Below are 110,878 nucleotides of genomic sequence, written 5' to 3' on the forward strand. Positions count from 1 at the left end.
TCGTTCGTCTGCCCCCCCTTCCCTGCGCCGGCGGTGATCTCGCAAGGGCACTCGTGTGGTTTGAGTCCGCCGTCAGGCAACGGCCTTGTCGAGGATGTCGGCGAGTTCGGTGGGCGTGGACAGCATCGGCCAGTGCCCGGTGGACAGGTCGAAGCGCCGCCACGGCGGCTGGTTCAGGTAGGCCAGCATCGGTATCCCGGCATCCAGCAGGCCCGTGAAGTCATGGCAGGGGATCAGGACACGGTCCACGCCGGCGCCGGGCTCGGTCGGGTCGGCGAGGCGCTGGGTGTAGGTGCCGAACGGGTGAGGGGTGGCACGCGAGCGCAGAGCATCCCGGTGTCCCTCATCGAGCCCAACGAGGCTTCCGGACAGGCCCAGGACCTCGAAGGGCGGCATCGGCAGCCGCCACCCGTCGCCGGAAGCGGAGACCTGCCGGGTCAGTTGGTCCGCTGCCTCCGGCGGCATGAGGTCGAGCATGCACATGCCTGCGGTGAACGGGGCGCTGTCCACGTAGATCACGCGCTCCAGTCGGTCGCCGAGACGCCCGGCCGCCCCGGTGACCGGGGCAGCCGCGTAGCTGTGGGCGACCAGCGTGACATCGCGCAGACCGTTCTCCTTGATGAAGCCGGTGATGTCCGCGATGTGCGTGTTCAGGTCCGTCTCGGGTCCGGCCTGGTCGGCGTGCTCGGCCAGGCCCGTCAGTGTGAGCGGCAGCGCCGTGTGGCCCCTCTCCCGCAGAGTGCGGGCGGTGTCTTCCCAGGCCCACGCGCCGAGCCAGGCGCCGGGAACGAGTACGAAGGTGGCCATGTGATCTCCCAGAAGTAGGTGCTGCGGGGAGCGTAGAGTCAATACAGGACAGAATCCGCCCTGAAATGTTAAGTGATCCATGTCGCATCCCCTCACCCGTGTGCTGACCCTGCTGGAGCTCCTCCAGTCCAACGCCCGACTCACCGGGACGGAGCTGGCGGACCGTCTGGACACCGATGTCCGCACGGTGCGCCGGTACATGTCCCACCTGCGGGAACTGGGCATCCCCGTGGAAGCCGAACGCGGTCGCTACGGCGGCTACCGCCTGGCCCGCGGCTATCGGATGCCACCCCTGGTACTCACCAACGACGAGGCACTCGCCGTCGTCCTGGGCCTGCTCGCGGCCGAACGCCTCGGCATGGGCACCACCGCACCGGCCAGTGCCGGTGCCCTGGCCAAGATCGAGCGGGTGCTTCCGCACGCCATGCGCGAACCGCTCGCCGCCATGCGGGAGACCCTGTCGTTCACCGCCAACGCCGTGATCGGGCAGACACCCGGAACCGGCGTCCTACTGGCCCTGGCCCAGGCATCCCGCGCCGGTACGACCGTTGGCATCAGCCACCGGTCCTGGCGGCAGGAACACACCGAACGCGATATCGACCCCTACGGCGTCGTCTTTCACACCGGCCGGTGGTACGTCGTCGGCCACGACCACCTCCGCAACAGCCTGCGGAACTTCCGCATCGACCGCATCGCCTCCACCACCCCCCGGACCCGCCGCTTCACCGCACCCGACGGCTTCGATCCCGTCGCCCACCTGACCTCCACCCTGGCCCAAGGCTCCTACCGCTGGCAGGTTGAGGTGACGATCCACGGTCCTCTCGATGAGATCGCCCGCCGGCTGCCCCGATCAGCGGTGACCCTCACCGCCCAGCCCGCCGGCGTCCTCGTACGCGCACAAGCAGATCGGCTGGACGTCATGGCACGCCTACTCGCCTCCCTGGAATGGCCCTTCACCATCCACCACCCCGACGAACTGCGACAGGCCCTCAAGGACCTCGCCGACCTGCTCACCGCAGCCGCTCAACGGCGACCGGAAGAACTGCCGCAGTAAATGCAGGATTTACTGCGGCAGTTCCGGAAGTGCGGGGCGGGCATGGCGAAGTACTCCGCGTGGATCTACCGGATCTCGCTGACGACATGGGGGATGCTCGCCGGTGAACCGGCGCCGACCGGGGCTGCGTGACAGCGTTCTTACCGGCACCCCGTCACCCCAGCACCCCAGCACCCCGGGGCAGATACGTTCCTTCCCGGGCCGCAGGGGTTTGCTTCCCGCTTCGGCGCCGGCCGATCTCATCGTCTGGGGTCAGTACGGACGGTCGCCCCGCCCCTCATCGATGACGGGAGTCGCCGACGGCACCACGACTCGGCGGCGCTTGGCGATGCTGGCGAAGGTCACGACTCCGATGAATCCGACGGCCATCAGGATCAGGCCGATCACATCGAGGTTGGCGCCCTTCATCTCCCAGTCAGTGGCGAATGTCAGGATCGCCCCGACGGCGATCAGGATGATGCACCCTCCCAGGCCCATAGGTCTCACCTTCCTGTTGCGGGACGGATAGTTGGTATTTCGCAGGTACCCGGGGCAGCAGCGATCATTCCGCGACCATCGGCCGAAGATGGCGCCCATCGAACTGCTGTCCCATCCGTCAGCACCGTTGGCAGCGCGGGAAGTTGCAGCGCATGCGGATGCGGCGGTCGGACACCGCCACCCTCGGGTCCCACGGTCGAGTCCCGTCAAGGGCGAAGCCGGTCCGGCTTCTGACTCAACCGTCGAGATGCCGCCGGAGCGGATCAGGTCGCGCGGAATCCCTCCGGGACAGGCCGGTAGCGTGCCACGGACGTCAGACCTGTTTGCGCGGGGTACGGGCACGAGCGCCCTCGCGTGTCCTGCCCGCCGAGACGCGACGGTCCGGGTGCCGCCGTACATACTCCTCTTCCAACTCGGCCATCCGGGTGGTGTGGGCGGAGAGAGCGGCCGGCGATCCGTACAGCAGTGTGTCGTGCCTGCTGCGGTGGATGTTCTCCAGTTCTCTTATCAATTCCTGGTCCCCCAGCCGGACAGCCTCGATGCCCTGGTGGTGGTTGGCAGCCTCTGTCATCGCACCCGCACTCCTTTGCTCTCCTCAGTCCTGATGCGGACAGGGTCCCGCTCGGCGGCATCGACACACCGCGGTCGATGGTGTCGATCGCGGTGTCACAACGCCGGTGCGGGTACTCGTGGGTCCGTCGCACCATCCGGCACCCTGGAGGGGAGCCGTGCAACTCGGCCGCCCCGAGCAGGGCCACGGGTGTCCACCCCCGTCGGTCCCGCCGTCGCAGGAGGCAGCGACTCGCGCGGTCGCCGCGGTGCAGGCAGGATGAGGGAGCCGTACCCCCCGGGGCCCGCCGCCGTGCCGGGAGTGTGCCGAGACCCAGACCCCAGGACATGATCGCGATGACACAGAAGAGAGAAGCCGCTCCCGCGATGGCATCGAGCGCGGAGGTCATCGGAGCGCCCTGCTGGGTCAGCCTCATGGCCCGTGACCTACGGGCTTCACAGGAGTTCTACGGCCAGGTCCTGGGCTGGACCTTCCGCAAGGGGCGGCTCGGCGACGAATTCACGGTCGCCCTCCAGGACGACTCTCCCGTGGCTGGCATCGGCGCCCTCGCACCCCGGCTCCAGATGGCCATCTCGTGGACCCCGTACTTCGCGGTTGCCGATGCCGATGTGTCCGCGGCACGGATCCGGGAGCGCAGTGGCACCGTGGCGGTGGGACCGTTGGCATTCTCCCTGGGACGCGGGGCCCTGGCGGCGGACCGCGACGGCGCGGTGTTCGGCATCTGGGAGGGTGCGCGACTTCCCGACTGGCAGTCCGGCCACAAGGACGCACCCGCTTGGCTGCTGCTCCGCACGCGCAGCGCGTTCGAGGCCGCGATCTTCTACGGAGAAGTGCTGGACTGGGCGACCGAGCATCCGGGGCGCTGCGATGTGCGGTACGAGAACGACGAGGTCGTCCTCGTCAGCGATGGCCATGTACTGGCACGGCTCAGTTCGGGGGCGGAGGGTGCCGCGCCCAATCCGCTGATCCGCCCCCGCTGGGATGTGCACTTTCCCGTGGCCGATGTCATTGCCACGGCGCAGGCGGCCGAGGATCGCGGCGGGGTGGTCCTCGAACGGCGTACGACCAGGGAGGGCAGGCCGGAAGCCGCGCTGCGCGATCCCGACGGCGCACTGTTCACCGTCACCGCCCGGGTCTGAGCCTTCAGTGACGCACTGCCACTACCACCTGCCCGGCGGGAGTGTCCGCCGCAGCCGCGGGGCAGAAGCGCGTCTGAGCCACGGCACCCGAAGGTGCCGATGGCGGACGAGGGAGGGGGAGGGCCTTCGATGGACGCCGGAGGGACTGATTCGCAGGGGCCACGAAGTCCCGCGCACGAGAGCGCGCCGACATCGGACCCGTCCACCGAAGCACCTGACGAAGACCGTGTGCGGTCGCCCTCAGTGCTGCCCGAAGGCGGCTGGTCACGGTGTGCGGAGGCCAGCGCCGCCGATGGGCCCGCAGTCGCTCCCCGACCCGTCGTGCCCGCACAATCTGCGGTGGAGCACTCCCGTGAGCAGACGACAGCCTCGCGTCGAGAGGTGCCCCCCGCATCGACTCGGGGCACTGCGGGTGGGGGCCCCGATCCGTCCGCGCTCGGTGTGGACGAGTTGCGCAACGAGATCGCGGGTCTACGCAAGGCATTGGCCTCTCACCCGGTGATCGACATGGCACGGGGGGTCATCATGGCGACCACCTCCTGCACCCCCGAGGACGCTTGGCAGATCCTCGTCCAGGTCTCCCAACACAGCAACACCAAACTGCGCGAGGTCGCACGCCACATCGTCGAGAGTGCGTACGGTCCGCCTCCACCGGCACAGGTGCGTGGTGCCCTGCGGGAGGTCTACTCCGGCCGAGCCCGCCAGGGGCAGTGAGCACCCCACGACGGACGCCCCGTGACCAGGTGCCGTCGTGGGGTGCAGGCCCTCGTCGAAGCCCTCGACCGCCCGGTCGGACGGGAGCGCGGTCGTCGACTTCGCGCCCCGCGCTCACGGCTCTGTGGTCCGGGCGCGGTCGGTCACCGCTCGTGCCGGTGCCGCGCATTCTCCCGGAGGCGTTCTGCCTCGGCTCGCGCCTGTTCCCGTTCGCGGCGCCCGCGTTCCTTCAGTTCCTCGTTGTGGAGGGCGATGCCATCGGCTTCCTTCTTGCTGCCCATCGCCTGTTTGATCTTCGCTTTCACCCAGCCCATGACGGTGCCTTCCATGACGCGAATGTTTCGGTGGGATGCCCTCACCACCCGCCCGGGGCGCCCGGGCCGGTACGGCTACTCGAACCCGACCGTACGACTCGAAGCGCGCGGAGGCGAACCGGACTCCCGGGTGTCGCCTTGGTGCGAACCGGGCCCGATGCGTGCCTCTGGCTCGCCACCCGAGCACGTTCGACGGGGACGTTGCGATCCGGCCCGGTCATCACCGCGCGGTCAGGGGACGGGTTGATTGATTCAGTCGCGGTTGATCTGGTTCGTCTAGGGTTGATCGGCGGTCGGCCGGTGGTCTCCGGGTCGCCGGCGAGCGGCTCAGTCCGAGCCCGGTGGGCCCGGGCGGCTACCCGTCCCGTTGATGTGTGGTGCAGGGCCGAGGGTCGCCCAGACCACCTTGCCCTCCCCCAGGGGTGTCGAGCCCCAACTGTCCGCCAGCCTCTCCAGTACGAGAAGGCCGTGGCCACCCGGGAGTCGTACCTCCCGCGCCCGTGGCTCGGGGGGCTGGGGGTTGCGGTCCGCTACTTCGATGCGTACGCCTTCCGCGGTGTGGCGCAGCACCAGTTCGGTCGGACCGCCGGCGTGGAGGCAGGCGTTGGTGACGAGTTCGGAGACGACCAGGAGCACATCGTCGGCCCGCCTGGCGGCCTCGCCCGCCGCTGGGGTCCACCCCCAGTCGGCGAGCGCCCGGGAGGCGAAGTCCCGACAGCGGCCCACCACCCCTCTGGTTCCGAACAGCCCGAGTCGCCGGGTCTGTCCCTGCCCGCGGACGTGTGTGCCCATCAGCTCCTCCGCTATGACTGCCGCCGATCCGTCAGAGCCGCGTCCAGGCTGTCGTGAACCGTGAATACGGTGTCCGCACCGGTGATGTCGAACATTCGGGCCACCTGGGGTTGAAGTGCGGACAGTTCCAGTACGCTGCCCGCCTCCTGCGCCTCGATCCTCGCCCGCAACAGCACGTTGAGGCCGGTCGAATCGCAGAATCCCAGTTCTGCGCAGTCCACGACGATGCTGCCCGGCCTTGCGGCGACACCCTCGGCCAGGGCATCACGCAGCGGCGGAGCCGTGTCGTGGTCAAGTTCTCCTGCCAGCACCACAACCAGTGCGCCAGCCATGGGGCGCACCTCGATGCCGAAGCGACCCGTGGCCGCTTCCCCTTCTCGGGGGTGCCCAGAGACTCCCGACACCATGGGCCTCTCCCTTCTGACCTGTGTCCGGCGCCCCAGAAGCGGGTGCGCTGTCCCGGGCGGGTGGACTTGGCCGCCGACCCGGGGCTGATCTTCATCCGGCTGGTTCCGGATGTCCCCACAGTGCCCACAGATCCTTCGACGAAACTCCCGAATCGAGGGGAAGCACCACCCGACCACCACGGACCGGCCAACGGCCGGCCCCACCCCGGCGGCGCGTCGGCCCTCGGGCGGCCGATCAGCACGAACGCTGCCGTGTCGACCGGCCGTCCCGAGGACCGTTGGCCGGACGGCGACGGAACGCCCGCGCAGACCGGGTGTGTCGCGGCAGGGGGACCGGGTGAGCGTTTCCGATAGAGGGCACCGCCCCGCTCGTCATCTACGCCTCCGATCACCTCACGGTCACCGAATCCACACAGCTGGCTCTGGAATTCGCGCTGACAGGGCTCCGAACGGGTCCCACGTTGAAATCACCTCACGCAGCCCCTATGGGAATGGGCTGATGCGGGCAGACGGATCACGAGGGACTGGACAAGCCCACGGAAAAGGAGGTGCGCGTGACGACGGACAACACCACCATCGAGCGGACCGGACTCCCGGTCACCGCGTCAGCCGCCAGGGACGTGGTGCGCCAACTCCTCGGGTCCGGTGACCGATACGCAAGAAGCACGACGCTCACGGATGCGCTCCTGGTCACCTCCGAACTGGTGACCAACGCGGTGCGTCACGGCGGTGGTGTCGCCTCCTTCTCCGCGCAACTGCGCGATGAGGCCACGCTGTGCATCACGGTCGGCGACCACTCCGTGGAGTTCCCCCGCGCCGCGCTTCCCGCACGGGACTTTGCCCCCGGCGGATACGGCTGGCCCCTCATCCAGCGACTGTGCGATGTCGTGACCGTCACCCCGACGTCCACGGGGAAGACCGTCCACGCCCATCTCCGAATGGTGTGAGCACACGATGACCGGGCCCGGACCGTCGGCGATCGGTAGGTCGATGCCCAGAACCGGGCGCAGCCGTTCCATGGGAGCTGATCACTCTGGACCCCGGCTCTGCGCATCGTCGGCACGACCATGGGAAGACGACCCGGTATCGGCGCGCTGCGTCGAGATGGGTCCCATGACATCAAGGAGGGTGGCCCCATGGGCGAGTCAGCATCGATCAGCGCTGATCAGCGCCGGATGGGTGTCCGTTCCACACGGCCACGGGCGAGAAAAGACAGGGAAACCGAGCTCTCCCTATCTAACGAAGAGACAGCAAACATGTAGAAATGCGACATGCCAGGATCAAAAGGCTCGTCCACTCCACATGAGAACGCGCGTGCCTCTGGGGCCACTCAGAAACAGGGCCCGCGCAGACGTTCGATCCTGAGGGTCCGCAGCGTCGTCGGCCAGATGTTCGTCCTACAGATCATCGTCGTGGTGCTCCTGGCCGCCGGAGCGGTCGCCCTGCTCCTCATCCTCGCTCAGCGGGAGAGCAAGCAGGAAGCGGCCAGCCGCTCGCTCGCCGTCGCCCAGGGTTTCGCCAGCTCCCCCGGTGTCGCCCCCGCCCTGGAGTCGGACCATCCCACGGCCCTGCTCCAACCCGGGGCCGAAGAGGCCAGGAAGGGCTCGGACGTCGACTTCGTCGTCGTCGTGGGCCGGGACGGACTGCGCTACACACATCCCTTCCCGGACCGCATCGGCAAACCCAGCTCTCGGGACCTCGCCCCGCTCCTCGCCGGGCGTACGGTCGTCGAGACGAGGGTGGGCACGCTCGGACCGCAGATCCGGGCGTACGTCCCCGTCAGGAAGCGAGACGGAACGGTGGTCGGTGCCGTCGGTGCCGGGGTCACCATCGCCGAGGTCAACAGCGCGGCGGCGGAGCAGTTGCCGCTGGTCATCGGCGGCGCCGTCGGTGCGGTCGCCGTCTCCACCGCGGGTGCGGCCCTGCTCAGCCGGCGACTCCTGCGCCAGACCCACGGCCTCGGTCCGGCAGAGATCACCCGACTGTACGAGCATCACGACGCCGTGCTGCACGCCGTCAAGGAGGGCGTGGTCATCGTCGACCGCGAGGGGCGGATGGTGCTGGCCAATGACGAGGCCCATCGACTGCTCGATCTGCCGACGGGTTCCGACGGCCGCAAGGTGGCGGAACTCGGCCTCTCCGACGGCATCGCGGAGCTCCTGTCGTCAGGGCGTGCCGTCGCGGATGAGATGCACGAGGCCGGCGGGCGGCTGCTCGCGGTCAACCAGCGCCCCACCTCCAGGTACGGTCCGGCCGGCAGTGTCGCCACCCTGCGGGACTCCACCGAGTTGCTGGCGCTCTCCAGCAGCGCGGATGCGGCCCGGCGCCGACTCAGAGTCCTCTACGACGCCTCCGTACGGATCGGAACCACCTTGGAGGTTCCCCGTACCGCCCAGGAGCTGGCCGAGATCGCCGTACCCCAGTTCGCCGACTTCGTCACCGTCGATCTGGCGGAACCCGTTCTGCGCGGGGAGGAACTCCAGGGGACCGAGCGTGTGCTCCGACGAACCGCCATCACGGGCGTCAGGGACGACCATCCGCTGGTTCCGCAGGGACAACTGATCCAGCTCGTGGACTCCACCCCCCAGGTGCAGGGGCTCTCCAGCGGTCGGGCCGTCGTCGAACGCGACCTCGACCGGGCCGCCGGCTGGCGCGCCCAGGATCCCGAACGGGCCCAACGCATCCTCGACTACGGCATCCACTCGCTGATCAGCGCACCCCTGTCCGCACGCGGCGTCGTGCTGGGCGTGGCGAGCTTCTGGCGTTCGGAGAAGCCCGAGCCCTTCGAGGAGGACGATCTCGCCCTGGCCGAAGAAGTCACCGCCCGCGCCGCGGTGTGCATCGACAACGCCCGCCGGTACACCAAGGAACACTCGCTGGCCGTGACCCTGCAACGCAGCCTCATGCCGCGCGGGCTGCCAGCCCAGACCGCCCTGGAGGTCGCCCACCGGTATCTGCCGGCGCAGGCCGGGGTCGGAGGCGACTGGTTCGACGTCATCCCGCTACCCGGCACACGGGTCGCCGTCGTCGTCGGCGATGTGGTCGGCCATGGGCTCCATGCCGCAGCCACCATGGGGCGGCTGCGGACCGCGGTGCACAACTTCTCCTCCCTCGACCTCGCCCCGGACGAGATCCTCGGCCATCTGGACGAGTTGGTGGAGCAGATGGACCTGGACCACACCACCGATGAAAGGAGCCAGGAGGTCACCGGTGTGACCTGTCTGTATGCGGTCTACGACCCGATCACCGGAGGCTGTTCCCTGGCCAGCGCGGGTCACCCGCCACCGGTCGTGGCCCTCCCCGACGGCACGGCGTACTACCCGCGGCTCTCCCCCTCGCCGCCGCTGGGAGCCGGCAGCGGGCTTCCGGTGGAGAGCACGCAGATCCAACTACCCGAAGGGTCCAGGCTGATCCTCTACACCGACGGTCTGGTCGAGGACCGACGCCGGGACATCGACTCCGGGCTCGCCCTTCTGCGCGCCGCGGTGGCGGGCAAGGCCGGGCTCGGGCCGGAGGAGACCTGTCAGGAGATCCTCGACACGATGCTGCCCGAGCACCCGGGCGACGACATCGCGCTCATGGTGGCCCGTACGCGTCTTCTTGATCCGCGCTTCGTGGCCCAGTGGGAGGTGCCGTCCGACCCCGCCGCCGTCGCCGTGACCCGCAATGCGTGTGCGCGCCAGCTGGAGTCCTGGGGCCTCGACGACATCGCGTTCACCACCGAGCTCATCCTGAGCGAACTGATCACCAACGCCATCCGCTACGCCGCTCAGCCCATCACCGTTCGGCTGATCCACAACACGAGCCTCATCTGCGAGGTGTCCGACGGCAGCAGCACCGCCCCGCACCTGCGCCGGGCCGCCGTCACCGACGAAGGCGGACGCGGTCTGTTCCTGGTCGCCCAGTTGGCCGAGCGATGGGGCACCCGCTACACCGCCACGGGCAAGGTGCTCTGGACGGAACAGGCGCTCCATGCGCGAGGGACGCCGCCGGGCACGGTCGACGACCTGCTCGACCAGTGGGATGCATGACGTGGCGCAGATCTGACTGGACACCGCAACCGGCCGCCCGGAGGAGGGACGGCCAGCTCGGAGGGGGTCGGAGTCCCCCATCGCTTCAACCGGGACGGCGGCGCGACGGCTCAGCGCGCCGCCGTGTGCCGCTGCCGCTTGGTGCTCGTCCACTGCCGGACCCTTGTGATCCTGGGGTACTTCTCACGTTGTTCACGTGCGCTGCGGTCCAGTTCCTCCATCAGCCGTCGCGACCGGTGCGCGGGATCGAGTTCATCGAGGATCCGATCGACCTCGGTCAGCAGCGCGCCGTGCAACTGCCAATGGTCGGGGTGGTGTCGTACGCCGTCGAGCAGGAGGTTCGCGGTTCGCTCCCGGCTGGTGACGGCTGCCGCCAGTTCTCCCGCGAGTCGATCCTCCGCCGCCTGGGCGCTCTCGCTGACCTGGGAGGTGACGAGGACGGCGAAGCTCACCAAGGCGTCGGCGACATGGCCGAGGAGCTCTTGGAGCGAACGTCCGACCTCCGGGTCAAAGAGTGCGCCGTCACGCTCGCGGGCCAGGTCGGTCATGGTCCGGGCCAGCACGCGGAGCACCACGGCGCAGATCTCCAGGGTGTCCAGGCCGGTGCGGAGCACCACGCGGTTGAGCAGTCCTTCCTTCACCCTCGGATTGAGCCGCACGCTGTCCTCTGCTTGGCGGAGGGCCGCGTCCACCTCGGCGACGTCGTTGTCGAGTCGTCGCGCCTCGTGCAGTCGGGCCGCGGCCGTCTCCACCGGAACGTGGTCACTGAGTTCCTCGCCCATGCGGATCAGCAGTTGGCGCATTCTGCGGGCGAGGTCGGTGATGGACGCCCCGGCCGTACCGATCCACACCGGGGGGACGAACAGCACATTGAACAGCAGTCCGACGGTCGCACCGATCAGGGTCTCCAGCACACGGTCCCAGGCGGTGTCCGCCACCCGGGTGACACCGAGGACCAGCATGGCGCTGATCGCCACCTCGGGGACGAACTCGCTGACGCGGACCATGTAACCGACGATGAGCGACGCCAGGATGATCAGCCCGAGGCTCCACCAGCTCAGGCCGACCAACACACTGAAGGCGCTGGCGATCAGCACCCCGGCCACCACGGAGTTCACCCGTCGGATACCTGTGGTGAGCGTGGAGTACAGGGTCACCTGGACCACGAGTAGTGCCGTGAGGGGCGCGGTGAGGGGCGCTGGTTCGCTGCTCAGCCAGAGTGCGACGGCATAGGCGATGGTCGCGGCTGCGGTGGAACGCAGGGTCTGGGTGACCGCGGGTTCGCTGCGGATGCGGCGGATCGAGCTCGCCAACCGGCCGGTGGCCGACCGCGCTTCAGGCACGGGCGGCCACCCGGCTGGGGCGGCGGAGGTGGGACGCGAAGAGGTACGGAGCGTCCGGGCGCCGTCGCGCCCCGCCTCCCCTGGGCTCCTGATGCATGTGGCTCATAAGTACTGCCGTTCCCGTTGGGGGCGCCGTGAGCACGGCTCGTGGAGGAATTCCATGGAATGCACGAGATCGTGAGCGGTGTCGTGGGCCATCTGGAGTCTCGGCGATCGAGTGGCGGACCGTGCGCCTCGAACGCGTGGAGGCCGCCTCACTGCCGAGGGAGGAGCGGACCGAGGGGGCCGAGGTCGATGTTGAGATCGCCCGGTTCCAGGCCGAACCGTTCCCGGAGGGTGTCCATCCGGTCTTCCAGCAGCATCAGGGTGAGCCCTATCTTCTCCTCCTGCTCACCCGTCAGCTCACCGGTCTCGGCGCGACGGAGTGCCTGACGCTCCATCAGTTGCCTCAGCAGCTCGATGATCGTGAGCACGAGTTGGGCGAGATCCCTCTCCACGGTGTCGGGGCCCAGTTCCACGGCGCGCTCGCGGCTCATCGGCTGCCCTCCCACGGTGAGGGGACCTCGGTGGAGACCGAGCTGATCAGGGCCTTGAGATCGATCCGTACGAGGTCCACGTCGGCGATCCGCAGGGTGAGGTCCCCGCTGATCACCACGCCGCCCGCGAGCAGTCGATCGAGGAGGTCCACGAGGGCGACCTGCCGTTCGGCCAGGGGGTCGACCCCAACGGTGGAAGTCATGATCGCTCCCCCTCCCCCGTCGCCCGCGCCGACTCGCCCCGCAGGGCTCCGTCGAACTCCGTGGGCGGCTGGTCATCGGTGAAGGAGTAGGGCGCCCAGGGCCCGGTGATCTCACCGCTGAGGCCGCCGTCGTTCGGCAGCAGCCGATGGACCCCACCGATGAAGTCGGCGCTGTGATCCCGGTGGACGAGATAGGCGGCGTTGAGGACGTTCTGTCCACTGGCACCGGAGAGGCGAGCCTCTTGGGGCCGGTGGAGACGGGAGCTCTCCGCCCGACCGGTCAGCTCCTCATGGAGGGTCCGGGCCACGGTGAAAGCCGACTGCCAGGTGTGTTCCTCCCTGCGGCGTTCGCCGAGTCGGCGCCGGAGGAAGTCGCGCCCTGCGCCCGGTGCGTGGTCGATCGGCTTCTTGGCGGGCCCAGCGCCCGCCGGCGGTTCAGCGGTGGTGGCCGCATTGCGCGCGTACACCTTCACCCCCCACTCGACCCGCCCGTCGAGTCGTTCCAGCGTGGTGCGGAACCGATCGCGCCCGGAGTCGAGCAGTCGCCTTACTCCGTCGTCATCGCGGCAGACCGTGGCCAGGCGCAACGGGAGCGGGGAACCCAGGGAGACGAGGGCCCCGACCACGGCTGCGTGGGCGCGTGCCGTGTCACTGAGCCAGTCGAGGTCTTCCAGCCGTTCCTTGAGGGGATCGGTGTCGAAGTCGTCCGCCGATACGGTCGAGACCACGGCGGACAGATCGTCATGACGGAACTGGTAGGGCTGGCTGCCCGTGACCCCGCGCAGATCGGCGGGCAGGGACGCGCTGAAGGGCCGCATCACGGCGTACACATAGCGGAGCTCGTTCATGCGGACTCTCCCGACCTCTGGGGTGCGGGCGTCGCGGCGGCCGGTTCGAGCTCGGCGACGCGTCGACGCAACCGCTCGTTCTCGGCGGCGAGTTCCGTCTCCCGTGCACCCTTGGACAGCTCGGGATCGCGCTCCCACCAGTCGATGCCCATCTCCTTGGCCTTGTCGACGGAGGCGACGACCAGCCGCAGTTTGATGGTGAGGAGTTCGATGTCGAGGAGGTTGATGCGGATGTCGCCCGCGATCACGATCCCCTTGTCGAGCACCCGTTCGAGAATGTCGGCGAGGTTCGCAGCTCCCCCCTGCGAGGCGTAGGGGTCGGGGAGGTTGCCGGAGATGCTCATCGGCGACCACGGCTTCCGGACCGGGCGGATTCCTCGGGCTCTTCCTCGACGTCCTCCTGGAGGTACTCCTCGTCCTCGGGCTCTTCTTCGGCGTCTTCCTCTTCCTCGACGTTCTCGTCCTCAAGATCCTCAAGATCCTCAGGGTCGGCGTCGGCTACCTCGGCGTCCTCTGCATCTTCCTCGGCCTCTTCCTCGGCGTCTTCTTCCGCATCTTCCTCGGCGTCGCCGTACTCGTCGTCATACGCATCCTCGTACTCGTACTCGTACTCGCCGTCCGGGTCCTCTTCGGTCTCAGACGAACCAACGGGGCCATCGGAATCACCGGTGACGGATTCCTGGTCCTCCTCGGCATCCGCGCCGGTCGATTCCTCGGCCTCCTCCTCCGCCAGGGCGTCGTCATGGCTCAGGACCACTTCCCCGTCGCGGATCTCACCGCGCCACCCGTCCTCGGCCTCGCCGCGCATCGAGATGTGTCGGGCGAAGTTCTTGAGGTCGAGCCGCGCCCGGCGGCCCTGTGCGCGCCAGAGGTTGCCGGTCTTCTCGAACAGGCCCTTCGGGTAGTACTCCAGCACCAGCAGGACCCTGGTCAGGTTCTCACCGAGGGAGTGGAAGGTGACCACTCCCTTGGTGCTGCCCTTGGCTCCCTCGGACGTCCACTGGATACGGGAGTCGGGTATCTGCTCGGTGGTGCGGGCCTTCCAACTACGGCTGGACCAGAACACCTTGACCTGCCAGTCCGATGAGGTGTCATCGGCTGCGGTCGCGCTCCGCACCCCCTTGGCGAACGAGGCGAAGTCCTGGAAGCGGGTCCACTGGTCGTACGCGGTCCGCGCGGGCACCCCCACGTCCACGGACTCCATGATGACGACCGGGGCCTTGCCACCTCCGCCCTTGCCTCCCTTGCCGCCGAGGCCCTTGAGCGTCTCGGTGACCTTCCCCTTGAGATGGGACGCGCCCACCTCGACCGCCGTACGCACCGGACCCTTGCCTTCGGCGGTCTTGCGTCCGCTCTCCTTGGCCAGATGGGCGAGCCCAGGCCCGCCGTCGGCGATGTCGTTCAGTCGGGTGGTCGCCCGACCGAGCATCCGGCCCGTGGACGACAGTGCCTGCTCCGCACGTGCCGCCAGATAGTCCTGTGCTTCTTCCTTCAGTCGCTGTACGGCGGGATGGTCCGCACTCAGCAGACGTGTGTTCTCAGCCACGGTTGCGCCTCTCCTTCGGTGCCGCCTTCTGGGCGGTCCGCTTGGCCGGGGCCTTCGCCGACTTCCGGGCCGCTGTCCTCTTGGCGGGCTGCGCTCGCGTCGCCGACTTCTTGGCGGTGCGTCGCGCCGGGCGTTCGGCGTCTTCCCGCTCCTCCGTCGACGTCCGCGCATCGCCCGCGTCTGACGGCTCTTCCGCATCGTCATCAACGGCCTCGTCATCGACGGCCTCGTCAGCGGCCTTGGCCTTGGCCGAGGACCGCCGGCTGGAGGAGTCATCTGAGTCCGATGAGTCCGATGCCTTGGAGGGGGCGATGGCGTTCTTCACCCGGTCCTGCACGCCCGCCGTGCGTTCGTGCAGCCGGTCGGCCAGCCCGTCCAGTTGCCTGCTGATCAGAGCGCCCGTCGCGGCCTTGCCCACGCCGCCGAGATCCTGACTCAGTTGCTCTCGCAGAGCCTTGAACTGCGGATTCTCTCCGAGCTGGCGCGTGATGAGCTGGCCGAGAGCCCCCGGGCCGGCACTCATCCGCCGGCCCGCGACCATCGTGCCGACCGCGAACGCCAACTTTGCCTTCTTCGTGCGCCCGAGTACGTATCCCGCACCCACGGCTAGGCCCAGTGCCACCCTGTTGTTCATCGTCCCTGCTCTCTGTTCTGTGCGATCTCCAGCCGGTCGAGGAGTTCGTCCTCCCGGCGGTCGAACGTCTCCTCGTCGATCTCGCCCGCCTCGAACTGTTCGGAGAGTCGCCCGAGTTCGCCCTGTACGGCGGCGGGGTCGTAGTACTGCCGCTCCGCCTCCTCCACCACCCGCCGCAGCACCCACAAGGAGCCGCGGGCGGGTGCGGCGGGCAGGAGGAGCAACTCACCGATGAGGCCCATCACTCACTCCACGAAGCTGTACGGAGGCAGCGGGCCGGTCACCGTGAGCGAGAGGTGCGGTTGTTCCTGACGCAGGGCGTCGACCGCGTTCACCAGCTCCGCACTGCGGTCCCGGGCCACCAGGAAGGAGAGGTTCGTCAGCCATCCGACGCTCTGCGGCCCGGCACTCACTTCCTCGGCCAGTCCCTCAAGGGACGTGCGGACGAGTTGGGCGTCGTGCGCTTCCCGCACCTGGACGGCCTGGGCGATGCGTTCACCGAGCCGCACCTTCTCCTCGTGCGATGCGCCGCCCGACCGACGCCCGGCTTCGACGCTCTCACGCAAGGCGGGATCGTCGGAGAGGACCCGGTACAGCACGGCGTCCTCGTCGTGAGTGGCCTTGATGTTGTACTCGACCTTGCCGTCGAGGGCGGCGAGCCGCTCGACGTAGTACTCCTCCTTGTCGGCGAGAACCGACAGGAGTGTGCGGTCGTCCGGTGACACACCGCCGAAACGCAACGGCAGGACCGGCCCGGACTCCCCCGCTTGGCGCAGTACGTCCTGGTGGGCGAGGAGATCCCGCCGCTTGGGGCGCACCTTCTCGGGTGCGTCGCTGACCAGGGCCTTGATGCGGCCCTGGCTGACGACGCGGACGGGGCGCGGTGGGTCGCCCACGCCCGCCGCATGTTCGGGCAGGTCCGGGTGCGAGCTACGTGCGATGCCGTAGACGTAGAGACTCATGCGGACTCCTCCTCCTTCGGCTTGCGGGTCGCGGTCCGCCGGGTGCGGGTGGCGCGCGGCTTCGCCTCGGACCGCTCGCCCTGGTCGTCCTCTTCGTCACGGCCCTGCTGGAACGACTCCGCGATGGTCTGGGCCGCTCCGGAGAGCGCGCCCTTGGTCTTGCCGCGTGCTCCGGACTCGGTCATCTCCCCGACGAGGTCGGGCAGGCCCGGGTCCTTGCGCGGTCCTGCTTCGAGGTCGAGGCGGTTGCACGCCTCGGCGAAGCGCAGATAGGTGTCGACGCTGGCGACCACGATCCGAATGTCGATCTTGAGGATCTCGATGCCCACCAGGGAGACCCGGATGAAGGCGTCGATGACGAGCCCCCGGTCGAGGACGAGTTCGAGGACGTCGTAGAGGCCGCTGGAGCCGCCTCCCGAGCCTCGCGATTGCTGTTGTGCCGGTACCACGGTCATCTGCCAGCCCTTCTGTCGATTCCTTCTCGATGTGGTGCGCGTGCGGGCACGGAATCCCGGGCGGCGTCCCGTACGGTCAGTCCGGGTCCGCCCGGCCGCGTTGATAGCGGCGGACGCGTCGGTAACCGCTGAGTTCGCCGGACTCGTCGAGCGTCACCTCGTACGTGGCGAGCAGGCTGGTCGTACTGGGGACGCGTGCCATTTCGAGCACCTCGACCTCCAGCACCCAACCGCCTTCCTTCCGTTCGAACGAGGAGACCGATTCGGCCTCCCTGCCGGTGAGCTCGGCGAGCTGGGCACAGGCCCCGCGCAGCACTTTCATCGGACCCGGTGTGGATGTGCCACCCCGGTCCTGACCCTGCGGTTGATCTTGGGTTTTCTTGGTTCCATCAGCCATAGCGCCTCCCGACTGCGTGTTGCACGCCAGCGCGCTTCCAAACCCCCCGCTCTTGCCGATGGCCGTTCGAGCACCGCAGAAAAGTCCAGCTCGCCCATTCGAACAACACCCGCGAACAACTCCTGGAGGAACGGTTCGTCGGTCGAGCGAGGGGGGGTCGCGGGGTGGGCGACCGGCGGTCTCGGCGTGCCGTTGCGGACACTCGGGGCCAGAGTGGGAGTGACCGTTCACCACGCGGTCGCGAGGTGCGTCGCCGTTGCTGGAGGAGCCCTGGATGGAACCGTTGGAGGCGTTGGAGCGGGTGGCCTTCCTCCTGGAGCGCTCCCGTGCGGAGACGTACCGGGTACGGGCGTTTCGCACCGCGGCGACCGTCCTCGGGACGATGCCGCCGGAGGAGGTCGCACGGCGCAGCGCGACGGGTTCCCTGGAGCGGGTGAAGGGCGTCGGACCCAAGACGGCGCGGGTGGTGCGGGAAGCACTCGTCGGGCAGGTGCCGGAGTACCTCCAACGGCTTGAGCAGGAGGCGGCAGTACCGCTGGCGGAGGGCGGGGAGTCGTTGCGCGCCTTGCTGCGGGGTGACTGCCATCTACATTCGGACTGGTCGGACGGGGGCAGCCCGATCGAGGACATGGGACGCACCGCGATCGCCCTCGGACATGACTGGGCCGTGCTGACCGACCATTCGCCACGGCTGACGGTTGCGCGCGGTCTTTCGCCCGAGCGCTTGCGGGAGCAGTTGGCGGTCGTGGCGGAACTCAATGAGCGGTGGGCGCCCTTTCGGCTCCTCACCGGCATCGAGTGCGACATCCTGACGGACGGCTCGCTGGACCAGGAGCCGGAGTTGTTGGACCGGTTGGACCTGGTGGTGGCCTCCGTCCACTCGGAGTTGCGGATGGAGTCGGCCAAGATGACCCGCCGGCTGGTCGAGGCCGTCTCCAATCCGCTGGTGGACGTGCTCGGCCACTGCACGGGGCGGCTGCTAATCGGGCGGGAGCATCGCGGGCGGCGGGCGTCGAGCGGTGACGGTAGGCGGCCCGAGTCGCAGTTCGACGCACAGCGCGTCTTCGACGCGTGCGCGGCCCACGGTACGGCGGTGGAGATCAACAGCAGACCCGAGCGGCTCGATCCGCCGATGCGGCTGCTGCGGTTGGCCGTCGAGACCGGGGTGTACTTCGCCATCGACACGGACGCACACGCCCCGGGACAACTGGACTGGCAGGGCATCGGTTGTGCCCGGGCGGAGCAGGCCGGGGTTCCGGCGGATCGAGTGATCAACACCTGGAGCGCAGCCGACCTGCTGGCGTGGACGGAGAGCGCCTGAGGTGACCTGGATCGGTACCCGTTTCCGCCGTATGGCTGACGCGCTCGGGGGTAGACGAGCGGCCATGACGGTCGAGAAGACAAGTGTGCTGGTCCTGGACTGCGCCGAGCCGGTGGAGTTGGCGGAGTTCTACGCCCAACTGCTCGGTGCCGAGGTGCACATCGGCAGTGACCCCGATTTCGTGGAGATCATCGGACATCGCGGGGTGCATCTGGCCATCCGTCGGGACTTCGGCTACGCACCGCCGAGTTGGCCCCGCCCGGAGGACTCGCAGCAGGCCCATCTGCGCATCCTGGTGGAGCGCGGTGACATGGACGAGGCGGAGCGGGAGGTCATCGGTCTGGGTGCGAGACCGGTGGACACCAAGGACAACAGTGGTCCGCGCGATGTGCGGATCTACTCGGATCCGGCCGGGCACTCCTTTTCCCTCGCGGTGTCGCCGCTGCCCCCGCAGCGGTGATGCTCATCGGGAAGTACGCGCTCAGGAGGGGTCGGGTGATCCGGCTGGCGCTGGCGAGGGCGCTCTGGCGGCAGTGATGTCATCTGCTCGGAGCCGAATGGTCCGTGCGCTGATGGGCCCGCCCCGGAGCCGCGACCTGGGTGGGCCACCGGCGGGCTGAGGTCGAGGCGGCAGACGGAAGTGGCTCAACGGGCCTTGAGCACACCGATCTTGTCGATGCGATGCTCGGGATTGCCGAAGCCGTCGCGCCAGAAGTTGCCTGCTGCGTCGTCCTCCGGTGTGGCGCAGGTCGATATCGTGATCATGGCCTGGGTGGGCTTCTCGCCCGGCTTCCCCGGCACGGCGGCACGCTGTTCGGCCAGCGAGTCCGCGGACCGGAAGGATGTCTGCCGGGTCTCGGTGATCTCGTACTCGTAGGTGGTGCCGCCCGCGGTGACACGGACCGTGTCGCCCTTCTGGAGGTCGGGCAGGTCGCGGAGCGGGCCTCCCGCGGAGAGCCGGTGGGCGGTGACCAGGTAGTTCCCTATCTCGCCCGGCCCGACCCCGCCCTCGTCGCCGTACGGGCTCGCGGCGACGCCCCGGTTCTGGATGGCGGTGCCCGGTGCATCGTCGGTGGTGCCCTCGTAGGGCACGACCCGGAGGTCCTCGACGCCGATTGCGGGGATCGAAAGCGTCGCCGGCTGCACCTTCGGCGGGTCGTCGGCTGGGGTCGGGGCGGATTGCCCCGCCGTGCCGTCCACTGCCGCGGGCGCTGCACTGGAAGGCAGGGGCCCGGCGCTGAGCGTTGCGGCGATGGTGGGTCGTGCGCTCGCGGTACTGGTGTCCTCGGCGGAGGCGTCGGCCGAGGAACAGCCCGCGAGCACGGTTATGAGCGCTCCTACGAGCGCCAGCGGGACAACTCGGGAAGCAGCCATATCTGGTCCGCATCGACGGCAGGTCCTGGATGGCGCCGCAGCCGGGGTTGCCGCGGTCGGTCTACTGCGGGGAGAACGATCCGATCCGGCTTCGCGTTCCCGGCCCGGGCATCACTCCCGTACCACCTTCCCACCATGCCGAACCCGGGCGGGCTCGGCAACGCGGCTGCCCGGGTTGCGGGGGCCGGCGATGGGCTGTGGTCGGGCAAAGGTGCTGGTCAGCGCCGTAGCCGCGATGGTTGTCGGCCCAGGGGATCCACCGGATCCGCATCGCATCGCATCACATCGCGGGCGGGGCGGGCACGGCGGCGCCAGTGTCCGATCGTTCCCGGCGGTGTCGGCGGTGTCGGCGGTGCGTATCTAAGGCTTCGGCACCCGACTACGTAAGATCATCGGAAGAGTGACATCGACCGGGAGGCGACAGCGGTATGGGCGACGAACCGACGCGGGCCGCGGCAAAGATTCCTCGTGCGGTGTACGAGAAGGAGTTGCTGCGGCTCCAGACCGAGCTGGTCAAGCTCCAGGAGTGGGTGCGCGTCGAGGGCGTGCGGCTGGTGGTGGTGTTCGAAGGCCGGGACGCCGCGGGCAAGGGCGGCACCATCAAGCGAGTGGCCGAGCATCTGAACCCGAGGGTCGCGCGGACGGTGGCCCTGCCCAAACCCACCGAGCGTGAACGCAGTCAGTGGTACTTCCAGCGGTACATCGAGCACCTACCGTCCGCCGGGGAGATCACCCTGTTCGACCGCAGTTGGTACAACCGGGCCGGGGTGGAGCAGGTGATGGGTTTCTGTACCAAGGAGGAGCACCGGCGCTTCCTCCACCAGTGCCCCATCTTCGAGCGGATGCTCGTCGAGGACGGCATCCTGCTGCGCAAGTACTGGTTCTCGGTGAGCGACGCCGAGCAGGAGTTGCGGTTCCGCAAGCGGTTGGGGGACCCGACGCGGCAGTGGAAGCTGTCCCCCATGGACCTGGAGTCCATCACCCGTTGGGAGGCGTACTCGCGGGCGAAGGACGAGATGATGGTCCACACCGACGTTCCCGAAGCGCCCTGGTACGTCGTGGAGAGTGACAACAAGCGTCGGGCGCGTCTGAACATGATGGCCCATCTGCTGTCGACGGTGCCCTACTCGGAGGTGCCGCTGCCGGTCATCGAGATTCCCGCCCGGCCGCCGTCGACGGGGTACGTGCGCCCGCCGCGTGACCTCCAGACGTACGTCCCCGATCATGCGGCGAAGTTGACGTCCTGATCGCCGACCGGGTCTTCCACTCCGCGCGGTGGAGTGGAAGACCCGGTGGCGTCGGCGCACATCGGCGCCGCGGTCAGGCGTGGGCGAACTCGAACACGATCCGTGCGTCCACGTCACCGCTCAGGACGTCGTCGAACGACTCGTTCACCGACTCCAGCTCCCTGACTTCGGAGATCACTCGGGTCCGGCCGGCCGCGTGGAGTTGGAAGACCTCCGCGAGGTCCTGTCGGGTTCCCACGATGGAGCCGATGACACTGATTCCGTTGAGCACGGTCGGGAAGATCGGCAGTTCGATCGTCCCCTCAGCCGGCATGGCCACCAGCACGAGCTTCCCACCGCGGCGCAACCCGCCGTAGGCCGCTGCGAACGCCTGCTCGTTGACGGCCAGGGCGATCGCCGCATGGGCGCCGCCGTACTCCTGCAACCGTGCGGCGGGGTCTTCCTTGCGGGCGTCGATCAGGATGTCGGCGCCCAGTTCCCTCGCCAGCTCCAGCTTGGCGTCCGTAACATCGATGGCGGCCACCGTCGCCCCTGCGATCTTGGCGTACTGGAGAGCCAGATGGCCGAGGCCGCCGACACCGGAGATGGCGACCAGCTGGGACGGACGCACATCGGCCACCTTGAGCGCCTTGTACGTCGTCACTCCCGCACACGTCAGCGGCGCTGCATCGCGCGGGCTGATCCCCTCCGGGACGACCTGGGCGAAGTCGGCCCAGGCCAACATCTTCTCGGCGTACCCGCCGTCGTTGGCGTAGCCCGTGTTGATCTGCTGCTCGCAGAGGGTCTCCCAGCCGGAGAGACAGTGCTCACAGCGGCCACAGGCACGGCCGAGCCAGGGGACTGCGACCCGTTGGCCGACGGTGAGGTGCTCGACCGCGTCCCCGAGCGCCTCCACGATGCCGACGCCCTCGTGACCGGGGACGAACGGCGGCGACGGCTTGACGGGCCAGTCACCGCGCGCCGCATGGATGTCGGTGTGGCAGAGTCCGGACGCCTCAAGTCTGATGCGGACCTGACCGGGCCCGGGCTCCGGGTCGGGGCGCTCCTCGATGATGAGGGGCGCACCCAGTTCCCGTACGACTGCTGCCTTCATGGTCGTGCTCCTCGCCTGGTTCGCCGGATGCTCACTGCTGTGGGATGACCGCCACGGGTGCGGTGGCGTGGTGGAGGACGGCGTGGGCGACCGACCCGATGCGGCCACCGAACGGCGCCCGACGCATCCGCCTCCCGACGACCAGGAGGGAGGCTCCCCGCGAGGCTTCCACCAACTGCTCGACGGCCTTGCCCGGTGCGGACTGTTCCAGGACCTCGACCGACGGGTACGTGGGCCGCCAGGCGTCCAGCACCTCGGTCAGGGTCTCTGCCTCGATCCGTCCGAGCTCGGCGTTGAGCTGCGGGTCCGGGGGCAGTCCATAGGCGAAGTAGGGCGGCAGGTTCCAGCTGTGGACGACCTTCAGGGGCAGCCCGTGACGCTGCGCCGCCTCGTAGGCGAACCGGATCAGGGCCTCGTCGGGTTCATTGGCGTTCAAACCGAGGACGACCGGGCCCTCGGGGTCCCCCTGGACCTCCCGGCCGGTTCGGGAGTCCGCAGCCTCAGCCCCGTCGGTGTTTTGAGTGCCTTCGGTCGTTCCGGTGGTTCCGGTCGTTCCGGCGCCGTCAGTGCCGTTCGTGTTGTTCGCGTTGTTCGTGCCGTTCGTGTCGTCAGCCGCTGTCAGGGCGCGGACGAGCACGACCGGGCCTTCGGCGCGGGAGACCACCGCCTGCCCCACGGAACCGACCAGGAAGCCGGTGATACCGCCGAGGCCGCTGGAGCCGAGCACCAGCAGTTCGGCATCCTTGGTGAGCTCGGGCAGGACGTCGGCGGGGCGGCCGGTCAACTGCTCGACGGTGATGTCGAGCTCCGGATGGACCTTCCGCAGCTCCTCGCCGGCCTCGCGGGGCAACTGCTCCGCCCACTGCTGCTCATTCTCGGCGCTCAGGAACGGCGCCTGGACCAGTGGCACCGACTCCCAGACGTTCACCAGCTTCAGCGACGCGCCCCGCAGCTTCGCTTCATGGGCGGCCCATTCTGCGGCGGCGAAGCTCTCCCGGGAGCCATCGAGTCCGGCGATGACGGTGCGAGACATGGTAGGTACCTCCAGAAGCGGTTGAGATCGTCAGTGATCCCGCTATCCAGCATGAGCGTCCGTACGCATGTGTGCGAGGGGCCGCAGGTCCCCCAGGGCTGGCCGCAGGTCCTTTGACCTGGGCCTACCGGCCCTGTCCAAAGGGCCCGACGATCATCGCGAATCGGGATGGACCCGACAATACGGGGGGAGATTGAGAGGTTACGCGTTCAACTTCCCATCGTGGAGCACCTTGCCGCGCTCACGGCAGCGATGCGCCTCGTCGCACGCACAGCCGTCCGTCGCCTCGTCGCACGCACAGCCGCCCGTCGCCTCGTCGCAGCCGCAGCCGCAGCCGCAGCCGCACACAGTCTGCATCCGCGCATCGGAAAGACGTTCGAAGCACCCGAGAGCACCCCACCCGGATCACGCGGATCACGCGGATCACGGTCGGCGCTCTGCGCCCCACTCCTCGTCCGCCACTCCCACGATCCTCAGCGCAGCCCGCGCCACCGCGTCCGCGAAAGCGTCCAACGGTCGGTCCCGATCCGTGCGGTGGATCAGAATCACCCCTTCGACCAGACCGAAGACCATGTCCGTACGCAGTGCCAGCTCCACCGCGTCGAGCGAACTCCCCGCCCGGGTGGCCGCGAGCAGCCGCCCGTACGCGCGTTTCAGCTCCGCCCGCACCCTGCGGAACTCGGCGAGGCGCTCAGTTTGCACCTCGGGCAGGAGGTAGAGGGCCCCCAGGTCGTGCGGCCCCTGGCAGAGCAGCCGGACATCTGCGCGGCACAGTTCGCGCAACCGATCCTCCGCGGTCCGTTCCACCTCGCCCAGGAGCCTGCACGCAAGTCCCCACGATGGCGCGACGGTCGATTCCAGCAGCTCGGCCAGGAGATCTTCCTTGGCGGGGAAGTAGTGGTAGATCGTCGCCTGACGCATCCCGGCGCCCTCGGCGACGGCGCGCGTCGTCGTCGCCGCATAGCCGCGCGTGGTGAAGAGCCCGGCTGCGGAGTGGAGCAGTTCCTCCCGCACCGTCAGCCCGCTCTCCGCCCGTGGCACTGCCCGCGGCCGGCCGACCCGTCGTCCCGTTGTGACGCCCATACGGCCGATCGTCGCACACCATCCGGTCGCACCCGCCACCGACCGGGCCTCCGGGATCCCCAACCTCCGCGCTTCATCGGCGTGTTGGGCGAGTCCGCGCCAAGGGCAGCGGGTACTGGACCATGGGGCCACCGGGCCAGACCCACGCGGCCGGGGATCAGATCCGGCCTTGCATCCTGTTCCACACATCGAGAGCGGGCGGGCCAACCGCTGACCAACGGAACGTAGTTCGCACGGTGCCACCACTGGTGGCCGCCTCGGACACGGTCGATGTAGCCGCTCGCTGCGATTCGCGAGGTACTGCCGGACGCGGGATTTGCTCCTATCGAGGAAGGACGGATCCGCCGACGGCGGCTTCCTGCAACTCGTACGGATACATGCCGCCGGTGTTCTGGGACATCCGTCGCCAGCTCATCGATGTCCAGGACAACTTCCTCGACATCGGCTTCTCGTCCTTCATCGCCCTGGAGGTCCGCAAACCGTCTGTGCGAGGCGACCGGGCTACTGCTCCCGCCGGTCCTGCTGTACGACTATCCGATGCCTGCGGCCTTACCAGCTGCGGCGAGGGCGCGGGTGCACGAAGGACGGCCGGTCCTGGTTCCAACGGGGCCGGGCGGGGCCACGGGGGAGCCCAACTGGAGCGGGGCTCCCCGGTTCGCCCCCGTGCGGTCGATTCCGCCCTGGCGGGACCGGTCAGCGCGGCAGAGGGATGTCGCACGGCTCGGGCGGATTGAGGTAGCTCAGGCTCTCCAGGGGGTCGTCCGTGCAGAAGCGTGCCATCAGATCGGCGAAGTCGGCGATGCGTTCCAGCGGGGCGAGGTGGTCGGTCTCCTTGATGGTGCGGAACCGGGAGCCGGGCAGGTCGGCTGAGAGGGCCCGGCCCATGGCGGGGGTGGTGAGGGTGTCGTGCTCACCGGTGACGACGAGGGTGGGCACGACCGGTACGGGCTCCGGGCGCAGCCATTCATGATGCATCAAACGGCTGTTGTGTTCCGCGGACATGGCGAGTTGGTGGGGGTCTTGACCTGCGATCTGCTGGTAGACGAGCCGGGCGATCGCGGCATGACGTCGGACGGTCCCCGTACCAGGAGGGGACATGAAGTGGTCCGCGAGTTCCCGTGCGATGGGTTGGATCTGCCCCTGCTGGATCATGGTGTCCCAGCGGCGCATGGCGGCTGCGTAGCCTTCGGGGATGGCGGGGGTCATGCCGACGAACATCAGCCGTCGCAGCAGATGCGGATAGTGCTGGGCGAAGCGGAGTCCCACGGCACCTCCGTAGCAGGCCGCGATCAGATTGACGCGGGGCAGGCGCAGTTCGTCGATGAGGTGGCGGACCGCCGCGGCGAGGAAGTCGATTCCATAGCTGGCGGGCAGGAAGTCCGCGGTTCCGTAGCCGGGCAGATCGACGGTGATCACTTCGCCCACCTCGGCGAGCCGTGCTTCATGACGCACCCAGGAGTACCGGTCCTGGGACGAACCGCCCAGGATCAGCACGGGTTCGGTTCGCGGCCGGCTGCTGGGTACGGTGCGACAGAGGTAGCGGAAGCCGGCGAAGGTCAACTCCCGCTCGTTGACCTTCTCTCCCAGGGCGGCGGGCCAGGTGAGGGACGGCGAGCCGCTCTCCAGTGTGGCGGTGCTGTCGATGGCAGGCACAGGGACTCCGTAGGGCTGGGTCTGGGGATGTGGTTCGGGTGTCCAACGCCGGTCCCCCGCCGTGGGGTACTGCCTTTCAGGGTGCGAAATGGTGTCCGACGCCGTGGTGGCCCTCGCTGCCACGGCGTCGGACTCCGCCCTGACGCGCTCCCCGATGGGCTCACCAGGGCGGACCGGTCGGTTGCGTCCGCTCAAACGCCTTCGACCATGGTGGGTTCGTCTCCGGTCGGCGTCCGGATTGCCCGGGCCGTGGCAATCACCCGTACGGGGCACTCCTGGAGCGGCCCGTCCGGGCAGCGTGCACAGGCGGACACGCCTCCCCCGGGCGTGGATGGTTCGGGCCGTGCTCCGGGGCTCGTTCGGTACGAAGGACGGCGCGGGCCCGCAGGCCAGCGCCGTGGGGTTCCGTTCGCTGCGCCCGTTCGGGTCCTTGTCCCCGGTGCCCGAAAGGGGGGTGGTGAGGGGGACTTCTCGGACGTCGCGTCGAGGTACCTCCTCCAGGCGATGGGCTGGGCTGGGAGCTGGTGCGGCTTTGAGGAGTGAGGGACATCGGCGAATGCCTCACTCGACTTCGACGACCACCGTGTGCCAGCCGCTCGCCCCGTCGGGGACGGTCTTGGCCCGCTTCTCCGTCTGGATCTCGCCCGCGCGATCCGTCGCGCGGACGGAGAGCGTGTGACTGCCGGAGGTCGCCCTCCATGGCAGGGACCACTGGCGCCAGGTGTCGACGGTGTGCTGGGCGGCGAGGTCCGCCCGCAGCCAAGGGCCGTCGTCCACCCGGACCTCCACCAGGTCGATGCCCCGGTGTTGGGCCCAGGCGACACCCGCGATCATGACCGTGCCCGCGCCGGGCCTGGCGAAGGGTTTCGGGGTGTCGATGCGGGACTGGGTCTTGATGGGTGCCTCGCGGGCCCAACCCCGCTTCACCCAATAGGGGTCGTAGTCGTCGAACGTGGTGAGTTCGATGTCCTCGATCCACTTGCAGGCGGAGACGAATCCGTAGAGCCCGGGCACGACCATGCGGACGGGGAAGCCGTGGTCGAACGGCAGCGGTTCGCCGTTCATGCCGAGGGCGAGCATGGCGTCCCTGCCGTCCATCACGGCGTCGACAGGCGTGCCGAGGGTCATTCCGTCGACGGACCGTGCGACCAACTGGTCCGCCCGCCCGCCCCTCGACGGCGGCTTGACGCCTGCTTCGCGCAGCAGGTCGGCGAGGCGCACACCGATCCAGCGGGCGTTGCCGACGTAGGGCCCGCCGACTTCATTGGAGACACAGGTGAGGGTGATGTCGCGTTCGATCAACTCACGGTTCAGCAGATCCTGAAAGGTGAGTGTGAGCGGCGTTCGCACGCCCTTGCCATGGATGCGCAACCGCCAGGCGGTGGCGTCGACCTTCGGCACCACCAGCGCGGTGTCGACACGGTAGAAGTCCTTGTTGGGTGTGGTGAAGGGCTTCATCCCGGGGACGCGCAGCTGTGCGTCGGGCGGGATCGCCACCGCGGCGGAGGCGGGCCGCGGTAGCAGTACCGCCGTACGGGAAGCCACGGCGTCCTTGCCGTGCCGTGCCGTGAGGGAGCGGCCGAGCGTCCCGACGCCGGCGGATGCGACGGCCGCGGCGGACGCAGCGATCAAGAAGGCGCGCCGATCGCGTCCGGTGTCGGGTGCCGTACCGTCGACCGGTGCGGGGGTGAGCGCTCCGATCAGGAGGTACAGGACCGCGGAGCCGATGAGGGCACCGATCAGCGAGGGCAGCGCGTCGGTCCAACTCTGGGAATCGGGCCGGCTGACGGCTGCCACGGTACCGACCACGCCGAACACGAGTACACCGGCCGCACCGACCCTTCGGTGCCGAAGGGCGAGCAGCCCCAGCACCAGTGCGAACAGCACCAGGACGCTGACGATGCCCAGTTGCAGCACCAGTTTGTCGTTGGTGCCGAAGGAGCGGATCGCCCAGTCCTTGACCGGCGCGGGAGTGAGATCGATGGCCGCACCGCCGACAGCGGTGACTGGTCCGGCTTCGGGCCGAACGGCAGCCGCCACCAGTTCGGCCGCGGCGAGGGCGGCGAAGCCGGCCAGCAGACCGCTCACTCCTGCCGACGCAGCGCGCGTGAGGGCTGTTCGTTTGGTCGTCACATCCTGCATTCGGAACCGACCGCCGACAGGATTGGTCACTTCCCGGGTAGATCAGCCGTCGCGCGGTGCTCGGTGTCCCCCTCGGGGGGTACGAGGGGTTCCCTGGGAGGGTACGAGCGTCCCCGCCCCGGGACGGCGGGGCGGGGACCTGGTCATGGACTCCACGGCTCGCTCGGCACGCGCCGGCTGTCAGCGGGCGCTGGGCCGTACAGCCCGCGTCCTGCGCGCGGCGAGCCGAGCCCGCTCAGTAGCCCGGAGGGTGGAACCGGCCGCCCGGCTCGACGCCGGCCTGGGCGAGTACGAAGTCGCGGGACCGGTCGACGAGTCCGACCACCTTCCGCTCGTCGACGCCCACCAGCTTGCCGTCCGCCTTCACCCGTCGGCCGGCGACCCACACCGAGTCGACCAATCCGGGGTGTCCGGCCAACACGACCGCGCCTGCGGCGTTGTTCATGGGGGCCATCTCGATTCCGTCCGCCCGCATCAGGACGACGTCGGCGTCCTTGCCCGGCGTCAGCGAACCGATCCGGTGGTCGAGACGGAGCGCCTTGGCTCCGTTGATGGTGGCGAATTCGATCGCGTCACTGGTGTTGAGGGGGAGTTGCTCCTCCAGAACGCCACCTCGCTGGGCTGCCTCTGCGTGGGCAAAAGCGCGCTCCACCAGCAGGACGGTACGCATCACCTGGAAGAGGTGCCCGGTGTTGCAGGTGGCGATGTCGATGCCCAGGGAGGGCGCCATCCCCACGTCGAGGAGTCGTCTGGTGGCGGGCCAACCGTGCCCCATCTGCATCTCGATCTCGGGTGTCATCGCGGCCGAGCAACCGGAGTCGGCCATGATCTGGAACTCGTCGTCGGCGAGGGAGTTGCAGTGGGCACAGACCACGTCGGGGCCCAACAGCCCGTTCTCGGCGAGCCAGGCGACCGGACGGTTGCGTCCCCATGCGCCGTCACCGACGTGTACGGAGATGAGCACGCCCAGTTCCCGGGCGAGGGCCCAGTCGTCGCGGGTGACGTCGTGGGTGGCGTACTGCGGCCCGCGCAGCGCCATGCCCATCTGGACCAGTTGGTCATCGCTGGAGAAGTGTTGCGACCTGACCCGCCGTGCATCGGCGGCGTTGGTAGCGAGCTCGCTCACCGGTAGCCACTCGTCGTTGGCGTTGCCGTAACACATCACGAACCGGCCGTGCGTCTCCTTGAGCGCCTCGATCGCCGCGTCCGCGTGGTCGGGGGTGTTCATGTTGTGCGACCAGTCCAGGACCGTCGTCACTCCGGCGTTGAGTGCCTCATAGGCACCGGCGAGGTTGCCGGCGTACACGTCCTCGGCACGGAAGTGCCCCCCGAGTTGCACCCGGACACCCGCGAAGTACTGGCTCAGGGTCCAGTCAGCCGCGATGTTGCGGAGCACCGTCTGCCAGAGGTGGCGATGGGTGTCGACCATGCCGGGCATGAGGATCGCTCCGCGCCCGTCCACCACCTGCGCTCCGTCGGTGGGCAGGTCGCGACCCACCGCAGCGATCTTGGTCCCCTCGATGAGCAGATCCGCACCGTCGAGATTCCCGATGTTCGGATCGACGCTGATGATGTCAGCGTTCTGAATGAGAGTCCGGTTCACCACGTTCTCCTCTGTCGTGCCCTGTACCGCCGTCGTGGGCTCGCTGCGGGCTCGTTGTGGCGCGCCTCACGTCCCGCGGCGAGCGTACGAACCGGCCGAACGGGGTGTCAAGCATGAATGGACACCCACGGTGGACATCACATTAATAGTCAGGCAAAACACCTCTTTGCTTGCTCTTTCCATAAAAAGGCTCTCACTTCACCTCGATACCGGCCGGATCAATGGGTCAATATGCCAGCAATCAACCATAGATCGAACTCTCTACGCCCAGCCGAAAGTGTCCAGTAAGACTGCACGAAAAGCCGTAGCGCCTAGACTGACAGTCGTGACTGATACGACCGCGCACCCGGTTCAGGAGTCCCCCGCCACGACGCTCGGCACCCGGCTTCGCGCCGTGCGCCTCGACAGGGGGGAGTCGGTGCGCGGACTGGCGCGTCGGATCGGCTGCTCCGCCAGCCTCCTGTCACAGATCGAGCTGGGCAAGACAGCCCCATCGGTGGGCATCCTCTATCGGCTCGCCAACGAGCTGAGTGTGTCCACGGACTTCCTGTTGCGACCGGAGCCGTCACCGAGCCGGGAGGGATCCACGGCGGAGCAGGGCGCAACAGGGGCGACTGCGGCCCCGGGCGCCGCACCGACCGGCGGGTTCCGTTCCCTCCAGCTACTGCCCCCGTCCTACCAGGCGCAGATCCAGCGGGCGGACAGCCGGCGCGGCATCGACTTCGGCAACGGCGTCCGGTGGGAGCGTCTCACCACCATCTCCGACAGCCAGGTGGACTTTCTGGAGATCGTGTACGAACCGGGCGGCTCGTCCAACGAGGACGACCATTCGGGCGGGCACGAGGGCTTCGAGTACGGCATCGTGACCGCGGGCGAGTTGACGATCCGCACCGGGGACGAGGAGTACGTGCTCAAGCAAGGAGATTCCATCGCCTTCGACTCGCTCACACCGCATGTGTTCCGCAACGCCGGCACGACGACCGCCCGAGCCATCTGGTTCGTGGTCCACGGGACCCGAACGTCCTGAAGCGCGGACACGACCGGTGGCGCTCCAGCCCTCCGGTACGGCGATGACGTGCCAGGGTCGGCGCCGGGATCACACACACCACCCGAGCCCAGGACGTCACCGGGCGCTGGCGCCCCGGTCGACGCGCCAGCGCCCACAACGCCACCAGGGAGCCCCTGGGGCCCACCAGTGGTGCAGCCACCGAGCGCGCCCTGCGACCCCGACGCATCGCCCGCCACCCGAACTGACCGTCCGTAGTGGAGCGATCACCCAAAACCAACGATCGCCCAGAAGCCCTCTCCCTGCCGGGTCCATCCAAGCCCCGGCAGACATCGCCACACCGGGCGGCCCCCATCCGAACTCACCCTGCGTACCAAGGCACTCACTCCCTGCTCCAGCAGCGAAGATCAGCCACGAAGGGGGCAGTTTCTGGTTGTTTTCACCTTGTATGTACCTTGGTAGCGTCAATGGACTTGCCCCACCGACCGGGCCTTGCCCGGTCGGACCCGTGTCAGCCATCTGCTGGGAGTCTCATGCGCCGCCGAATACACCCCGCCGCTGCGACGGGTGGCGCCCTGGCCGTCGGTGTGGGCGCCCTCTATCTCTCCGGGTTGTTCCTCACCGCGGATGAGATACCCGAGGGGACCGCGGTACGCGGGGTGAACATCGGGGGCATGAGCCAGTCGCAGGCCCGGGAGGTCCTGGACCGCGAGCTGGGAGATGGTGCGACGACCCCGCTGGCCGTGAAGATCGGCACACGGACGGACTCCCTCGATCCGCGCACAGCAGGATTCCGCTTCGACGCCGGAGAGACCGTCGACAAAGCGGTCCGTCCCGGAAACGACCCGATCAGCGTGATCGGCAGCCTCTTCTCCTCCGACGGCAGCGCGATCGAGCCGGTGGTCCACCTCGACGAGGACAAGGCACGGGCCGCCCTGGGGGAACTGGCTCGCGAACACGATCGCAAGGCCCGCGACGGCGCGATCACCTTCGCCGCAGGAGAGCCCCGCCAGACCCGACCGCTCGACGGACAGCGGCTGAACCTCGACGCCTCGGTCGACGCACTGCGCCCCTCCTTCCTGGCCGCACAGCCCCGCCCGGTCGACCTTCCCGTACACAAGACGGCACCGCGCATCGGCGCGGCGGAGACGAATCGCGCCCTGCGCGAGTTCGCGGAACCCGCGATGTCCGCGCCCGTCACCCTCACCGCGGGCGGCGAACGGATCACCATCTCCCCGACGGTCCTCGGCAAGCACCTGGACATGACGCCCGACAGCAAGGGCCGTCTGCTGCCGAAGCTCGATGGCAAGGGCCTCTACAAGGACCCCGCTGTCGCCTCCGAGATATCCGACGCCACCAACGAGGCCACCGACGCCAAGCTCCGGTTGAACGGCGAGCAGGTCGAGATCGTGGCAGACGGTAAGCCCGGCCAGGAGGTCACCGCCGCCTCGCTCAAGAACGCGGTGATGCCCCTGCTGACCAAGTCGGGCACCGCCCGCACGGGCGAAGTGGTCACCAAGAAGACCCAGCCCAAGCTCACCCGGGAGAGCATCGCGGCGATGGGCATCACCGAAAAGCTCTCCTCGTTCACGGCCACGTTCGAGAAGGCCGAGTACCGCACCAAGAACATCGGCCGGGCCGCGGAACTCATCAACGGGTCGTTGGTCAAGCCGCAGGAAACCTGGAGCTTCAACCGGACGGTCGGGGAACGCACCAAGGAGAACGGCTTCGTCGACGGGATCATCATCCTCAACGACAAGTACACCAAGGCTGCCGGAGGCGGTGTCTCGACCGTGGCCACCGCGGTCTTCAACGCCATCTTCTTCGCCGGTGTGAAGCCCGTCGAGTACGGCGCCCACTCCTTCTACATCGAGCGGTACCCGGAGGGGCGCGAGGCGACGGTGGCCTGGGGCAGCCTCGACCTGAAGTTCGCCAACGACTCCGGCAACTCCATCTACATCATGGCCGAGTCCACCGACACCTCGGTGACCGTCACCTTCCTCGGCACCAAGAAGTACGACTCGGTGGAAGCGAGCAAGGGGCCCCGGAAGAACGTGCAGGAGCCGGGCACCCGTCCCGGAGCCACGAAGGACTGCCAGCCGCAGACGCCACTGGAGGGCTTCGACGTCACGGTCGAGCGCATCTTCCGTACCAACGGCGAAGAAGTGAAGCGGGAGCCCTTCCACACGCGCTACACCCCTCGCGACAAGGTCACCTGCGAGACCTGAGCAGCGGTCCCGACCCCCTACGTCCGTGACCCGGTAGCCCCTCGGCTGCCGGGTCACGGACGTCATCGCCCCCGCCGTCGATCCGCGGTGCGTCCACTGCCGGATCTCAGCCGTACATCCCATCGGACCGCCGACACCCGTGGAAGGCGTCAGCCCTCCCGGGGCTTTCAGTTGATGAAGGCGCTCATGCGTCCCAGTGCCGCAAGGGCGAGCAGGGTCGGCGGGACGCACCACCACATCGTCACCAGCTGCGCGCGTGCCAGGGCGCTCGTCACCCAATCCGTCCCGAGGGCGAGATGGAACGCGATGATCAGCGGAATGCCGACCGAGGGCCCATCGGCCGACGGGGTGAAGGCCGGATACATCAGATACACCGTCAGGAGGTTGGCGAGGACGAGCAGCACCGCGCTGCCCACCGTCGCGGGCGACCCGTGCCGCCACTGGCCGTCCGCGCCCGTACCTGCCCCTTCGCGCCCGTCCACCCCTCGCCTCCCCGAACCGTCTTCCGCCATGGACCCCACCCGTGGTGCCGCTCGATCGAGCTGAGCACATCCCGACAGTCCACACCGGCCGGGCCGCCCCGGTGCCGGCACAGAGGCATCCCGTAGATGAACCGCTCCACCCCCCGCGCGCCTCATCGGCGCGTGACCGCGGAGCCGGTGTTCCGTCCAGGGTCCGTCGGCGGGCTCGTCACCGCATGAGTACGCAAGGACGTTCGACCTGAGTACGTCGGCCGATGTCCAGCAGGCGGGGTCGCTGTCGAATAGGACCATGGTTCCCAACGCTCCGCGGCACCCCCGCGTCGAACACGTCACCACGGCCGGCACCGCCCTGGCCTCGGCACTCCTGCCGCTGCTGGTCGGCGTTCTGTTGGCGAAGGTGGTTGCGGGCGACCCCTTGACCTCGGTGAACGCGTTGGTGACCAGCGGCAGTCAGCGGGTGCGCCACTCCCCCGCGGCATGGCGGGGTTGCGGCAGGAGAGCGCTGCGACGGTGCAAGTCTCCGCTGCACACCCCGGGCGACCGCTGACGATCCCGTGCTTCCTCGTCCGAGGACCGGAGGGCTACCGCACCGTGGCGCCACGGTTTTGCCCCACCGTTGGGCCGACCAGGGTTGCTCGCCCGTCCGTTGCCGAGCCGATGGCCTCATCGCAGACGGTCGCGAACCTCCGCACGGACGATGTGCAGCGCCTCCACCAACTCCGCGGCGGGATCGGGGCGTGCGCAGGACAGGATCGCCAGCAACAGATGATCCGCCTCGATACGACGGCTACCGGCCTTCCTCGCCTCGATGACCGTGCGTTTGACGACCGTACGCGCACCGGAAGTGAACGGTGTGCGGTTGCGCGAGGCCGGGATCGCAACCCTTTCGACGTTTCGGGCGTCGATGCCGACCACGGCGAGCGCGGCCAGGTCCAGGGCCCCCAGGGTCGCACGAGCGGTTTCGAGATCGACCCCGACCGCTCGGGCCGCGCCTTCGGTGGGCAGGACCCCGAGGAAGAGGTGTTCGGTGCCGAGTCGGCGATCACCGCGCATCCGGGCTTCCTCATGCGCAGCGCTGACGGCCGCCCGGGCCTCCTGAGAGAACTGTTCGAACATCGGCTCACCTTCCGTACTTGGAGTGAACGGACTGGCGGGACACGCCCAGGGCGTCCCCGATCTGTTCCCAGGACCATCCCTGCCGTCTTGCGCGCGTCACTGCCGCGGCCTCGACCTGCTCGGCCAGGCGGTGCAGCGCGCCCACGGCACGCAGTCCAACTGCGGGGTCGTGTGATCCCAGGTTCTGTGCGAGCTCCTCTTGTTCCACAGCCGTCAGTCTGGATTGACAGTCCTCTCCTTGTCAATCCAGACTGACGGATCTCTCGATGCAGGACGTCCACGCGGTTCGAGACGCGCGCACCCCTACCGGATCGGGCCGTCGGGCTCCTTACGCGCCAACCCTCAACTCGCCCTGGAAAGTGCCCGGTTGGCCATCCAGTTGGTCAGCGGACGATCGTCGAGGGCGGACACCCAGTGGTCGACCATCGCGAGGCTCTCGCGGTCAGGGAGGGGGCCGACCCCCAGGACTCTCAACCCGGCACGCACAGCAGATCTGATCCCGCACAGGGAGTCCTCCACCGCCAGGGAGTCGGAGGGCTCGGCCTGGCAAGCCGCGACGGCGTTGAGGTAGACGTCGGGGAACGGCTTGGGTCGCAGACGCTCCTCGGGTACGACCACATGCGAGAAGTGGCGCAGCAGACCGGCCGCCTCCAAGCCGTCCTGCACCACGTCGCGGGGGCAGTTGCTGGCAACGGCCAGCGGTGCGAACTCGGCGGCGCGGGCTACCAGCTCCGCGGCCCCCGGGGTGGTGGCGGGAGCCTCGGCGACCAGCGCCCGAAAGGTGTCGAGGAGCTGGTCCGTCACCTCCTCGGTGAGGTCGGGGCGGTGGATCTCGGCAGCCATGAGCTGGCCGCATTCGACGTAGTGGACACCTTTGGTCAGCTCGGCGAACTCATCGCTGACAACGATGTCAAATTGTTGGAGGACTTGATCCCGCGCCAGTTGCCAGTGGCGCTCACTGTCCATGAGCGTGCCATCGCAGTCGAACACGATGGCCGCGGGTGTCCACGGAAAGATTTCCGACATGCATTTTCCTCTTCCTTGCGGGGGCAGGCACGACAATTCCAGAAGTGAAACGTCGCCCGGGGGGTCTGCAAGCAGACAGAAGAATGCTTGAGTCGCAGGATGCGTAACGCATGACCCTGGCGCCGAGATGCTCCGCTTGGGGTAGGCATCTGACTCAATGGGAGCGGCGCGGGTGGTGAGTACAGCTAACTGCCAGTCAAGTTAATTGCATTGGCGGGCAGCGTCAATATCACCAGGGTTACCCGTATTAGATGCTCTATGTGCGACTGGACAGAATCTCAGCAGAGGCCAACCCCGTCGGGGCGCGTGGAAGCGAGTCCCTCCAGCAGCCCATGGCCGGGGGAGGACACGTCGTCACTCCACCGGGTGACCGTGCAGGGGCTGACCTGCCGCCCACGTTGACTCCGCCGTCGGAGAGTGGCGATTCAGGAGAACCATGAGCCGGATATTCTGCTGCCATGGCGTCGGGTATATCGAGACACGTTCCACAAGGTGACGAGTTGCTGCTCCTCATGCGCTGCACGGGCTACCGCTTCAATCGCAACGGCATCGCGACCGGATCCGCTCTGCCACCGGGCGAGGACGATCTGGCACAGGCGCATCAATTCGGCTGGCCCATCGCGGCGAAGGAGGAGTGGACGGCCGGTGAAATCGTTGATCGCGCGGTCCGAGCAGCCCAGGTACTGCATCCCGACGCAGTGCTCTCGGCCTTCGTCGCCGGTATCGGTGGAAGTTCACCGCGCGGCAGACAGATCCTGATCTCGTACGCGTGGGCTCGCCATCTCGCCGGGGCACCGATCGAGAAGGGCACCGTCCCCGACTGCGGACTCGACGAGATCGAGCACATCGACGTCACCGAGACGCTGGTGCGCATCGCCTGCGGATGGTCCTGGAACGAGGTCCCGGTGCACTTCCTCCCCGATCTGGAGGCCGCAGCGACCCATGGGCTGCCTGAGGCGACCGACAGGGACGTCGACGTGTTGCGCGCGCTGCTCGCGCTCGTGGCGGAACAGCCGCAGGGCACGACGCCGGGGCAGTTGGAGAAGGCCGTCGCCAGGGCCGGTCTGCTGGTGCGCACGGACAAGTACCGGCGCTACGGCGTGCTGATCGGGTTGGCAGAACTCGGGGTCCTGACCAACCCACTGCTCCCGCCCTCCTTCGACCGGTTCGTGTCGCGAGCCGAGGTGCACGCCGCCCATCGCCGGCTGCGCGGTGCTCCGCGCTCGGACATCACTCTTCCGCTCGCCGCCTGGCGCGGCGGTCTCGATCTCGCGCGTGCCGCCTGGTTGACCGATGTCTGCCGCTGACCGCCGCGGCGCAAGGCCCGTGTGTGACCGACGAACCGCTTCGGTCGCACACGGGCCTAGCTCTGTCTCCCGACGGTCCGGGACCCGGAGGCTGACATCGCCGCCGGGCGTCCGAGTGCCGCCACACTCCGTCTACGGAGACGGGTAGGGGTACGGGTACGGGGAGGGTCGGGCGGCTGGGGCGCCGCTCGCCCGGCCTGGCTCAGGCTCCCCAGCGCAGGGCGATGGTGTCCCCGATGTTGACCACCTTGCCCCGGGTGGCAGAGGCGAAGGCAGAGCCGTCGACGCTGACCTTCCAGGTGTTGGAACCGCTGTTGGACTTGCCGTTGATGGCGGTGATGGTGCCGGAGCCCGACGCCGGGGTCACGGAGGTCACGCAACCGGGCGGTGTGGCGGCCGAGGCCGCCGCGTTCAGCACGTCTGAGAGAGTGCTCGTACCTGCGGTGGGGGTGAAGGCGACCGAACAGACCTTGAGACCGCCTGCGCCGTCGTCCACGGTGAGGGCGAGTTCGGTGGCGGTGCCGGGGGTGAAGGCGCTCTCTGCGACCCACTGCGGCGCGCCGGGAGTGACGGGGGTGGGCGGAGCGGTGGTGAAACCGCCGCCCGCGACGGCACGGAGTGCGTCGATGGAGGCGTAGGCGGAGGGCCCGGTGTCGCTGGGCTTGTACTTGAAGCCGCCGGCCGGGTTGTACTGCTGGGCGATGAGGAAGTCGATGGGGGTCTTGCCCATGGAGGTGAGGAAGTCGCCCGTCTGGGCGTTGATGCCACAGGCGTTGAGCCCGGCGACCGCCCATCCGTTGGAGTTGGTGTTGATCCCGTACATCGCGTTGAACGCGCCGGTCGCGGGGACCAGTTTGTTCTTGAGGAAGGTTCTGGCCTGGACGATGTCCGTGTCCGTGTTGGGGACTCCGGACGCGCACAGGGCCGCCATCGAGGCGCCGGTCATATCGACATCGCTGGCTGCGCTGAGACGGGTGGGGTTGCCCTCGGCCTTCTGGTAGTCCCAGCCGCCGTCGTTGTGTTGGTTGGCCCGGATGCGGGTGGTCACCTTGTCCAGGAGCGCTTGGGGCACGCGTTGAGCACCGGTCTGGGTCTTCGCACCGGCGAGCGCGAGCGCGGCGAAGACGGTGCCGTTGTAGTTGGCCGAGGGGCCGAAGTAGCCGGCTTCGGCGGTTTGCCAGTAGCCGTAGACATCGGCGATCAGATTGCGGGAGGCGGACACCCGGGCGGGGTCGATGCCCGCCGCGTAGGCGTTCAGCGTGCCCCGCTCGTAGTCGGTGACGACGGGTGAGGCCGCGGGCCAACCGGCCGTGGTCAGCAGGTTCCGATAGACGGTTCGGGCGTTCTTCGTCACATCACCACCGGGTGTCACGTCCACAACCGCGGTACCGGCCGCGGCGAAGGCGCTGAAGGCCCACTCGTTGGAGAGTCCGGAGCCCGCGTACGAACCGTCCGCCGCCTGGAGGGACTTGAGGTAGGCGACGCCGTTGGTCTTGGAGGTGGCGATCTGGGCCGGTGTGGAGGTAGCCGCCGCGAGCGGCACGGTCAGGGCGATGAGCCCGATGGCTACGGGCACCGCCAAGGTGAGGCGGCGGGAGGTCGAGGGACGGTGCATGGCCTGCTCCTGTGGTGACAGGGACGCCGGCGCCGGGCGCACAGGACCGCGGAAAACCCGTGCGGCCGAGGCGAGTTCGGGCCGTCGTCCAATCGCGTGGTACGGCTTCGAGCGCTGCTGCACCGCATGGGCATTCGGGCTCGGAACGGTCCTTGCCGTCCCACACCGCTGCGCGTCAGCTCCGGGTTCACACCGGATTCCCCCATGTGGCAGCCCTGGACGCTACCCGAGCGGTGGCGAGTGCACCAGATCGGCCACGACGGTGGCCGGGAATCACCCACTTGCGATTCAGGTCACCTTGACGCTGTCTTTATCTGCATGTTCCAATCCGGCTGATACGCACTGCACTTCAGGGAAAGCCGGTCGAAATCCGGCGCTGACCCGCAACCGTAGGCCCGGCCGGAGCCGGGCGAGTCGGAATGCCTGGAGCAACAGTTTTTCAGCGAGAAGCGCCGTCGCGGACTACGGCGTGGTCGACCGGCGCTTCCCGCCTGCGATGACTCGGGGAGCGGCCCCTCAACCACGGCCGTCGCACGGCTGATGTGAGGAGCCGTGGTGGGCAGAGTCGGACGGAGAAGGCGGACAGCGCTGGTGGCGCTGTTGTCGGCCGTGTTTCTTCTCGGCGGCACCGGTGTCGCCTTCGTCAACGCTCCCCCGGTCGCGGCCGACCCGATGGCGCAGTGCACCGCGAGTGCCGGTGCCGTGGTCGCCGTGGACTTCGGGCCGTTCGGCGGCGCGGTGGAACGGGGCTGCGATGCCACTCCCACCACCGGCTACGAATTGCTGCACGAGGCTGGTTTCAGTACGGCCGGAACCGGCCACGACGGTCCGGCGTTCATCTGTCGCATCGGCCACGGATCCTTCAACTCCGGTACGCAGTACCCGACTCCGGCCGTGGAGGACTGCGTCCTCACGCCACAGGCGACCGCGTACTGGTCCTACTGGGTCGCCGCACCGGGTGACGACGACTGGTCGTACAGCCAGTACGGGGCGATGGACCGCAGGCCCCGGCCGGGGGACGTGGACGCCTGGGTCTTCGGCGGCACGGACATCGGTGGCAGCACGGGGCGACCGACGTTCACCCCTGACGAAGTGCGAGCGGGAGGTGGCACTCCCGGGCCCGATCCCGAGGTGCCCAACGTGCCACCGGCCGAGGTGAAGATCGCCAAGGCCGCCGCCTGGGTGCGGGGGAAGCTGACGGACGGTGAGCGAGTGGTGGACGACGGCTCCGAAACGCCCAACCACTTCCTCACCACCGAGGCCGCCTTCGCCCTCGCCGCTGCGGACGGCAAGAGTGCCACCCTGGACAGGACGATCGCCTTCCTGGGATCCGCCACCGATGCCTACGCCTATGCGGCGGGTCGGAGCGAGCCGCCGGACGCAACGGCAGCTGCTCGCCTCGCCCTGGTCGCAGCGGTGGCGGAGGCAGACCCCCGTGACTTCGGCGGGCACGACCTGCTCGCCGATCTGGTGGACAACGTCTGTGTGAGCGGCCCGGAGTCCGGCACCCACACACCCGGCTGCACCGCCAAGGGCGACTTCCGCAACGCGGCGTACACCGATGGACAGGCACTCGGGGTGCTGGCGCTGTTGCGTGGCGGCGTCCGGCCCCCGGTGGACACGGTGGCCAGGCTGGCTCGGCTCCAGTGCCGGAACGGCAGTGTCAGCAGCATCCTGATCGGCCCCGGTGAGAACTGTGACGGCGACCCCGCCACCACGGGTCTCGCCGTCCTCGCGCTCCACAAAGCGGGCGATCAGCGCACGGCAGTGACCAAGGCCCGCGACTACCTGGGCAGGGCTCAGTTCTCCAACGGCTCCTTCCCTGGCTACACGGGCGCCACCACGGGCAGTGTGATCGCCACGGCGTACGCGTCCCAGGCGCTGCGGGCCCTCGGCGACCGGGTGCGTGCGGACGCCGCGGTCTCCTGGCTGTCCCGGCAGCAACTCCCCGACGGCGGCTTCGGATTCGAGGAGGGCGCCACCGAATCGGTCGTGTACGCGACCGCGATCGCCACCCTCGCGGGCAAGGACACGAGCCTCGCGGACCTCACCACGAAGAAGCCCGAACCGACCACACCACCCACTCCCACTCCCACTCCCACTCCCACTCCCACTCCCACTCCCACTCCCACAGCACCGGTGCCCACTCCCCCGGGCTCCGGAAGCGGGGACGGCCCGGACCTGAAGAGAGGCGTCGCCTACCTCACCAGCGCGACGAACCTCCGGCAGGGCCGGTACTACGGCATCGGCGGCGGATCGACCCGAGCGGACTTCGGCCTCACCATCGACGGCGCCTACGCACTCGCCGCGACCGGCCTCAACAACGGCAAGCTGCGGGGGATCGTGGACTTCCTCGACCTTGGCGGCAAGGACGGCGAAGGCCGCACCGTGCACGACTGGACCAGGATCGGCACCAAGTACGCCGGGGGCGGATCCATCGGCAAGACCGCCGTGCTCGCCCAGGCCGTCGGGCGCGATCCGCGAGACTTCGGCGGCCAGGACCTGATCGCGGGTCTCGCGAAAGCCGTGTGCCCGGCGCCGAGCACCGCCCCGGACCGCAGCTGCGCCGCCAAGGGCGCCTACACCTACGCCCCGTCCGTGTTCGCCCACTCCTTGGCGGTCATCGCACAGATCCGGGCCGGAGAGAAGGACGCCGCGGCCGAGCCGGTGACCTATCTCAAGGGCCTTCAGCACCCGTCCGGCGCCTTTCCCAGTCTGGTCCCCGCGACCGGTGACTCCGATGTCGATTCCACGGCCATCGCCGCCATGGCCCTGGCGCTCGTCGGCGACGCCCCGGCGGACGCGAGCGTCGGCAAGGCACTCGCCTGGATCGCCACCAGGCAACTCGGTGACGGAGGCTTCCCCGGCGCCGCGGGGAACTCGGTGAACTCGGCGGCACTGGCCGTCCAGGGGCTGTCGCTGGACTCGTCGAAGTACGGTCGGCAGATCGCCAAGGCACGGAAGTTCCTGGCAGCCCAACAGAACGCCGATGGCGGGTTCGATGTCGCGAAAGAAGGCCAGCGCGGCTCCGACCTGCGGGCCTCGACCCAAGCCGTCGGAGGCACCACCGGCATCTCCTTCGGCGTACTCATCCGTGATCTGACCGGTACGAGCCCGCAGCCCAGCGGTCCGCCCGCGCCCTCTCCCGGCCCCTCCGTACCGCAGATCGTCACACCCGGCGACATCGGTGGGACCGGCAGCGGCGGTGGCTCCGTCACGGGAGGTTCGGCCGGCCCCGGTGGCGATCTGGCCACGACCGGCTTCCCTGCCTCCGTGCTCGGGACCGCAGCCGGCGCACTCGCCGTCGCCGGGCTCTCGCTGTTCATCGTGTTCCGCAACCGCCGCGGCACTTCGCCGGGGAGGCGGTCATGACAGGATCCACGGCCCGTGCGACGCGTGCGGTGGCCGCGCTGGCGACGGCATTCATCGTCCTCGGTGCGACACCGGGATCCGCGGCAGCCGCACCCCAGCCGATGGGAGCGTGCACCGCCTCCTCCGGTGTGGTGCTCGCGGTCGACTTCGGCAAGTGGGGCGGCCCGATCTACCGTTCGTGCGGCACCACACCCACGACCGGGTACGAGCTGCTCAACCAGGGCGGCTGGCGCACGACCGGCACCGGCCACGACGGTCCGGCGTTCATCTGTCGCATCGGGTACAGCGGGCACCGGAGCGGCAAGCAGTTCCCCACTCCCGACCAGGACGACTGCGTCCTCACCCCGCCCGCGTCCGCCTACTGGTCGTACTGGCACGCGGACCCCGGCGAGAACACCTGGGAGTACAGCCAACTCGGCGCCATGCTGTACAAGCCCAAGCCCGGCAGCGTCGACCTGTGGATCTTCGGCGGCACCGACATCGAGGGCACCCGAGGGCGCCCGACCGTCACCCCCGACCAACTGCGCGCACACAACACCAGGCCGACCGGGGGCGGCAAGCCTGGCGGGTCACAACCCACCCGGAAGGCGAGTCCACTACCACCGGGTACCGACACCGGGCCCGCCCCCGCCCGGACACGCCCCGCACCCGCGCCGACCAGGAAGACCCTCCCGCCGACCCGCCCTCCGTCCTCGGTGCCCTCCGCTCCCACGAGCGCCGCCCCGAGCCTGACTTCAAGCGCTCCGTCACCCTCGTCACCCGTCCCGTCCGAACCGTCCGAACCGTCCGGGGCGCTCTCGGTCTCGGACGGTGCGCGAGTCGTCGACGCCGCCCCCGCCGCGGACGCCGAGCACGACTCGGGCTCCTTCGTCCCCGTGGTGGCCGGCGGCGCACTGGTGCTCCTCATCGGTGGTGCGGCCGTCGTGGCGGCCAAGCGCCGCCGCGCCGAATAGGACTCCATGGCCTCCGCCCCGCATCTCACGCGTCCCGGCACCACCGGATCAACGCCACCGGACGCCCGAGGACGCCGACTCCCCCGCACCCTGCACCCCGTGGCCTGGTGGATCTGGGCCCTCGCCCTGGCCACCGCCGTCAGCCGCACCAACAACCCACTGCTGCTGTTCCTCGTCATCGCGGTCCTCGGCTATGTCATCACCGCCCGGCGCACCGAGGCCCCGTGGGCCCGGGGCTTCAAGTACTACCTCTACCTCGCCCTGATCGTCGTTGCGATCAGGGTCGTCTTCCGTGCGGTGTTCGCCACCGGCATCACCCCGGACGACCACTTCCTCTTCTCCCTGCCCCACATCCCCACTCCCGACTGGTACGCCGGCATCGAGATTGGCGGACCCGTCTCCCTGGAGGCCCTCCTCTCCGCGGCCACCGACGGACTCCGCATCGCCTGCATGCTCTGCTGCATCGGCGCGGCCAACACCCTCGCCAACCCCAAACGCGCCCTGCGCGTCCTGCCCGGCGCTCTGTACGAACTCGGCGTCGCCGTCACCGTGTCCCTCAGCGTCGCCCCCCAACTCGTCCAGAGCGTGCAGCGCGTCCACCGCGCCAGACGACTGCGCGCGGGGCGCACCAAGGGCATGCGTGCCCTGCGCGGCATCGTCGTCCCCGTGCTCGAAGACGCCCTCGAACGCTCCCTGCGGCTCGCCGCCGCCATGGACTCGCGGGGCTACGGCCGAGCCGGCACCGCGACACGGACCTCCCGGCGCATCACCGGAGCGCTGATGCTGGCGGGTATGTGCGGTCTGTGCGCGGGAGCGTACGGGCTCCTCGACGCCACCACGCCGAGGGTGTTGGGGCTGCCCGCGATGGCCGTGGGGGCGGTGCTGTGCGTCGCCGGGCTGCGGCTGGGCGGGCGCAGGGTCACCCGCACCACCTACCGACCGGATCCCTGGCGCTTCGCCGAGTGGGCGGTGGCCGGGTGCGGTGTGCTCTCCGCGGTCGTCCTGTTCAGCAACGCCGGCTTCGACGCCGCCGAACTCAACCCGTCGATCTACCCGTTGAGCTGGCCCACCCTGCCACTCGTACCGACCGCCGCGATCCTGCTGGCCGGAGCCGCGGGCTTCCTCTCGCCCCCTCCCGGGGCCCCGATCCCGCCATCCGTCCCACCCCAGCGCACCGAGGCAGCCAAGTGATCACTTTCGATCAGGTCAGCGTCCAGTACGAGGACAGGGCCGAGCCCGTGCTGCGCGAGGTGAACCTGACCGTGGAGGAGGGCGAACTGTGCCTGGTCGTCGGGCACACGGGCGTGGGCAAGTCGACACTCCTCGGGGCCGTCAACGGGCTGGTGCCGCACTTCACCGGGGGCACCCTGTACGGGCGGGTCACCGTCGACGGCCGGGACACGGCCCACCACCCGCCGCGCGAGTTGGCCGACGTGGTGGGGGTCGTGGGACAGGACCCGTTGGACGGCTTCGTCACCGACACGGTCGAAGAGGAACTCGCCTATGCGATGGAGCAGTTGGCCATCCCTCCCGCCACCATGCGCAAACGGGTCGAAGAGACACTGGACCTCCTGGGTCTGGCCGACCTTCGACACCGAGCCCTGTACGAACTCTCCGGCGGCCAACAGCAGCGCGTGGCCATCGGCTCCGTGCTCACCGCCCATCCGCGCGTCCTGGTCCTCGACGAACCGACCTCCGCCCTCGACCCGTCCGCGGCCGAAGAGGTTCTGGCCGCGGTCACCCGGCTCGTCCATGACCTCGGCGTGACCGTCCTGGTGGCGGAGCACCGCCTCGAACGCGTCGTCCAGTACGCGGACCGGGTCATCCATCTGCCCGGCGACGGTACGGTGCGGTCCGGGCCCCCCGCCGAGGTGTTCCGTACGACATCCATCGCCCCGCCGATCGTGCAGTTGGGCAGGACGGCCGGCTGGTCACCGCTCCCCCTCTCCATCCGGGACGCCCGCCGCCGAGCCATCACCCTGCGCAGCCGGCTCGGCGAAGCACCGCCGCCGGCCGCCCGGCCCGGATACACCGGCGGAGGTCCTTCGCTGCTGACGGCGGAGCGCATCACCGTGAGCTATCAGCGGGTGCCCGCCGTGCGTGAGGTCGACCTGGAGCTCCATGGCGGATGCGTCACCGCGCTGATGGGGCGCAACGGCTCCGGCAAGTCGTCCCTCCTGTGGGCACTCCAGGGCTCCGGCCCACGGGCGAAGGGGACCGTTCACGTCCTGGACGCCGAGACCTCGAAGCCGGCTGACCCCCGAGAGCTGCCCCCGGCAGGGGCCCGACGGCTGGTCGGCCTGGTTCCGCAGACCCCCACCGATCTGCTCTATCTGGAGAGCGTGGGGCAGGAACTCGACCAGGCCGACGCGGAGTCCTTCGCCGAAGCCCCCGGCACCCGGGCACGCGCGATCCTCGACCGGCTCGCCCCCGGCATCGACGACGCCATCCATCCGCGGGACCTCTCCGAGGGGCAGAAGCTGGCGCTCGTCCTGGCGATCCAACTGGTGGCGGCGCCTCAGGTCATCCTGTTGGACGAGCCGACGCGCGGACTTGACTACCGGGCGAAGAAGCAGCTCATCAGCATCGTCGACGACCTCGCGTCCCAGGGGCGCGCCGTGATGATCTCGACCCATGACGTCGAGTTCGTCGCGCAGGCGGCGGACCGGGTGGTGGTGATGGCCGAGGGCGAGATCGTCGCGGACGGCCCGACGACCGATGTCATCGTCGCCTCCCCGGTCTTCGCCCCGCAGGTCGCGAAGATCCTTGCGCCCCTTGCGTACCTCACCGTCGCGCAGGTCGCCACGGCCCTGACCGACCAGGAGGCGAGCCCATGACGCTCCCGACCAGCGCCACGGCGATCCGCATCGGCCCGCGTGCCGCAGTCGTCATCGCCATGGCGGCCTTCCTCGGTGTCGTCGCCTTCTTCTGGCCGTTCCTCGTCGCACCGGGAACCTTCGCCTCGAACTACGCGCCACCGTTGATCTTCGGCGTGCTGCTCGTCCTCGTCCTGTGCGTGGTGATCTCCGAGATAGCCGAGGGAGGCATCAACTCCAAGGCACTCGCGATGCTCGGGGTGCTCTCCGCGGTCAACGCCGCCCTGCGTCCGCTCGGAGCAGGCACCGCGGGCATCGAAACGGTCTTCTTCGTCCTCGTCCTGGCGGGACGCGTCTACGGCCCCGGATTCGGCTTCACCCTGGGCTGCACATCGTTGTTCGCCTCCGCCCTGATCACCGGGGGCGTCGGCCCCTGGATGCCCTACCAAATGTTTGGCTGTGCGTTCGTCGGGATGCTCGCAGGGCTCCTTCCCCGGGCCACCGGCCGCCGCGAGGTCATGCTGCTCGCCGTGTACGGATCGCTCTCCGGTTATCTCTTCGGATTCCTGCTCAACCTCTCCTTCTGGCCCTTCTCCCTGGACCCCGGCAGTTCGATCGCCTACCTCCCCGGTCTGCCCTTCACCGAGCAGTGGCAGCGCTACATCGCCTTCGACATCGCCACCTCCCTGGGCTGGGACACCGGACGCGCCGTCACCAACTTCGTGTGCATCACACTGGCGGGCCCAGCAGTGCTGACCGTCTTCCGCAGGGCCGCTCGCAGGGCCCGCTTCCAGGCCCCGGTCCGTTTCGACGGGCCCCGCGACCGGACCGTTTGAGCACCCGGCCCTCCCACAGCTCCAGTGGCGCCGACACGGTGGATGGGGCGGACAGGAACGACACGGCCGACGCATCGTTCCCCGATCGGGTGCTGACTCCGATACTGAAGGCAGTCCCCCGCGCCTACCCGCGTCGAGCCAGGAACGTCCTGATGGGGCAGCGCGAATGCCAACGTCGATTCAGCACCGGCCCCATCGACCTCCGCCGACCGCCCAAGGCCCTCAAAGGGTGCTGCCCCTCACACCCCGTGCACCGGGCCGCCCAACAACTTACGGAGAACCCATGAGGATGCTCATCAACGTGCCCGAGACCGTGGTTTCCGATGCCCTCAGGGGCATGGCAGCCGCACACCCCGAACTCCAGGTGGACGTGGAGAACCGGGTCGTCATCCGTCGGGACGCCCCCGTGGCCGGAAGGGTCGCGCTGGTCTCCGGTGGCGGATCGGGTCACGAACCCCTGCACGGTGGGTTCGTCGGGCCCGGCATGCTGTCGGCCGCCTGTCCGGGCGAGGTCTTCACCAGCCCGGTTCCCGACCAGATGGTGCGCGCCGCAGCCGCCGTGGACAGTGGCGCTGGCGTCCTCTTCATCGTGAAGAACTACACCGGGGACGTCCTCAACTTCGACATGGCCGCCGAGTTGGCCGAAGACGAGGGCATCCGCGTGGCGAAGGTGCTGGTCAACGATGATGTGGCGGTGGTGGACAGCCTGTTCACCGCGGGCCGCCGCGGCACCGGTGCGACGCTGTTCGTGGAGAAGATCGCAGGGGCGGCAGCCGAAGCGGGCGCACCGCTGGAAGAGGTCGAGGCGATCGCCCGTCGGGTCAACGACAGCGCGCGGAGCTTCGGGGTGGCCCTGAGTTCGGTCACCACTCCGGCGAAGGGCACGCCCACCTTCGACCTCCCGCCCGGTGAGCTGGAGCTGGGCATCGGCATCCACGGCGAGCCCGGGCGGGAACGGCGTCCCATGATGACCTCGCGCGAGATCGCCGACTTCGCCGTGCACACGGTGCTGGAGGACCGCCCGCCGACCGGACCGGTCCTGGTGCTGGTGAACGGCATGGGCGCCACCCCCCTGCTGGAGCTCTACGGTTTCAACGCGGAGGTGCAGCGGGTCCTCACCGAGCGGGGCGTGGCCGTCGCCCGTACCCTCGTCGGAAACTATGTGACCTCGCTCGACATGGCGGGCTGCTCCGTGACGATCTGCCAGGTCGATGAGCAGATGCTCACGCTGTGGGACGCTCCCGTGCAGACCCCCGGGCTGCGCTGGGGCCGCTGATACGTTCACCACCGACTCACCCACCAGGAGTGCAGGTGCTCGACGCAGAATTCTTCCTCCGCTGGCTCGCCCGGTCCAAGGATCTGATCGACCAGCAGGCCGGCCACCTCACCGAACTGGATTCCGCCATCGGCGACGCCGATCACGGGAGCAATCTCCAACGGGGATTCACCGCGGTCGTCGCAGCACTTGAACGCGACTCTCCCACCACGCCCGGAGCGGTGCTGACGCTGGCCGGGCGGCAGCTGATCTCGACCGTGGGCGGCGCGTCCGGGCCCTTGTACGGGACGCTGTTGCGGCGTACGGGGAAGGCCCTCGGCGATGCGGCGGAGGTGACACCGCAGCAGTTCGGGGACGCCCTGCGCGCCGGGGTGGCGGCAGTCGCCCAGTTGGGCGGGGCGCAGCCCGGCGACAAGACCATGGTGGATGCGCTCGAACCTGCGGCAGCGGCTCTCGACGGCACGAGCGGTGCGTTCGCCGCGGCCAGGGAGGCCGCGGCGAAGGGTGCCCGGGAGACCGTCCCGATGGTGGCCCGCAAGGGCAGGGCCAGCTATCTGGGCGAGCGCAGCGCGGGCCATGAGGATCCGGGCGCCGCGTCGTCCGCACTGATCGTTGCGGCTCTGGCCGACGGCGCGGAGGGCATCCGGTGAGCGCGGCGCAGGTGGGTGTCGTCCTCGTCTCGCACAGCGCTGACGTGGCGGCTGCGGTGGTCGAACTGGCCAAGGGGCTCGCCGGTGGGGGCGGTGGTGTGCCCATCGCGGCGGCAGGTGGAGCCGCGGACGGCGGTCTCGGCACCAGCACCGAGCTGATCTCCGCCGCCGCGGCATCGGTGGACCGGGGCGCGGGCGTGGCCGTACTGGTCGATCTGGGGAGCGCGGTCCTGACGATGAAGGCGCTACTGGCGGAGGGAGACGAGTTGCCGGTGGGGACGCGGCTGGTGGACGCCCCCTTCCTGGAGGGCGCGGTGGCCGCCGTGGTGACCGCGTCGGCGGGGGGCGACATCGACGCGGTGGAGGCAGCGGCTGCGGAGGCGTACGGCTATCGCAAGCAGTAGGTGTTCGCCCGTGGCATCGAGGAGGCGTGCGGGCGGGGCGTTGGCGTCATACGGCCGCGCTGAGGTGGCGGGCTCGCGGCCGGCCTCCTAGCGTCGATCTCACTATGGTGCATTTCCTACTTCTGGAGATTTGACCATGCGTGCGATAGGCACCGCTTCCCTGGCACTCACCTGCGCCGTCGCCCTGGCCCTCACGGCTCCGGCAGCCCACGCGGCATCGGGCGCGAGTGCGGACGAGGAGAGCAGCAACGTCACCTCGTTCGGATTCACCGTCACGCCCGAGGACATCGCACCGGGAGGGACGGTGACCCTCAACGCCACCGACTGCGAATCACCGGTCGTCACGGCGAGTTCGGGAGTCTTCGACGTAGTGACCCTCAGCGAGGGGCTGCCGGGCACGGCGACGGTGTCCGAGGACGCCGAACCGGGCGCCGAGTACGACGTCGTCTTCGACTGCGAGGGGGAACGGGGTACCACCACGCTCTCCGTCAGCGGGCCGGGCGCCCGACCGAGTTCGAGCACGGGCCCCCACAGCCAGGTGGGCACCCACCCGACCACGGGGCCGCGCACTCCGTCGGTGCCCATCGGGAAGCCCGACGGCGGTGTGAGGGCGGGTGCCGGGGGCAGCCTCGCCGGGTTGGAGCCGGCACACGTCGTCCCTGGATCGTTCCTGATCGTCGGAGCCGTCGCAGGCGGGGTCGTCCTGCTGCGTCGGCGCTCCGGCGACCCGCTCTGAGCGGACGGGGATCGGCCATGCACCGAACGGGCCGTCGCGGTAGGTGGTGCACCCTGCTGTGTGTGCTGCTGTTCGGTCTGTTCCTGGTGCACAGCGGTCTCCCCGATGAGCATGATCCGGCAGCGGGGCCGCCACGCCTTTCCGCCGCGCAGCAGCCCGGGGCCGCGCCCCTATCGCTGCCGATGGCCGCGCCTCTCCCCTCTTCTCCTCCCCGTCGTATCTCACTGCCCGCGATCCGGGTGGACGCACCGCTCGTCACGGTCGGGCTCGATCGGAGCGGATCCATCGAGGCGCCGCCGCTGACGGCGGCCGACCGGGCAGGTTGGTACTCGGGGGCGGTCGCACCCGGCGATCGGGGCACCGCTGTGATCGTCGGTCATGTCGACGCCGCATCCGGTCCGGCGGTCTTCTACCTCCTCGGCTCGGTGGCTCGGGGCAGCCGGGTCGAGGTGCTGCGGGAGGACGGTCGGACCGTCGTGTTCGAGGTGTACGGGACGCGGTCGTACCCGCAGCGGGGGTTTCCGGCCGAGCAGGTCTATCGGGACGGACCGCGGGCCGAACTCCGTCTGATCACCTGCGGCGGGCGCTACAGCGAGCGGGACGGGTACGAGGACAACGTGGTGGTGTTCGCCCGACTGGTCGATGTGCACGAGCGCGCCGAGTGACGCTGGCCAGGGCCGGACGGAACAGACGGATCAGACAGAACAGACGGAACGCACGGATCAGGCGCGACAGAACAGTCGTACGGTCGCTTCGGCCTGACGCTCCGTTCGCACGGGTCGGACGGAGGGCGGGACGACGGGTGATGAGGCGCTGTCAGTGGTGGGGGCTAGCGTGTTGTGGACCGTTCTGATTCGTGTGGCGACGCCCAGGACGGGCGTCGGCGCTGCCGTGTTCCACCACTGGAGGACATCGTGACTTCTGCCGAACCGACCGGGCATCTGCTGCCGACCGTGAAAGGCACCGCCCTGGCACTGCACCGTACGGTCCTCGGCTCCCGGGCCGAGGTCTGGGCGGCGCTGACCGAGCCGGAACTGACCTCGCGATGGGTGGGCCCCTGGCGGGGGGAGGCCGGCCCGGGGCACACGATCGAGGTGCAGATGAACTTCGAAGAGGGTGCGCCCTGGTCGCCGCTGCTGATCGAGGCGTGTGAGCCGCTGCACCGCCTCGCGGTCTCGATCAACGATGACCCGGGCAGCTGGCCGGTCGAGCTGCTCCTGTCCGAGGGGGACGAGGCGCATACGAAGGTCGAGTTGCTCCATCATCTGCCGGCGGACGTGGGGCAGGTGGGTCTCGGTGAGATCGGACCGGGTTGGGAGTTCTACCTGGACATGTTCGTCGCGGCGCAGCACGGCACACCCCGGCCGTCATTCGAGTCGTACTACCCGGCGCAGAAGGCGTACTTCGACACCCTGGCAGACCGGAGCGATCGGGGCTGACCTCGACGGCTTGGCCGGCTCGGCAGGATCTGACGGTGCGCTGACAGCAGCCGGATGTTCATCTCTTTGGCCGAAAGTCATGGCTGGTTGACCGAGGCATCGGGCCGACGCGATGACCGATGGCGCCAGCCACCGGGCGACCACCCAGCCCGGCACACCCTCGCGGTCGTCCGAATCGCACCGACTTGCAGGGGTACGGCGAGGTCATCGGTCCCGCATGGCCAGGCCCACACGTCCCGATACGCGACAGCGACCCCATACACCCGGTAGATTGGTCTACACCATTGCGCACATTGAGACGCATACAGAGACAGGGATCTTCGTGGAAGTTGTCATCGTTCCGGATTCCGCCGCCGGAGGCGAGCTGATCGCCGAGGCCATGGCCGACCTGCTGCGCCGCAAGCCCGACGCCCTGCTGGGTGTGGCGACCGGCTCGACTCCGCTGCCGATCTACGAAGCCTTCGCCGCGAAGGTGCGCGCCAACGACGTGGATGCGTCCCTGGCCCGAATCTGCCAGCTCGACGAGTACGTGGGGCTGCCGTTCGGACACCCGGAGTCCTACCGCTCCGTCGTGCTGCGCGAGGTCATCGAACCGCTGGGGCTCACCGAGTCGTCCTTCATGGGACCCGACGGCACCGCCGACGATGTCGCCGCCGCCTGTCGGGTGTACGACCAGGCGCTCGCCGCGGCGGGCGGCGTGGACCTCCAACTGCTCGGCATCGGCACCGATGGGCACATCGGCTTCAACGAGCCGTGCTCCTCGCTCGCCTCGCGCACCCGCATCAAGACGCTGACCGAACAGACCCGCAAGGACAACGCACGGTTCTTCGACAGCATCGACGAAGTACCGCACCACGTGATCACTCAGGGGATCGGCACCATCCTGGAGGCGCGCCACCTGGTCCTCCTGGCCACGGGCGAAGCGAAGGCCGATGCCGTCGCGCTCGCAGTCGAGGGTCCGCTGTCCGCGCTGGTCCCGGCGTCGGCACTCCAGCTCCACCCGCACGCCACCGTGGTGGTGGACGAGGCGGCTGCGTCCCAGCTGAAGCTGGCCGACTACTTCCGCGCGACCTTCGCTGCCAAGCCCGACTGGCAGGGGATCTAGGCTCTGGGGTCACTCCTCACGGCCGGCCCTTCGGGCCGGCCGTTTCCCTTGGGCGATGTGCACCACTGTCGAGTCACCACCCGACCGATCACTTCCCACGGTGCTCTCAGACGTGCCAGCGCCAGCCGTTGACCGGGAAGGTCCGTCCCGTACCGTCCGGATCCAGTCGTCGTGCCGGGTGCGGACACCGGCCATCATCTGCCGCACCACGGCGGCCCGCGAGCCCCACCCCGGGGACCCGGGGCCCGGGGCCGACGAAGATCTGTCCGGCCCAGAGGTGGTTCGCCGCACGCCCATGCGCGTCAGGGCCCGCGACTTCGATGTCCCCGAGTCGGCCCGAAGTGCCGACGACGGCCGGTTCGGGCTCGCGCAACTACTCCTTGCCGTACCAGAGGGTGGTGATGTTGCAGAACTCCCGGATGCCGTGCGCGGACAGCTCCCGGCCGTAGCCGGACCGCTTGGCACCGCCGAAGGGCAGGGCCGGATGGGAGGCGGTCATCCCGTTGAAGAAGACCCCACCGGCTTCGATGTCACGGGCGAACCGCGCCATCTCGTCCTTGTCGCGCGTCCAGACGTTGGAGCTGAGGCCGAACGGAGTGTCGTTGGCGAGGGCGACCGCCTCATCGAGATCGGCCACCCGATAGACGGTGGCCACCGGTCCGAACGCCTCTTCCCGGTGGATCCGCATCGAGGGATCCACACCGGTGAGGACCGTCGGTTCGTAGAACCAGCCGCGGTCCAACCCGCTCGGGCGACGGCCGCCGCACACCGCCGTGGCACCGTGCGCCACGGCGTCGTCCACCAGTTCCTCCACGTCGGAACGCCCCGCTTCCAGCGCCAGCGGCCCGATCTGTACGTCGTCCTCCAACGGATCGCCGACGGTGAGTTCGCTCATTCCCTTCGTGAACCGCTGGAGGAAGGCGTCATACACGTCGGTGTGGACGATGAACCTCTTGGCCGCGATGCAGGACTGGCCGTTGTTCTGCACCCGCGCCGTGACGGCGGTGTCGGCTGCCTGCTCGACACGGGCCGACGACATCACGACGAACGGGTCGCTGCCGCCGAGTTCCAGGACGGTCTTCTTCACCTCGTCGCCGGCGATGGCGGCGACCGAGCGGCCGGCCGGCTCGCTGCCCGTCAGGGTGGCTGCGGCGATCCGCGGGTCGCGCAGCACTCCTTCCACCGCACCGGCCCCCACCAGCAGGGTCTGGAAACATCCCCGTGGCCAGCCCGCCCGGTGGAAGAGGTCATCGAGGTAGAGCGCGGTCTGCGGAACGTTCGACGCATGCTTGAGCAGCCCCGTGTTGCCCGCCATGAGGGCGGGGGCGGCGAAGCGCACGACCTGCCAGAGGGGGAAGTTCCAGGGCATGACGGCCAGCACCACCCCGAGCGGTCGGTACCGCACGGTCACCCGGGCCGCCCCCGAGTCGTTGACGTCCTGCGTCGAGGGGTGCTCATCGGCGAGCAGGTCCGCGGCGTGTCGCGCGTACCAACGCATCGCCTTGGCGCACTTCGCCGCCTCCGCACGGGCTGCCGCGATCGGTTTGCCCATCTCGATGGTCATGGTGCGCGCGATGTGTTCCTGGTCCTCGTCCAACAGTGCGGCGGCCCGGTTGAGGAGCCGGGCGCGCGTGTCGAAGTCGAGTGACCGCTGCTCATCGACGGCAGCACGGGCGAGGGCGATACGCCGTTCGATTTCCTCGGGGCCATGGGCCTCGAAGGTCTTGAGGGTCTCGCCGGTGGCCGGGTTGACGGTGGCGATGGGCATGGTGACCTTCCTGTACTGCGGCCGGTCGACGATCGCGGGCGGCCTGACTGCCGCCGGCGATGCGTCGCGGCGGCCTGCGAACGGGTGCTGTCGATATCAGCGCGACGCCGGTGCGCGGCTCTCCAGACGCAACTGCACGTCCTTCTCCTGGTCCCCGGCCGCCGTTCCCTCGTCCTTGACGTGGAAGGCCGCGGCGAGGGTCTCCCGCATGCGGTCGACCGCCCAGTAGCCGCCCTGGAGCTCGGCTTCGACGGGTGCGCCGAGGGTGAGGGGGGTGGCGGCGGTCCTGGGGGCGGCCGTGACGTCGAAGGTTCCCGTCCACACGGTGGGGTGCCCCGTGGAGACGTGCTCCGCGTGTTCGTCCGCGGCGCGGTCGGACGCGTAGGACTGTGCCAGGAGGCGAAAGACGGTGTTGGCGTCCTCCGTGGCACAGCCGCTGATGGTCACCTCGACCGGTGAGCCGGTCGGTTCGGCGTGGTTCACCGTGGTTCCTCGCTCTCCCTGAGGGGTGTCACTCCAAAGGTTCGCCCGCCCGCGGTCAGGCTGCGAGTCGGGCGGGCCCGCATCCCCGGTCGCGATTCAGCCGGACGGCTCGTCGGGGACGGGCTGCTCGGGGTGGACGGAACCGCTGCGCGCTTCACCGCGACCGGCTCCGGCCTCGTCCGCTTCGGGGAGTTCGTCGTCGGGGGGCGGTCCGTCGGCGCCTTCTCCCTGTCCGTCCCGGTCTGCATCGGTGTCCTCGTGGCCGTCGGGCGCTGTGGACTCCTCGGGGGACGTGGGGAGAGGCAGGTCCAGTGGGTCATCGCCATCGTGTACCTGCTGATCGGGCAGGTCCCTGGGGACGAGCCGCTCCGGCTCCTGGTCGGGACTGTGTTGGTCGGTCATGGTGACTCCTGATGGGTGACAGCCGCGTTGGCCGCGGCACGGCCCGGCGTCGAACTGCGAGGGGGTCCCCGTGCACGGTTGTGCACTCCGGGGGCCCTCGCACGGTCGGAAGGTCAGCTCACGCCCGCGCCCTGAACGCGCCCGCGAGGACCGACGTAGCTGACGGAGCGGCGTTGGGTGGCGTTCACCCCACCCCAGACGCCGCTGCGCTGACCTGTGCTCCTGGCCCAGTCGTAGCAGGCGTCGGCCACCGGGCAGCGGGCGCAGATCTGCTTGGCCCGGTCCACCTGCTCAGCCTCGGGCCCCAGTCCGGTGATCGGGAAGAACAACTCAGGGTCCTCACTCGCGCAGGCGGCATCGCGCTGCCATTCCATGGTGTGGGGACCGTCCGGTGTGACGGCTCGAAAGCGCGGGGGCTGGCGCATGCGAATCAGTCCTCGCCCCGGACGACATGGCTCTCGGCGTCATTCGTCGTGTGCAGCTGGGGCTCGTGGTCCGCGGGGCGCTCGACGCGCGCCGGAACACAGGTGCGTATCTGCTCGCGGTCCCGTGCCTTTCGTTCACCGGGCCGGTGCAGGACATGGACACTGCCACTCGGCATCGATCCTCCTGAGTCGTCGGTCGTCGGCACCTCGCCGACGCTTCGAGTACGCGTCTGCCCCAGGAGTCACGAAGAACGCCGAATTCCCCGAATCCACCGTCGGTGCGCGCGATCCGGGTGAGACCGAACAGCCCGGTACGGGCAAGTGGCCCAACCGGACGGGGATGTCATGGACGGTACGGACGCCACGGACTCTCACCCGGCCGTGCGCCACTCCCCTGCCCGATGCGGCCCGTTGCGCACCCACACCAGCAGCACGACCGACACGACGGCTGCCAGCGCACACCAGGTGGAGACGAACTCTGTGCGCCACAACACGAGGCAGACCACGGCACCCACACCGGTCAGGATGCCGAGCAGCCGAAGGATCGGATCGCCGCTCAGCAGCAGGGCACCGACGGTCGCCAGGAGATAGCCGACGATGACCGGCACGGATTGGGGCAGGTCCAGCAGATAGCCGACCCGGTTTCCCCGGATCTCGGCGACCACCGTGCGGGTGGCGAGCGCGTAGCAGAGCGCACCTGCCGTCAGTACCCCCGCGACCAGGGGAATCGCCAGCCGTGCCCGGGCTCCGGCGGGCGCCACCAGGAGCACGCCGATGGGCACCCACAGCGGTAGCAGGGGCAGGGCGATCACCGCCCAGGTGAGGGTGGCCCATCCGGTACCACCGCCGTGTCGCCAGATGACGGACTCCACGATCTGGTGCGCGCCCAGCAACAGCGGTAGGGCTGCGAACGGCAGCTCCCGCGGCGTACGGACCCGTACGACGCAGTACGCGCCGATCGCACCGATGGCCGTACCTGCGACGAGGTCCGCCGTGGCACTCCAGCACATGGGCTCACCCCGGACCTCAGGAAGCAGGACGAAATCAGCCATATCACGCGGGGGGTCCGTACGCCCCAGGCCCTGACCGGATCGCCGACCTGATCGCCCGGTGTTCGATCATGAAGGCGACTTCGGCGGCGACGGGCCGACCGCGGACACCGGCAGGACGGACGCCCGTCTGGTCCGCCACTGCACCGAGTACGGGCAGGGGACGATCCGGCCTCGTGGACGTTTCCGCGCCTATCCCAATCGACGGTTGGCCAACACGGGGACCGCCTTGCGCACCGCGTCCACCTCCGAGAGGTCCAGATCGGCCAGCAGCAGCCCGGGGGCAGCTTCGAGCCGCTCCCGCACCGTCCCGTCCGGGCCCACGACCGCGCTGTAGCCGATTCCCGCAGGGGTCTTCGGGGGGACGTCCCGGCCCGATGCGCTCGGATCGGCCTGGTCCACGGCCGCCAACCACACGGTGGCGTCGAGCGCCCGCGCTCGCACCAGCAACTCCCACTGCTCCCGCTTGCCGGGCCCGGCTCCCCAGGAGGCCGGCAGCACGGTCAGGACGGCACCGGCATCGGCGTGCGCCCGGAAGAGTTCGGGGAACCGGACGTCGTAACAGGTGGCAAGCCCGACGCGGACGTCGTCCACATCGATCGTCACCACAGCGGAGCCGGCCGCCACCGTGGCGGACTCGGTGAAACCGAAGGCGTCGTAGAGGTGGATCTTGTCGTACGCGGCCTCGACGCCCGGTCCGGTGGCCAGCAGGGTGTTGGTCACCTTTCCGTCCGGGGCTGGGGTGAACATCCCCGCGACGACGACCAGGCCGGCGTCGTGCGCGATCTGTCGGACCTGTTCCGCCCAGGGGCCGTCCAGTGGCTGCGCCAGCGGTGCGAGCCGGGTGCCGAAGCACGCCATGGTCGCTTCCGGGAAGGCGATGAGCCGCGCACCGGCCTCGGCCGCACGGTGTGCCTCGTCCCGTACGACGACGAGGTTGCGTTCCGGGTCGGGGCCGGTGGTGATCTGGCTCAGGGCGATGCGCATGCGGTGTCCTCGTGGTGGGGAGCGGCGTCGGCGGACCGGCCGGGGGCGGCATGCACCGTATCCCCGCGGCGGGCGGTCTGGCGATGGCGCTCCCCCACGGGTGCCCTCGTGAGCCCCCGTCCCGCGCCCCGTGCGTCACAGGGCCCGCAGCAGGAGCTCAGCACGGTCAGTTGTCGCCCTCGCTCACAACGGTGGCTCGTGGAGGCCGAAGGGCGAACCCTGATCATCACGGCAGAAGGTGAACCGGCCGAAGCGGGCGACCGTCGCTTCGTCCTCGCCGAGGTCGAAGTCGTCCACGGTCCCACCGAGCGCGATCACCCGCTCCCGCGCGGCGGTCATGTCCGCGACCTTGAAGAAGAGGTAGGGGGCGGCCCGTGGATCGCCGCTGTGGACACCGCCGGCAACGTTGGGTGTCTCGATCGCGTAGCCGCCGCCCTCGCTGGGCCCGGGTGTGAAGGACCACCCGAACAGCTCACGGTAGAAGGAGCGGGCCTTGTCCGCGTCGGCCACACCCAGTTCGAAGAAGGAGATCTCACCGGCCATGACAGGGCGACCTTCCCTCGATGACAGTGCATCCACCGTACGACCGTCCCGTTTCCCCCGCACGCCCCACGCGTTGCGTATGTCACCCGGACGACATGCAGAAGGCATCCGGTCGGCACCCCTCGCACCGGAGCGCCTTCTCCTACCCGCACGCCTCCCGGTCGGCAATGCCCCGGACGGAGTAGTCCATAGGACGAAGAGGATCAAGTCCTCACAGAGAGTGCAAGGTCACAGTCCGTGCCCCTGCTGCCCCGCTGTGTCCTTGTCCTAGCATCCGAAGCATGACGGTCCTCCCCGATGACGGGTTCTCGCTGGCCGCCGAATTCCCGAACCCTTCCCACGAGCAGTGGCAGCGGCTTGTCGCCGGTGTCCTCAGGAAAACGGGCAAGGACGTTCCGGAGTCGGCAGCTGAGGAAGCGCTGTCCACGGCCCTGGAGGACGGGCTCACAACCCGTCCCCTCTACACGGCGGGCACAGCGGTTTGTACGACGGACGCATCGGGCCTCGGCGCGGGCGGCGGGGAGTTCCCCGGCTTCGCGCCCTTCACTCGCGGCGGACGCGCCGAAGGCAATGTCCCGGCCGGCTGGGACGTCCGCCAGCGCCATGACCACCCCGACCCGGCCCGGACCAACGAGGCGGTTCTCGCCGATCTGGAGAACGGGGTCACCTCCCTCTGGCTCACCGTCGGCGACGGTGGCATCCCCCTCGACGCACTCGACAGGGTGTTGGAGGGGGTGTACCTGGACCTCGCGCCGATCGTGCTGGACGCCGGCGCGGACTTCGAGGCCGCCGGCCGCGAACTGCTCCGCATCCACGCGGAGCGAGGCACACCGGCCACGGAGGTCCGGGGCAACCTCGGGGCCGACCCGCTCGGGCACGCCGCTCGGACCGGCGCCCACGACGAGGTCCCCGCTGCTCTCGCCGCAGCGGCGCGGCTGGCCCGGGAGTACCGGGAGCAGTACGCCGGACTGCGGACACTGACGGTGGACGCGCTGCCCTACCACGAGGCGGGCGCGTCGGCGGGACAGGAGTTGGGCTGCTCCCTCGCCGCAGGTGTGGCGGTGCTGCGGGAGTTGACGGCGGCCGGGCTGAGCGCCGACGAAGCCTTCGGGCAAGTGGAATTCCGCTACGCGGCCACCGCCGACCAGTTCCTGACCATTGCCAAACTGCGGGCGGCGCGACGCACCTGGGCCAGGATCGCCGAGGTCAGCGGCACCGCACAGGCTGGAGCACAACGGCAGCACGCAGTGATATCGCCGGTGATGATGACCCGCCGTGACCCGTGGGTCAACATGCTCCGGAGCACGGTCGCCTCGCTCGCCGCGGGGGTCGGCGGTGCGGATGCCGTGACCGTGCTCCCCTTCGACCACGCCATCGGGCTCCCGGACGCGTTCGCCCGGCGGATCGCCCGCAACACATCGACGATCCTCATCGAGGAATCGCACATCGGACGGGTCATCGACCCGGCCGGGGGCTCCTGGTACGTGGAGCAGCTCACGGACGAACTCGCGCATGCGGCCTGGGAGTGGTTCCAGGAGATCGAGGGCGCGGGTGGCCTGCTCGCGGGCCTGCGCAGCCGGCTGGTCGAGGAGCGTATCTCCGAGACCTGGCAGGCGCGTCGGACGAAGATCGCCCGGCGCAAGGAGCCGATCACGGGAGTCAGTGAGTACCCGCTGATCGCGGAGACACCCGTACGGCGCGATCCTGCGCCTGCCGGGCGGTCCGGCGGGCTGCCGAAGGTGCGTCGGGACATCGACTTCGAGACGTTGCGCGCCCGCTCCGACGCCCATGCCGAGCAGACGGGAGCACGGCCCCGGATCTTCGTCGCCGCGCTCGGCCCGGCCTCCGCACACACCGCGCGGGCAGCGTTCGCCGCCAACCTCTTCCAGGCGGGTGGCATCGAGCCCGTCCACGATCCGGTTTCGGTCGATGCGTCCGGCGTCGCAGCGGCGTTCGCCGCCAGCGGGGCGGAGCTCGCCTGCATCTGCTCCAGTGACGCCCTGTACGCCGAGCACGCCGACCCGGTCGCCCGGGCGCTTAAGGCGGCCGGTGCACAGTGGGTCTATCTCGCCGGGCGCCCCGGGGAGTTGCGTGAGGCACTTCTCCAAGCAGGGGTCGACGAGTTCGTCTTCGCGGGCAGCGATGCGGTCGCCGTCCTCACCTGCGCACTCGACCGGATGGGAGTGGCGTGATGAGCATTCCGGATTTCACCGGGATCGACCTGGGGGCGGCGGCCTCCGCGGCCTCGCACGACCAGTGGCGCAGCGCCGTCAAGGAAGCCATCGGCAAGGACGCGTCCGAGCTGGTGTGGGAGACGCCGGAAGGCATTCCGGTGCAGTCGTTGTACACCGGACAGGATCTGGCGGGGGTGGACTTCCTCGACACCTATCCGGGGATCGCGCCCTATCTGCGGGGCCCGTATCCGACGATGTACGTCAATCAGCCCTGGACGATCCGTCAGTACGCCGGTTTCTCCACGGCCGAGGAGTCCAACGCCTTCTACCGCCGCAATCTCGCTGCGGGGCAGAAGGGGCTCTCGGTCGCCTTCGACCTCCCGACGCACCGCGGCTACGACAGTGACCATCCGCGGGTGACCGGCGATGTCGGCATGGCTGGCGTCGCGATCGACTCGATCTTCGACATGCGCCAGCTCTTCGACGGCATTCCGTTGGACCGGATGAGCGTGTCGATGACGATGAACGGCGCCGTGCTGCCCGTTCTCGCGCTCTACATCGTCGCCGCCGAGGAGCAGGGCGTACCACCGGAGAAGCTGGCCGGGACCATTCAGAACGACATCCTCAAGGAGTTCATGGTCCGCAACACCTACATCTATCCGCCACAGCCGTCCATGCGGATCATTTCGGACATCTTCTCGTACACCTCACAGAAGATGCCGCGGTACAACTCCATCTCCATCTCCGGCTACCACATCCAGGAGGCCGGGGCGACCGCCGACCTTGAGTTGGCGTACACCCTGGCGGACGGGATGGAGTACCTCCGGGCGGGCAAGGGCGCCGGGTTGGACGTCGACGCGTTCGCACCGCGGCTCTCGTTCTTCTGGGCGATCGGGATGAACTTCTTCATGGAGGTCGCCAAGCTGCGGGCGGCGCGGTTGCTGTGGGCGAAGCTGGTGAAGACGTTCGATCCGCAGAACCCCAAGTCGCTCTCCCTGCGCACGCATTCGCAGACCTCGGGCTGGTCGCTGACGGCGCAGGACGTGTTCAACAACGTCACACGCACCTGTGTGGAGGCGATGGCCGCGACCCAGGGACACACCCAGTCGCTGCACACCAACGCACTCGACGAGGCGTTGGCCCTGCCGACCGACTTCTCCGCACGGATCGCCCGCAACACCCAGTTGCTGCTCCAGCAGGAGTCGGGGACCTGCCGGGTCATCGATCCATGGGGCGGCAGCGCCTACGTGGAGCGGTTGACGCATGACCTCGCTCGGCGCGCCTGGCAGCACATCGAGGAGGTGGAGGCCGCCGGGGGGATGGCGCAGGCGATCGACGCGGGCATTCCCAAGCTCCGGGTCGAGGAGGCCGCGGCCCGCACCCAGGCACGGATCGACTCCGGACGGCAGCCCGTCATCGGGGTGAACAAGTACCGGGTGGAGACCGATGAGGAGATCGACGTCCTCAAGGTCGACAACTCCTCGGTGCGGACCCAGCAGATCGCCAAGTTGCGTCGGCTGCGCGAGGAGCGCGACGAAGCGGTGTGCCAGGACAGTCTGCGTGCCCTCACCGAGGCCGCTGGACGCGGTGCCGGTCCGGGTCTTGAGGGCAATCTCCTGGCGCTGGCCGTGTCCGCTGCCCGGGCGAAGGCGACGGTGGGAGAGATCTCGGACGCCCTGGAGAAGGTGTACGGGCGCCACTCGGGGCAGATCCGTACCATCTCGGGTGTGTACCGCAAAGAGGCAGGCGAGTCCCCGGCCGTGGAGCGCACCCGGGCCGCGGTGACGGCGTTCGAGGAGGCGGAGGGCCGACGACCGCGCATCCTGGTGGCCAAGATGGGCCAGGACGGTCATGATCGCGGGCAGAAGGTGATCGCCACGGCCTTCGCGGACCTCGGTTTCGACGTGGATGTCGGCCCGCTGTTCCAGACACCGGCCGAGGTGGCACGGCAGGCGGTGGAGGCCGACGTCCACATCGTCGGGGTGTCCTCGCTGGCCGCGGGTCACCTCACCCTGGTGCCCGCACTGCGGGAGGAGTTGGCCGCCGAGGGCCGTGAGGACATCATGATCGTGGTGGGCGGGGTGATCCCACCGCAGGACGTGCCGACCCTGCACGAGGCGGGTGCCGCGGCCGTGTTCCCCCCGGGCACGGTGATTCCCGACGCCGCGCACGATCTGTTGCGGACATTGGCCGCCGCGCTCGGCCACGAGGTGTGAGTCGGTGCCCCCGGTGCGATCGACGATCGACGTCGACAACTATGTGACAGGTGTACGGGCGGGCTCCCGGGCCCACATCGCGCGGGCCATCACCCTGGTGGAGTCCACCAGGGCCGATCACCGGGTGCTGGCCCAGCAGTTGCTGACCGCGCTGCTTCCCCACGCCGGGGCGGCTCGGCGGGTGGGCATCAGCGGGGTTCCGGGGGTGGGCAAGTCCACCTTCATCGATGCGTTGGGCACCATGCTCACGGGGCTCGGCCACCGGGTCGCGGTGCTCGCGGTCGACCCGTCCTCCAGTAGGACCGGGGGGTCCATCCTCGGCGACAAGACCCGGATGGAGCGACTGGCGACGGACCCTGCCGCGTTCGTCCGCCCCTCTCCCACCGCCGGGACCCTCGGCGGAGTGGCCAAGGCGACCCGCGAGACCATCTTGGTGATGGAGGCTGCGGGGTACGACGTCGTCCTCGTGGAGACCGTCGGCGTGGGGCAGTCGGAGACGGCGGTCGCCAACATGGTCGACACCTTCCTCCTGCTGACCCTGGCGCGGACCGGGGATCAGCTCCAGGGCATCAAGAAGGGCGTCCTGGAGTTGGCGGACGTCATCGCGGTCAACAAGGCGGACGGCCCGCACGAGCGGGACGCCCGGGCGGCGGCCCGGGAACTCGCCGGGGCGCTGCGGCTGATGCATCCCGTCGATGCGGCTTGGACTCCCCCGGTGCTGTCGTGCAGTGCCCGCGAGTCCATGGGCCTGGACACCGTGTGGGAGCGGATCGAGCAGCATCGGACCCTGCTGGAGTCCACGGACCGGCTGGCGGCAAAGCGCCGCGACCAACAGGTCGACTGGGCCTGGTCCATGGTGCACGACACGCTGACGGATCGGCTGCGCAGCCATCCACGGGTGCGGGCCCTGACCCCTGAGGTGGAACAGGAGCTACGGGACGGCCAGTTGACGGCGACCCTCGCCGCGGAGCGTATCCTGGACGCCTTCCAGCAGCCCCGGTAGCGAGCGGGCGCTGGAGTCGAGCGGGCAGGGGGTGGGGTGCGGCCCACCCCCTGCCGTTGTGCGTGCACCCGGTCGGCTCACGGCGTCCCGAGCTGATAGAGATTGAAGCGGTAGTCCTGGATCTGACGGCGCATCACCGCGGCCATGGCGCGGAGCATCCCCCGTTGGGGCTGGGAGATCCGGCGGCTGACGGCGGCGGGTAGCCGTGCGAAGGTGCAGCTCTGGGTGAGGGTCAGGCCAGGGTGCCACTGCGCCACCCGAGTGGGATCGTCGCAGCGCCAGCGCAGCCGCGCGGCGACCTTCCCCAGCACATCGTGGCCGTCCTGGTTGTCGACCAGCCAACTGGACGCGGTATCCAGCGCGAGGTACGCCCCGGGCAGTCGCTCCACGATCATCCGGATCACACGGCGCACATCGTCCTCGTCGAGGGACATCAGTGCGGCTTCGGCGGCGACGAAGTACGGTCCGGGGCTCTGACGCACGACGTCGATCCACGAGGGATCGGTGACGGAGGTGGTGAGGGTGCGCCGACGCTCGGACGCCTGGTCGTGGGGGTCGGTTCGCACTGTCGCGGCAGGGGCGAGGTCGAACCAGTTGACGGTCCCGTTGTCGAGCCGTTGGAAGCGGGTGGCGAGCCCGCTGCCGATGTCGACCACGGTTCCGGTCGGGTGTTGGGTGAGGAAGTCGTGGACCCAGGTGTCGAAGAGGAGGGTACGGACATTGGAGCCGATCTCGCCGTGCGGGCCTTCGAACCGACCCCCGTCGTCCAGGGCGTCGACCGGCTCCACCGCGCGAAGATCCCGACGGACGCTGGGGGGCACGAGGCTCTGCGCGGCTCGGGCCCGCGGCGCGGCGAGCAGGGTCCGTCGGGGTTCGCCGAGGTCGGGCACGCGTGCGGTCCGATGCTCCATGATCATCTCTCCTGGGTGGTGTCGTCGATGCGGTGCGACGACGGAGCGCCAGTGTAGTTAGGTAAGCCTAACTTGCACCTCGGCGGGTGGTCACTTCTCTGTCAGCCGCCCGCGAATGGCCCGACTCCACTCCGAGGAACACCCTCTGACCTGGACATCATCGGCCAACGAAGCTGAGTGACCTGAGAGTCACCCTCACCCGATCGATGCTCCAGGTGTCCGGTAGTGCCACGAGGGATGCTCTGAACGGTGATGCGTCGGGGGCTTCGGGCCCGCAGGGGGCCGCTACGCGGATGGATGTGTGGGCGACCACCCGTGTCGGGCCCGGGCGGGTGGCCACCGTACTCAGCACGCCTGTACTCGGGAAACGATCGGGGCAGGCGGGTAACGTGCGTCCATCAACGGCACGCCCCCGGAGCTGCCGAAGGCGCGCACCGGGCGAGGAAGTGAAGGTGGCTGAGGGATGAGGCTCACGGTCCTGGGCGGCGGAGGCTTCCGGCTTCCACTGGTGTACTCGGCGCTGCTGGGTGACCGCGCCGAAGGGCGGGTCACCGACGTCGTCCTGCACGACGTGGACGCCGACAGGCTCACCGCCATCGCACGTGTCCTCGCCGACCAGGCCGAGGGCGTACCGGACGCGCCGACCGTGTCCGTGACGACGGACCTCGACGAGGCCCTGCGCGGCGCCGACTTCGTGTTCTCCGCGATCCGGGTGGGCGGTCTCGCCGGTCGGGCCGACGACGAACGCATCGCCCTGGCCGAAGGAGTGCTGGGGCAGGAGACGGTGGGTGCGGGTGGCATCGCGTACGGGCTGCGGACCGTGCCCGTCGCCCGGGAGATCGCTCGCCGAGTGGCCCGCTGGGCACCGGACGCCTGGGTCATCAACTTCACCAATCCGGCCGGTCTGGTCACCGAGGCCATGGCGCGGGAGTTGGGCGACCGGGTGATCGGCATCTGCGACTCCCCGGTGGGTCTCGGGCGCCGGGTCGCACGGGTGTTGGGCGTGGACCCCGACCGGGCCTGGTTCGACTACGCGGGCCTCAACCACCTCGGCTGGCTGCGCGGAGTGCGGATCGACGGCCGTGATGAACTGCCGAGGCTCCTCGGGGACCCCGCCCTGTTGGGTTCCTTCGAGGAGGGCAAGCTCTTCGGGGCGCAGTGGCTCCAGTCGCTCGGCGCGATCCCCAACGAGTATCTGCACTACTACTACTTCAACCGTGAGGCGGTGCGTGCCTACCGCGAGGCCGACCAGACCCGCGGGGCCTTCCTCCAGGAGCAGCAAGCAGGGTTCTACACCCGGATGGCGCGCTCTCCCGCCGGGGCCTGGGAGCAGTGGGACCGTACCCGGGCGGAGCGTGAGGCGACCTACATGGCGCACAACCGGGAGGCGGCGGGTGCCGGGGAACGGGACGCCGACGACCTGGAGTCCGGTGGCTACGAGCAGGTGGCGCTGGCGCTGATGCGGGCCATCGCCCACCACCAGCGCACCTCGCTCATCCTCAACGTCCGCAATCGTGGCGCCCTGGACGCTGTGGACGGGGACGCGGTGGTCGAAGTGCCGTGCTTCGTCGATGCGAACGGTGCCCACCCGGTGGCCGTCGCGCCCCTGCCTGAGGACGCCACGGGCCTGGTGCGTGCGGTGAAGGCCGCGGAACGGGAGGTGCTGGCTGCGGCTGAGAGCGGTTCCGCGGCACGAGCGGTCAAGGCGTTCGCGATCCACCCGTTGGTGGACTCGGTCACCGTCGCCCGTCGACTGCTGAAGGGGTACGCGGCGGTCCATCCGGGTCTGGCCTATCTGCGCTGAGCGCCCCGGCAGCGGGGCGGCAGCCCCGACGCCCCGAGGGGCCGGATCGGCTCGCACGGGGCGTCAGCAGGGCCTGTGGCTAGCCGAGTTCCAAGCTGGTGACGCCGAAGACGCGCTCACCACGGAGGTCAGGAGCAGGCCCGGTGTACATCCGTACGGTGGGGAACTGGGCCGTCAGTCCACGTTCGGTCGCCAGCGCGGCGGCGGCGGGCTGGGTCTCGGGCATGTCGACTGCGACCTCGTCCGTGGGGCCGAGGTGCGCGGTCAGCGCATCCAGCACGGCCGCCGCGTCCTCGGCAGTGTCGGCGAAGAGAGGACCGACCCGATGGGTGTCCAGGCCCGGCCTGATCACTCCGTATCCGGTGACGGTCTCCTCGCGGAGCCGTAGGTACGCGGTGTGCCCGGGCGCGGTGAGCCAACGGGACAGGAAGGCGCGTCGTTCGGCGGGGAAGCAGTGGCGGTCGTAGGCGACGATCGCATCGAGGTGCGCGGGGGTGGCCGGAACGACGCTGTCGGCCACGTGACCCTTGCGCGGCACACCGCCGTAGCGGACCGTCCCGTAGGCGGGTGTGAAGCCGGAGCGCTGGTAGTTCTCCTGCTGCGCCGGTACGGCGTCGAGTCCGACGAGTCGACTGCCGGCATGGGGGAAGGCCGCGCGCCAGGTCCTCAACCCCAGCCCCTGGCCCCGAAGATCGGGGCGGACGAGGTAGTAGCCCAGGAAGGCGTAGTCGTCCGAGTAGTTGACGACCGAGATGGCGGAGACGGGCTCGCCCGCGATGCGTCCGATGAAGAAGCCTGAGGGGTCGGTGGGGTGGAAGCACGCCACGTCTCCGTTGCCGGGGTTCCACCCTTCGGCTGCGGCCCAGGTGGCGATGTGCTGCCACTCCTGCGGCGAGGAGCTGCTGACGGTGAGGTCCTCGGACGTCCGAACGGTCTCGTCGAGTGGACGGGTCATGGGGCGGATTCCCTTCTGGGGTTGTCTCGATGGCCGGCGCGGAGCGGCCGGCTCACACCAGGTCCATGGCGGCGACTTCGTCGGGGCTGCCGTAGCTGACCGGGCCCTGGAAGCGTCTGCGTGCGGCGGCGAACCACCAGGCGGTGGCCACCAGGAGGACCACCCCGAGGGCTATCGGCGCGTAGTTGAAGGTCGTCGGGGTAATGGGTGAGACGTGGGGCAGCATGAACAGCACGCTGCTGAAGACGATCCAGGCCACGGCCGTGCGCGCGACGGGCCTGCCCCAGCGTCCGAGGTGCCAGGGGCCCGGCTCGAATTCCGTGCCCAGTCTCAGTCGGAGATAGATGGGTACGCCATAGGCCAGATAGAGCCCGACGACGTTAACACTGACGATCGCCGCGAACACGGTGTGCGACCACCAGGCCGGTGTGATCAGCAGGAAGGAACAACCCGCGGCCAACCAGACCGCCTTGACGGGTGTCCGGGTACGTGGTGATACCGAATGCCACAGCCGGGAGCCGGGCATGGCCCCATCTCGCGCAAAGGCGAAGATCTGGCGGGTATTGCTGGTCATGTTGGCAAGGCCGCAGAAGAGCATCGACCCGATGACGACGAGCAGCAGCAGCCGTGCGGTGCCCGTGCCGAGGGCATCGATGAGAATCCGTACGGGCGGCGCCGAGGAACTCGCTGTAGTCGGGTAATCGCGGATCGCGAACACCAGGGCGATCATGAGAATGAGACCGGCGACGGCGGAGCAGCCGATGGCCCACATGATGCCCCTGGGCGTACTCACCGTGGACTTCACCGTCTCTTCGGACATGTGGAAGCTTCCGTCGAATCCCGTGAAGGTCCAACTGGTGACCAGCAGACCGAGCATTGCGGCGTAGACGGCATTGGAGAAGCCGGTGGTGTTCACGAAATGCGTGGTGAAGCCGGGCGATTGATGGTGACTGGGGATCAGGACGAGACTGAGGACGATGACCGTCACGCCGATGGTCAACCACCATACGGAGATGCGGTTGAGGGCGGCGACGAGGTGCACGGTGTAGGTGTTGGCGAGCGCCTGGACGAGCAGGATGGCCGTGGTGATGACGACAGTGCGGTGGCCCGTGACCTGATAGCCGGGCCACTGCATGACGATGAACGCCTGGATGAAGGTGGCCGCGGCGTAACCGGTAGCTGCTGTTCCGCCGATCTGGCCCACGAAGTTCAGCCAACCCGTGTACCAGGACCAGGCGCCCCGGTGTCTCTTGGCGAGTTTCCCCGCGGAGAAGTAGAGGGCCCCGCTCGTGGGATAGGCCGAGGCGATTTCCCCCATGGCCGCACCGACGAAGAGGACCATGATGGATACGCCGATCCAGCCGAACACCAGAATGAGCGGTCCGCCCGAGACCATACCGAATCCAAAGGCGGAGAAGATGCCGGAGATGACATTGATGATGGTGAAGGAGATGGCGAAGTTGTCGAATGTGCGAAAACGTCGAGTGAGTTTCCGCGGGTATCCCATCGCATGCAGTGTCGCGTCATCGTCGAGAACGACGGCGCCATCATCGCGATGACGTTTCCTCGGCCGGATGGCAGTCATTCTCTCGGACACGACAGCGTCATTTTCCTTTCTGACTGGACAGACGGTCGATTTCTATGCTCAATGAGAGCCGGGAACGGGCAATCCACAGGCCCGTCGCGCTCGGGACAATTGGTCCTCGGGTGAACCGAAGACGCTCCACGGCATACGCGCAGCAAAGGGGCCCATGGCCGCCAGGACTTCACGGGCTTCGAATTCCCGCCGTCCCAGATAGAGGGCGTGCGCCAGATAGGAGAGGTCGAGGACGGGTGTGAAGCGGTAGTCGGCGAGTTGGGGGAACCAGTGGGTGTAGCCCGCTGCCGCCGTGGCCACGCACTGTGGCTGCCGCCAGGCATGGTGGGCCAGCAGGGAGTTGGGGTCGTACTCCTCGGCCAGGGCCACCAGGGGCAGCAGGCGCACGGCGGATGCCAGGGGCGCGCGGTTGCTGAGGAAGGCGGCCACATCCCAGCGCGCGCTGGCCGTGCCGCCGTACCGGGTGAAGAAGAAGGCGAGAAAACGGTGGTGCGCCTCGCGGTTCCAGGGGTCGAGGCGCAGGATGCGGGCGAAGAGTTGCCAGGGTCCGGGTGGTGAAGTCAGGAGGCCGAGCGGGGCTCGGTCCATCGGACGCCGGATGCGGGTGATCGCCAACTGGGCGACCCGGGGGGTGGGATCGGTCGGCAGCAGACGGGCGGCCCGCTCGGCCGCGGCGTTGGCGATGTCCACCAGCGCTTCGGTGTGCGGTCCCCCTTCATCGGCCGAGCGCAGCGCGCGGAGCATCGCGACCCGCGCCCACAACAGGGACGATTCGGGCCCCGGTTCCTCGGCCAACCAGCGTTCGGCGAGATCGGAGTCGGCTGCTTCGGACGCCAGCACCAGCGAACGGTGCGCCCTGACCTCGAAATCCCCTCGCACTTCCCGGAGAACCTCCTCTGCTCCGAGGTATCGCCCCGCTCGTACGTCGATGCAAGCACGCGCCAGCTGGTGGTCATCAGCTGCCGGATGCCAAACGTACTGTGTATGGAACGGGCCAGCGGCCACGGTCTGTCCCCCTTCCCCCCGGACGGCGCCGTCCGCCCGCATTCCGGTCGCGCCGGACAATGCCGGATCACTGTCGATCACCGGCTGCGGGATCACACCCTACTCAGGACCCAGTGAGAGGGAAAACACTCGGTCGGCGAACGTTGGCCGGGTCTATTGCACATCACCGAGGGGGTTGGCATATGCCGTCTCCCATACACCCGGTGATAGCCGCCCACTTCTAGAACATGTGCTCCATGGTGAAGGTGTCGCATCGTCTGAGCGAGCTGGAAATGGGCTGCGCGGGCCTCCGGGTTCGATCGGGAAGTTGACCGAGCGTCGAAATGGCGGGCGACTCACCCGTTCGCCCGGAGCGACGACACCTCAAGGATGGACACTCGTTGGACAGGCATGATCATCCCTCGACACTCAGTGCTCATTTTCTCGGCCTGTATCGCCACGGCTCTCGTGGTCGGGCCCCTATCCGCCAGTGCCGGTGCCCAGCTCTCATCGAACACGGTCACGATCGATCAGGTGGGAAGAATCGCCTCGGATGGCGCGATCACTCTCACCGGCACCTACCGCTGCTCATCCCAGAGCATCGGCCCGGTCTTGATCGGGTCCCAGGCGATCCAGGGCAGCAGCCGGGTCCACCTCGAAGGGGTCGTGGCGACCTGCGACGGTCAGCAGCGCAGCTGGCGTGCGACCGGCCGAGGGACCGAAACGCTCGTTCCGGGAGCGGCGAGCAGTGAGGCGACACTCCTCCACCTGGACTTCTCGCACGGGCTGGTCCCCTTCCCGAAGGTCCTGACCTCGGGCACCGGTTCGCTACGGCTCCAGCGAAGCTGACGGCGCCTCGGTTCACTCCCAGCGCGAGGCGAGCAGCAGCGCAATGTCGTCCGGTCGGTCGGTTGCCGCCCTCGCCTCGCGGATCAGGCGGTCGGCCGTCTCGGCCAGCGGAGACGCGCCGCACTCGGCGAGGGTGCTGCGCAGCCGCTCCACTCCGAGGTCGATGTCGATGCCCGGCTGTTCCACCAGCCCGTCGGTGTACAGCGCGAGGACGGCACCGGGCTTTAGGCGCAGCTCCGTCACCGGGTAGGTGGCCGACGCGTCGACCCCGAGCACCACGCCTCCCGCCAGATCGAGGACTTCCGTCACGCCGTCCGGGCGGTACAGCAAGGGCTGGGGGTGGCCGGCCCGTACCGCCTGGGTGTGGCCGGTCAAGGGGTCCACGACGATGTAGCAGCAGCTCGCGAACTGACCCGGATCGAGGTCGATGAGAAGCCGGTTGGTCCCGCTCATCACCTCTTCGGGAGCCTCCCCGCTGAGTGCGAACGCCCGGACCGCGCTCCTGATCTGCCCCATGGTGGCCGCCGCGGAGACCCCATGCCCCTGGACGTCCCCGATGACGAGGGCGAGCCGGTCCCCGGTCTCGACGACGTCGTACCAGTCGCCCCCCACGTCCATGCCCTGGGTGCCGGGCAGATAGCGGCCGACGGTGGCGGCGTTGTCGAGCACGGGCAGTTGATGTGGCAGGAGGGCGTCCTGGAGCCCGCGGGCGAGCGCCGCTTCGGTGTCGTAGCGCTGGGCACGGGCGAGTGCCTGGGCGATCAGTCCGGCGAGGGCGGTGAGGACCGCGCGTTCTTCGGGGCTGAATCCGCGCGGCTGGTCGAAGCCGAGGATGCAGGAGCCCACCGGTCGACCGGAGGCGATCAGGGGGAGGAACGCCCGGGCTCCGACGTGGGCGTCCAACGGAATGCCGGGGTAGGCGTCACCCAGTTGCTCCATCGACTCGAAGAAGATGGGGCGACCGGAGGTGAGTGTCTCCACGCCGGGCAGTCGTGAGTCGAGCGCCACCCCGTCGAAGCGGTCGAGGAAACCTTGGGGGAATCCGGTCTCCCAGGCGAGGAAGAGATGGCGTTCGTGCAGGAGGTAGATCGCCAGTTGTCGGCCGCCGAAGGCGGGCAGCAGTTCCTCGGTGACGACGGCGGACACTTGACGGGCGGTCACTGCCTCGGTCAGGGCGATCGCCAGTGCCACCGGTCGGTAGAGCGCCGAGGCCCGGTCCGCGGGTGAGCCGGCTCCGGGGCCGAGCACGGTCCCGGGTGCGACGGCGGGCTCCACCTCGGGCACTTGTGAGGGTTCCTCCGCGGCGACGACGGTGGCCGTCAGTCCGTCGTGACCCGAGTGGAGCGAGAAGGCCAGCCAATCCTGCGGAGTGCGGCGGGCCACGAAGTCGACCGGGGTGTCCGACATCAGGGATGCGCGGAAGTGGTCTTCGTAGACGGTGTGCCCGAGCCAGGGCAACACCTCCCAGAGCACCCTGCCCGTCAGTTCGGTCCGGGCCCGACCGAGCAGTGTCTCCGCGCTGTGGTTGAGATAGGTGATGCGGCCGAGCCGGTCCATGGAGAAGACACCGCGCGGCAGCCGATCCGTCGCCTCGAAGACGATCGGGGCCGACCCGAGGTCGATCAGGCAGCCATCGAGCCGCACCGCCTCCTGCACGGTGGGCGGTTGCTCCGGAGCGGTGGAGAGTTCGAGGAAGTACGGTCGCCCGTCCGGTCCGCGGACCTGGATCCTGCGCCGTGCCCGGCGACCGGTCGAGGCGAGTTGACGTGCCAGGGCCCAGATGCCCAACACGTCCTCGTGCAGCAGCCGATCGGTCAGCGCCTCCACGGTGCCCCCGAAGTGCTCGGGCGCGATTCCCACCATGGCGCACAGCTCGTCGTCGACGGTCAGGGTCCCGCTGTCGAGTTCCCAGGTGAAGTGGCCGATGCGGACCAGTGGCGTGCTGACGGAGGGGAGTTGGACGGGTTGGGGTTCGCCGTCCCAGGCCACCGGGACGCCCCGCCGGTCCAGGTCGCCGAGCGTCGACGCCAGTCGGCGGGCGACGTTGTGGATGCGGTGGCGGTCACTGTTCTCGACCGGATGGCCCGGCGTGGCCCGCCTCATTACGGCGAGCACACCGAACTTCTCCCGACCGCCGACGATCGGGACGTAGAGCGAGCTGAAGGGGAAGGGCAGGCCCGCCATCAGCTGCGGGAATCGCCGCATGGACTCCTCCGCGTCGGCCAGGTGGATCGCACGCCCCGAGCGATACGCCTCAGCGACCGGGAAGGGCCGGTTGGCGTGCATCCGCCACCAGGGGTGGAAGAGCCTGGCCGGCAGCCCGGCGAGCACGGCCAGCCGCAGGAGACCCTCCGTGGAGGAACGCAGATAGACACCGCCCGCGTATCCGCCGACGGCTTCCGCCGCGCCGACCGCGGCCTGGGCGAGCGCGACGTCCAGGTCTCCGGGAGTGCGCTGACCGCTCGGGGACGCCTCGGGGTGCTCCTGCACATCGGCATCCGACGGTCGTGGCGGAAGCCGCCCCGCCTCGCCGTACCAGGTCATCTGAGGCGTTCCTTCGGGTGGTGGCAGATCGCGGACAAAGGACTCCAGGTCGCCGCCCCGGTGCGTCCGGCCCCGGCCGCCCGTGCCGTCGCAGGACGCCGGGTTGCCACCGGGTGGACCTGCTCCTCCGCCTTGCGCTGCACGACACAGCCCCCGCTCGTTCGATCCTGACCGACCAAAGACACGCCCAAGCCCAATATGCTCCTCAGCCACCAGCCCGCGCATCTCATGATGGAGCGCGCACCTCCGGATGCCTCACCCCGGCAACTGGTCCGACGCGGCGGCGATCGACTGGTCCACCGGTCCACCTGTCGTCCGGTATCTGAGACAACAGGTAGGGCCCGCACGTACATCCGTCGTACGGCAAGTGCTCCTGGGCTATGTTGAGGCGGGAGTGGGACGAGAAGGAGTGACACCGGTGCCATCAGATCAGCAGACACGCGCACAGGCGTCTGCGATCACGCCGGGAAGACCGGCTCCCGATGCGGAGCCCGCCCCCACGGACAGGGTCCTGGCCCTCTTCGGAGGTCATCGGCTCTCCCCTGGCCAGCGGCGTATCGCGCAGTACATCACCGAACACCTCACCGAGGCCGCGTTCTTGTCGATCACCGATCTGGCCGATCGCGTGGGGGTGAGTCAGCCGTCGGTCACCCGGTTCGCCGCTTCGGTGGGCTTCAGCGGGTACCCCGCGCTGCGCGAGGCCCTGCAACCGATCGCACTCAGCGCGGTGGCCGCCTCTCCCGAGTCACGCGAGGAGAACCGCCGCAACGAGTTGCAAGCGGCGGTGGACACCGAGATCGACAACCTGGAGAGCCTGCGGCGGCTGCTCGCCGACACACAGCAGATGCTCGACGTCGGCGGGGAGCTGGCCCGGTCGGTCCCTTTGACCGTCCTCGGGCTGCGCATCTCCGTCTCCCTCGCGGAGTACTTCGCCTATGCGGCGCGCCGCATCCACCCCGATGTCCGGACGGTGACCCGGGGCGGCAGCGTCGCCTATGACGCCCTCCTCCAGTCGAGGGAGGCGGGCGGGACCTGGGTGCTGGCCTTCGCGATGCCTCGGCACGCCAAGGAGACCCTGGCGGCCATGCGGGCAGCACGCAGCGCAGGACTGCGCATCGCGCTGATCACTGATCTGGCCCTCGGCCCGCTGACGGACGAGGCAGACGTGACGTTCGCCGCCGCCACCGGTTCCCGGCTGGTCTTCGACTCCTACGCGGCGCCCGGTGTACTTTCCGCAGCTCTGCTCCAGGCCATGGCGGACGCCGACCCCCAGCGCACCCAGGTCCGGCTGGAGGGCTACGAACAGGCCGCGGAGCACCACGACTTCTTCCTGGAGGACTGACCCCCGACCGCCCGGGGCCGAAGGTTCGACGATGAACCAATATGCATGAATTTTTTCATACCCTTGATTACTCAACGGTATATATATTTACTGAACCGGTGACCGGAGATCCTCGGATCCCCGGTCCGGTTCCACGCCACCAAGGATTCGGCAGCTCGCAACGATGCTCATCACCCCTCGCGCCGCCTTAAGCGGTGCGTATCACCTCCCGGAGCCGGGACCCGTCCCGCCCGCGGGCGACATCGGCGACACCGATTCCCCTTGGCCCGTGCGGGCCCACTAGAGCCGGACACCCACGAAGGAACGCTTGTCCTCCTCGCGTTGCCTCCGCGGTAGTCCGTGAGGGCACTCCGTCCCCTGCGGATGCCCCCTTCGGCGGCCTCGGTCTACCCCTGGGTCGAGGCCGCCGCAATCACCACCGGGCGTGATCAGCCATCCTGCTCCGCGGCGACCGCGTCCGCGATGTACGCCTCGGCGCCCGCCTTGTCCACACCGGCCGCCGCAAGGACCCCACCGCCGCCCTCCTGCTCCAGCAGTGCCAGCAGGACGTGCTCGGTGCCGATGTGGTTGTGGCCCAACCGCAACGCCTCTCGATAGGCCAGCTCCAACGCCTTCCGAGCACCGGCGTCGTACGGGACGAGCGGGGGGACCTCCTCCGCCGCGGAGGGAAGGGCGTCCGTGGCCAACTGTCGCACCGCGTCCAGCGGCACCCCTTGCGCCTGAAGGGCACGGGCCCCCAACGACTGGCGCTCGCTCAGCAGGCCCAGCACCAGATGGATCGGGGTGATGTGCTGGTTGCGGGCAGCGTGCGCCTCGTTCTGAGCGGCCACGACCACATTCTTCGCCCGGGTCGTGAACCGACTGAAGCCCTGGTTGGGATCGAGGTCGGACGGCTCGCCGGCTTTGGCCACGAAGCGCTTCTGCGCGGCCTGGCGGGTCACTCCCATGCTCTTGCCGATCTCCGTCCACGAGGCACCCGAGCGACGCGCCTGGTCCACGAAGTGACCGATGAGGTGGTCGGCGAGATCGCTGAGGTGGTCGGCGGCGACGACCGCCCCCGAGAGTTGGTCGAGCTCGTCCGGATGGGCGGTCTTGATCGCCTCGATCAGATCGTCGAGACGTACGGGCTGAGCTATCTGCGCAGGCTTCTCCATGCGTCAACCTTAGGTTGACACCTCGTTGGCGTCAACCGCGAGTTGACACGACTGTGCCCGCCGCTGCCCAGCCGGAACGGACGCCCCGAAGACGAAGCGCTGACACTTCTGCTGACACTTCTTCGGGCGAGCGCGCAAACACCCGGAGGGCGTCGACGACATGGGGACGATGAGTCCGGGCGCCGACGGGAGTCTGCCCCGCACAAGCCGCTCCGAGGAGGAGACCCGATGAGCAATGACACGGCGGAGATCACGGCCCTGGTCGAACGATGGGCTCGGGCGGTGCACGAGGGGGATCTGGCGGGGGTGCTCGCGGACCACACCGACGACATCGTCATGTTCGACGTCCCCCCGCCCGAGCAAGGCGTTCGCGGGATCGACGCCTACCGGGCCACCTGGCCGCCCTTCTTCGACTGGCAGCGGCAAGGAGCCTGTTTCGAGATCGACACCATCGAGGTCACGGCCGGCGACCGGGTCGCCTTCGCCCAGGCACTGTTGCGCTGCGCCGACGCGGACACCCTCCGCACCGACCCGGACCAACGGCTACGACTCACCCTGGGGTTCCGCAGGGAGGAAGGCCGTTGGCAGGTCGCCCACGAACACCACTCCTTCACCCTGCATCCCTGATCACGGCCGTCGGACTGACACAAGGGGATGGACCCCGCCCGTACCGCAGTCCTACGAGAGGGCGCCCGGGGTCCTCGAACCTGCCGCCGACCCCGCGGGTTGGAACCACGGGGACCCACCGGCCATGGCCTGCTCCACCTGGAAACGCTCCCAGGGCGGCAACACGGGCAGGGCGTCCACAGCGAACCAGCCCACTTCCAGTGACTCGTCGTCGTTCACCCGCGCCTCACCTCCGATCGCACGGCAACGGAAGGTGATGTCCAGGTACTGACAGCGATCCCCGTTGGGATAGACGACCGGCTTCGGCATCGCCCGGACCAGGGCCACGCTCTCGGGGACGCAGTGCACGGCGGTCTCCTCGTACACCTCGCGGACCGCGGTGTCCGCGGGTTCCTCGCCCGGCTCGGGAATACCGCCGATGGTCGACCAGCGTCCGTCGTCGGCGCGCCTGCCCAGCAGGACCCGTCCCCGTTCGTCGAAGACGACGGCCGACACTCCTGGCAACAACAACAGCTGGTGGCCCGCGTCTGCCCGAATGTCACGGATGAAGTCAGGGGTTCCCATGGCGCGACCCTAACGCTCTTGAGTGCTTCCCTCGGAGCCGGCGGCGGCCCGGGACGAACGCCGAACCCGCACCGCCTCGACCGCGACCCGGCCGAGACCTCCGGCCGCGAGGAGCAGCAGGATCGCCTCGGGCCAGAGGCCGAGCCGAGTGGCAGGAGTCAGCGAGGAGCGCAGCGGCACCTCGGCGACCAGGGCGTCAGGGGTGAACATCCGGGTCTTCTGGACGACCTTGCCATCCGGCATGATCACGGCGCTGACTCCGCTGGTCACGGGAACGACCACGGACCGTCCGTGCTCGACCGCCCGCACCCGGGACATCGCCAACTGCTGGTACGTCATCTCGCTGCGGCCGAAGGTGGCGTTGTTGCTCGGTACCGAGATCAGCTGGGCGCCTTCCGTGACGGTGTCCCGCGCCATGTCGTCGAAGGCGGCCTCGTAGCAGGTGACCAGACCCACCTTGGTGCCCGCGAGGTCGAAGACTCCCACCTCGTCCCCGGGTCCGAAGTCCCGGCGAACCCGATCGACGTCCGAGCTGAAGATCCGCACCACGGAGCGCATGGGAATGTACTCCCCGAACGGCTGCACATGGCGCTTGTCGTAGGTGTTCACGGGGCCGCGCTCGGGGTCCCACTCGATGAGGGTGTTGCGGAGCTTCCCCGTGTCGGGAGTGAGCACCGCGCCGACGACGGTCGGCACACCGATGGCCCGCACGGCCCGATCGATCTCGACCCGGGCGTCGGCGTTGCGGTAGGGATCGAGGTCGGACGAGTTCTCCGGCCACAGCACGAAGTCGGGCTGCGCCACCTTGCCGGCTTTCACATCCGCGGCCAGTTCCTCGGTGCGCCGTACGTGGTTGTCGAGCACCGCACGCCGTTGGGCGTTGAAGTCGAGGCCGAGCCGGGGCACATTGCCCTGGATCGCAGCGACCGTGGCGGTGCCGTCCTCGGCCGAGTCGTCGACGAGGGGCAGCGCGGCCAGGGCGGCCGTGACGGGTACCAGAAGACTCAGGAGCGCCGCGGCCATCGGCCCCCGGGGCAGGGCGCCACTGCGCCTGTACGCCACCACGCGACGCACGGTTTCGAACAGACCGAACCCACAGAGGACCACGGCGAACCCGAGGAGCGGTGTCCCACCGAGCGCTGCGAGCGGTAGGAAGACCCCGTCGGCCTGCCCGAACGCCAGCTTGCCCCAGGGAAAACCCCCGAAGGGCACGCGCGCACGGGCGGCCTCGCCCAGGATCCACACTCCGGCGGCCCAGAGGGGCCAGGCCGGCAACCGGCTGACCAGGGCGATCCCGGCAGCAGCGGCAGCGATGAAGAGGGCTTCCACCGCGGCCAGTGCGATCCAGGGAACGGGACCGACCTCCTCACCCGTCCAGATGAGGAGCGGCAGCAGGAACCCGAGGCCGGCGAGGTAGCCGAGACCGAATGCGGCCCGGGCCCGACGCCCGTGGAGGCTCCAGCCGAGGAGGGCGATCGCGGGCACGGCGAGCCACCACAGCGGACGGGGCGGGAAGCTCAGATAGAGGAGGTACCCGGAGAGCGCGGCGGCGCCCGGCCGCACGAGTCGGCGGAGCAGCGACCGCCGCTCGATGTGGTCGGGCTGCGGGGCGTCGACGGGTGTCATGGTGGCGCTCACCTGCCGGAGTCTACGGCGAGTGCACGCCTGCCCGACGAGTTGGGCGGCCCGTGACGGGGTCAGGCAACGGGCGGGGCGACCACAGCTCGATGGCGGGGAAGCCCTGGTGTGTGCAGTGAACGCACCGGTGCCGTACCACCCGACCCTGGGGCGGTACGGCACCGATGGGCGGTTCAGCCGAGCTTCTTGACCTGGGCGTCGATGACCGCCTTGGGCTGCTCCGCCGAGCCGGCGAGGCTCTGCGCGAAGAAGCTGGCGACGATGCCGCCCTTGCGGACGGCCACCAGATGCGCGGTGGACGGCTTGCCTTCCAGATCCACGCTGACGGTGTAGGCCACCGCCTCGTCACCGGCGGTGTACGAGGCCGGCTCCACCTTGGTGACCTTCACCTTCTCACCGGGCACGGTCACGGTGAGCCCACCGGCACAGTCGGTGCCCGCCTTCTTGATCGCCGCGATCACATCGGCCGCCTCCTGGCCCTCGTAGGAGGCGACGACATCACCGGTGATCGTGCCGGACAGGGCGTCCATGGCCGCCTTGAGCTTCTCCTCGGGCGAGGCGTCCTTCGCGGGGTCCTTCGGAATGCCCATGATCTTGCGTCCGGCCGATGCGGCGGGAGTGCCACCGGCACGCAGGGCCATGGCGTCGACCAGGGGTGTGCACTCCGCCTTGTCGGCCTTGGTCCCCTTGGCCGCGACGAGATCCACCTTGCTGGCCGGAGTGATCTTGTGGTTGGGGAGGTCGGCCTGCTCCAGCATCAGCTTGTCCAACTCCGCCTGGGAGAGCGCCTTGGCCGCCGGGGCGGCGTCTGCGCCCTTCGATGCCTCCGACTTGGCCTTGTCCTTGGCTGCGGGCTCGTCGGAGCCGCACGCGGTCACCAACAGGGCGAGCGAGAGTGCGGATGCGGCCAGGGCGGTACGGCGGACAGTGGTGCGACGCATGAGAACGGCATTCCTTCGAGTCGATGAACGACGCTCCCCCCTCGGAATCGTCGTGGCCTGAATGTATGGCCCGCCGACAGCGAATGATCAACATACTGACCCCCCGCGGGGATTGTGATGGCAGCGCAATCGCACATCCGCACAATCGAGATCCTGTTGTGTACAACCCTCCGAACGTTGTCCATATATGGGGTGCAACAGCCGATTCTGCGCCCCACGGGCATCAGCGCCCATCCCCATCGATCGGGACTTCCCTCACCCCGGTCCACAAAAACCGTGTCCCTGCCGTTACCGTGTGGGCCGGCCCTGCGAAGACTCCGCGTCGAACCCGCAGGGCACAAGGAGTTCCGTCATGGATCGGGGGGTCGGCGGAATGGCTGGACCAGGCGGGTACCGCAGACAGGAGCGGGGCCGGGCGGTCGATGTGGTCGGGGGCGTGATTCTCGGCGGCTGCGCCAGCTGGTCGCTGATCAGCGCGGCCGGCCGCGACGCCAGACCCGAGGGCGTGCTCCTGGCCGTGTTCGCGGTGGCCGCGGGATACGCCTGCGGGAGGATCAGCGGAACGCTCCTCCCGGTGGGTGCCGCCTCGGCGATCGCCGTGGCCGCGCTGTGCCTGGCGATCGTCTCCCCGCACGGCGTACCGGGTGTGTACACGAGCACCCCCGTCCAACCCGGGCAGTTGGGAGCCACTGCTGGCCTGTTGGTGCTCGCCGCTGGCGCGGCCTGCGCCGCGGCGGCGGCAGCCGGCCCCGGGGCGATCCGCCTCCTGCTGCGCATGCTGGCCTTCGCCGTCGTCTGTACGGCGGTCGCCCTGGCTTCGGTGACTGGTGCGGTGGCGGCAGCGGGCGTCCTGCTCTGTGCACTGGCCACCTCCCGGATGCAACGGCGGGCGATCGCGCTCCTGGGGCTCGCCCTGGCCGCCGCACTGGTGACCGCCGTCTCCTGGGGAGTGGCGAAGGACGCACTGCCCGACGGATTGACCGACTCGTTGAAGGGCGGACTGACCCATCACCGGGTGGCTCTGTGGCACGACGCGGTGGCCCTGGCCGAGGCCGAGCCGGTACGGGGCGCGGGCCCGGGACGCTTCGGAGTGCGGAGCACGACCGCCCAGGACTCGGTGGGCGCGGACGGCAAGCCCCATTCGGCACCCCTACAGCAGGCCGCCGAGCAGGGCGTACCGGGAGTGATCCTGCTCGCTACGGCATTCGGGTGGTTGCTGTACGGGTTGTGGCGCTCACCACGGCCCACTCCCGTGGTGCTCAGCGCAGCGGCGGCGCTGACGGCCCTGGCAGTGGTGGCATCGGCCAGCAACGCCCTGAGCTTCGCCCCCGTGACCGCGGGGGCGGCGCTGCTGGCGGGACTGGCGACCGCACGGGTCGAGGTCGATGACGTACACGGGAGCGAGGGCAGGGCGTCACCGGCCGCACCGGGTCTGACCTCGCGCGCATGACGGCCGGTCCCGGCACGGGGACCAGGAATCGTGCTCTTCAGGCATCGTGCTCTTCAGGGCGCGCACGGCCCGAGCAGAGCACTCGAACCATCGGCGCGGGGCCATCGCCGGGGCAGCCCGATCCGTGCCGCCCAGCCGCCCACCTCAGCCCTGGACGGCCGCCGCGTGGCCCGGATGCCCCGGAGTCAGCAGATCGCGCACGGCGCGCACGGCCGCTTCGGCGTCGTCGACCGTCACCGTGAAGGTTCTGCCGTCGCCGAGTGTGAAGACGACGGCCTCCCCACGGCGGACGATGACCGCCGTGCCGCGCTCGGGGCGCCAGCGATAGCCCCAGCCGCCCCACTGGCGTGGGGTGACCTGGGGTGCGAAGTCCGCGCCCACGACGTGGGAGAGGGGAATCCGCCGCCGGGGCAGCCCCATGTGGCCACAACGAACCTCGACGAAGTCGTTGTCGACGGTGACCGCCACATGGACGAAGGCCAGGGTTCCGTAGAGCATCAGCAGACCTGCGGCGACGCAGCCGACGACGGACATCACCAGGGGGACGATCCCTGCGGTCCAGTTCGATTCGACGGCGAGTTCCACGCCGAGTGCGATGCATGCGGCGCCCGCAACGGCGAGCAGCCACTGGATGCGATTGGTGGCACGGCCGGTCCACACCGCAGGCACGGGTTCGACGGAGTGCGCGGTGGGACGCATCGAGTCATCGAAGTGGTCCCTCATGCCAAGCAGAGTACCCAGCTTCCCGGAGCTCGGCCCGGGTCCATGAGCAAGGTCACCCTGCCGTTTCGGTGCTGCCGCCTGACTGCCAGCGGCGTCAGCGCACGGGAGTGGCAGCGTGCAGCAATCTGGCCTCGACATAGCTCATGGCCTGCACGGACAGTGCGGACTCCCGGCCGCTGTGGAGCACGGTGACCCGGCCAGGGGTGACCGTTCCCGCTGCGCTGGCATCCGCACGGGCCACCCGGCGCAACGCCTGCGCCGCGACCGCGTCGGCGGACCCGAAGAGGACGACCGGTACTCCGACGGCTGTGCGAATGCGCTCGGCCACGAGTTCGTAGTGGGTGCAGCCGAGGACGATCGCCCGTACGCCTCGGGGGGTGAGTGCCGCAGCAGCGGCAATGGCACGGTCGATCATGGTGTCGTCCGCGTGTTGGACACCGTCGGCGAGGCCCGGGCAGGGCACTTCCGTCACGGCGGCGGTGCCGGCGAAGTCATCGATCAACCGGCGTTGGTAGACACTGCCGGTGGTGGCGGGGGTGGCCCAGATGGCCACCGGCCCGCCGCCCGCAGCAGCGGGCTTGATCGCGGGAACGGTTCCGATGATGGGGACAGCGGGCTCCAGTTCCGCGCGGAGCGTGGGCAGTGCGTGCACCGAAGCGGTGTTGCAGGCGACGATCAGCGCGTCGGGAGCGTGGGCGACGGCGGCTCTGGCCACGGCGAGCGCCCGCTCGGTCACATCGTCCGGTGTGCGCGGCCCCCAGGGCATTCCCTCGGGGTCGGAGGAGAGCACGAGGTCCGCGTCCGGCCGGAGTCTGCGTACCGCAGCCGCCGCCGCGAGGAGGCCGATTCCGGAGTCCATGAGCGCGATCTTCACCCGGTCACCATAGTCGACAGCATCGGTGACGCCGGCTGGCTGCGGCAGACTTCGGCTCATGATCGCCCTTGCTTGGATCGCTGTCGGGTCGCTCGCCGCATGGGGGTGGCTGCTGCTGGGCCAAGGGCTCTTCTGGTGTACGGACCAGCGACTGCCCCACCGTGTCCCCCTGCGGGGTTCTTGGCCCGATGTCGCCGTCGTGGTGCCCGCACGCGACGAGGCCGCGATGTTGCCGACCACCCTTGTGACCCTCCTGGCCCAGGACTATCCGGGACGGGCCAGGGTGATCCTGGTGGACGACGGAAGCACGGACGGCACCGGTGGATTGGCGCAGGAATTGGCCAGGCGCCACGGAGGACTGCCGCTGACCGTGGTCGACCCGGGAGAACCGGAGCCAGGCTGGACCGGAAAGCTGTGGGCACTGCGCCATGGCATGGCCGTGGCCCGGACGGACGGGCCGGAGTACCTCCTGTTCACGGACGCCGACATCGCCCACGCACCCGACAGCCTGCGCGCACTGGTGGAAGCGGCGCGGGCGGGTGGTTGGGATCTGGTCTCCCAGATGGCGCGCCTGCGCACAGTGAGCGGTTGGGAGCGGCTGATCGTGCCGGCCTTCGTCTACTTCTTCGGCCAGCTCTACCCCTTCCGGTGGGTCAACCGACCGTCCGCGAGAACCGCGGCTGCCGCCGGCGGGTGCGTGTTGCTGCGCAGGGCGGTGGCGGAACGTGCCGGTGTGCCCGAGTCGATCCGACAGGCGGTCATCGACGATGTGTCGCTGGCGCGCGCCGTCCAACGGGCGGGTGGGCGGATCTGGTTGGGGCTCGCCGAACGGGTGGACAGCGTGCGGCCCTATCCGCGGTTGGCGGACCTGTGGCACATGGTGGCGCGGAGCGCGTACGCACAGTTGGCGTACAACCCCTTGTTGCTCGCGGGGACCGTGGTGTGCCTCGCCGTGGTCTATCTGGCACCGCCGATCGCGGTGTGCGCGGCGCTCCTGACGGCGAACGCGGTGGCGGGCTGGGCGGGTGGGCTCGCCTGGGCGGTGATGATGGGGACGTACCTGCCGACGCTGCGCTACTACCGGCAGTCCCCGTTGTTCACCCTGCTGCTGCCGTTCATCGGGTTGCTCTATCTGCTGATGACCGTGGATTCTGCGGTGCAGCACTACCGCGGCCGGGGCGCGGCGTGGAAGGGGCGTACGTACACCCGCCCCACGCCGGCACCGGAACGCTGAACCGCTACAACCGCTACAACCGCTACAACCGCTACCAAGAAGAGGTCACTTGCGGCCCGGTGTCCAGTTCATGCCCCAGCCGTAGGTCTGGTCCATGGTCCGCTGGGGACTCACTCCCCGTTCCGGCACGAGGAAGCGGGCCTCGCGCTTCACGACGAGGTCCGAACCGGTGTTGGTGATCAGCGCCAGTGAGCACACGGTGGAGGGAACGGTGCATTCGCCGAGCGAGAACTCGATGGGCGCGCCGTGTTGCGGCTGGAGGGTGACCGTCGCATCGAGGTCGGCGAAGCTGCGCGCGCCTTCGTAGATGGTGACGAAGATGACCACTCGACGGAGGTCGTTCCGATGGTCGAGGTTGATGGTCAGATTCTCGCCGGAGGTACCGCCGGTGCGGTCGTCGCCGTCGAGGTGGATGTAAGGGGCCTGGTTCAGCGCGCCGAAGGCATTGCCCAGCGACTGGACCACACCCTTGCGCCCGTCGGTGAGTTCGTAGAGGGCGCAGAGGTCGAGGTCGAGATCGCCGTGCATGGCGATGGCCCGGCCGAGCTTGGCTCCCCAGCCCTTGAACTGCTTGCGCACCTGCCAGCTGAGATTGACGCGCAGTGCCCCGGAGGTGCCGCCCTGCTTGGTGAGGGAGACGGACGGGGTCTCCTTGGTCAGCGTCACCTTGGACAGCCGTACGGGGGTGGGCGCGGCGGCCGGAGGCGCCGGGGGTGTCGGAGTGGTGGCAGGGGCCGGGGCGGGCGTGGGCGTGGGTACGGATGTCGGTGTCGGTGCGGGCGCGCGGAGGTGCATGGTGGCGTTGGAGGTGTCCGGTGCCGCGCTGACCGGGGGCGGGGTCGGTTGGGGTTCGTCGACGGTGATCCCGTAGTCGGTCGCCAGCCCGGCCAGCCCGGTGCCGTACCCCTGTCCCACCGCACGGAACTTCCAGGCCCCTTGGCGCCGGTACAACTCGCCGAGCACGAAGGCCGTCTCGACGCTGGCGTCCTGGCTGTCGTACCGGGCGATCTCGGCCCCGGTGGAGGCGTCGGTGACCCGGACGTAGAGCCCGGGTACCTGGCCGAAGCTGCCGCCGTCGGCCGATGCGGCGAGCACGATCCGCTCGATCGTGGGCTCCACCGCGGTCAGGTCCACATGGAGGCGGTCGATCACCGGATCGGAGCCGGACTGCTTGCCTTCGTGCCGAACCGCACCGGAGGCATGGGTCGGTTGGTTGTAGAAGACGAAGTCCGCGTCCGAGCGGACCTTGCCTGAACCGGAGTCGAGCAGCAGCGCGGAGGCATCGACATCGGGAACGGCGGGACCCGCCCCCCAGCCCAGTTCGACCCGGACCTGCGGCGCAGGCACCGGAGTGTTACTCCCTTTTTGCATGGACATGCTTGCCCCCATCACGAGCTCCGAGCATCTGAATTGGTTCACCGAGGGTCAAACCTAGCCCTCATCGGGCCCATCAGACGTCTCCGGACCCACCAGTAACCGCCTCCGAGCTCGCCCTTTACACGATTCCTACGTCACAGCGCGACCGTTTTTCCCGGGTTCGGTCCCATTGGAGCTCAACAGTCGGTCATATCTGCGGAAACAACCCTCTTATCGGGCTCCCCAAATCCACATCGTGGGCTTAACTTATGTGCCATGACCTCCCCCCGCTCCACTTACGGCGGCGGCTACTACTCCGCTCCGTCGTTCGCTGACACCCCGATCTACGACTCCCTGGTCGCAGAGCGGGGCACGCCTCAGATCGCCCCGATCCGAGTGCCTGCCGCCTACGACACCGGCAACAGCTACCTGCCGGCGCTCCCCGCGGCACTCCCCGCTCTTCCGGCTGGGCCTTCGGCGCCCCAGCCCGCATACGGCTACGGGCAACAGGTTCCGGTTCCGCAGCCCATGCCGCTGCAACAGGCTCCTGCGCCGTACATCCCGCAGCAGCAGCCGGTGCCGCCCCGCGGCTATCCCGCGCAACAGGGCTACCCGCAGCAGCAACGTCCACCGGCCACGGGCTACGAGGCGATGCGTCCCGCCGCTCCTCGCCCAGCGCCGGCACCGGGCCCCGGCTATACCGACTCCTACAACCGCCCCTACCCAGGGCAGGGTTACTAGGGACGGTCCGTCAAGCCTCCGCCCGTCCGCGTCCCTTCCCGCTCCCCCTTCTCCTTTCCGGACCGCCTACGACGGACTGCCATGGGTGTGAAGTGTTCCCTTCTGGTGAGGTCTGTGGGAACACGGCATCCCGTGCGCACGTTGGGTAGAGGGGACGGGACGGCCCAGGGCTCGCCGCACGGCACCAGGACGCACAGGGTCCACCGGGACTCGTAGGATGCGTGGTGGTGTTGTGCGGCACCGTGCTGTCCGGACGGCAAGGGGGGTGTGGGCATGCATGCGGCACGGGGTGTCTGGCGTTGGCGTGGCAATCCCCTGCGTCGGGCCACCGATCAGATCGAGGCGTGGATGGCGTTGAGCGCCGCGCTGCTCCTGGTCACCGTCGCCCCCGCGTTCGGTTGGCTGGTCGGATCGGCCACCGATGATTCCCTCCGTCAGTCGATGCGGCTCCAACGGCTGCAGCGCCACCAGACCACGGCGACGGTGGTGAGTCCCTCCCCTCCCGCGAAGGCCCGCTCGTACGATCCCGACGCCAGCGCGGCAGACCACCAGCAGCGCACGGTGACGGCTCAGTGGCGCGCGGTGGACGGTCGCAGGCACACCGGTGCGATCGCGACCGTCCTCGACAGACCCCGGGCGGGTGATCGAGTCACCATCTGGACCGACGCCCGAGGTCATGTGGTCACCCGTCCCTTGGACTTGGCGACCGTTCGGGTGCACTCGGCGCTCACCGGGGCGGGCGCCGCACTGTCCGCGGCGGGAGCGCTCGAATGCGCCAGACGCCTGGTGCTGTGGCGTCTCGTGCGGCGCAGACACGACCGTCTGGACCGGGCCTGGGCTGCCGTCGGACCGGATTGGGGACGTACCGGTACGGGCAGCTGACCACCTGATTCGTCAACTCCGGACGCGTGCGCGCGCTACGGTGGGGCGACCCCGTCGAGAAGTTTCTGGGGAGTGGGCCTGTCGTGCGATCAGGACGTACTCAGGACAGAGTTTGACGCGGGCGCGGTAGTCGCGGGCGAGTCGGTCACGATGGAGACAGGCCCGTAGGGGGCGTTCCCCTCCCCGAGGCGCCGAATCCGAACACACGAGGTGGGGGCAGAGCAGCACGATGGCACAGGGCACGGTCCAGGTGACCCACACGGGCACATCGCGGTGGCGGCGCCGCACGGGCGAGTACGCCTCCTTGGCAGCAGCCCTGGAGGCCGCCGGGGACGGCGATGTCCTCACCGTCGCCCCGGGGACGTACCGCGAGAACCTCGTGGTCCAACGGGCGGTGACACTGCGCGGCCCCGAGGGATCCCTGGGGTCGGTGCGCATCGCACCGGCCGACGGCGTGCCGCTGACGGTAAGGGCGTCCGCCACCGTGCAGGACCTCTACGTGGAGGGTCAGGACACGACGGCCCCGGCTCTGCTCGTGGAGGACGGCACCCCCGAGTTGATCGACGTGCGCATCTCGACCCGCTCGGCCTCCGGTTTGGAGGTGCGCGGAGCCGCCAGGCCCACCGTCCGCCGCTGCACGATCGACAACCCCGCAGGCGTCGGCATAGCCGTACTGGAGGGTGCGGGGGGCGTGTTCGAGGAGTGCGAGGTGGTCTCGGCGGGCCAGTCGGGCGTGTCGGTCCGCGGGGGCGGGCACCCCCGGTTGGAGCGTTGCCGTGTCCACCACGCCTCGGGGGCCGGCCTGGCGGTCACCGGTGAGGGCAGTGGTCTGGAGGCCATCGGCTGCGAGATCTACGAGATCAAGGGCTCGGGTGTGCAGATCGCGTCACGCGCGACGGCCCATCTGACCGACTCCCGGGTGCACCGGACCTCGGCCGACGGGATCACCCTCGACACCGACGCCGTACTGACGCTCTCCGACTGCGACATCCATGACATCCCGGAGAACGCGATCGACCTCCGCTCGCGCTCCGTGCTGACCCTCACCCGCTCCACCGTTCGACGGTTCGGCCGCAACGGTCTGTCGGTGTGGGACCCGGGTACCCGGGTCGACGCCAACCAGTGCGAAATACACGACAGTACGGGCGACTATCCCGCCGTCTGGATCAGTGACGGGGCGACGGCCGTACTGGACTCCTGCCGGGTGCACGACGTACCGGACGCGCTGTTCGTCCTCGACCGGGGCTCCCGGGTCGACGTGGTCGACAGCGATCTCTCCCAGATCCGCAACACGGCGGTGTCGGTGAGCGACGGTGCGAGCGCACAGCTCGACGACTGTCGGATCAGGGAGGCGTCCACCGGGGCCTGGTTCCGGGACCACGGCAGCGGCGGCACCCTCAACTCCTGCACCATCGACGCGGCCCAGACGGGGGTCATCGTCACCAAGGGCGCGGATCCGCTCATCGAACGCTGCACGGTCACCTCTCCCGCCGAGGCGGGTTTCTATGTGTCGGCGCAGGGGCGGGGCACGTTCCGGAGCTGTCGGGTGACCGGCAGCGGCGGCTACGGCTTCCATGTGATGGACGGCTGCCGCACGACGCTGAGCAAGTGCCGTACGGAGCGGTGCGCTCGCGGTGGGTACGAGTTCGCCGACCCGTCGTCGCCCGTCGTCGATGAGTGCACGAGCGACGAGTCGGCGGTGCCCGTAACGCCTGGACACATCGCCGCCGAAACCGGCATGGATCGGCTGACGTCGGCGCAGTCCTCAGGACTGTTGACGCCGGCGCCGGCTCCCGTCATCACGACCAGGACCACGACCGAACCGGAACCGCCGTCCGAGGCAGCCGCCCCCGCGCGGACCCCGGACGCGGTTCTCGGCGATCTGGACGAACTGGTCGGCCTGGACAGCGTCAAGCGGGAAGTCCGCTCGCTGACCAACATGATCGAGGTGGGACGACGCCGCAAGGAGGCCGGGCTCAAGGCCGCCTCGGTCCGTCGGCACTTGGTCTTCACCGGTTCCCCCGGCACCGGTAAGACCACCGTGGCGCGGTTGTACGGAGAGATCCTGGCGGCGCTCGGTGTGCTCGGTCGCGGACATCTCGTCGAGGTCTCCCGGGTGGATCTGGTGGGCGAGCACATCGGCTCGACCGCGATCCGGACGCAGGAGGCGTTCGACCGGGCGCGCGGCGGGGTGCTGTTCATCGACGAGGCGTACGCGCTCTCCCCCGAGGACTCCGGCCGGGACTTCGGCAAGGAGGCCATCGACACGCTGGTGAAGCTGATGGAGGACCACCGGGACGCGGTCGTGGTGATCGTCGCCGGCTACACGGCGGAGATGGAGCGATTCCTCACGGTCAACCCCGGAGTGGCCTCGCGGTTCTCCCGGACCATCACCTTCCAGGACTACGAGGCGGACGAGTTGCTGAACATCGTCCAGCGGCAGGCCGACGAACACGAGTACCGACTGGCGGAGGGCACGGGCGAGGCCCTGTTGAAGTACTTCGCCGAACTGCCCAAGGGTCCGGCGTTCGGCAATGGCCGGACCGCACGCCAGACCTTCGAGTCGATGGTGGAGCGCCATGCGGGTCGAGTCGCCGAGCTGGTGGAGGTCAGCACCGACGACCTGACGCTCCTCTACCCGGAGGACCTGCCCGAACTGCCCTGAGCAGGCTCCTCGTAGGAGTGGGGTTGGCTCGGGATGGTGGGGAGCAGTCGCTCCAGCAGTTGTTGTCGCTCGGCGGTGAAGACCGGGTCGGCCTGGTAGTCGGAGTGGCCCCGGATCGGTTCGGGCAGCGGATGGCTGCGGGAGCGCCCGTAGACGACCGGATCGTCTAGCGGTGGGCCGTCGACCGGGCGTTGTCCCGGCTCCGGCGGCAGCAGCACCGGTCCCCCTATGGGGTCGGTGGGCCGCCAGAGATTGCGCCAGCCCTCGACCTCGCCCTGTAGATCGCCGAGTGCGCCTGGGCCGAAGTAGGCGGGGAACCAGCGTCCGTAGAGCCTCTCCAGCGGAGAACCGTAGGTGAGCAGCGCCACTTGATGACGGGTGGCGGCCGGGAGTTGCCAGACGGCGGCAGCGGCCAGCACGCTGCCTTGGGAGTGACCGGAGATCACCAGTCGACCGCCGGTCTGCTCGGTCCAGGTGCACATGCGCCAGGTGAGGTCCGGTACGGCGCGTTCCGCGTAACAGGGCGGGGCGAAGGGGTGGGCGGCCCGGGGCCAGAAGGTTCCCACGTCCCACAGGATGCCGATGGTGCGGCGGGCGGAGGCATCACGATAGGCGCGACGGCCCCAGGTGACGAACAGTATGAAGCCGAAACCGACCAGCCAGGAGCCCAGTGCCTGCGCGGCTTCGGCGAAGGACTCGGCCCACCCGCCGCCCGCGAAGGCCCGACCGGGTACCGCACCGCTGATCCAGGCCCCCAGGACCGCGCCCAACCCCAGGACGAGCGTGGTGCCGGCGATGATCCCCACCATCCGGGGCGCGGCATCGGTGAGGTCGGCGCGCGCCCGCGCACCGGCGATCCGTCGGGTGCGGACCCGGTCGGGACGCCATACGTCGCTCGGTCGGATCCGCTCCCTCGCCTCGTACTCGGCCTCGATGCCCGGTCCGAGACGGCGCGTCGCGAGGAGGACGCGGACCGCAAGAACGACGGCGGGCACGATCAGGACGAGCAGGAGTACGGGGATGACGGAAGCCTGCCAACTCAGCAGCACGGGCGGGCCGGGGATGTTGCCCTGTCCGTCCATTCCCGGGGTGCCGGGCCCGTCCAGCCAGTCGGCGACCCGCTGTGCGACACCTCCGGTCATCACCCCGCCGAGCGCGCACGCGAGCATGGCGACCGCCGGGCCGGCGACTCCTCGCAGGGCGGTGCGCGGGTGGCGGGCCTGCCGTTGGAGGACGACGGCGGTGACCGCGAGGGCCACGACCAGGACCACTTGGGTGAGGGCGATCAGCCGGAAGGCGGCGTCCCCGGGCAGCGCCCCGTGGGACACCCAGTCCGGGCGGGGCCAACCGGCGTACAGGAGGGCAAGGACCCAGAGGGCGATCGCCGCGGCGGGCAGCCGACGGACGGCGACGCGGTCCAACCTGGCGTCGAAGCTTCGTTCGCTGCGACCGCGGCGGAAGACGACGGCGAGGACGGCGAGGAATCCGAGGGCCAGCAGGGTCTCCAGCACCCATCCGCAGATCGTCAACAGGACGCTGTCGGCAGCCCGGTCGTGCCGGGCCGCTGCTCCGGTGATCGCGGCGGAGACGGTGAGCAGACCGACGGCGGTGTGTGCGGCGCGGAGACGGGCGACGAGCCTGCGGCCGTACCAGAATCCGGGCCTTCCCAGGGCTGACGGACCTGCCGGGCGCACCCCCGGCTCTGGCTCGACCTCAGCGTCGACGTCGACGTCGACGTCGGCGTCGACGTCCGCATTGGCGTCGTCCGTATCGTGCGTGGCGGAGGAGTCGGTGGCGGCCGTGCTCCCACGCTGCTGCGGGCCGGGGCCCGCTTCGCCGTCGGCCACCTCGGCGCCGGTCGGCGGGCGCTGCGACTCGTACGCGTTCCAGGTCCGGTTGGAGAGGTACCAGAGCAGGCCCACCAGGGCGGTCGGGACCAAGGAGGCGAGGGCCAGCCGTCGACCGGGCTGGGACCACCAGCCGCCCTGCTCCGGGGAGAGGAATCCCAACCAGGAACGGCTGTTGGCACACGATGCGACTCCGGCGCACTGCCAGGCCACCAGATCGAGCGCCACCTCGCACGCGGCGGCGGTCAGCAACACGGTCAGACTGAGCGCGACCAGTCGCACCAGGACGCCGTACGCCCTGCTCATCCCCGGGCGGCCCGGTGCGCGCGGACGCATCCAGTGCGCCAGGTTGACGACCATGAAGGGGAGGAGCAGCAGCCACAGGGCACGCGCGCTGTTGCCCGAGGTGAGGTTGGACCAGCAGTACGCCTCGGGGATGGGCTGGTCACGGCCGCGCTCGGGGTCTCTTTCGGCCTTCTCGTCGTCGCAGCGCCGGAAGATCGCGGCCTTCTCATCACCGGAGACCCGGACGGTCCGAGGGTCGCCCAGTATCTCCTGGGGGCTCGCCCCGCCAACACCGTGGACCAGCAGTTCCAGTGCTGGACCCTCGCTCTTCGGGGCCGACATCGCAGATGGCACCGGTGTGACTCGCTCTCTGGCCGGGGACGTCGGCCGTACGGCCGCACGCGTCATTCCTCCTAAGAATCCCGGATAACGGCGGCTTGTCACAGCGCCCTCACGGAATCTCCGCGACACCGCGCCCAGGGCTCCGTGGGAGTATGGGGCGCCTCGAAAACAGGCGGCGCAGGACGACATGGAAGGACCGGCCACGGAAGTGACCGACAATCAGAACCTGCTCGCGGAGCAGCGGCGTGCCCTCATTCTCGACGAGGTCCGCAGGCGTGGCGGAGTACGGGTCAATGAACTCACGCGCAAGCTCAGCGTTTCCGACATGACCGTGCGTCGTGATCTCGACGCCCTCGCCCGACAGGGCGTCATCGAGAAGGTGCACGGCGGTGCGGTGCCGGTGGTCGAGGCCAGTACGCACGAACCGGGCTTCGAAGCCAAATCCGCCCTGGAGTTGAGCGCCAAGGAGGACATCGCAAGGGCCGCCGTGGCGATGGCCGTGCCCGGGACTGCCATCGCGCTGTCGGGTGGGACCACGACGTTCGCCCTGGCCCATCACCTTCTCGATGTGCCCGATCTGACGGTGGTCACCAACTCGGTCCGGGTGGCCGATGTCTTCCACACCGCGCAACGCGGAGGCACGGGCGGGGTGACGCGCCCCGGGGCCGCCACGGTGGTGTTGACCGGTGGAGTGCGGACGCCGTCCGACTCCCTGGTGGGTCCGGTGGCCGATCAGGCGATCCGGTCGCTCCACTTCGACGTCCTCTTCCTCGGAGTGCACGGAATTTCGATCGAGGCGGGACTGTCCACGCCCAACCTGGCGGAGGCGGAGACCAATAGGCGTTTTGTACGGGCGGCGCGCCGGGTCGTCGTGGTCGCGGACCATACCAAGTGGGGCACGGTGGGCCTTAGTTCCTTCGCACGGCTGGCCGAGGTCGACACGCTGGTGACCGATGCCGGCCTGTCCAAGGAGGCGCAGGAGCAGATCTCGGAGCATCTACCGGGGCTCGTCGTCGCCGGTGGCACCGATGTGCAGGGTGGTTGATGAGCGATGGCGTCGTTCCGACTGACCCGCGCGGTCACCCTGCCGATCGACGAGGTGTGGCGCCGGGTGACCGACTGGCGAGCACATGCGGCACGGATGCCCTTGACGCGGGTCTCCGACATGACCGGGGGACCGACCCGGGTCGGAAGCGCGTTCACCGTGCGATCCGCGGTGGGGCCGGTGGGGATCGACGATCCGATGGAGGTCGTGGAGTGGCAGCCGCCCGAAGGGAATGCCGCGGGTCGCTACCGACTGGAGAAGCGGGGCCGGGTCGTGCGCGGCTGGGCGGAGGTCGAGGTCCTGGGACGGGGTTCGGGCACCGTCGTGGTCTGGACCGAGGAGTTGCGCATCGCGTGGGTGCCCGGCTTCCTGGACCGAATGGTCGCCCGGGTGGGTCGGATGGTCTTCGGCCGGGCGCTCAACGGTCTGTTGGGTGGGTAGGGCGATGCGTCAACTCGGCCAGGCGCCCGTCGCAAGGAAGGTGTCGATCTGGCGTGCGTAGGGGGCGATGTCAAGGCCCTGGTCCCGAAGCCACTCGTCCGAGTAGTACTTGTCGAGGTAGCGGTCGCCCGGGTCGCAGAGCAGGGTGACCACGCTTCCCCGCTCTCCCGTGGCGACCATCTCCGAGACGATCTTCCAGGCGCTCCACAGGCCCGTACCGGTGGAACCGCCCGCCTTGCGGCCGATCACCCGGTCGAGTGCCCGGACGGCAGCGATGCTCGCCGCGTCGGGCACCTTCATCATCCGGTCGATGGCACCCGGGACGAAGCTCGGTTCCATGCGGGGTCGGCCGATTCCTTCGATGCGCGAACTGGCGGCGCTCACAGCCCGGGGGTCGCCGGCGGTCCAGCCGTCGAAGAAGCAGGAGTTCTCCGGGTCGGGCACGCAGACCATGGTGTCGTGCTGCATGTAGTGGACGTAGCGGGCGATGGTCGCCGAGGTGCCGCCGGTGCCCGCGGTCGCGACGATCCAGGTGGGTTCCGGGTACCGCTCCCGTTGCAACTGCTGGTAGATGGATTCGGCGATGTTGTTGTTGCCCCGCCAGTCGGTCGCCCGCTCGGCATAGGTGAACTGGTCCATGTAGTGGCCACCGGTCCGTTCGGCGAGCGCGGCCGACTCCTCGTACATGCGCTGGGAATCATCGACGAAGTGACACTGTCCGCCGTGGAATTCGATGAGCCGGATCTTCTCGGGGCTGGTGGTGCGGGGCATCACCGCGACGAAGGGGACGCCCACGAGTTTGGCGAAGTACGCCTCCGACACGGCGGTGGACCCGCTGGACGCCTCGATGACCGGCTTTCCGGGTCTGATCCATCCGTTGCAGAGGCCGTAGAGGAAGAGAGAGCGGGCGAGCCGGTGCTTGAGGCTGCCGGTCGGATGGGTCGACTCGTCCTTGAGGTAGAGGTCGATGCCCCACTCGTCCGGCAGGGGGAACTTCAGCAGATGGGTGTCGGCGGAACGATTGGCGTCGGCCTGGACCTTGCGTACGGCCTCTTTGAGCCATGCCCGATAGTCCGGATCACTACGGTCCACATCCGCCGTCGCCATGGCCCCATCGGTCACATGGTTGTCGTCGGTACTCATATCCGTCGCCCCTCGTCGCGCTGGGAACTCTTGTGCCTCCTCGTCACAGTAAGCCCCCCACCTGCACAAACATTCACTTTGGGTAGCCATAGGGGTCCGTTGTGGGCGCAGTCGCGGGGTAGGGAGCGCTTCATGCTGGTGTGAACGGCCGGAGTTGGGCAGACTGCCAGCAGGGATGAGACGAAGAAGGGGGATGAGGGTCGATGGACATGGTTGAGCCCGAGTTCCGGGCCACGGGGGTACGCATCGAGCGCTGGCCGCGCTCATTGACCAAGTCAGGCCAGGTGCTGATCAAGAAGGGCCGGCTGGAGCTACTGACCAGCTATGGCCGGGTGATCGACAGCGCCCCGGTCCGCGCGGTCCGGGCGGGCAAGGCGTGGTTCACCGATGAGGCGAGTACCGCGCTGACGGTCAACGGCAAGCGGTACCGGCTGACCATGGGACAGCGCGATCACCACCAGTCGGAGGCCGAGGCGCTGAACGGCCAGTTCCTGAAGGCGGTCCATGGAGCGGGCGTCAGCGACGACTGAGATGCGGGCCGATTCCCGCCGTGTCTGAGATGCGGGCCGATTCCCGCCGTGTGCGGGCTCGCGCGCCGAGGGCGCAGCGTCGGCCCCTGAGTTGCAGGACAGGCTTGACTGGTTCACGCTGGTGTCACATGACTCTGGGTGCATCGCCGGTGACGCTGGGGTGAGGTTGCCGTCGATCAAGAATCAGCAGACATCAACTGCTGGATCGGACTTCCGTCTTCTTCCGACTCATTTCGGGGAGTCGCAGCCGTGATCAGCAAGCCAAGCAGGCACTGCACGGTGGAGCTCCAGGCCCTACCGTCGCGGATCGGCCAGGTCCGCAGAATCGTATCGGCGCAGTTGCGCTACTGGCATCTCGACCCTCTGGTCGACCAGGCGGCCCTCGGTGTCACCGAGTTGCTGGCCAACGTCCATCAACACGCTGAGCCGGACAAGAGTTGCGTCGTCGACGTGGAATGGCTCCTCGATCGGCTCACCATCTCGGTCCATGACAGCGACCCACGACTCCCGGTCATCTCCCGGGCACCGGACCGGGATCTGTTCGCCACCTCGGGCCGCGGCCTTGAGTTGATCGCGGCGATGAGCGACTCCTGGGGAACACGGCCACGGGGCGACTCGGGCAAGAGCGTGTGGTTCACGCTCGCCATGCCGTCACTGACCGCGACCCCGAGGGCGGAGGTCTCCTCCTGTCCCCAGGCGCACGAGTCCTGCGCCGCGGTGGAAGAGGACGAACTCGCCGGGGCGGCCCAGCCCTAGCCGGCGCCGTCACGGCCACGCCGGTTTCCCGCCGACGCCGTCTGTCGGCAGCTGGGCCTTGTCGCCGACTCGATCGGGACACCCGTTCGGGGGAACTGGGCCGGGCAACCGGGATGGGCAGCCGGGATGGGCCCGTACCTGGCGGCATGGCTTCCGCCCTGGCATTCCACGCGCCTTCGCGGGACCATCCGCACGAGCCGCCCCGGCCGCCGCACCGACGGCACGACCGGGGCTGACCCGACCCTCGCTGTCAGTCGTCGCCGCCCCGGAGCGGCCGACCGAACTGCTCGTCGAGGACGGAGAGCCGTCGCCAGTACTCGTCCTCGTCGATCTCGCCGGCGGCGAACCGTCGGCCGAGGAGGGCGATCGGCGAGTTCTCGCCGGACTCCTCCCGTCCTGAGTGGCCGATCCGCCCCGGCCGCAGCGGGCGCCCGTCGTACCCCCGGCGCCCGTCCGCCGTGCGCCACATGCCCGTGCGGCGCACCAGGGCGACCACCCCGACGACGACCGCGCACCAGATCAACGGCATCAGCAGGATCCAGGGCCCGGGGCCGGGCCCGTACGCCAGTGTGTTCATCGTGGTTCAGCTCCTCATTGGAGAACCCTTGTGTTCCTCTTCGAGGCTCCCTCGGGGCACCGGCACCGTCGTCCTACGGGCAGCGGCAGTGCGCATACCTCGCCGGGAGTAGCCCACCGCCTCGGGGACTGCTCCATCCGGGGTGCGCTCGGTGTCAGTCGGGATGGCGGGCGATCTGGAACTCGCGTTCCAATCGTCGCCGTAGGCGCTCCTCGTGGTAGAGCCGACCGACGAGGGCACCGCCGTAGACGACGACTCCCACTCCGACGAGCCAGGACTGGAGCACCAGCACCGTGCCGAAGGGGCCGTAGGTGACGGCGTTCGACGCGATCAGTGGTGAGAAGACCAGTTGGGAGAAGACGCGCAGCCCCAGCATGGCGAGGGCGGTCGCGACGGCACCGGGCAGCAGGGCGCGCCAACGGACCCGGCCCCCCAGTAGCAGTCGCTGGGCGACCCAGAAGAAGAGGAAGGTGCCCACGAGATCCGCGAGCGCACCGGCGATCGTCCCGACGACCGATCGGGAGGGCTCCGGGGTGGGCGTGTTGACGAAGAGCAGGAGGGAGAACACCAGGAGGGCGAGGAAGACGATGTGACGCCACATCGTGTGCCAGCGGGCGGTGGGGAGGTCCCAGACCTTCTCGTAGCCGGTCTGCACCGCTGATCCGAACGTCAGCCCGAAGACGGCGAGCGCGGCGAGGCCGAAGGCGGTGGTCCGCTGGAGCGCCTCCCCCGGCACGCCGAAGAGGCGTTCGACCTCCTCCTGCGAAGGCTCGGACACACCGAGCGCCTGCCCGAGCCAACGGGCGAAGCCCTGGCTGCTGGCGGGATCGGCGGCGGCCACGACCACCAGGAGCGGTACGAGGGTCAGGAAGCCGAGTGCGGCGAAGCCCATGGCGCGGTGGAGTAGTTCGATCTCCCGACCACGGTTCCAGGCGAGACCGACGGGCGAGGTGGCGATTCTTCGGTGGAGGCGCTGGAGCCGGTGCGGCTGACGGCCCGCGCCGGCGGGCTCAGGGGTCATGGGTCGTGGCCTACCCGCTCCTCGGTGACGAGGTGCCTTCGATGCCCCCGGATGGGTGGTGCGGCCCCTCTCTGCGCCGCTGCCGAGCGACTCAGGCCCTCCCCGTACGCCGAGGGCCGACACACCGGGCAGCCGTCACCTTCCGCTTCCGCGCGCTCCCCCGGTGCAGCGCGGCCCGGTACCTGGCGTTGAGCTGTTCGGGAGTTCGGTCGGCGCGTGCCACGACCGGTGCGGACGGATGAGGCCCCTGGGAGAGTCGCCGTGCCTAGGGCTCCACCGTCAGGAAAGCGCTCCGAGCGGGTCGTCCAGTACGGGCTGCCAGGCCAACTCCGCCGCGCCCACCAGTGTGTTGTGATCGAGGGTGCACGCGAGGATCGGAACCCCGCCGCTGCGCCCCCACAGGCTGCGGTCGGCGACCACAGCCCGCAGCCGGTCGGGGTCGGCGTACAGGAGTTCGCGGTGGAGTCCCCCCAGGATGATGCGGTCGGGGTTGAGGATGTTGACCAACCCGGCGAGGCCGAGGCCGAGGCGGTCGATCAGGGCATCGGCAGCGGCACGCACCGTGGGGTCGTGGTACTCGGAACGCAACAACTCCCGGCACTGGTGCAACAGACCCACCTCGGGGCCGGGCGCTCTGCCGGCCGCGCTGAGGAAGGCCATCGGGTCGGTTTCCACATCGAGGCATCCGCGGCTGCCGCAATGGCAGGGACGCCCCTCGGGATTGACGATGAGATGGCCGACTTCGAGGGCCAGCCCCGAACTACCGGTGTGGAGGCGTCCGTCGAGGACGAGCGCCCCACCGGCGCCGCGATGACCCGTGGCGACACAGAGCAGGTGGTGGGCTCCGCGGCCGGCGCCATGGCGGTGTTCGGCGAGAGCGGTGAGGTTGATGTCGTTGGCGGTGAAGGCGGGTCCGGTGATACCGGCGGCCCGTACCTGCTCGGTGAAGATGTCGCGTACGGGTGCCCCCGCGGGCCAGGCGATGTGCAGGGGATTGAGTGCGGTGCCCTCGGGCTCGGCGACGGCTGAGGGGACGGCGAGCCCGGCACCCACGCAGCGTCTTCCGCTGTCGCGCCACAGGGCCGCGCCCGCTGCGACGACCGCGCCGAGCACCTGCGCGGGGTCGGAGGAGACGGTGAGGCATCCGGGCGCGGTGGCGACGATGCGGCCACCGAGCCCGACCAGCGCCGCCCTGAACCCGTCGGCGTGGACCTGGGCGGCGAGCACGACGGGGCCCGAGTCATCGACGGAGAGCCGGTGGGACGGTCTGCCCTGGGAGCCGGCCGCCGCTGCGGGGCGGGAGTCGACGCGGATCAGACCGAGCGCCTCCAACTCGGCGGCCACGGCACCCGCGGTGGCACGCGTGACACCGAGTTCGGCGGTGAGGACGGATCGGGTGGGCGCCCGCCCCGTGTGCACCAGTTCCAGGGCGGGGCCGAGTGCCCCGCGGCCTCGTTCCAGCCTTGTCCGGGCGTTCGTCACCTTGCCGTTCATGGGGGCGAGTCTCCCATGGTCCGCGGGTTGTGCAGCCGGCTTGTCCGGATCGCGCCCCTCCCCCTACACTCACTTTGTGCCGCAATTAAACAAACTCAGATCGGCCGTTCCGGGGGGACCGCACGGGGACACCGCGCCCTCTTCCCTGACCCGCCTTCGCACCGCACTGACCGTGTTCTTCGTCGTGGACGGGTTTCTCTTCGCCGGTTGGGTCGTCCGCATCCCGGCCATCAAGGAGCAGACCGGCGCCTCACCGAGCGCCCTGGGGCTCGCCCTCCTCGGGGTTTCCGCGGGTGGCATCGTGACCATGTCCCTGACCGGACGACTGTGCCGGCGCTTCGGCAACGCACCCGTCGTCGTCGCCAGCGCCGCACTGATGTCGTTGAGCATCACCCTTCCCCCGCTGATGCACTCGGCACTGACGCTCGGCCTGGTGCTCCTGCTGTTCGGCGGGCCGTACGGAGCACTGAGCGTCGCTTTGAACAGTGCGGCGGTCGATCTGGCGGCGGCCCAACGACGTCCGCTGATGCCCGTCTTCCATGGCGCGTTCAGCCTCGGTGGCATGGTCGGTGCCGGCCTCGGCGCCCTCCTCGCCGGCGGCCTCTCCCCCACCGTCCACCTCACGCTGCTCGCCCTGGTGGGGCTGGGCATCACCGCATATGCGGGTCCGGTCCTCCTACGCCATCCGTTGCCGTCCCCCACCCGCATCGAGCGCACCTCCACCCGCGACCGTCTGACGGGTCGTACGCGCCGCCTGGTCCTGCTCTGCGGTGCGATCGCGCTCTGCACCGCCTACGGGGAAGGAGCGATGGCCGACTGGGGCGCACTCCATCTGGAGCAGGGGCTCGGGGCCTCTCCCGGTGTCGCGGCGCTCGGTTACTCCCTCTTCGCCGGCACGATGACGGTGGGCAGACTGTCCGGAACCCTGCTGCTGGAACGATTCGGCCCCACCCCGACCCTGGTCGCCAGCGGAACCACCGCGGCAGTGGGCATGCTGCTGAGCGCATTGGCGCCGACCGTGGGATGGGCACTGGCGGGCTTCGCCGTGGCGGGCATCGGCCTCGCGAACGTCTTCCCCGTCGCCGTGGCCAGGGCGGGCACGGTGGCAGGCCCGGCGGGAGTCGCGGCCACCTCGACGCTCGGCTACACCGGCATGCTGCTGGGACCGCCCGTGATCGGCTTCCTGACCGATTGGTTCTCGCTCCCTGTGGCCCTCATGACGGTCGCGGCTGCCTGTGCGGGCGCAGCAGTCATCGGGTACACGGCTCGCCGACCGAGCAGCCCCGCCGTAACAAGCCGCTGGGCACCGGCGTCCAACAGCTGACCTGCGCGCATTCCGGCATCAGACCGCACCGGGCAGCCGGCTTACCTGCGCTGCTCAGTGGCAGAATCGCGCCATGAAGACGGCAGAACTCATCACGTCGCTCGTTCAGGACGGCCGGTCGTTGGCCACCGCGGCTCGGACGGCCGGCCTGGAAGCTCCCGTACCGACCTGCCCCGATTGGCAGGTACGGGATGTCCTTCGCCACACGGGCGAGGTGCACCGCTGGGCGACTGCGTTCCTGGTGGAGCAGCACGCCACGTTCAGGCCACTGGTACGGGAGCCGGGGTTGGACGGCGATGACCTGGTCGTCTGGTTCCTCGAAGGGCACGAGGCACTGGTGGACGCGCTGGCCACCGCGCCCCAGGAGGTGGCGTGCTGGACGTTCCTGCCGGCTCCGTCACCCCTGGCGTTCTGGGCGCGGCGGCAGGCCCATGAGACGGCGATCCACCGCGTGGACGCGGAGTCCGCGTTGGGGGGCGGCCCGGGACCGGTGTCCGCCGAGTTCGCAGCGGACGGCGTCGATGAGCTGTTGACCGGGTTCCACGCCCGCCCCAGGAGTCGGGTGCGCTCCGAAACGCCACTCCGGCTACGCGTCCGCACCACCGACACCGAAGACGTCTGGACGATGCAGATCTCCACGGACGTTCCCCACACGGTCAGGGACGCGAAGGGAGGATCGGACTGCGAGTTGATCGGCACGGCCCAACAGCTGTACTTGACGCTGTGGAACCGTCTGCCCCTGAGCACCGTGACGCTCAAGGGAGACCCCGAGGTGGCCCAGCTGTGGCGCGAGCGGTCGGCAGTCTGACACCGCCTCACTCGATGGATCGGGTTCCTGGCCCAGGCGCCGAGCCCATGTGCGATCCAACCGGCCGTGGCGCCTCCGATTCCCTGTCGATTCCTGTCCCACGCGTGGTCGGTGGATGGCGTGACAAGCCCGGGAAGCGACCCCACTGACTGACCGACACACCGACCAGTGTCACAGGGAGATGGCCACGGAGTTCCTTGCTCGTGGGCCACCTCCCTGTGACACTGGCTCCATGGGGGAAGAGCCACCGTCGGACCACTCGGCGCGGCGCACACCGGCAGATCGGGACGCGATCACCGTCGAGATCGGGTACGCACTCCTCAGCGCAGCCTTCGCCGCCGCCGTGGTGTTCGGTGCCATCGCGGCCCCGAAGCTCCTGTTCACCGGGCCGTACGCCCTTGAACAAGGACTGCTCGTGCTGGCAAGTGCCTGCGCGGCGCTGGTGTTCGTCGCCCGGGTGGTGACCGTGCTCTGGCGGTTCAAAGGAGCGACCCGCGGCAGTCGACGGCCGGATCAGCCCAACCAACCGGGCCGCACCAAACCCGACTCATAGGCGAGTACCACCAACTGCGCCCGGTCGCGGGCCCCCAGTTTCACCATCGTCCGGCTGACGTGGGTCTTCGCGGTCAACGGAGAGACCACGAGCCGGCGGGCGATCTCCTCGTTCGACAGTCCGATGCCCACCAGGGCCATCACCTCGCGTTCCCGCTCGGTCAGTTCGGCCAGGCCATCGGCGTCCGCGGGGGCCTTGGAACGGGCGGCGAACTCGGCGATGAGCCTACGGGTCACCCCCGGCGACAGCAGTGCATCACCCGCCACCACGGCCCGGACCGCCCGCAACAACTCCTCGGGCTCGGTGTCCTTGACCAGGAAGCCCGAAGCTCCCGAACGGATCGCTTCAAAAACGTACTCGTCGAGTTCGAAGGTCGTCAGCATCACGACCTTGACCTCGCTCAGTCGCTCGTCACGGGTGATCTGCCGGGTGGCGGCGAGTCCGTCGCACACGGGCATGCGAATGTCCATCAACACAACGTCCGGGCGTAGTTCGTGCACGAGGTGCACCGCCGTCTGACCATCCGCGGCCTCACCGGCCACCTCGATGTCGGGCTGGGCGTCCAGCAGTGCCCGGAAGCCCGCACGGACCAGAAGTTGATCGTCGACGAGCAGTACGCGGATCACTGTGCCTCCCCGTCGATCGCGCCCGACTCCCGGGACCTCAACGGTAGATCGGCCACCACTCGGAAGCCCCCTTCATCGTGTTGTCCCGCATCGATCGTCCCACCGAGGGCGGCGGCCCTCTCCCGCATACCGGCGAGGCCGTTGCCACTGCCTCCGGCATCCGTGCCCGTGGCAGGCCCGTCGTCGTCGATCCGCAGGACGAGTCGGCCCTCGCCGTACGCGATGCGCACCCGCGCCACCCGCGAGCCCGAGTGGCGTACGACATTGGTCAACGCTTCCTGGACGATGCGGAATGCCGCGAGATCGGTGCCGGGCGGCAACGGTACGGCCTTGCCCTCGGTCTCCACACTCACGCGAAGGCCCGCACGGGCCGCCTGTTCGGCGAGCTCGGACAGCCGGTCGAGGCCCGGGGCCGGAGCGAGCGGCGCCGTGCCGGGCGTACGCAACCGATCCAGCACCTGTCGTACGTCCCCCAGCGCCTCCTTGCTCGCCGCCTTGATCGTGGTGAGCGCGGTCCGCGCCTGTTCGGGATCACTGTCCAGGAGGGCGAGACCGACTCCGGCCTGCACATTGATGACGGAGATGGAGTGGGCGAGCACATCGTGGAGTTCACGGGCGATGCGCAGCCGTTCCTCGTCGGCACGGCGCTGCTCGGCACGTGCCCGCTCGGCCCGCGCGCGGGCGAGCACCTCTCCCCGTACCCGGAACAACTCGGAGGCAGCGAGCACTGCCACGATCCATGCGGCGAAGGCCAGCTCCCGACCCCAGGGCGCGCTTCCGTCGTCGCCCGGTGGCAGATGGCGGTAGAGCCAGTGCCCCAGAAGCAGATTGGCCACCCAGAAGCCCCCGAGTGCCCACCAGGCCGCCGATCTGTGCCCGGAGACGACCGCGGCGAAGACCGCCACGGCCAGGGGGACGAAGACGGGACCGTACGCATACCCGAAAGCCAGATAGAGCAGCGTCGCCGTGGCCACACCGAAGACACAGACCACAGGCCAGCGATTGCGCAGCAGGAGAAGGGCGGGGCCCACCAGCAGCAGTACGCAACCGATGGCGTCCAGCGGTGCGCGGTTCTGTCCCTTGGCCGCAAAAGCGGTTCCGACCAGGACGAAGACGGTGACCACGAGGGTCGACGGCCAGGGAATGGCACCGGAACAGCGTCTGGTCTCCCAGAGCCGAAGGAGGGGCGAGCCCACCCGTTCGGCCTCCTGGGTCCCGGGCGAGTCGCCCTGCGCCCAGGGGGGACGGCCACGATGGCGGGAGCGCAGGTCTTCCATGACGGCCACGCTAGACCTGGGCCGCCGACATGGCGTCCGCTCCACGTGGTGCTCGCGGATACTCCCCACGCAGTACACGGCCGATGGGGGCGGAGGCGTGTCCTAGGTCGGCTGTGCGGCGCGCGCCTTGGGGACGAGGGCATCGCCTGGTGGAGGGCGGCGACGGAGCCCGGCCATTCCCGACGGGCCTTCCCACCGGCCACTCCCGACGGGCATTCCCACCGGGCTGCTCTCCTGCTGATCTCGGCGAGCAATCGGGGTGGCGGCATCCCCGACCCTTCCCCCGCGTTTCCGCCTGTCCCCACCGTCCCCACCGTCCCCACCCGGAGTGTCCGCGTTCGCCGGGGACGTTGCGGTACCGGATCAGCGCTTCGGTATCGGATCAGCGCCGGGCGGGGTGGGGTGACAGGGGCGCCAGCAGACCGACCTCGTGTGCGAGCCGACGGACGGCCTGGGTGAAGAAGGCGTCGCGCTCTTCCACCACCCGGTGGAACTGACCGAAGAGTTCGAAGGAGATCAACCCGAAGAGCTGCGACCAGGCCGCGACCAGGGCCACCACGACGGACGGCGGAAGGTCGGGCCCGAACTGGTCGGCGAGCCGCTCGGCTTCTGCGCTCAACTCATCGTCGAGCGGGGGCAGCGCGAGACCACGCGTTCGGTGGGCATCACGTGCCACGGAGATCATGGCGGCGCCCACCCGGGAAGCGGGGACGACGGTGTCCGATGGGGCGGCGTAGCCGGGCACGGGAGAGCCGTAGATCAAGGCGTACTCATGGGGGTGGGCGAGTGCCCAGGCTCGTACGGCCGAGCAGAGTGCGATCCAGCGGGCACGGTGATCGGTCACCATCGCGTCGGACACGGCAGATGTGTCAGCGTCAGGTGTGCCTGACATGTCTGACGTATCGGCTGCGGTGCGGGCGGTCGGGGCGGCAGGCGAAGCAATGGCGGCTTCCGCGGCGGCTCCGACGGCTTCGTAGGCGTCCACGATCAGGGCGGTCAGAAGCTCGTCCCGGCTGGGGAAGTAGCGGTAGAGGGCCGAGGAGACCATGCCCAGCTCGCGGGCGACCGCACGCAAGGAGAGCTTCGCCGCCCCTTCTGCCGCCAACTGCCTCCTGGCCTCGTCCTTGATGGCCGCGGTGACTTCGATTCGGGCTCTCTCCCTGGCCCCACGGATCTTGGTCATGGCGTGAGTCTCTCACGTTTCGGAGCAGTGACCAATAACAAGAGCGGTAGACGCAAATGAGAGCACTGCTCTTGCTTTGGAGCATCACCGCAGGCAGACTGATCTCAAGAGAGAGCACCGCTCTCGAAAGGCCATTTCCCCGCACCCTGGGTCATGGTCGACCCATGGGCCCGGGCACTCACCCGGGCCAGCCCGGTACATCGACTGAGGAGCCCCCATGACCCAGCGCCACTACATCGCACCCAACCGCGTGGACACCGCCATGAACAAGGCGATTGCCTGGCTCGCCCGTCATGGCGTCAGCCTGATGGGCACCGCCGAGCTGTCCGTGCGCGGGCGCACGAGCGGCGAGTGGCGAAGCGTGCCGGTCAACCCGCTCCCCTACGAAGGGGGCCCGTACCTCGTATCGGCCCGCGGAGAGTCCCATTGGGTGCGCAATATGCGGGCAGCCGGCGGTGGGCGGCTCACGGTGGGACGGAAGGTCCGACAGTTCACCGCGACCGAACTCACGGACGAGGAGAAGCCGGTCGTCCTACGCACCTATCTGGAGCGTTGGGGCTGGGAGGTCGGCCGTTTCTTCGGCGAGGTGAACGCGAAGTCATCCGACGCCGAGTTGCTGTCAGCCGCCCATCGACACCCGGTCTTCCGGATCACGGTCACTCGATGAGCGGCGTCCCCATGGGCGAGGAGCCCACATCGAAGCCCCTGACGAGCCTCAACCGAATGCCTTCGGCCGATCGGGAGCCTTTGGGCCGGTCGAGCGACGGACACGACGCGTCCACCCACGACCGGGCACGGACCACGACCAGGCACGAGCACGGGCAACCTCCAGCATCGGGCGCCGCCGACCGCAGTGCGGTCGGGGAGCGAGCACCGCACCCATCGCCGCGAGGAACAACCGACGGCACCTCGGCACCTCATGCCCGGTCTGACCCGGCCTGACGGCCCGTGGAGCGCGGCCAGCAGCCACCCCACGGACACCCGATCCCGCGCAACCGCCAGTCAGCACCCGCCAGCACCCGCCAAGCACCCCGCAAGCGAGTAGGTGGCGCACCGAGGGCTCCGGGGATCACCCCTGGACGCGACGGTCCAGGGTCTCCAACGCCCGGCGCGCGACTCCGCTGGTGCGGACGAGTCCGGCCAGGGTTGTCGAGCCGCGTGTGATGTCGGCGAAGACCCGCCAGGCCGGCCGCAGACCGGTGATCACGGCATGGATGAATCCAGGACGGCGCTCGAAGACGCCGAGCAGTCGACGACCGACCGCCATCTCCACTCCCAGCCCGGCCTTGATGGCGAAGGCGTAGTTCAGCGCCTGCCGTCGGGCGTCCACGGCATCGTGTGCCTCGGAGATCCGAACGGCCCACTCCCCCGCGAGCCGACCCGAGCGCAGTGCGAAGGAGATCCCTTCACGGGTCCAGGGCTCCAGCAGACCCGCCGCGTCCCCGCACACCAGGACCCGACCGCGCGAGAGCGGCGAGTCATCGCTGCGACAGCGGGTCAGATGCCCGGAGGAGATCGCGGGTTCGAAACCGGCGAGCCCCAGCCGTGCGATGAAGTCCTCCAGATAGCGCTTGGTCGCCGCGCCCTCCCCGCGGGCGGAGATCACACCGACGGTCAGTGTCTTGCCCTTGGGGAAGACCCAGCCGTAACTGCCCGGCATCGGTCCCCAGTCGATGAGAACCCTCCCCGCCCAGTCCTCGGCAACGGAGTCGGGCACCGGGATCTCGGCCTCCAGACCCAGGTCGACCTGGTCGAGCTTGACCCCGACATGAGCTCCTATCCGGCTGGCGCTGCCGTCCGCACCGACGACGGCCCGCGCCAGGATGGTCTCCCCGTCCGAGGTGACCACGGCGACCGTACGCCGGTCGGGCACGGCGGGCCCGTGTTGCTCCACGCGCGAGACCGTGACCCCGGTCCGCAGTTCGGCCCCCGCCTTCTGCGCGTGCTCAACGAGCTGGGCATCGAACTCCGGGCGGTTGATCAGCCCGAAGAGCATCTTCTTCGAGCGGCGAGTGCGGGTGAGGCGGCCGTTCAAGGAGAAGGTGACGGCATGCACGCGGTCACGGAACGGAAGTTCGAATCCGGGCGGCAGGCTGTCTCTCGACGGGCCGATGATGCCGCCGCCGCATGTCTTGTACCGCGGGAGTTCGGCCTTCTCCACCAAAAGCACCTGACGGCCCGCCACCGCCGCCGCGTACGCCGCTGATGCCCCGGCGGGCCCAGCGCCGACGACGACGACGTCCCATACCGGGCCGTCGTGCCCCTGTGCTTCCGCCTCTGCCCCGGTGCCGCCGTTCTCGCTGCTCACGATGTACTTCTGCTCCCGATCCGACGCGTGCCCCATGGTCTCGACGGCATCCTACGGCGCGTTCGTCCCGCACCGCTGTGGGAGGATCGACCGCACATTCGCCGTACACACACTCATAACGTCGCACCCACGAGGAGCGTGCCCATGACTGCCGATCCGATTGCCGAGACCATCGGCGCCCTGCTCCCTGCGGCCAGGGCGGAGCTGGCGGAGTTGGTGGCCTTCCGATCGGTCGCGGATCCGGCGCAGTTCCCCCGGAGCGAGTGTGAAGCCGCCGCGGCCTGGTGCGCCGACGCACTGCGTGCCGAGGGCTTCGAGGACGTGGCACTCCTCGACACTCCGGACGGCACCCAGTCCGTCTACGGCTTCCTGCCTGGCCCGCAGGGCGCGCCGACCGTTCTGCTGTACGCCCACTACGATGTGCAGCCCCCGCTGGACCTGGAGTCGTGGGTCAGTCCGCCATTCGAGCTCACGGAACGCAACGGCCGCTGGTACGGCCGGGGGGCCGCTGACTGCAAGGGCGGGTTCATCATGCACCTGCTCGCACTGCGGGCGCTCAAGGCGAACGGCGGAGTGCCCGTCGCGGTCAAAGTGATCGTCGAGGGCTCCGAAGAGCAGGGCACGGGCGGCTTGGAGAGGTACGCCGAAGCCCACCCCGACCTCCTGCGCGCCGATGCCATCGTCATCGGGGACTCCGGCAACTTCCGGGCCGGTGTGCCGACGGTGACCGCGACCCTGCGCGGAATGACGATGGTGCGCGTTCACATTGACACGCTCGAAGGGAACCTCCACTCGGGTCAGTTCGGCGGTGCCGCGCCCGATGCGTTGGCCGCGCTGATCCGTGTCCTCGACTCCCTGCGCGCCGATGACGGTTCGACGGTCGTGGACGGTCTCGACGACGGCGACGCCTGGCAGGGACTCCAGTATCCGGAGGAGGACTTCCGTCGGGATGCGAAGGTGCTCGACGGAGTCAAACTGATCGGCTCGGGGTCGATCGCGGACCGTATTTGGGCCCGGCCGGCGGTCACCGTGCTGGGCATCGACTGCCCTCCGGTGGTCGGAGCCACTCCTTCGGTGCAGGCGAGCGCCCGCGCCCTGGTGAGCTTGCGGGTGCCGCCGGGCCAGCGCGCGGGCGAGGTGACCGAACTGCTGCTGAAGCACCTGGAGGCGCACACTCCGTGGGGAGCGCGCGTAGCGGTGGAACAGGTGGGCCAGGGCGAACCGTTCCAGGCGGACACGAGCAGTCCGGCCTATGCGGCGATGGCCGATGCGATGCGGATCGCGTACCCGGGCCAGGAGATGCAGTCCGCCGGCATGGGCGGCTCGATCCCGCTCTGCAACACACTCGCGGAGCTGTATCCGCAGACGGAGATGGTGTTGATCGGGCTCAGCGAACCGGAAGCCCAGATCCACGCGGTGAACGAGTCCGTGTCGCCACAGGAATTGGAACGGCTGTCCATCACGGAGGCCCTGTTCCTGCGCAACTACGCGATGAGCCGGCCGGCATCCTGAGCCCACCGGCACGACAACCGCACAGGGGTTCGCCTCCGTCCGGCAGCTGACACGACGGACCGACGGCCGAGGGTCAGGTCAGGTCAGGTCAGGTCAGGTCACCGTGCTGAACCCCAACCGTACGGCCCCGGCTCCTCCTCGTACTGGGCAACAGGAACGAAGGAGCCAGGGCCGTACGGCCATCACGGGTGTCGGAGTCATGGGTGTCTGAGTCACGGGTGTCGGAGTTCGGGATGCGCCCCGGCCCGGGACGGAAGGACTCGACGGGCCGGCGATCCGCGGAGGAAGGCGGCACCGGTGTGGCCCAAAGGAGTGCACGGACACCGTCGCCCGGGCCGTGATGCCGCCGCCCGGAGAAGTCCCGGAGTTTGGACGATCCCAGGGACAAGGCGGTCCCGGAGATCGGACGGTCCCGGAGCACACCACCGCACTGAGGCGCCTGGGCCCACCGGGCTTCCGATTCAGAGGGGCGCGGCTCCCTCCAGGTAGATCGGGGTACCGCGTTCACGGGCGCGCAGGGCCCAGCGGAGCCGCTCGTACCGCCGTGGTGACAGCAGTCGTTGGGCTTCCTGCTCCGCCACGAACCGGAAGGCTCTGAGCTCGGCGTCGGGCAACCGGATGCGCTGGGCAGCCTCGGCGGGGAGTTCTCCCCCGTCGAACAGCAACCGCACACCGCCGAAACGAGGCGGCGCCGGGGGTTCCCAGTCGACGACCAACAGGCCCGGAAGGCGGTCGAGTTCGATGCCGAGTTCCTCCGCGACCTCGCGCACTCCCGCGTGGGCAGGCGCCTCACCCCGCTCGACGACACCACCGGGGAACTCCCAACCGGGTTTGTAGGTGGGATCGACGAGCAGCACCCGACCCTCCTCGTCGAAGAGCAGCACCCCGGCAGCCAGGGTTTCTCCGGCAGGAGGGTCGCTCTGCACGATCTCGCAGGGGTGCGCCTCCCCGGTGCGAACCGCATCCGCGATCCGGACGGCGACCTCCTGGGGCGTCAGTTCGCTGGTGTCGATGACGAGTGCTTCCGAAGTGATCCAGTCCAGGGCGGCGGAGTAGGGCTCGATGTGGTCGTACGCCCACTGTCGACAGCTGGTCTCCGGACCGCCCCCACCGCCGGCCTGCGGGATGACGGGCTCGGGACGCTCCGCGATCCGGCGGCGCAGGATCGTTTCGTCTGGCCGTACCAGCACATGTCGTACAGGGATTCTGCGTGAGGCGAGCGCGCCGAAGATCTCGTCCCGGTACTCCTGGCGGAGCAAGGTCATCGGCACCACCAGCACCCCGCCGACTTCGGACAACAGGGCCGCCGCGGTGTCCACCACCAACCTGCGCCAGATCGGCAGGTCCTGGTAGTCGCTCACTTCGGCGAGCCGCTTGGCGGGCAGGAGCAAACGCAGTTGTGCACCGATGAGCTCGGGGTCGTACAGCGTGCTGTTCGGGATCAGATCGATCAGTTCGCGTGCGGCGGTGGTCTTGCCCGCTCCGAACGCACCGTTGATCCAGACGATCACGGTTCCCCCTCTTGTTGGCCGACAGTCGAATGTCCGGAACACCCTGCCACGGAAACCCGGGGCAGGTACCGGAGGCCCGCGCCGGCCGCCCCCAGTGGCTCCTGGGAACCGCGGAGAGGCCGGTCACGGGCCCTTTGGCAGTTGTCTTCCGGTCCTCCCCCGATGTTCACCCCGTCACACGGCGGGCGCCGGCCCCTGAGGCAGCCTCAGGCCCCGATGACCGCTGCCGTCCCCCCTCGACTACCCAGCCCGGCGGCGGCTGCGGCCCCTACGAGACCGGCGTCAGCACCCGTCAGAGCGGGCGCAACGGTGAGCCGCTGGACGAAGCGCAGGGTGGCGTAGTCACGGAGTGCGCAGCGCAGAGGTGTGAACAGCACATCGCCCGCTCCGGCCACTCCACCGCCCACGACGGCGATGTCGATCTCGACGAGCGTCGCCGTGGCGGCGATCGCAGCCGCGAGGGCCTGTGCGGCGCGTACGAAGGAGGCGACGGCGACCGGGTCCCCCGCCCTGGCCGCAGCGGCGACCGCAGCAGCGGAACGGTCGCCGTCGGGGCGGGGCTGCCAGCCGGCCTCCAACGCGCGCCGGGCGATGTTGGGACCACTGGCGATGCGCTCCACACAACCGCGCGCACCACAGGGACAGAGATCGCCGTCCAGGTCGACACTGATGTGGCCGATGTGCCCGGCGTTGCCTGTTGGTCCGGGATGCAGTCTGCCACCGAGGACCAGCCCTCCGCCGACCCCGGTGGAGACGACCATGCACAGCGCGTTGTCATGGCCGCGGGCTGCGCCCTGCCAGTGCTCCGCGGCCGTCATCGCCACTCCGTCGCCCACGAGTTGGACGGGCAGTGCTCCGGTCACCCGCCCCACCCGGGACACCAGGGGGAAGTCGCGCCATGCCGGCACATTGACCGGGCTGACGGTGCCGGCCAAGGCGTCCACCGGGCCCGCGCTGCCGATGCCGACCGCCGTGGAACGCGCCCAGAGCGGCGAGCGCGCGAGTTGGTGCAGGACCGCTTCGACGGTCCTCATCACCGTCTCGGCGTCCTCCTGGGCCGGAGTGGGACGTTGCACCCTCACCAGCAGACGGCCCTCACCGTCCACCAGCGCTCCGGCGATCTTGGTACCACCTATGTCCAGCGCGACGACAAGGTCGGTATGCATCTGCGTGGCATCCCCCGGTGAACTGGTCGGACGTACGGCGTGGGATTAGTTTCCGTGCCCCTGACAACGTTGTCCAGGCCCTATGCTCGACCCGCTGC

The 110,878-nt window shown here is 69.4% G+C and carries 108 protein-coding genes and 2 riboswitches; of the genes, 46 read left to right on the forward strand and 62 right to left on the reverse strand.

Annotated features, from left to right (window positions below; translation table 11 throughout):
• Window positions 1–72: 72 nt before the first annotated feature.
• Window positions 73–807: an alpha/beta fold hydrolase gene (locus tag ACFXJL_RS28295; protein WP_384696988.1), complete on the reverse strand. Its 735-nt coding sequence runs from the start codon at window positions 805–807 to the stop codon at window positions 73–75.
• A gap of 79 nt (window positions 808–886) precedes the next feature.
• Between ACFXJL_RS28295 and ACFXJL_RS28300 the strand changes: the two genes are divergently transcribed.
• Window positions 887–1,861 (forward strand): YafY family protein, encoded by a 975-nt coding sequence (locus tag ACFXJL_RS28300; RefSeq protein WP_358881342.1) that lies wholly within the window; start codon window positions 887–889, stop codon window positions 1,859–1,861.
• The gene (locus tag ACFXJL_RS28305) at window positions 1,862–1,993 is read left to right on the forward strand and encodes a hypothetical protein (RefSeq protein WP_384696991.1); all 132 of its coding nucleotides are present in this window, start codon (window positions 1,862–1,864) and stop codon (window positions 1,991–1,993) included.
• Window positions 1,994–2,113: 120 nt separating this feature from the next.
• Here ACFXJL_RS28305 and ACFXJL_RS28310 read toward each other — a convergent pair whose 3' ends face one another.
• On the reverse strand, window positions 2,114–2,338 hold the full coding sequence (locus ACFXJL_RS28310; protein WP_358881340.1) for a DUF6458 family protein: 225 nt from the start codon (window positions 2,336–2,338) through the stop codon (window positions 2,114–2,116).
• A 313-nt stretch (window positions 2,339–2,651) separates the two neighbouring features.
• Window positions 2,652–2,909 (reverse strand): DUF6158 family protein, encoded by a 258-nt coding sequence (locus tag ACFXJL_RS28315; RefSeq protein WP_358881339.1) that lies wholly within the window; start codon window positions 2,907–2,909, stop codon window positions 2,652–2,654.
• Between the two features lie 335 nt (window positions 2,910–3,244).
• Here ACFXJL_RS28315 and ACFXJL_RS28320 point away from each other — a divergent pair, with 335 nt between their 5' ends.
• Together ACFXJL_RS28320 and ACFXJL_RS28325 are read left to right on the forward strand one after the other, a co-directional pair.
• A complete protein-coding gene (locus tag ACFXJL_RS28320; protein ID WP_358881338.1) occupies window positions 3,245–4,048 on the forward strand; it encodes a VOC family protein in 804 nt (267 codons plus the stop codon).
• A 321-nt stretch (window positions 4,049–4,369) separates the two neighbouring features.
• Entirely contained in the window at window positions 4,370–4,762 is a 393-nt protein-coding gene (locus ACFXJL_RS28325) for an ANTAR domain-containing protein (protein WP_384696995.1), read from the forward strand.
• A 143-nt stretch (window positions 4,763–4,905) separates the two neighbouring features.
• Here ACFXJL_RS28325 and ACFXJL_RS28330 read toward each other — a convergent pair whose 3' ends face one another.
• The 3 genes from ACFXJL_RS28330 to ACFXJL_RS28340 form a co-directional block, all read right to left on the reverse strand.
• A complete protein-coding gene (locus ACFXJL_RS28330; protein WP_358881336.1) occupies window positions 4,906–5,091 on the reverse strand; it encodes a hypothetical protein in 186 nt (61 codons plus the stop codon).
• A gap of 312 nt (window positions 5,092–5,403) precedes the next feature.
• Complete coding sequence (locus ACFXJL_RS28335; RefSeq protein ID WP_358881335.1) at window positions 5,404–5,868, reverse strand: ATP-binding protein; 465 nt, start codon at window positions 5,866–5,868, stop codon at window positions 5,404–5,406.
• Between the two features lie 11 nt (window positions 5,869–5,879).
• A complete protein-coding gene (locus ACFXJL_RS28340; RefSeq protein ID WP_358881334.1) occupies window positions 5,880–6,275 on the reverse strand; it encodes an STAS domain-containing protein in 396 nt (131 codons plus the stop codon).
• Window positions 6,276–6,829: 554 nt separating this feature from the next.
• On the opposite strand from ACFXJL_RS28340, the gene ACFXJL_RS28345 reads away from it, so the two are divergent.
• Window positions 6,830–7,222 (forward strand): ATP-binding protein, encoded by a 393-nt coding sequence (locus ACFXJL_RS28345; RefSeq protein WP_358881333.1) that lies wholly within the window; start codon window positions 6,830–6,832, stop codon window positions 7,220–7,222.
• Window positions 7,223–7,546: 324 nt separating this feature from the next.
• Window positions 7,547–10,306 (forward strand): SpoIIE family protein phosphatase, encoded by a 2,760-nt coding sequence (locus ACFXJL_RS28350; protein WP_384643895.1) that lies wholly within the window; start codon window positions 7,547–7,549, stop codon window positions 10,304–10,306.
• A gap of 110 nt (window positions 10,307–10,416) precedes the next feature.
• Here the strand turns inward: ACFXJL_RS28350 and ACFXJL_RS28355 are convergent, their stop codons facing one another.
• From ACFXJL_RS28355 to ACFXJL_RS28405, 11 genes are all read right to left on the reverse strand, one after another.
• The gene (locus ACFXJL_RS28355) at window positions 10,417–11,649 is read right to left on the reverse strand and encodes an aromatic acid exporter family protein (RefSeq protein WP_358881332.1); all 1,233 of its coding nucleotides are present in this window, start codon (window positions 11,647–11,649) and stop codon (window positions 10,417–10,419) included.
• 254 nt (window positions 11,650–11,903) lie between these two features.
• A complete protein-coding gene (locus ACFXJL_RS28360) occupies window positions 11,904–12,185 on the reverse strand; it encodes a gas vesicle protein K (protein ID WP_329014569.1) in 282 nt (93 codons plus the stop codon).
• On the reverse strand, window positions 12,182–12,388 hold the full coding sequence (locus ACFXJL_RS28365; protein WP_384697001.1) for a gas vesicle protein: 207 nt from the start codon (window positions 12,386–12,388) through the stop codon (window positions 12,182–12,184). The genes ACFXJL_RS28360 and ACFXJL_RS28365 overlap by 4 nt, the downstream gene beginning before the upstream one ends.
• Entirely contained in the window at window positions 12,385–13,236 is an 852-nt protein-coding gene (locus ACFXJL_RS28370; protein WP_384697004.1) for a GvpL/GvpF family gas vesicle protein, read from the reverse strand. The genes ACFXJL_RS28365 and ACFXJL_RS28370 overlap by 4 nt, the downstream gene beginning before the upstream one ends.
• On the reverse strand, window positions 13,233–13,580 hold the full coding sequence (locus tag ACFXJL_RS28375; RefSeq protein WP_358881329.1) for a gas vesicle protein: 348 nt from the start codon (window positions 13,578–13,580) through the stop codon (window positions 13,233–13,235). The genes ACFXJL_RS28370 and ACFXJL_RS28375 overlap by 4 nt, the downstream gene beginning before the upstream one ends.
• Window positions 13,577–14,782, reverse strand: coding sequence for an SRPBCC family protein (locus ACFXJL_RS28380; protein WP_384697007.1), 1,206 nt, complete (start codon window positions 14,780–14,782; stop codon window positions 13,577–13,579). Before ACFXJL_RS28380 ends, ACFXJL_RS28375 begins: the two co-directional genes overlap by 4 nt.
• Window positions 14,775–15,416 (reverse strand): DNA primase, encoded by a 642-nt coding sequence (locus tag ACFXJL_RS28385; protein ID WP_384697010.1) that lies wholly within the window; start codon window positions 15,414–15,416, stop codon window positions 14,775–14,777. Before ACFXJL_RS28385 ends, ACFXJL_RS28380 begins: the two co-directional genes overlap by 8 nt.
• On the reverse strand, window positions 15,413–15,658 hold the full coding sequence (locus ACFXJL_RS28390; RefSeq protein ID WP_329014584.1) for a gas vesicle protein GvpG: 246 nt from the start codon (window positions 15,656–15,658) through the stop codon (window positions 15,413–15,415). The genes ACFXJL_RS28385 and ACFXJL_RS28390 overlap by 4 nt, the downstream gene beginning before the upstream one ends.
• A 3-nt stretch (window positions 15,659–15,661) precedes the next feature.
• Window positions 15,662–16,378, reverse strand: a complete 717-nt coding sequence (locus ACFXJL_RS28395) for a GvpL/GvpF family gas vesicle protein (RefSeq protein WP_358881326.1) — start codon at window positions 16,376–16,378, stop codon at window positions 15,662–15,664.
• On the reverse strand, window positions 16,375–16,833 hold the full coding sequence (locus ACFXJL_RS28400; RefSeq protein WP_329014590.1) for a gas vesicle structural protein GvpA: 459 nt from the start codon (window positions 16,831–16,833) through the stop codon (window positions 16,375–16,377). Before ACFXJL_RS28400 ends, ACFXJL_RS28395 begins: the two co-directional genes overlap by 4 nt.
• A 76-nt stretch (window positions 16,834–16,909) precedes the next feature.
• A complete protein-coding gene (locus ACFXJL_RS28405) occupies window positions 16,910–17,230 on the reverse strand; it encodes a gas vesicle protein (RefSeq protein ID WP_358881325.1) in 321 nt (106 codons plus the stop codon).
• A 274-nt stretch (window positions 17,231–17,504) separates the two neighbouring features.
• Here ACFXJL_RS28405 and ACFXJL_RS28410 point away from each other — a divergent pair, with 274 nt between their 5' ends.
• Both ACFXJL_RS28410 and ACFXJL_RS28415 read left to right on the forward strand, forming a co-directional pair.
• Entirely contained in the window at window positions 17,505–18,551 is a 1,047-nt protein-coding gene (locus tag ACFXJL_RS28410; protein ID WP_358881324.1) for a PHP domain-containing protein, read from the forward strand.
• A gap of 64 nt (window positions 18,552–18,615) precedes the next feature.
• On the forward strand, window positions 18,616–19,011 hold the full coding sequence (locus ACFXJL_RS28415) for a VOC family protein (RefSeq protein WP_329014598.1): 396 nt from the start codon (window positions 18,616–18,618) through the stop codon (window positions 19,009–19,011).
• A gap of 185 nt (window positions 19,012–19,196) precedes the next feature.
• Here the strand turns inward: ACFXJL_RS28415 and ACFXJL_RS28420 are convergent, their stop codons facing one another.
• Window positions 19,197–19,925 (reverse strand): class E sortase, encoded by a 729-nt coding sequence (locus ACFXJL_RS28420; RefSeq protein ID WP_384643910.1) that lies wholly within the window; start codon window positions 19,923–19,925, stop codon window positions 19,197–19,199.
• A gap of 428 nt (window positions 19,926–20,353) precedes the next feature.
• On the opposite strand from ACFXJL_RS28420, the gene ppk2 reads away from it, so the two are divergent.
• Window positions 20,354–21,172 carry a polyphosphate kinase 2 gene (gene ppk2, locus ACFXJL_RS28425; RefSeq protein WP_358881322.1) on the forward strand — a complete coding sequence of 273 codons (819 nt, stop codon included), beginning with the start codon at window positions 20,354–20,356 and terminating at the stop codon, window positions 21,170–21,172.
• 73 nt (window positions 21,173–21,245) lie between these two features.
• Here the strand turns inward: ppk2 and ACFXJL_RS28430 are convergent, their stop codons facing one another.
• From ACFXJL_RS28430 to ACFXJL_RS28460, 7 genes are all read right to left on the reverse strand, one after another.
• A complete protein-coding gene (locus ACFXJL_RS28430; RefSeq protein WP_358881321.1) occupies window positions 21,246–22,265 on the reverse strand; it encodes a zinc-dependent alcohol dehydrogenase in 1,020 nt (339 codons plus the stop codon).
• Between the two features lie 31 nt (window positions 22,266–22,296).
• Window positions 22,297–23,298, reverse strand: coding sequence for a universal stress protein (locus tag ACFXJL_RS28435; RefSeq protein ID WP_384697017.1), 1,002 nt, complete (start codon window positions 23,296–23,298; stop codon window positions 22,297–22,299).
• 201 nt (window positions 23,299–23,499) lie between these two features.
• Entirely contained in the window at window positions 23,500–23,655 is a 156-nt protein-coding gene (locus ACFXJL_RS28440; RefSeq protein ID WP_384697020.1) for a hypothetical protein, read from the reverse strand.
• Window positions 23,656–23,721: 66 nt separating this feature from the next.
• Window positions 23,722–24,381, reverse strand: a complete 660-nt coding sequence (locus tag ACFXJL_RS28445) for a TetR/AcrR family transcriptional regulator (protein ID WP_384697023.1) — start codon at window positions 24,379–24,381, stop codon at window positions 23,722–23,724.
• 693 nt (window positions 24,382–25,074) lie between these two features.
• Window positions 25,075–26,034: an alpha/beta fold hydrolase gene (locus tag ACFXJL_RS28450; RefSeq protein ID WP_384697026.1), complete on the reverse strand. Its 960-nt coding sequence runs from the start codon at window positions 26,032–26,034 to the stop codon at window positions 25,075–25,077.
• A 561-nt stretch (window positions 26,035–26,595) separates the two neighbouring features.
• A complete protein-coding gene (locus ACFXJL_RS28455; RefSeq protein WP_384697029.1) occupies window positions 26,596–28,176 on the reverse strand; it encodes a molybdopterin-dependent oxidoreductase in 1,581 nt (526 codons plus the stop codon).
• Between the two features lie 235 nt (window positions 28,177–28,411).
• Window positions 28,412–29,779 carry an amidohydrolase family protein gene (locus tag ACFXJL_RS28460; RefSeq protein WP_329014622.1) on the reverse strand — a complete coding sequence of 456 codons (1,368 nt, stop codon included), beginning with the start codon at window positions 29,777–29,779 and terminating at the stop codon, window positions 28,412–28,414.
• Between the two features lie 325 nt (window positions 29,780–30,104).
• Between ACFXJL_RS28460 and ACFXJL_RS28465 the strand changes: the two genes are divergently transcribed.
• Both ACFXJL_RS28465 and ACFXJL_RS28470 read left to right on the forward strand, forming a co-directional pair.
• Entirely contained in the window at window positions 30,105–30,806 is a 702-nt protein-coding gene (locus tag ACFXJL_RS28465; protein WP_384697032.1) for a helix-turn-helix domain-containing protein, read from the forward strand.
• Window positions 30,807–31,318: 512 nt separating this feature from the next.
• Entirely contained in the window at window positions 31,319–33,013 is a 1,695-nt protein-coding gene (locus ACFXJL_RS28470) for a VanW family protein (protein ID WP_384642650.1), read from the forward strand.
• A 167-nt stretch (window positions 33,014–33,180) separates the two neighbouring features.
• Here ACFXJL_RS28470 and ACFXJL_RS28475 read toward each other — a convergent pair whose 3' ends face one another.
• Window positions 33,181–33,495, reverse strand: a complete 315-nt coding sequence (locus tag ACFXJL_RS28475; RefSeq protein ID WP_384697035.1) for a hypothetical protein — start codon at window positions 33,493–33,495, stop codon at window positions 33,181–33,183.
• Between the two features lie 289 nt (window positions 33,496–33,784).
• On the opposite strand from ACFXJL_RS28475, the gene ACFXJL_RS28480 reads away from it, so the two are divergent.
• A complete protein-coding gene (locus tag ACFXJL_RS28480; RefSeq protein ID WP_358880301.1) occupies window positions 33,785–34,042 on the forward strand; it encodes a hypothetical protein in 258 nt (85 codons plus the stop codon).
• 116 nt (window positions 34,043–34,158) lie between these two features.
• Here ACFXJL_RS28480 and ACFXJL_RS28485 read toward each other — a convergent pair whose 3' ends face one another.
• From ACFXJL_RS28485 to ACFXJL_RS28495, 3 genes are all read right to left on the reverse strand, one after another.
• Window positions 34,159–34,611: a Clp protease N-terminal domain-containing protein gene (locus tag ACFXJL_RS28485; protein ID WP_384697038.1), complete on the reverse strand. Its 453-nt coding sequence runs from the start codon at window positions 34,609–34,611 to the stop codon at window positions 34,159–34,161.
• Between the two features lie 4 nt (window positions 34,612–34,615).
• Window positions 34,616–34,819: a helix-turn-helix domain-containing protein gene (locus ACFXJL_RS28490; protein WP_358880299.1), complete on the reverse strand. Its 204-nt coding sequence runs from the start codon at window positions 34,817–34,819 to the stop codon at window positions 34,616–34,618.
• 134 nt (window positions 34,820–34,953) lie between these two features.
• On the reverse strand, window positions 34,954–35,637 hold the full coding sequence (locus ACFXJL_RS28495) for an HAD family phosphatase (RefSeq protein ID WP_358880298.1): 684 nt from the start codon (window positions 35,635–35,637) through the stop codon (window positions 34,954–34,956).
• Window positions 35,638–36,095: 458 nt separating this feature from the next.
• Here ACFXJL_RS28495 and ACFXJL_RS28500 point away from each other — a divergent pair, with 458 nt between their 5' ends.
• The gene (locus tag ACFXJL_RS28500; protein WP_384697042.1) at window positions 36,096–36,944 is read left to right on the forward strand and encodes a hypothetical protein; all 849 of its coding nucleotides are present in this window, start codon (window positions 36,096–36,098) and stop codon (window positions 36,942–36,944) included.
• 202 nt (window positions 36,945–37,146) lie between these two features.
• Here the strand turns inward: ACFXJL_RS28500 and ACFXJL_RS28505 are convergent, their stop codons facing one another.
• A complete protein-coding gene (locus ACFXJL_RS28505; protein ID WP_384697045.1) occupies window positions 37,147–38,559 on the reverse strand; it encodes a hypothetical protein in 1,413 nt (470 codons plus the stop codon).
• Window positions 38,560–38,664: 105 nt separating this feature from the next.
• Window positions 38,665–38,810: riboswitch (cobalamin riboswitch) on the reverse strand.
• 61 nt (window positions 38,811–38,871) lie between these two features.
• Window positions 38,872–39,001: riboswitch (cobalamin riboswitch) on the forward strand.
• A 230-nt stretch (window positions 39,002–39,231) separates the two neighbouring features.
• Between ACFXJL_RS28505 and ACFXJL_RS28510 the strand changes: the two genes are divergently transcribed.
• The 12 genes from ACFXJL_RS28510 (at window position 39,232) to nagB (ending at window position 52,146) form a co-directional block, all read left to right on the forward strand.
• A complete protein-coding gene (locus tag ACFXJL_RS28510) occupies window positions 39,232–41,931 on the forward strand; it encodes a prenyltransferase/squalene oxidase repeat-containing protein (protein WP_384697154.1) in 2,700 nt (899 codons plus the stop codon).
• Entirely contained in the window at window positions 41,928–42,884 is a 957-nt protein-coding gene (locus ACFXJL_RS28515; protein ID WP_384697047.1) for a hypothetical protein, read from the forward strand. The genes ACFXJL_RS28510 and ACFXJL_RS28515 overlap by 4 nt, the downstream gene beginning before the upstream one ends.
• A gap of 6 nt (window positions 42,885–42,890) precedes the next feature.
• Window positions 42,891–44,075: an energy-coupling factor transporter transmembrane component T gene (locus ACFXJL_RS28520; RefSeq protein ID WP_384697050.1), complete on the forward strand. Its 1,185-nt coding sequence runs from the start codon at window positions 42,891–42,893 to the stop codon at window positions 44,073–44,075.
• On the forward strand, window positions 44,072–45,721 hold the full coding sequence (locus ACFXJL_RS28525; RefSeq protein ID WP_384697053.1) for an ABC transporter ATP-binding protein: 1,650 nt from the start codon (window positions 44,072–44,074) through the stop codon (window positions 45,719–45,721). The genes ACFXJL_RS28520 and ACFXJL_RS28525 overlap by 4 nt, the downstream gene beginning before the upstream one ends.
• Window positions 45,718–46,536, forward strand: a complete 819-nt coding sequence (locus ACFXJL_RS28530) for an ECF transporter S component (RefSeq protein ID WP_384697056.1) — start codon at window positions 45,718–45,720, stop codon at window positions 46,534–46,536. The genes ACFXJL_RS28525 and ACFXJL_RS28530 overlap by 4 nt, the downstream gene beginning before the upstream one ends.
• Window positions 46,537–46,819: 283 nt before the next feature.
• Window positions 46,820–47,812, forward strand: a complete 993-nt coding sequence (gene dhaK / locus ACFXJL_RS28535; RefSeq protein WP_384642620.1) for a dihydroxyacetone kinase subunit DhaK — start codon at window positions 46,820–46,822, stop codon at window positions 47,810–47,812.
• A 35-nt stretch (window positions 47,813–47,847) separates the two neighbouring features.
• Window positions 47,848–48,462, forward strand: coding sequence for a dihydroxyacetone kinase subunit DhaL (gene dhaL, locus ACFXJL_RS28540; protein WP_358880290.1), 615 nt, complete (start codon window positions 47,848–47,850; stop codon window positions 48,460–48,462).
• Window positions 48,459–48,866: a PTS fructose transporter subunit IIA gene (locus ACFXJL_RS28545; protein ID WP_384697059.1), complete on the forward strand. Its 408-nt coding sequence runs from the start codon at window positions 48,459–48,461 to the stop codon at window positions 48,864–48,866. Before dhaL ends, ACFXJL_RS28545 begins: the two co-directional genes overlap by 4 nt.
• Before the next feature lie 136 nt (window positions 48,867–49,002).
• A complete protein-coding gene (locus ACFXJL_RS28550; protein WP_384697062.1) occupies window positions 49,003–49,602 on the forward strand; it encodes a hypothetical protein in 600 nt (199 codons plus the stop codon).
• 62 nt (window positions 49,603–49,664) lie between these two features.
• Complete coding sequence (locus tag ACFXJL_RS28555) at window positions 49,665–50,267, forward strand: class F sortase (protein WP_384697064.1); 603 nt, start codon at window positions 49,665–49,667, stop codon at window positions 50,265–50,267.
• Between the two features lie 249 nt (window positions 50,268–50,516).
• On the forward strand, window positions 50,517–51,041 hold the full coding sequence (locus ACFXJL_RS28560) for an SRPBCC domain-containing protein (RefSeq protein ID WP_358880287.1): 525 nt from the start codon (window positions 50,517–50,519) through the stop codon (window positions 51,039–51,041).
• A 322-nt stretch (window positions 51,042–51,363) separates the two neighbouring features.
• Entirely contained in the window at window positions 51,364–52,146 is a 783-nt protein-coding gene (gene nagB / locus ACFXJL_RS28565) for a glucosamine-6-phosphate deaminase (RefSeq protein WP_329014674.1), read from the forward strand.
• 106 nt (window positions 52,147–52,252) lie between these two features.
• On the opposite strand, the gene ACFXJL_RS28570 is transcribed toward nagB, so the two are convergent.
• The 9 genes from ACFXJL_RS28570 to ACFXJL_RS28610 all read right to left on the reverse strand — a co-directional run bounded on the left by ACFXJL_RS28570 (window position 52,253) and on the right by ACFXJL_RS28610 (window position 57,803).
• Window positions 52,253–52,519, reverse strand: a complete 267-nt coding sequence (locus ACFXJL_RS28570; RefSeq protein WP_384697068.1) for a hypothetical protein — start codon at window positions 52,517–52,519, stop codon at window positions 52,253–52,255.
• On the reverse strand, window positions 52,520–53,914 hold the full coding sequence (locus ACFXJL_RS28575) for an NADP-dependent succinic semialdehyde dehydrogenase (RefSeq protein WP_384642605.1): 1,395 nt from the start codon (window positions 53,912–53,914) through the stop codon (window positions 52,520–52,522).
• Between the two features lie 96 nt (window positions 53,915–54,010).
• Window positions 54,011–54,397 (reverse strand): hypothetical protein, encoded by a 387-nt coding sequence (locus ACFXJL_RS28580; protein WP_358880285.1) that lies wholly within the window; start codon window positions 54,395–54,397, stop codon window positions 54,011–54,013.
• A 96-nt stretch (window positions 54,398–54,493) separates the two neighbouring features.
• Complete coding sequence (locus ACFXJL_RS28585; RefSeq protein ID WP_358880284.1) at window positions 54,494–54,799, reverse strand: hypothetical protein; 306 nt, start codon at window positions 54,797–54,799, stop codon at window positions 54,494–54,496.
• A 113-nt stretch (window positions 54,800–54,912) separates the two neighbouring features.
• Window positions 54,913–55,224, reverse strand: a complete 312-nt coding sequence (locus ACFXJL_RS28590; RefSeq protein ID WP_384642600.1) for a WhiB family transcriptional regulator — start codon at window positions 55,222–55,224, stop codon at window positions 54,913–54,915.
• 5 nt (window positions 55,225–55,229) lie between these two features.
• The gene (locus ACFXJL_RS28595; protein ID WP_384697073.1) at window positions 55,230–55,400 is read right to left on the reverse strand and encodes a hypothetical protein; all 171 of its coding nucleotides are present in this window, start codon (window positions 55,398–55,400) and stop codon (window positions 55,230–55,232) included.
• Between the two features lie 195 nt (window positions 55,401–55,595).
• Window positions 55,596–56,234 carry a DUF6629 family protein gene (locus ACFXJL_RS28600; protein WP_384697156.1) on the reverse strand — a complete coding sequence of 213 codons (639 nt, stop codon included), beginning with the start codon at window positions 56,232–56,234 and terminating at the stop codon, window positions 55,596–55,598.
• 231 nt (window positions 56,235–56,465) lie between these two features.
• Window positions 56,466–57,260: a carbon-nitrogen hydrolase family protein gene (locus tag ACFXJL_RS28605; protein ID WP_384642592.1), complete on the reverse strand. Its 795-nt coding sequence runs from the start codon at window positions 57,258–57,260 to the stop codon at window positions 56,466–56,468.
• Window positions 57,261–57,443: 183 nt separating this feature from the next.
• Window positions 57,444–57,803 (reverse strand): VOC family protein, encoded by a 360-nt coding sequence (locus ACFXJL_RS28610; protein WP_358880281.1) that lies wholly within the window; start codon window positions 57,801–57,803, stop codon window positions 57,444–57,446.
• Between the two features lie 281 nt (window positions 57,804–58,084).
• Between ACFXJL_RS28610 and ACFXJL_RS28615 the strand changes: the two genes are divergently transcribed.
• From ACFXJL_RS28615 to meaB, 3 genes are read left to right on the forward strand one after another with little or no spacing between them, the layout of a single operon-like run.
• Window positions 58,085–59,995 (forward strand): methylmalonyl-CoA mutase family protein, encoded by a 1,911-nt coding sequence (locus ACFXJL_RS28615; protein ID WP_384697077.1) that lies wholly within the window; start codon window positions 58,085–58,087, stop codon window positions 59,993–59,995.
• On the forward strand, window positions 59,995–62,193 hold the full coding sequence (gene scpA / locus ACFXJL_RS28620; protein WP_384697080.1) for a methylmalonyl-CoA mutase: 2,199 nt from the start codon (window positions 59,995–59,997) through the stop codon (window positions 62,191–62,193). The genes ACFXJL_RS28615 and scpA overlap by 1 nt, the downstream gene beginning before the upstream one ends.
• Window positions 62,194–62,206: 13 nt before the next feature.
• Window positions 62,207–63,196, forward strand: coding sequence for a methylmalonyl Co-A mutase-associated GTPase MeaB (gene meaB, locus ACFXJL_RS28625; protein ID WP_384642668.1), 990 nt, complete (start codon window positions 62,207–62,209; stop codon window positions 63,194–63,196).
• A 77-nt stretch (window positions 63,197–63,273) separates the two neighbouring features.
• Here meaB and ACFXJL_RS28630 read toward each other — a convergent pair whose 3' ends face one another.
• Entirely contained in the window at window positions 63,274–64,107 is an 834-nt protein-coding gene (locus ACFXJL_RS28630) for a class I SAM-dependent methyltransferase (protein ID WP_358880278.1), read from the reverse strand.
• A gap of 463 nt (window positions 64,108–64,570) precedes the next feature.
• On the opposite strand from ACFXJL_RS28630, the gene ACFXJL_RS28635 reads away from it, so the two are divergent.
• Window positions 64,571–65,911, forward strand: a complete 1,341-nt coding sequence (locus ACFXJL_RS28635; protein WP_358880277.1) for a 6-phospho-beta-glucosidase — start codon at window positions 64,571–64,573, stop codon at window positions 65,909–65,911.
• A 79-nt stretch (window positions 65,912–65,990) separates the two neighbouring features.
• Here the strand turns inward: ACFXJL_RS28635 and ACFXJL_RS28640 are convergent, their stop codons facing one another.
• The 3 genes from ACFXJL_RS28640 to ACFXJL_RS28650 are packed head-to-tail and all read right to left on the reverse strand — an operon-like array spanning window position 65,991 to window position 69,468.
• Window positions 65,991–66,866 carry a GNAT family N-acetyltransferase gene (locus ACFXJL_RS28640; RefSeq protein ID WP_358880276.1) on the reverse strand — a complete coding sequence of 292 codons (876 nt, stop codon included), beginning with the start codon at window positions 66,864–66,866 and terminating at the stop codon, window positions 65,991–65,993.
• 52 nt (window positions 66,867–66,918) lie between these two features.
• Entirely contained in the window at window positions 66,919–68,451 is a 1,533-nt protein-coding gene (locus ACFXJL_RS28645; RefSeq protein ID WP_358880314.1) for an amino acid permease, read from the reverse strand.
• A 60-nt stretch (window positions 68,452–68,511) separates the two neighbouring features.
• A complete protein-coding gene (locus ACFXJL_RS28650) occupies window positions 68,512–69,468 on the reverse strand; it encodes a hypothetical protein (protein WP_358880275.1) in 957 nt (318 codons plus the stop codon).
• Between the two features lie 513 nt (window positions 69,469–69,981).
• Here ACFXJL_RS28650 and ACFXJL_RS28655 point away from each other — a divergent pair.
• Window positions 69,982–70,296 (forward strand): DUF6299 family protein, encoded by a 315-nt coding sequence (locus ACFXJL_RS28655; RefSeq protein ID WP_384697086.1) that lies wholly within the window; start codon window positions 69,982–69,984, stop codon window positions 70,294–70,296.
• 12 nt (window positions 70,297–70,308) lie between these two features.
• Here the strand turns inward: ACFXJL_RS28655 and ACFXJL_RS28660 are convergent, their stop codons facing one another.
• Window positions 70,309–72,840 carry a SpoIIE family protein phosphatase gene (locus tag ACFXJL_RS28660; protein ID WP_384697088.1) on the reverse strand — a complete coding sequence of 844 codons (2,532 nt, stop codon included), beginning with the start codon at window positions 72,838–72,840 and terminating at the stop codon, window positions 70,309–70,311.
• Window positions 72,841–73,258: 418 nt separating this feature from the next.
• On the opposite strand from ACFXJL_RS28660, the gene ACFXJL_RS28665 reads away from it, so the two are divergent.
• Window positions 73,259–74,182, forward strand: a complete 924-nt coding sequence (locus tag ACFXJL_RS28665) for a MurR/RpiR family transcriptional regulator (protein WP_358880272.1) — start codon at window positions 73,259–73,261, stop codon at window positions 74,180–74,182.
• Between the two features lie 428 nt (window positions 74,183–74,610).
• Here the strand turns inward: ACFXJL_RS28665 and ACFXJL_RS28670 are convergent, their stop codons facing one another.
• Complete coding sequence (locus ACFXJL_RS28670; RefSeq protein ID WP_384697092.1) at window positions 74,611–75,336, reverse strand: Clp protease N-terminal domain-containing protein; 726 nt, start codon at window positions 75,334–75,336, stop codon at window positions 74,611–74,613.
• Window positions 75,337–75,564: 228 nt separating this feature from the next.
• On the opposite strand from ACFXJL_RS28670, the gene ACFXJL_RS28675 reads away from it, so the two are divergent.
• The gene (locus ACFXJL_RS28675) at window positions 75,565–75,963 is read left to right on the forward strand and encodes a YybH family protein (protein ID WP_384697094.1); all 399 of its coding nucleotides are present in this window, start codon (window positions 75,565–75,567) and stop codon (window positions 75,961–75,963) included.
• A 51-nt stretch (window positions 75,964–76,014) separates the two neighbouring features.
• On the opposite strand, the gene ACFXJL_RS28680 is transcribed toward ACFXJL_RS28675, so the two are convergent.
• The 3 genes from ACFXJL_RS28680 to ACFXJL_RS28690 form a co-directional block, all read right to left on the reverse strand.
• Window positions 76,015–76,527: an NUDIX domain-containing protein gene (locus ACFXJL_RS28680; protein ID WP_358880269.1), complete on the reverse strand. Its 513-nt coding sequence runs from the start codon at window positions 76,525–76,527 to the stop codon at window positions 76,015–76,017.
• 9 nt (window positions 76,528–76,536) lie between these two features.
• Window positions 76,537–78,165: an apolipoprotein N-acyltransferase gene (gene lnt, locus ACFXJL_RS28685; RefSeq protein WP_384642562.1), complete on the reverse strand. Its 1,629-nt coding sequence runs from the start codon at window positions 78,163–78,165 to the stop codon at window positions 76,537–76,539.
• Between the two features lie 173 nt (window positions 78,166–78,338).
• Window positions 78,339–79,106 carry a hypothetical protein gene (locus tag ACFXJL_RS28690; RefSeq protein WP_358880268.1) on the reverse strand — a complete coding sequence of 256 codons (768 nt, stop codon included), beginning with the start codon at window positions 79,104–79,106 and terminating at the stop codon, window positions 78,339–78,341.
• 373 nt (window positions 79,107–79,479) lie between these two features.
• Here ACFXJL_RS28690 and ACFXJL_RS28695 point away from each other — a divergent pair, with 373 nt between their 5' ends.
• Window positions 79,480–80,556 carry an O-antigen ligase family protein gene (locus ACFXJL_RS28695; protein WP_384697099.1) on the forward strand — a complete coding sequence of 359 codons (1,077 nt, stop codon included), beginning with the start codon at window positions 79,480–79,482 and terminating at the stop codon, window positions 80,554–80,556.
• 144 nt (window positions 80,557–80,700) lie between these two features.
• On the opposite strand, the gene ACFXJL_RS28700 is transcribed toward ACFXJL_RS28695, so the two are convergent.
• Window positions 80,701–81,279: a hypothetical protein gene (locus ACFXJL_RS28700; RefSeq protein WP_358880266.1), complete on the reverse strand. Its 579-nt coding sequence runs from the start codon at window positions 81,277–81,279 to the stop codon at window positions 80,701–80,703.
• Window positions 81,280–81,373: 94 nt separating this feature from the next.
• Window positions 81,374–82,153, reverse strand: coding sequence for a glutamate racemase (locus ACFXJL_RS28705; protein ID WP_384697102.1), 780 nt, complete (start codon window positions 82,151–82,153; stop codon window positions 81,374–81,376).
• A 58-nt stretch (window positions 82,154–82,211) separates the two neighbouring features.
• Between ACFXJL_RS28705 and ACFXJL_RS28710 the strand changes: the two genes are divergently transcribed.
• Entirely contained in the window at window positions 82,212–83,387 is a 1,176-nt protein-coding gene (locus tag ACFXJL_RS28710; protein ID WP_384697105.1) for a glycosyltransferase, read from the forward strand.
• A 45-nt stretch (window positions 83,388–83,432) separates the two neighbouring features.
• Here the strand turns inward: ACFXJL_RS28710 and ACFXJL_RS28715 are convergent, their stop codons facing one another.
• The gene (locus ACFXJL_RS28715) at window positions 83,433–84,764 is read right to left on the reverse strand and encodes a TerD family protein (RefSeq protein WP_384697108.1); all 1,332 of its coding nucleotides are present in this window, start codon (window positions 84,762–84,764) and stop codon (window positions 83,433–83,435) included.
• 255 nt (window positions 84,765–85,019) lie between these two features.
• On the opposite strand from ACFXJL_RS28715, the gene ACFXJL_RS28720 reads away from it, so the two are divergent.
• The 3 genes from ACFXJL_RS28720 (at window position 85,020) to ACFXJL_RS28730 (ending at window position 89,031) form a co-directional block, all read left to right on the forward strand.
• Entirely contained in the window at window positions 85,020–85,484 is a 465-nt protein-coding gene (locus tag ACFXJL_RS28720; protein WP_384697111.1) for a DUF6643 family protein, read from the forward strand.
• A 273-nt stretch (window positions 85,485–85,757) separates the two neighbouring features.
• Window positions 85,758–86,366, forward strand: a complete 609-nt coding sequence (locus ACFXJL_RS28725) for a hypothetical protein (RefSeq protein WP_358880262.1) — start codon at window positions 85,758–85,760, stop codon at window positions 86,364–86,366.
• Between the two features lie 229 nt (window positions 86,367–86,595).
• Window positions 86,596–89,031 carry a right-handed parallel beta-helix repeat-containing protein gene (locus tag ACFXJL_RS28730; protein WP_358880261.1) on the forward strand — a complete coding sequence of 812 codons (2,436 nt, stop codon included), beginning with the start codon at window positions 86,596–86,598 and terminating at the stop codon, window positions 89,029–89,031.
• On the opposite strand, the gene ACFXJL_RS28735 is transcribed toward ACFXJL_RS28730, so the two are convergent.
• The gene (locus ACFXJL_RS28735) at window positions 89,001–91,571 is read right to left on the reverse strand and encodes a hypothetical protein (RefSeq protein ID WP_384697115.1); all 2,571 of its coding nucleotides are present in this window, start codon (window positions 91,569–91,571) and stop codon (window positions 89,001–89,003) included. The two genes, ACFXJL_RS28730 and ACFXJL_RS28735, sit on opposite strands and share 31 nt — an antisense overlap.
• Window positions 91,572–91,713: 142 nt before the next feature.
• Between ACFXJL_RS28735 and ACFXJL_RS28740 the strand changes: the two genes are divergently transcribed.
• On the forward strand, window positions 91,714–92,550 hold the full coding sequence (locus tag ACFXJL_RS28740; protein WP_358880259.1) for a DeoR/GlpR family DNA-binding transcription regulator: 837 nt from the start codon (window positions 91,714–91,716) through the stop codon (window positions 92,548–92,550).
• A gap of 6 nt (window positions 92,551–92,556) precedes the next feature.
• A complete protein-coding gene (locus ACFXJL_RS28745) occupies window positions 92,557–92,991 on the forward strand; it encodes an SRPBCC family protein (protein WP_384697118.1) in 435 nt (144 codons plus the stop codon).
• Between the two features lie 9 nt (window positions 92,992–93,000).
• On the opposite strand, the gene ACFXJL_RS28750 is transcribed toward ACFXJL_RS28745, so the two are convergent.
• Entirely contained in the window at window positions 93,001–94,134 is a 1,134-nt protein-coding gene (locus tag ACFXJL_RS28750; RefSeq protein ID WP_358880257.1) for a PLP-dependent cysteine synthase family protein, read from the reverse strand.
• A 203-nt stretch (window positions 94,135–94,337) separates the two neighbouring features.
• On the opposite strand from ACFXJL_RS28750, the gene ACFXJL_RS28755 reads away from it, so the two are divergent.
• Both ACFXJL_RS28755 and ACFXJL_RS28760 read left to right on the forward strand, forming a co-directional pair.
• Complete coding sequence (locus ACFXJL_RS28755) at window positions 94,338–94,664, forward strand: hypothetical protein (protein WP_329014762.1); 327 nt, start codon at window positions 94,338–94,340, stop codon at window positions 94,662–94,664.
• A gap of 249 nt (window positions 94,665–94,913) precedes the next feature.
• Window positions 94,914–95,420, forward strand: a complete 507-nt coding sequence (locus ACFXJL_RS28760) for an ATP-binding protein (RefSeq protein ID WP_384697122.1) — start codon at window positions 94,914–94,916, stop codon at window positions 95,418–95,420.
• A 250-nt stretch (window positions 95,421–95,670) separates the two neighbouring features.
• On the opposite strand, the gene ACFXJL_RS28765 is transcribed toward ACFXJL_RS28760, so the two are convergent.
• The 3 genes from ACFXJL_RS28765 to ACFXJL_RS28775 all read right to left on the reverse strand — a co-directional run bounded on the left by ACFXJL_RS28765 (window position 95,671) and on the right by ACFXJL_RS28775 (window position 98,512).
• Complete coding sequence (locus ACFXJL_RS28765; protein WP_329014768.1) at window positions 95,671–95,997, reverse strand: SHOCT domain-containing protein; 327 nt, start codon at window positions 95,995–95,997, stop codon at window positions 95,671–95,673.
• 154 nt (window positions 95,998–96,151) lie between these two features.
• Window positions 96,152–97,018, reverse strand: coding sequence for a YhjD/YihY/BrkB family envelope integrity protein (locus ACFXJL_RS28770; protein ID WP_329014770.1), 867 nt, complete (start codon window positions 97,016–97,018; stop codon window positions 96,152–96,154).
• A 279-nt stretch (window positions 97,019–97,297) separates the two neighbouring features.
• Complete coding sequence (locus ACFXJL_RS28775; RefSeq protein ID WP_358880255.1) at window positions 97,298–98,512, reverse strand: ROK family protein; 1,215 nt, start codon at window positions 98,510–98,512, stop codon at window positions 97,298–97,300.
• 76 nt (window positions 98,513–98,588) lie between these two features.
• On the opposite strand from ACFXJL_RS28775, the gene ACFXJL_RS28780 reads away from it, so the two are divergent.
• The 3 genes from ACFXJL_RS28780 to ACFXJL_RS28790 all read left to right on the forward strand — a co-directional run bounded on the left by ACFXJL_RS28780 (window position 98,589) and on the right by ACFXJL_RS28790 (window position 101,197).
• Window positions 98,589–99,836, forward strand: a complete 1,248-nt coding sequence (locus tag ACFXJL_RS28780; RefSeq protein WP_358880254.1) for an MFS transporter — start codon at window positions 98,589–98,591, stop codon at window positions 99,834–99,836.
• A 73-nt stretch (window positions 99,837–99,909) separates the two neighbouring features.
• Window positions 99,910–100,644 (forward strand): maleylpyruvate isomerase family mycothiol-dependent enzyme, encoded by a 735-nt coding sequence (locus tag ACFXJL_RS28785; RefSeq protein ID WP_384697127.1) that lies wholly within the window; start codon window positions 99,910–99,912, stop codon window positions 100,642–100,644.
• 232 nt (window positions 100,645–100,876) lie between these two features.
• The gene (locus ACFXJL_RS28790; protein ID WP_384697130.1) at window positions 100,877–101,197 is read left to right on the forward strand and encodes a DUF6332 family protein; all 321 of its coding nucleotides are present in this window, start codon (window positions 100,877–100,879) and stop codon (window positions 101,195–101,197) included.
• On the opposite strand, the gene ACFXJL_RS28795 is transcribed toward ACFXJL_RS28790, so the two are convergent.
• The 3 genes from ACFXJL_RS28795 to ACFXJL_RS28805 form a co-directional block, all read right to left on the reverse strand.
• Window positions 101,158–101,823: a response regulator transcription factor gene (locus ACFXJL_RS28795; RefSeq protein ID WP_358880251.1), complete on the reverse strand. Its 666-nt coding sequence runs from the start codon at window positions 101,821–101,823 to the stop codon at window positions 101,158–101,160. The two genes, ACFXJL_RS28790 and ACFXJL_RS28795, sit on opposite strands and share 40 nt — an antisense overlap.
• Entirely contained in the window at window positions 101,820–103,100 is a 1,281-nt protein-coding gene (locus ACFXJL_RS28800) for a sensor histidine kinase (RefSeq protein ID WP_384697133.1), read from the reverse strand. The genes ACFXJL_RS28795 and ACFXJL_RS28800 overlap by 4 nt, the downstream gene beginning before the upstream one ends.
• Before the next feature lie 382 nt (window positions 103,101–103,482).
• The gene (locus ACFXJL_RS28805) at window positions 103,483–104,283 is read right to left on the reverse strand and encodes a TetR/AcrR family transcriptional regulator (RefSeq protein WP_384697136.1); all 801 of its coding nucleotides are present in this window, start codon (window positions 104,281–104,283) and stop codon (window positions 103,483–103,485) included.
• Window positions 104,284–104,500: 217 nt separating this feature from the next.
• Here ACFXJL_RS28805 and ACFXJL_RS28810 point away from each other — a divergent pair, with 217 nt between their 5' ends.
• Window positions 104,501–104,950 (forward strand): nitroreductase family deazaflavin-dependent oxidoreductase, encoded by a 450-nt coding sequence (locus ACFXJL_RS28810; RefSeq protein ID WP_358880248.1) that lies wholly within the window; start codon window positions 104,501–104,503, stop codon window positions 104,948–104,950.
• 402 nt (window positions 104,951–105,352) lie between these two features.
• On the opposite strand, the gene ACFXJL_RS28815 is transcribed toward ACFXJL_RS28810, so the two are convergent.
• Window positions 105,353–106,627: a geranylgeranyl reductase family protein gene (locus ACFXJL_RS28815; RefSeq protein ID WP_358880247.1), complete on the reverse strand. Its 1,275-nt coding sequence runs from the start codon at window positions 106,625–106,627 to the stop codon at window positions 105,353–105,355.
• 108 nt (window positions 106,628–106,735) lie between these two features.
• Here ACFXJL_RS28815 and ACFXJL_RS28820 point away from each other — a divergent pair, with 108 nt between their 5' ends.
• Window positions 106,736–108,103 carry a dipeptidase gene (locus ACFXJL_RS28820; protein ID WP_384697141.1) on the forward strand — a complete coding sequence of 456 codons (1,368 nt, stop codon included), beginning with the start codon at window positions 106,736–106,738 and terminating at the stop codon, window positions 108,101–108,103.
• A gap of 461 nt (window positions 108,104–108,564) precedes the next feature.
• Here ACFXJL_RS28820 and ACFXJL_RS28825 read toward each other — a convergent pair whose 3' ends face one another.
• Together ACFXJL_RS28825 and ACFXJL_RS28830 are read right to left on the reverse strand one after the other, a co-directional pair.
• Window positions 108,565–109,614: an NUDIX domain-containing protein gene (locus ACFXJL_RS28825; protein WP_384697144.1), complete on the reverse strand. Its 1,050-nt coding sequence runs from the start codon at window positions 109,612–109,614 to the stop codon at window positions 108,565–108,567.
• A 206-nt stretch (window positions 109,615–109,820) separates the two neighbouring features.
• Window positions 109,821–110,780, reverse strand: a complete 960-nt coding sequence (locus tag ACFXJL_RS28830) for an ROK family protein (protein WP_358880244.1) — start codon at window positions 110,778–110,780, stop codon at window positions 109,821–109,823.
• Window positions 110,781–110,878: the final 98 nt, after the last annotated feature.

Source organism: Streptomyces sp. NPDC059256, from assembly GCF_042753785.1.
GTDB lineage: Bacteria > Actinomycetota > Actinomycetes > Streptomycetales > Streptomycetaceae > Streptomyces.

What these genes read in the sequence shown, in the direction of transcription:
- ACFXJL_RS28600 (WP_384697156.1), bottom strand. Translation starts at nt 56,234, where the DNA reads ATGTGCTGGAGTGCCACGGCGGACCTCGTCGCAGGTACGGCCATCGGT.
- ACFXJL_RS28330 (WP_358881336.1), bottom strand. Translation starts at nt 5,091, where the DNA reads ATGGAAGGCACCGTCATGGGCTGGGTGAAAGCGAAGATCAAACAGGCG.
- ACFXJL_RS28755 (WP_329014762.1), top strand. Translation starts at nt 94,338, where the DNA reads ATGGACATGGTTGAGCCCGAGTTCCGGGCCACGGGGGTACGCATCGAG.
- ACFXJL_RS28395 (WP_358881326.1), bottom strand. Translation starts at nt 16,378, where the DNA reads ATGAGTCTCTACGTCTACGGCATCGCACGTAGCTCGCACCCGGACCTG.
- ACFXJL_RS28720 (WP_384697111.1), top strand. Translation starts at nt 85,020, where the DNA reads ATGACCTCCCCCCGCTCCACTTACGGCGGCGGCTACTACTCCGCTCCG.
- ACFXJL_RS28505 (WP_384697045.1), bottom strand. Translation starts at nt 38,559, where the DNA reads ATGCACCGTCCCTCGACCTCCCGCCGCCTCACCTTGGCGGTGCCCGTA.
- ACFXJL_RS28595 (WP_384697073.1), bottom strand. Translation starts at nt 55,400, where the DNA reads ATGCCGAGTGGCAGTGTCCATGTCCTGCACCGGCCCGGTGAACGAAAG.
- ACFXJL_RS28320 (WP_358881338.1), top strand. Translation starts at nt 3,245, where the DNA reads ATGACACAGAAGAGAGAAGCCGCTCCCGCGATGGCATCGAGCGCGGAG.
- ACFXJL_RS28790 (WP_384697130.1), top strand. Translation starts at nt 100,877, where the DNA reads ATGGGGGAAGAGCCACCGTCGGACCACTCGGCGCGGCGCACACCGGCA.
- ACFXJL_RS28410 (WP_358881324.1), top strand. Translation starts at nt 17,505, where the DNA reads ATGGAACCGTTGGAGGCGTTGGAGCGGGTGGCCTTCCTCCTGGAGCGC.
- dhaK (WP_384642620.1), top strand. Translation starts at nt 46,820, where the DNA reads ATGAGGATGCTCATCAACGTGCCCGAGACCGTGGTTTCCGATGCCCTC.
- ACFXJL_RS28830 (WP_358880244.1), bottom strand. Translation starts at nt 110,780, where the DNA reads ATGCATACCGACCTTGTCGTCGCGCTGGACATAGGTGGTACCAAGATC.
- ACFXJL_RS28605 (WP_384642592.1), bottom strand. Translation starts at nt 57,260, where the DNA reads ATGCGCATCGCCCTGAGCCAGATCACCACCGGCCCCGACCCGGAACGC.
- ACFXJL_RS28695 (WP_384697099.1), top strand. Translation starts at nt 79,480, where the DNA reads ATGGCTGGACCAGGCGGGTACCGCAGACAGGAGCGGGGCCGGGCGGTC.
- ACFXJL_RS28710 (WP_384697105.1), top strand. Translation starts at nt 82,212, where the DNA reads ATGATCGCCCTTGCTTGGATCGCTGTCGGGTCGCTCGCCGCATGGGGG.
- ACFXJL_RS28515 (WP_384697047.1), top strand. Translation starts at nt 41,928, where the DNA reads ATGACAGGATCCACGGCCCGTGCGACGCGTGCGGTGGCCGCGCTGGCG.
- ACFXJL_RS28615 (WP_384697077.1), top strand. Translation starts at nt 58,085, where the DNA reads ATGACGGTCCTCCCCGATGACGGGTTCTCGCTGGCCGCCGAATTCCCG.
- ACFXJL_RS28725 (WP_358880262.1), top strand. Translation starts at nt 85,758, where the DNA reads ATGCATGCGGCACGGGGTGTCTGGCGTTGGCGTGGCAATCCCCTGCGT.
- ACFXJL_RS28800 (WP_384697133.1), bottom strand. Translation starts at nt 103,100, where the DNA reads ATGGAAGACCTGCGCTCCCGCCATCGTGGCCGTCCCCCCTGGGCGCAG.
- ACFXJL_RS28435 (WP_384697017.1), bottom strand. Translation starts at nt 23,298, where the DNA reads ATGTCTCGCACCGTCATCGCCGGACTCGATGGCTCCCGGGAGAGCTTC.
- ACFXJL_RS28310 (WP_358881340.1), bottom strand. Translation starts at nt 2,338, where the DNA reads ATGGGCCTGGGAGGGTGCATCATCCTGATCGCCGTCGGGGCGATCCTG.
- ACFXJL_RS28680 (WP_358880269.1), bottom strand. Translation starts at nt 76,527, where the DNA reads ATGGGAACCCCTGACTTCATCCGTGACATTCGGGCAGACGCGGGCCAC.
- ACFXJL_RS28765 (WP_329014768.1), bottom strand. Translation starts at nt 95,997, where the DNA reads ATGAACACACTGGCGTACGGGCCCGGCCCCGGGCCCTGGATCCTGCTG.
- ACFXJL_RS28810 (WP_358880248.1), top strand. Translation starts at nt 104,501, where the DNA reads ATGACCCAGCGCCACTACATCGCACCCAACCGCGTGGACACCGCCATG.
- ACFXJL_RS28590 (WP_384642600.1), bottom strand. Translation starts at nt 55,224, where the DNA reads ATGCGCCAGCCCCCGCGCTTTCGAGCCGTCACACCGGACGGTCCCCAC.
- ACFXJL_RS28770 (WP_329014770.1), bottom strand. Translation starts at nt 97,018, where the DNA reads ATGACCCCTGAGCCCGCCGGCGCGGGCCGTCAGCCGCACCGGCTCCAG.
- ACFXJL_RS28300 (WP_358881342.1), top strand. Translation starts at nt 887, where the DNA reads ATGTCGCATCCCCTCACCCGTGTGCTGACCCTGCTGGAGCTCCTCCAG.
- ACFXJL_RS28495 (WP_358880298.1), bottom strand. Translation starts at nt 35,637, where the DNA reads ATGTCGGAAATCTTTCCGTGGACACCCGCGGCCATCGTGTTCGACTGC.
- ACFXJL_RS28670 (WP_384697092.1), bottom strand. Translation starts at nt 75,336, where the DNA reads ATGGAGAAGCCTGCGCAGATAGCTCAGCCCGTACGTCTCGACGATCTG.
- ACFXJL_RS28630 (WP_358880278.1), bottom strand. Translation starts at nt 64,107, where the DNA reads ATGGAGCATCGGACCGCACGCGTGCCCGACCTCGGCGAACCCCGACGG.
- ACFXJL_RS28305 (WP_384696991.1), top strand. Translation starts at nt 1,862, where the DNA reads ATGCAGGATTTACTGCGGCAGTTCCGGAAGTGCGGGGCGGGCATGGCG.
- ACFXJL_RS28365 (WP_384697001.1), bottom strand. Translation starts at nt 12,388, where the DNA reads ATGACTTCCACCGTTGGGGTCGACCCCCTGGCCGAACGGCAGGTCGCC.
- ACFXJL_RS28805 (WP_384697136.1), bottom strand. Translation starts at nt 104,283, where the DNA reads ATGACCAAGATCCGTGGGGCCAGGGAGAGAGCCCGAATCGAAGTCACC.
- ACFXJL_RS28585 (WP_358880284.1), bottom strand. Translation starts at nt 54,799, where the DNA reads ATGACCGACCAACACAGTCCCGACCAGGAGCCGGAGCGGCTCGTCCCC.
- ACFXJL_RS28640 (WP_358880276.1), bottom strand. Translation starts at nt 66,866, where the DNA reads ATGACCCGTCCACTCGACGAGACCGTTCGGACGTCCGAGGACCTCACC.
- ACFXJL_RS28785 (WP_384697127.1), top strand. Translation starts at nt 99,910, where the DNA reads ATGAAGACGGCAGAACTCATCACGTCGCTCGTTCAGGACGGCCGGTCG.
- ACFXJL_RS28700 (WP_358880266.1), bottom strand. Translation starts at nt 81,279, where the DNA reads ATGAGGGACCACTTCGATGACTCGATGCGTCCCACCGCGCACTCCGTC.
- ACFXJL_RS28370 (WP_384697004.1), bottom strand. Translation starts at nt 13,236, where the DNA reads ATGAACGAGCTCCGCTATGTGTACGCCGTGATGCGGCCCTTCAGCGCG.
- ppk2 (WP_358881322.1), top strand. Translation starts at nt 20,354, where the DNA reads ATGGGCGACGAACCGACGCGGGCCGCGGCAAAGATTCCTCGTGCGGTG.
- ACFXJL_RS28445 (WP_384697023.1), bottom strand. Translation starts at nt 24,381, where the DNA reads ATGGGCGTCACAACGGGACGACGGGTCGGCCGGCCGCGGGCAGTGCCA.
- ACFXJL_RS28485 (WP_384697038.1), bottom strand. Translation starts at nt 34,611, where the DNA reads ATGTTCGAACAGTTCTCTCAGGAGGCCCGGGCGGCCGTCAGCGCTGCG.
- ACFXJL_RS28715 (WP_384697108.1), bottom strand. Translation starts at nt 84,764, where the DNA reads ATGTCCATGCAAAAAGGGAGTAACACTCCGGTGCCTGCGCCGCAGGTC.
- ACFXJL_RS28390 (WP_329014584.1), bottom strand. Translation starts at nt 15,658, where the DNA reads ATGGGCCTCATCGGTGAGTTGCTCCTCCTGCCCGCCGCACCCGCCCGC.
- ACFXJL_RS28575 (WP_384642605.1), bottom strand. Translation starts at nt 53,914, where the DNA reads ATGCCCATCGCCACCGTCAACCCGGCCACCGGCGAGACCCTCAAGACC.
- ACFXJL_RS28730 (WP_358880261.1), top strand. Translation starts at nt 86,596, where the DNA reads ATGGCACAGGGCACGGTCCAGGTGACCCACACGGGCACATCGCGGTGG.
- ACFXJL_RS28405 (WP_358881325.1), bottom strand. Translation starts at nt 17,230, where the DNA reads ATGGCTGATGGAACCAAGAAAACCCAAGATCAACCGCAGGGTCAGGAC.
- ACFXJL_RS28550 (WP_384697062.1), top strand. Translation starts at nt 49,003, where the DNA reads ATGCGTGCGATAGGCACCGCTTCCCTGGCACTCACCTGCGCCGTCGCC.
- ACFXJL_RS28420 (WP_384643910.1), bottom strand. Translation starts at nt 19,925, where the DNA reads ATGGCTGCTTCCCGAGTTGTCCCGCTGGCGCTCGTAGGAGCGCTCATA.
- ACFXJL_RS28350 (WP_384643895.1), top strand. Translation starts at nt 7,547, where the DNA reads ATGCCAGGATCAAAAGGCTCGTCCACTCCACATGAGAACGCGCGTGCC.
- ACFXJL_RS28660 (WP_384697088.1), bottom strand. Translation starts at nt 72,840, where the DNA reads ATGACCTGGTACGGCGAGGCGGGGCGGCTTCCGCCACGACCGTCGGAT.
- ACFXJL_RS28520 (WP_384697050.1), top strand. Translation starts at nt 42,891, where the DNA reads ATGGCCTCCGCCCCGCATCTCACGCGTCCCGGCACCACCGGATCAACG.
- ACFXJL_RS28750 (WP_358880257.1), bottom strand. Translation starts at nt 94,134, where the DNA reads ATGAGTACCGACGACAACCATGTGACCGATGGGGCCATGGCGACGGCG.
- ACFXJL_RS28375 (WP_358881329.1), bottom strand. Translation starts at nt 13,580, where the DNA reads ATGAGCATCTCCGGCAACCTCCCCGACCCCTACGCCTCGCAGGGGGGA.
- ACFXJL_RS28340 (WP_358881334.1), bottom strand. Translation starts at nt 6,275, where the DNA reads ATGGTGTCGGGAGTCTCTGGGCACCCCCGAGAAGGGGAAGCGGCCACG.
- ACFXJL_RS28510 (WP_384697154.1), top strand. Translation starts at nt 39,232, where the DNA reads ATGGCGCAGTGCACCGCGAGTGCCGGTGCCGTGGTCGCCGTGGACTTC.
- ACFXJL_RS28775 (WP_358880255.1), bottom strand. Translation starts at nt 98,512, where the DNA reads ATGAACGGCAAGGTGACGAACGCCCGGACAAGGCTGGAACGAGGCCGC.
- ACFXJL_RS28430 (WP_358881321.1), bottom strand. Translation starts at nt 22,265, where the DNA reads ATGAAGGCAGCAGTCGTACGGGAACTGGGTGCGCCCCTCATCATCGAG.
- ACFXJL_RS28635 (WP_358880277.1), top strand. Translation starts at nt 64,571, where the DNA reads ATGAGGCTCACGGTCCTGGGCGGCGGAGGCTTCCGGCTTCCACTGGTG.
- ACFXJL_RS28440 (WP_384697020.1), bottom strand. Translation starts at nt 23,655, where the DNA reads ATGCAGACTGTGTGCGGCTGCGGCTGCGGCTGCGGCTGCGACGAGGCG.
- ACFXJL_RS28530 (WP_384697056.1), top strand. Translation starts at nt 45,718, where the DNA reads ATGACGCTCCCGACCAGCGCCACGGCGATCCGCATCGGCCCGCGTGCC.
- ACFXJL_RS28815 (WP_358880247.1), bottom strand. Translation starts at nt 106,627, where the DNA reads ATGGGGCACGCGTCGGATCGGGAGCAGAAGTACATCGTGAGCAGCGAG.
- ACFXJL_RS28745 (WP_384697118.1), top strand. Translation starts at nt 92,557, where the DNA reads ATGGCGTCGTTCCGACTGACCCGCGCGGTCACCCTGCCGATCGACGAG.
- scpA (WP_384697080.1), top strand. Translation starts at nt 59,995, where the DNA reads ATGAGCATTCCGGATTTCACCGGGATCGACCTGGGGGCGGCGGCCTCC.
- ACFXJL_RS28360 (WP_329014569.1), bottom strand. Translation starts at nt 12,185, where the DNA reads ATGAGCCGCGAGCGCGCCGTGGAACTGGGCCCCGACACCGTGGAGAGG.
- ACFXJL_RS28415 (WP_329014598.1), top strand. Translation starts at nt 18,616, where the DNA reads ATGACGGTCGAGAAGACAAGTGTGCTGGTCCTGGACTGCGCCGAGCCG.
- ACFXJL_RS28690 (WP_358880268.1), bottom strand. Translation starts at nt 79,106, where the DNA reads ATGCGTCGCACCACTGTCCGCCGTACCGCCCTGGCCGCATCCGCACTC.
- ACFXJL_RS28645 (WP_358880314.1), bottom strand. Translation starts at nt 68,451, where the DNA reads ATGACTGCCATCCGGCCGAGGAAACGTCATCGCGATGATGGCGCCGTC.
- ACFXJL_RS28400 (WP_329014590.1), bottom strand. Translation starts at nt 16,833, where the DNA reads ATGACCGTGGTACCGGCACAACAGCAATCGCGAGGCTCGGGAGGCGGC.
- ACFXJL_RS28610 (WP_358880281.1), bottom strand. Translation starts at nt 57,803, where the DNA reads ATGGCCGGTGAGATCTCCTTCTTCGAACTGGGTGTGGCCGACGCGGAC.
- ACFXJL_RS28295 (WP_384696988.1), bottom strand. Translation starts at nt 807, where the DNA reads ATGGCCACCTTCGTACTCGTTCCCGGCGCCTGGCTCGGCGCGTGGGCC.
- ACFXJL_RS28470 (WP_384642650.1), top strand. Translation starts at nt 31,319, where the DNA reads ATGCGCCGCCGAATACACCCCGCCGCTGCGACGGGTGGCGCCCTGGCC.
- ACFXJL_RS28820 (WP_384697141.1), top strand. Translation starts at nt 106,736, where the DNA reads ATGACTGCCGATCCGATTGCCGAGACCATCGGCGCCCTGCTCCCTGCG.
- ACFXJL_RS28735 (WP_384697115.1), bottom strand. Translation starts at nt 91,571, where the DNA reads ATGACGCGTGCGGCCGTACGGCCGACGTCCCCGGCCAGAGAGCGAGTC.
- ACFXJL_RS28385 (WP_384697010.1), bottom strand. Translation starts at nt 15,416, where the DNA reads ATGAACAACAGGGTGGCACTGGGCCTAGCCGTGGGTGCGGGATACGTA.
- ACFXJL_RS28315 (WP_358881339.1), bottom strand. Translation starts at nt 2,909, where the DNA reads ATGACAGAGGCTGCCAACCACCACCAGGGCATCGAGGCTGTCCGGCTG.
- ACFXJL_RS28480 (WP_358880301.1), top strand. Translation starts at nt 33,785, where the DNA reads ATGGTTCCCAACGCTCCGCGGCACCCCCGCGTCGAACACGTCACCACG.
- ACFXJL_RS28335 (WP_358881335.1), bottom strand. Translation starts at nt 5,868, where the DNA reads ATGGGCACACACGTCCGCGGGCAGGGACAGACCCGGCGACTCGGGCTG.
- ACFXJL_RS28455 (WP_384697029.1), bottom strand. Translation starts at nt 28,176, where the DNA reads ATGCAGGATGTGACGACCAAACGAACAGCCCTCACGCGCGCTGCGTCG.
- ACFXJL_RS28500 (WP_384697042.1), top strand. Translation starts at nt 36,096, where the DNA reads ATGGCGTCGGGTATATCGAGACACGTTCCACAAGGTGACGAGTTGCTG.
- ACFXJL_RS28675 (WP_384697094.1), top strand. Translation starts at nt 75,565, where the DNA reads ATGAGCAATGACACGGCGGAGATCACGGCCCTGGTCGAACGATGGGCT.